Here is a 114,138-nt window from a genome sequence, read left to right on the forward strand (position 1 = left end):
CGGCGGACGGCTCGCCCGGCTGCTGGCCGACCGCGCCGGGCCGCACCTCGTCCTGCCGGCCGCGGCCCTGGTGCAGGGCGGGGCGTTCCTCCTGTTCGAGCTCGCCCGCGGGGAGCTGTGGCAGGTGTTCCTCGTCATGGGCGTGGCCGGCCTCGGGGTCGGCGCCGCCTTCGCGGCCTTCCCGGCGCTGGTCATCTCCGCCGTCCCGGCGACGGAGACCGGCAGCGCGATGAGCCTCAACCAGGTGCTGCGCTACATCGGTTTCGCCGTCGGCAGCGCCCTGGCCGCCACCGTCCTCGCCGCCGCCACCCCCGACGGCGCCGCGGCACCGGGCAGCGGGGGGTACGGCCTGGTCGCCGCGATCGGGCTCGCGGTCTGCCTGCTGACCGCCGTCGTCGCGTGGCTGCTGCCCCCGCGCAGAACCCCGCAGCCGGCGGGGTGACCGGCCTCCACCGCCCCGGCCCGGCGACCCGGCGGCACGGCTGCCGGGCCGGGGCGAGCGGATCCCGGGTCAGCGCAGGGTCGTGGCGTCCATGACGAAGCGGTAGCGCACGTCGGAGGCGAGCACCCGCTCGTAGGCCTGGTTGACCTGGTCGGCGGCGATGACCTCCACCTCGGCCCCGATGCCGTTCCTGGCGCAGAAGTCGAGCATCTCCTGTGTCTCGGCGATGCCGCCGATCATCGAGCCGGCGTAGGTCCGGCGCCCGCCGATCAGCGACATGGCGTTGAGGCTCAGCGGCTCGGCCGGCGCGCCCACGTTGACCAGGGCGCCGTCCACGGCCAGCAACGACAGGTAGGCGTCGACGTCGATCACGGCACTCACCGTGTTGAGGACGAGGTCGAAGCGGCCGGCCAGCGCGGCGAAGGTGCCCGGGTCGCTGGTCGCGAAGTAGGCGTCGGCGCCCAGGCGGAGGCCGTCCTCCTGCTTCTTCAGCGACTGCGACAGCACCGTCACCTCGGCTCCCATGGCGTGCGCGAGCTTGACGGCCATGTGGCCCAGCCCGCCGAGGCCGACGACCGCCACCCGCCTGCCGGGCCCGGCGCCCCAGCGGCGCAGCGGCGACCAGGTGGTGATGCCGGCGCAGAGCAGCGGCGCCGCAGCCGCGGCGTCGATGCCGTCGGGCACCCGCAGGACGTAGCCGGCGTCGACCACCACGTGGGTGGAGTAGCCGCCCTGGGTGGTGCTGCCGTCCCGGTCGGTGCCGGCGTAGGTGGCCACCATCCCCCGGAGGCAGTACTGCTCGTCGCCGCTGCGGCAGTTGGCGCACTCGCCGCAGCTGCCGACCATGCAGCCCACGCCGACCCGGTCCCCGACCCGGTGGGCGGTGACGTCGGGGCCGACCTCGGCGACGACACCGACGATCTCGTGGCCGGGGACGACCGGGAACGGCTGCGGGCCCCAGTCGCCGTTGACGGTGTGGATGTCGGAGTGGCAGATCCCGGCGTACTCGATGGCGATGAGGACGTCGTGGGCGCCGACGTCCCGGCGCTCGATGGTGGTGGGGGCCAGCGGCTGACCGGCGGCGGGGGCGGCGTAGGCGTGGACTCGCATGGGTGGAACTCCTTCTCGGCGGCTGGTGCGGGGTCAGTCGGTCGTCGGAGCAGCGGCGACGGAGCTGCGGGTGATCTGCACGGCCGATCTCCTCCTGCGGTGGACGGGCAACTCCACGGAACGCCACCGGGGGCGCCCGTGGGAGGTCGCGTCTGTAGGGGGTAGAAGCTCGCCCTCCCTCCGCGGGCGCAGCGGCAGATCCAGCGCCGTAGCGTCGATCCGTGGACAACCGCTCCGACATCCGCGACTTCCTCGCCAGCCGGCGCGCCCGGATCACGCCCGCGCAGGCCGGGTTGCTGCCCGGTGGCGGGCGGCGACGGGTTCCCGGCCTCCGGCGCGAGGAGGTCGCCGTCCTCGCCGGGGTGAGCACCGACTGGTACACCCGGCTGGAGAAGGGCCACATCGCCGGCGTCTCCGAGGACGTGCTGGCGGCGGTCGCCCGGGCGTTGCAGCTCGACGACGAGGAGCGGACGTACCTGTTCGACCTGGCTCGCGCCGCGCGGCCGGCCCGGGCGCCGCAGCGCCGGAGCCGGGCGCAGCTCCCGCCGTCGGTGCAGTGGATGCTGGACTCGATGACCGGCTCGGCCGCGTTCGTCGCCAACCGCCGGCTGGACATCGTGGCCAGCAACACCCTCGGGTGGGCCCTGCACGCGCCGCTGTTCGACAACCCGAGCGGCGCGGCGAACTTCGCCAGGTTCCAGTTCCTCGACCCGCGGGCGGCCGACTTCTACCCCGACTGGGCCGGGGCGGCCGACGTCACGGTCGGGCTGCTGCGCGCCGAGGCAGGCCGCCGCCCGAACGACGCGCGCCTGCGCGAGCTGGTCGGTGAGCTCTCGACGGTCAGTGCGGAGTTCCGGACCCGGTGGGCCGCCCACGACGTGCGCATCCGCCACGACGGCCGGAAGCAGTTCCGCCATCCCGTCGTCGGCGCGCTCGACCTCACCTACCGCACCCTCGACCTGCCCACCGGCGACCCGTCGGACCCCCGCCTGACGATCTACACCGCCGAGCCCGGAACGCCGTCCGAGGACGCCCTCAGGCTGCTCGCCAGCTGGGCGGCCACCCGCGGCACCACCGAGACCGCGCCCGCCCGGGTGACCGAGGGCTCCTGATGCCGCGGCGGGTCACCGCTCGAGGTGCTCCCCCGGCGCGCGTCCGGGCGCCCCGGAGGACGGCCGACCCTCAGCGGGGCTTGACCAGGCAGGCCCAGACGAGCTTGCGGTCGGCCTCGTAGTGCACGCCGTGCTCGGCGGTGAGGTCGGCGACCACGTAGAGCCCGTAACCGCCCTGCCCGGCCGGGCGCTCCCTGGCCGGCGTCGGGACCCGTCCGGGAGCCGCGTCAGTGACGATCACGATCCACCGGCCCTCGTCGTCACCGATGTGCAGGCTCGAGGGAGGTGCGCCGTGGCGCAGCGCGTTCGAGGTGAGCTCGTCGATCACCAGGACGGCCCGCTCGACCGCGTCCTCCACCTCCGGGGCCACGGCCTCGTCCCGGCCGATCTCCAGGGAGGAGAGCAGGAAGTGCTGCACCTGCCGCCGCACCGCGCTCAGGCCGCGCAGCGACTCCAGCCGGAGCGAGACCCGGGTCGCGGCCGCCCTGGGCAGCGGGCTGTCGCTGCGCCAGGACGCGTAGGCCCGGGCGTACTCTGCCGGGGTCCGGCCCGGGCCGCTCACGGTCGCACTCCCCTCTGACGGGCGGCGGTCCTGGGGACGGCCGCCGCGATCACGGGGACCGGCCCGGACGGGCTCAGGGGTGCCCCCCGGGCTCGGTGACGGCCTCCGGGACCCGGCTCGGGCCGGCCTCGGCGGGGCGTGGGCGGTCCTGCCGGTGCAGCCGGACGGCGACCAGGGCGACGTCGTCCGTGGGGCGTCCCTCGACCAGCCGGTCGAGGAGCTGGTCGCAGAGCTCGTCGAGCGGGAGGTGTGCCAGCTCGACGGCGGCCCGGTCGAGCCGCTCGGCCCCGACGTCGAGGTCGCTGCCCGGCCGTTCGACCAGCCCGTCGGTGTAGAGCAGCACCGTGGCGCCCCGGGGCAGCGCCAGGACGATCTCCCCCCGGGTGCTGGTGCGGTCGACCCCCAGCATCAGCCGACCGGCGGCGCCGGGTACGTCGACCAGCCGCCCGAGCTCGTCGAGGACCACCGGGTCCGGGTGCCCGGCACTGGCCCACCGCAGCCGGGTGACGCCGCGGGCCACCTCCTCGGCGGTCTGCTCCAGCCGCCCGACCCCGACGGTGGCGTACGTGGCCAGACCGAGCTGGGCGATGGTGGTGTCCAGCGTGTCGAGCACCTGCGCCGGCCCGGGGCTGCCCGCCACGGCGATCCCGCGCAGCAGGCTGCGCAGCTGTCCCATGCTCGCCGCCGCGGCGACGTCGTGGCCGACGACGTCGCCGATGACCAGGCTGACGGCCCCGTCGGTCTGCAGGAACGCGTCGTACCAGTCCCCACCCACCTGGCCGGCGCCCGTGGCCGGCAGGTACCGCACGGCGATCTGGCAGTGGTCGGGCTGGAACGGCTCGCTGAGCATGCTCCGCTGCAGCTGCTCGGCCAGCTGCCGGCTGCGCTCCGCCGAACGGCGCTCCAGGGCGAGGGTCCGCAGCCGGTCCAGGGCCTGCGCGCACTGGGCGGCGAAGGCCTGCACCAGGTCCACCTCGTCGGCCGTGAACGTGCGCTCGACGGCCCACCCGGCCAGCAGCGACCCGAGCAGCCGGCCGCCGGTGGCCAGCGGGACGACGATCCAGGACCGCTGCCCGGACTGCTCGATGACCTCGCCCATCTCGGCGGTCCAGGCCTCCGCCTCGGCCTGGCTCCCGTGGACCACGGTCTCCCCGGTGCGCGCCACCCAGGCAGCGGGCAACCGGCTGTCCAGGCGGACGGTGCCGAACCGTCGCTGCGCCCGCTCCCCCAGGGACGGCGTCAGGGTGAGGTGGACGACGCCGCGGTCGTCGTCGCGCAGCGCGATCGCGCCGCCGTCCGCACCGATCGCGGCCAGTCCGGCACCGGCCAGGATGTCGGTGACGTCGGCGACGCGCTCGGCGGCCGCCAGCTGCAGCACCACCTGGGCCATCGCCGCGAGCCGACGGGTCGCCGCCTCCCGCGACGCGAGTACGGCCCGGAGCTCCTGGGTGCGCGCGAACAGGTCGGCCTCCAGGCCGTCGAGCCGGGCCCAGCTGCCGTCGGCCCGGTTCTCGGCGAGCCGCTCCCGCTCGGCCAGGTACTCCGAGACGTCCTCCACCCGCTGGAGCACCAGCTGGGTCACGCCGCTCTCGTCGAGCACCGGAGCGCTGATCAGCGACCAGGCCCGCGAGACCGGGCGACCGGTCCCCTGGTCGAGCACCTCGTACCGGAACAGCGGCATGTGGTCCGGCAGGCCGGTGTCGCGCGCCCGCTCGAAGGACGTCTGCAACGGGTTCACGCCGTCGGCGTCGAGCGTCTCGGGTGCGGGCGGGAACGCGTCGAAGACGTAGCGGCCGATCAGCTCCTCGCGCGTGCGTCCGAGCAGGTCCAAGTAGGCCTGGTTGGCCTCCCGGATGGTCAGGTCCGGGGACATGAGCAGGTAGGCGGTGGGCAGCGCGGCGAAGACCGCCGCGAAGTCCACGGCCGCGGCCCGGCCGACGCCGTCCCCGCACGCCGGACCCCCCACGAGCGCACTACCTCCGGACGGGACCGCCACGGAAGGTGGCGCGCAATACGACGGTGCCATCATCCGGCATCGCCCTCCCGGGCCGTCAGCGCCCCCGGCCGACCGTCGCCGCGCCCCGGTTCCGAGCTCCGTCCGTGGAGTGGCCGGTGAGGGCGCGCAGGGCCTCGCCGAGCGTGGCGACGTCGGCCAGCGGCGTGGCCGAGCTGCAGCTCACGCGGACCGCGCCGGGGAGCCGGTCGGCCCGGCCCACGCGAGCGTCGTCGTGGAACTGCTGCACCTCGGCCGGGGTGAGGCCGAACAGCCGGCTGAGGTAGGGGTGGGCGCAGAAGCACCCGCTGCGCACGCCGATGCCGTACTCCCGGGCCAGCCGCTCCGCGACCTCCTCGTGGGGCATCCCGTCGACGACGAAGGCGGCCACCGGCAGCCGGTCGCCGGTGGTGGGCCCCAGACGGCGCAGCCCAGGGACGGTGGCCAGCTCGTCGTCCAGCGCCCGGACGAGCAGGTCCTCGTGGAGCCGGTTCCGACCGGCCGCGGCGAGCAGCTCCTCCGCGGCGGCGGCCAGCGCCACGACGCCGATCACGTTGGGCGTGCCCGCGTCGTCCCGGTCGGGGGTGTCGGCCCAGACGACGTCGGTGTGCGAGACCGCCTTCACCGCGCCACCTCCGACGAGGAAGGGCTCGCCCTCGGCGAGCAGCCGACGGTCGACGACCAGGCCGCCGGCGCCGAAGGGCGCGAACATCTTGTGCCCGGACCAGGCGAGCACGTCGATGCCGAGCGCGGCCACGTCCACCGGGCGGTGCGGCACCAGCTGCGCCCCGTCGACCACCACCAGCACGCCCCGGGCCCGGGCCGCCGCGGTGATCGCGGCGAGATCGGGCAGCCACCCGGTCACGTTGGACGCCCCGGAGACCGCGAGCACGCGTGGGGTCGGCCGCGCGTCCAGGGCGGCGATCACGGCGTCGACGTCGTAGGTGCCGGACCGGTCGACGTCGACGACCCGCACCCGCGCGTGCCGCCGCCAGGGCAGCAGGTTGGCGTGGTGCTCGACCGCGGTGGTGACGACGACGTCGTCCCGGGTCAGGCCCAGCCGGAAGGCGATCAGGTTGAGGCCCTCGGTGGTGTTCGCGGGGAAGAGGGCCACGTGCGTCGACGGATCGGCGCCCACGAAGCGGGTCAGGGCCTCGCGCGCCTGCTCGTACCGGGCGCTGGTGACCCGCGACTTCGCCCCGGCTCCCCGGTGGACGCTGGAGTACCACGGCAGGAACTCCTGCACGGCACGGACGACGCCCTCCGAGGCCGACGTCGTGGCTGCGGCGTCGAGGTCGACGTAGCGGCGCGGCTCGCCGCCGACGGGGACGAGCAGGTCGGCGCCGACCAGTGCGTCGCGCCGGGAGGAGGTTCCCGTTCCGAACGAGGACGTCATCGCCATCGAGCTCCCGTCACGATCAGCCACCGTCCGGTGACCCCCTGGCAGCCTGCCACCGCTGAGCCGCGACATCGGGCGACGACACCGCGGTCACGCGCCGAGGAGCTCGGCCACCGCCCGCCGGGCACCGCGCCGATGCAGCAGCCCGGCCGCCCGCACGTAGGCCTGCCGGAAGCGCTCGTCCGCCCCGAGGTCACCGAAGACCTCCTCGAGCCCGAGCACCGCGAGCGGATCGCCGTCCGGGCCGCGCAGCAGCGGGACGAGCCGGTCCAGCCGGGCGTCCACCACGGGGATCGGCCGGCCGTCCTCGTCGGTGCCCACGGCGTACCGCGCCCAGGCGGCGACGGCGAGCACCGCCAGGTCGCACGGGCCGCCGGCGGCGAGCTGCGCCCGGATGACCGGCAGCACGAAGGTGGCGATCCGCTCCGACCCCTCGGCGCAGTTGCGCAGCAGGGTGTCGCTGACCGCCGGGTTGGCGAAGCGCTCCAGGAGCGTGCGCCGGTACCCGGCGAGGTCGGTGTCCGGAACCGGCGGGAGGGTCGGCGTGGCCTCGAGCCGCATGTACCGCTCGACCAGCTGCTCGAACAGCGGGTCGGCCATCACCTCGTCGACGCGGCGGTACCCGGCCAGGTACCCGAGGTAGGACATCACCTGGTGGCCGGCGTTGAGCAGCCGCAGCTTCATCAGCTCGTACGGGCGCACGTCCTCGACCAGCTGGACGCCGACGTCGGCCAGCGGCGGGCGGGCGTCGCTGAACCGGTCCTCCAGCACCCACTGCAGGTAGGGCTCGGCCACCACCGGCCAGCGGTCGGTCACACCAGTCTCGGCCGTCAGCCGCCGGCGGTCCTCGTCGGTGGTGGCCGGGGTGATCCGGTCGACCATCGAGTTCGGGAAGGCGACCGAGGCGGCGATCCAGTCGGCCAGCCCGTCGCCGGTGTGCGCCTCCTGCAGGCGGGTGAACTCCAGCAGCGTCTGCCGGGTCAGGTCGCCGTTGCTCTCCACGTTGTCGCAGGAGACGACCGTGAACGGCGGCGTCCCGGCCGCGCGCCGCCGGCGCAGCGCCTCGGCGAGCAGCCCGAACGCGGTGCGCGGCCGGGGGCCGGCGAGGTCGGCGGCCAGCGCGTCGTCCAGCCGGAACCGCCCGGTGGACTTGTCGGTGCTGTAGCCGCCCTCGGTGATGGTCATGCTGACCAGCCGGGTGCTCGGCGCGGCCATCGCCGCCAGCACCGCCTCGGGGTCGTCGTCCAGCAGCAGCAGCCGGACCAGCGAGCCCACGACCGACGCCTCGATCGATCCGTCCGCGTGCTTCAGGACCAGCGTGTAGAGCCCGTCCTGGGTGCGCAGCGCCGTGTGCAGCGGGCGGTCGGCGGCGAGCACCCCGACCCCGGTGATCCCCCAGTCGGCGTGCCCGAGTCCCAGCAGCCGGTCGAAGTACACCGCCTGGTGCGACCGGTGGAAACCGCCCACACCCAGGTGGACGACGCCGCGGCCGACGGCGGCGCGGTCGTAGGCCGGCCCCGGTACGCCCGCGGGCAGCGCGGGCAGGGGCGACTCGCTCCGCGGGGTGGTGGTCATGGGTGGGGCTCCTCTGCGAGGGACGGTGCGGCGTGGGGGGAACCGCCGGTCCCCGGCTCCGGGGACGACGACGGGAACAGGGTCGAGGCGTCCGCCGGGGACCAGCACGACCGGCGCTCGAGCAGGCGGACGGGGAGCACCGTGTGCCGGCGGAACCGCCGGTCGGGCGCCGCGAGGCGCGCGACCACCCGCTCGGCGGCCAGCCGCCCCAGGCCCGCCGGGTCCTGGTCGACGACGGTCAGCGCCGGCGAGAGCATGTGCGCCATCGGGAAGTCGCCGAAGCCGACGACGGCCCAGGTGCTGCCGGCCAGGGCGGGCACCAGCGACATCGTCGTCCGGGCATCACCGCTGACGAGGGCCGTCGGTGGCGCGCCGGCGGACCGGAGCCGGTGCAGCACGCCGTCCGCGCTCCCCCGGTCGCCGGCGCAGAAGGCGACGAGCTCGTCGCCCGACCCGAGGCCGGCGTCGGCCAGCGCCGCCCGGTGACCGGCGAGACGTTCCGCGGTGGTGCTCATGGCCGGGCTGTCCCCGACGAACGCGATGTGGCGGTGGCCGTGCGCGATCAGGTGCTCGGTCGCGAGCCGGCCACCCGCGCAGTCGTCGCCGGTGAAGGCGTCGGCGGCCAGGCCCCGGGGCGGCCGGTCGACGAAGACGACCGGGAGCCGGGGAGCCCACACGCCGAGGTGACCGTGGTCCTGGGACGTCGGGGCGACCACCAGACCGCTGAGCGAGCGGCGCAGCAGCGACTCCAGCGCGGCCGCCTCGAGCGCCGGGTCGTAGCCGATGCTGCTCACCAGGACGGCCATGTCCGCGCGCGCCGCGACCTCCTCGACCGCCTTGGCCAGGACGGCGAAGAAGGGGTCGGCGAGGTCGGGGACCGCCACCCCCAGCACCGGCGGGCGGCCGGTGCGGAAGGACCGGGACAGGGAGGTGGGGACGTAGCCGAGCTCCCGCATCGCCTCCGCCACCCGCGCCCTGGTCTCCGGCAGGACGTGGGGGTCGTCGTTGAAGACCCGGGAGACCGTCTTGGCGCTGACCCGGGCGCGCGCGGCGACGTCCCGCATCGTCGTCATGGCGCCGCGGTTCCCCGCGGGCGCGGTCGGGCGGGCACGGGTCAGCGGGCGGTGTAGCCGCCGTCGACGGGCAGCGACACCCCGGAGATCATCGAGGCGTCGTCGCTGAGGAGGAAGACGATCGGCGCGGCGATCTCGTCCTCGGTCGCCCACCGCCCGAGCGGCATCTGGTCGAGGAAGGGCCCCTCGATGTCCGGCCGCCCCCAGTACCAGGCCGACATCTCGGTCATGACCACGGTCGGGTTCACGCTGTTCACCCGGATCCCGTACCTGCCCAGCTCGAGGGCCGAGACGCGGGTGATGTTGTCCAGCGCCGCCTTCGAGGAGCCGTAGGAGATGTGGCCGGGCAGCGCCACGAGACCGGCCTGGCTGGAGACGTTCACGATGGCGCCGCCCCGGCCCAGCCGGATCATCGACGCCGACGCGTACTTGGTGACCAGCAGCGCGCCGCGGGCGTTGACGCTGATGACCTTGTCGAAGACGTCGATGTCGGTCTCCATCGGGGTGGCGATCTCGCCGCCGAAGCCGCCGCAGTTCACCACGCCCCACACGTCCAGCCCCCCGACCGCCGAGCGGACGCTGTCCTCGGAGGTCAGGTCGAACGCGAGCGGGCGGGCCCCGGTCTCGGCGGCGAGCCGCTCCAGCGACTCCACCGATCGGCCGCTGGCGATGACGTCGGCGCCGGCGGCCCGGAGCCGGCGCACCGTGGCCCCGCCGATGCCGCCGGAGGCCCCGGTCACCAGCACGGTGCGGCCGTCGAAGTCGGTCATGGAAGGGCATCTCCTCAGCAGCTGCCGGCGCGGTCGTGCCCCGCCGCGGGAGCGCCGGTCGCCGGTCCGATGCAACCACACCCGGCCGGCCATGTCACCGGTGACATGACCAGCCGCGCGGCGCGTTGACGGCGCCGCCGTCCCGTCTCTACCGTCGTCGGCGCCCCGCTGCGGCCGCCCCCGGCGGCAGCGGCCGCCGACCCGGGAGGAGGGGCGAGGTGCACGAGCAGACCCTGCCCGACGCGGGCTCCCCGCCGGTCGTGCGCGCTACCCCGCAGCAGCTGGTCGAGCGGGCCGCCGCCCTCGCGCGCCCCGGCACCCGGCGCCTGCTGGGCATCACCGGCGCTCCGGGCGCGGGGAAGTCGACCCTCTGCGCCGCGCTGCTCGACGCCCTCGGCGACCGGGCGGCGCTGGCGGCCATGGACGGCTTCCACTACGCGAACGCCGAACTGGCGAGGCTCGGGCGCGCCGACCGCAAGGGGGCACCGGACACCTTCGACGTCGACGGCTACGTCGCCCTGCTCGACCGGTTGCGGACGCCGCCCGCGGTGCCGGTCTACGCGCCGGTGTTCGACCGCGCGCTCGAGGAGCCGATCGGCAGCGCCGTCCCGGTCTGGCCGGACACCCCGCTGGTGCTCACCGAGGGGAACTACCTGCTCCTGGACGAGCACGGCTGGTCCGCGGTGCGCACCCGCCTGGACGAGGTCTGGTACCTGGACCTCGCGCCGGCGGTGCGCGAGCGGCGGCTGCTCCGCCGGCGGCGGTCCTACGGCCACGAGCCGGAGGCGGCCGAGGCCTGGGTGCGTTCGGTCGACGGGCGCAACGCCCGGACCGTCGAGACGTCGCGGCCGCGCGCCGACCTCGTCGTCCACCTCGACGTCCCGGAGACGACCGGGGACGACCTGCCGGGCTGACCCGCCCGCGCGGACGCCCCGCCCCTCGGGAGAGGGACGGGGCGTCGAGCGTCGCCGCGGCTCAGCAGCTGGAGCGGTACACCGCGTCCTGGTTGTCGGCCAGGTTCTCCTTCGTGAGGATCGTGAACCCGGTCTGGATCTCGGCCTCCGGCTCCTCACCGTTCAGCTCGGCGACGACCTGCTCGAGGCCCTGCCGGCCGATCTCGGCCGGCTGCTGGGCCACGAGGGCCTGCACGGTGCCGTTCTCCAGCGCCTCGACCTGGGCCGGGCCGGCGTCGAAGCCCACGACGGTCACCTGCTCCTCCGCACCCGCCTGACGCAGCCCGGTGGCCGCCCCCTCCGCGGCGAAGAGGTTGGTGCCGAAGATGCCGATCAGGTCGGGGTCGGACTGGAGCGTCGAGGTGACGATCCGGGCGCCCTCGGCGACCTCGTTCTGCGCGTACTGCGTGGGCAGGGCGGTGAACTTCGGGTCCTCGGCCAGGGCGTCGAGGAAGCCCTTGATCCGCGCCTCGTTGGTGCTGATGCCCGGCTCGTGGCCGACGATGAGGACCTTGCCGCCGTCCGGGTTGGCCTCCTGGATGGCCTGGAAGGCCGCGGCCCCGCCGCCCTCGTTGTCCGAGGCGACCTGGGTGATCGCCATGGAGGGGTCCTCCAGGGTGGTGTCGACCAGGCCGACGGTGACCCCCGCGTCCGCCGCCGCCTTGATCGGGCGGTACATGCCGGTGACGTCGGTCGGCGCGATGAGCAGCCCGTCCGGCGAGCTCGCCACGACGCTGTCGACGATCGGCGTCTGCTGGGCCGGGTCGAACTGCTGGGGACCCTGGGTGGTCACCTCGACGCCGAGCTCCTCGGCCGCCTCCTGGATGCCGCACTCCATGGTGATGTAGAACTCGTCACCGGCTACGCCCTGGACGAAGGCCACCTCGTAGGCCTCCGATCCCCCGCCGCTCCCGCCGGCCGACCCGCCGTCGGAGTCGTCACCGCCGCAGGCGGCGAGAGCGAGGGCGAGCGCCGAGATGGCGGCGATCCGGGCAGTGATGCCTCTGTTCACTGTGCTTCCTTTCGACGTGCCCCTTGTGGGCGGGAGAACCGGGAGAACAAGGAACGACGGGTGCTCGCCCCGCGGCTGGCGGCGGCGCGGCGGACCTGGTCGACGTAGACCGCGGCGATGAGGAACGCACCGACGACGACCTGCTGCCAGAAGGGCTGGACGCCCATGATCACGAAGCCGTTCTGCAGGACGGCGGGGATGAACAGACCGATCACCGTGCCGGCGATCGTGCCGATGCCGCCGAAGAGGCTCGTGCCGCCGATGACGACACCGGCGATGACGTTGAGCGCGGTGTTCGACTGCCCGGCGATCGTGGTCGAGGAGAAGAAGGCGAGGTTCAGGATGCCGGCCAGGCCGGCGCAGAACCCGGCCAGCGTGTAGACGAGGATCAGGTGCCGGTCCGCCCTGACGCCGACCCGCCGCGCGGCCTCGTCGTTGGAGCCGACGGCGTAGGTGTACCGGCCGAAGCGGGTGCGGTGCAGGATGACCGCGCCGATCACGATGACGGCCAGCGCGATCAGCGACAGGTAGGGGATCTGGCCGAACAGCCGGCCGAAGCCGATCGTGTCGGTCAGCACCGTGGGCGCGCCCCGCAGGTCGATGCCGCCGGTCAGGATCTGCGCGGCGCCCAGCGCCATGCCCAGCGTGCCCAGGGTGACGATCAGCGGGGGCACCTTCAGGCGGGCGACGACCACGCCGTTGAACAGCCCCCACAGCGTGCCGGAGCCGCAGGCGGCCAGGGCGCCGACGATCGACACCCCGACGCCCTGCCCACCCAGGGCCTCCATGGTCTTGGCCGCGACCACGCCGCTGAAGACCAGCACGCTGCCGACGGAGAGGTCGATGCCGCCGGTGATGATCACGAACGTCATCCCGACGCCGATGATCGCCAGGATGGAGACGTTGACGACGACGTTGCGGAAGTTGTTGATCGACAGGAACGCGTCCGGCTCGGCGATGCTGAACAGCACGATGAGGATGAGCAGCACGCCCAGGATCTGGAACGCCTGGGCGCCCACGAGGCGCTGCAGCGTGGACTTCGGCTTCTCCTCGTCGACCGCTGCGGCGTCCCGGTCCGGCTCCGTCGCGGTGGTCACGCCGCCTCCTCCTGGCTGATCGCGCCGGTCATGGCCCCCACCAGCTCCTCCATCGAGGTCTGCTTGGCGTCGTAGGTCGCCACCCTGCGGCCGAGGCGGAGCACCTGGATGCGGTCGGCCACCTCGATCACGTGCGGCATCGAGTGGCTGATGAGCACGACGGCGATGCCGCGGTCGCGCACCCGCCGGATCAGGTCCAGCACGTTGCGGGTCTGCACCACGCCGAGGGCCGCGGTGGGCTCGTCGAGGAAGATCACCCGGCTGGCCCACGCGGCCGCGCGGGCCACGGCGATCTGCTGCCGCTGGCCACCGGACATCGCGCCGACGGGTGCGGTGAAGTCCCGCACCGTCGCGCCGAGGTCGGCGAAGGCCCGCTGGGTCTTCTCCTTCATCTCGGCGTGGTCCATGAAGCCGAGCTTCCCGAGCAGGCCGGAGCGCATGACCTCGCGACCGAGGTACATGTTCTGCACCGGGTCCAGGTGCGGGGCGAGCGCGAGGTCCTGGTAGACGGTCTCGATGCCCAGCGCGCGGGCCGCGGCGGGGCTGTCGATCGTGACGCGCTTCCCGTCGCTGTACAGCTCGCCCGAGTCGATGGCGAGCGAGCCGGAGAGCGCCTTGACGAGGGTGCTCTTGCCGGCGCCGTTGTCGCCGATGAGGGCGACCACCTCACCGGGCTCGATGTCGAAGTCGGCGCCGTCGAGGGCACGGACGTGCCCGAACTCGCGCCGGAGGCCCCGGGCCTCGAGGGCGGCGGTCACCGCGCCCCCTCCTGTGCGTGCGGCGTCGTCATGGTCGACGCCCTCCCTTCTGCTCCGTGGCGCACCCTGTCCTGCAAGCTGTCCTGCGGCACGTGGCCGTCGCCCCCCTCGTGGCCGGGCGGCCGGAGCTCTCCGGAGCCCCGCGCCACGAGCCCGACCGGCACCATCACCGTCTCCGCCGGGGCGTCGGGCTCGTCGAGCCGGCGGAACAGCCGCTCGGCGGCGGCGCGACCGATGACCTCGGGGTCGTGGTCCAGGACCGTGACCGCCGGGACGAGGGAGTCGGCCATCGCGAAGTCGTCGAAGCTGACCACCGCGACGTCGGTGCGCCCGCGGCCGTGCAGCAGCGGCACCAGCCCCAGCGAGCAGCGCATGTTGGACGAGAAGATCGCCGTCGGCGGCTGCGGCGCGGCGAGCAGCAGCTCGGCCGCCTCCCGGGCCTCGGCCGCCGTCCCGGCGCCCACGGCGACGAGCGACTCGTCGCCGGCGAGCCCGTGCGCGGCGAGCGCCCGGCGGTAACCGGCCAGGCGCAACCGGGTGGTCGGGTTGCGCAGCTCCGACCCGAGGAAGGCGACCCGCCGGTGGCCGTGGTCGAGCAGGTGCCGGGTCGCCGTCTCCGCGGCGGCGAGGTCGTCGACCAGCACGGCGTCGCTGACCAGCCCCTCCGGGAGCCGGTCCACGAACACGATCGGCGTCCGCCGGCCGGGCCCGGCGAGGTAGGTGTGGCTCTGGGCCATCGGGGCGACGATGAGGCCGGCGACCTGGCGGACGAGCAGGCTCTCCACGATCACCGACTCCCGCTCCGGCTCCTGGTTGCCGACGCTCGAGACCATCACCGCCAGGCCCCGCTCGTACGCGGCCTGCTCGACGGCGCTGGTGAGCCGGGCGAAGAACGGGTCGGCGAGGCTCTCGACGACCAGGCCCACGACGTCGGCGCGGCCGACGCGCAGCGAGCGGGCCACCAGGTTGGGCTGGAAGCCCAGCTCGGCGATCGCCTTCTGCACCCTGGCCCGGGTGCCGGGGGTGACGTGCGCGTCGTCGTTCACGACGCGGGAGACCGTCTTCGCGCTCACCGCCGCGAGGCGGGCGACGTCACGCAGCGTGACGCGCTCACGCACGACTGCTCCCCCGGGGCGCGTTCGACGGCACGACGCCCAGCGGGCGCGCGGTCGGGGCGGGGACGGGCACGGCGGGCACCTCTGGGGCGTCGGTGAGCTGTCGTGGGTGACGTGGGTCATGCAAAACCGCTTTGTCATCGATGTCAAGCCATCGATATCTGGTCGAGACCGAGTTGTTGCCGGGAGCTACTGTCCCTCCACCGACCCCGCCGGCCGGCCAGATCGGCCATCCCCGAGGAGGACCCATGACGACGACCGGTGACTCTCCGCAGTCCGGTTCCTGGACGTCGCTGCCGAGCCACCGCGCCTGGCTGGACGCCGAGGGCGAGCGGCTGCTGGCCTTCGCGGAGTCGGCCGGTGGTGCGCCGGCCGGGTTCGCCTGGCTCGACGACGACGGCCGTCCCGACGCGGCGCAGGCGCCCCAGCTGTGGATCACCGCGCGGATGACGCACGTCTTCGCGCTGGCCCACCTGCGCGGGCGGCCCGGCGCCGGGCCGCTGGTCGACGCCGGGCTGGCCGCCCTCACCGGCCCGTTCCGGGACGCCGAGCACGGCGGCTGGTTCTCCTCGCTGACCGCGGAGGGTGCACCCGCCGCCACCGACAAGTCCGCCTACGACCACGCCTTCGTCGTGCTGGCCGCGGCCAGCGCCACGGCCGCCGGCCGACCGGGCGCGGCGGAGCTGCTGGCAGACGCGCTCGCGGTGGTGGAACGGCACTTCTGGCGGGACGAGGAGGGCCGGTCGGTCGAGAGCTGGGACCGCGCGTGGACCGAGCTGGAGGCCTACCGCGGCGCCAACAGCAACATGCACACGGTCGAGGCCTTCCTCACCGTGGCCGCCGTGACCGGCGACGACCGGTGGCTCACCCGGGCGACGAGCATCGCCGAGCGGCTGGTGCACACGGCGGCCCGCGAGAACGGCTGGCGGCTGCCCGAGCACTTCGATCCCGGCTGGCGGCCGCTGCCGGACTACAACGCCGACCGGAAGAACGACAAGTTCCGCCCCTACGGCTCCACCCCCGGCCACTGGCTGGAGTGGTCCCGCCTGCTGCTGCACCTGGAGGCCGCGCTCGGCGCCGACGCCCCCGGCTGGCTGCTCCCCGACGCCCGCAGCCTGTTCGCCGCCGCCGTCGAGGTCGGCTGGGCGCCCGACGGGGAGCCCGGCTTCGTCTACACGCTGGACTGGGCGGACCGGCCGGTCGTCGCCTCCCGGCTGCACTGGGTCCTCACCGAGGCCATCGGCGCCGCGGCCGCGCTCGTCCAGCGCACGGGCGAGCCCGGCTACGAGCGCTGGTACCGCACGTTCTGGGACGAGGCCGTGACCCGCTTCGTCGACCGGGAGCGCGGCAGCTGGGTGCACGAGCTGCCCGTCGGGGAGGCCGACGCCGTCTGGTCGGGCAAGCCCGACGTCTACCACGCCTACCAGGCCACGCTGCTCCCCCAGCTCCCGCTGGCCCCGGTGCTGGCCGCGGCGCTGCGGCGGGAGCCCGGTGCGGGCTGAGGTGTCAGCCGGCCAGCAGCCGGACCAGCCGCTCGACCTCGTGCGCCGTCGCCGTCCGCGCCGCCCCGAGGTACTTCCGGGGGTCGACCAGCGCCGGGTCGGCGGCGAGCGCCTCCCGCACCGCGCGGGTGAACGTGCCGTTCAGGTGCGTGGAAATGTTGATCTTCGTCATCCCCGCCCGCACGGCCTCCCGCAGGTGGTCGTCCGGGACGCCGGAGGAGCCGTGCAGCACCAGGGGCACCGCCACGGCCTCCCGGATCGCCGCGATCAGGTCCAGGTCGAGCTGCGCGGTGCGCGTGGTCATCGCGTGCGAGCTGCCGACCGCCACCGCCACCGCGTCGATGCCGGTCTCCGCGACGAACCGCGCGGCGTCCTCCGGCCGGGTCCGCACCCCGGGGGCGTGGACGCCGTCCTTGCCGCCGATCTCGCCGATCTCGGCCTCGACGGAGGCGCCCTGGTCGTGCGCCCGCTCGGCGACGCCCCGCGTGGTGGCGAGGTTCTCCTCGACCGGGAGGGTGGAGCCGTCGAACATCACCGAGGTGAAGCCGAGGGCCAGGGCCTGCTCGACGAGCGCCACGTCGGTGGCGTGGTCCAGGTGCACCACCACCGGGACGTCGGCGGCGTCGGCGATCTCCAGCATCGCCCGGCCCACGGGCGCCAGCGCCCCGTGGTACCGGACGGCGTTCTCGCTGACCTGCAGGACGGTGGGGCGGCCCGCCGCCTCGGCCCCCGCGACGATCGCCTCGGCGTGCTCGACCTGGATGACGTTGAAGGCCCCGAGGCCGCTGCCCGCCTGCTGCGCCGCGGTCAGGACGTCGGTCAGTGCTGCGCGTGCCACGGTGTGCTCCTCGGTTCAGCGGTCCCGCCGGGAGCGTCCGGGGCGGGCTCGGGGCCGCAGGGCGGACCCTGCGCGGCGCGGGGGGCCGCTCCGGCCGGGCATGCCGGCGCCCGGCCGGAACGTAGCAGTCCGCCGATCCACCCTGCTCTACCGTCCGCCCGCAGCGCCACCAGGCCCAGGAGGAGATCCGTGCACGCACCGCCGGCAGGCCCGACCGTCCACGTCGTCAGCCCGAACCCCGCGCAGGACCGGTTGCAGGTGGTCCCGCGGCTGGTGGCGGGCGAGGTGCACCGCGCCGTCGAGGTGGTCAGCCGGCCGGGCGGCAAGGGCATGATCGTCGCCCGCGGCACCGTCCGGCTGGGCGGCCGGGCCGCGCTGCACGGCTTCGTCGGCGGGTCCGTGGGCGCGCAGATCTCGGCCGGCTGCCGCGAGCTGGGCATCGACGACCGGCACGTGCCGATCGCGGGTGAGACCCGGGTGACCACGGTGATCGTCGACCGCGCCACCGGCGACTCCACCGTCATAAACGAGCCCGGCCCGGAGGTCGGCGCCGGAGAGGTCGACGCCCTGGTCGGGGGCCTCGTGGCCGCGGTGCGCCCCGGCGACCTGGTGGTGTGCACCGGCAGCCTGCCGCGGGGCGCCCCGGCCGAGCTGTACGCGCGCTGCGTGACCGCCCTGCGCGGGCGCGGCGTCCGCACCGTCGTCGACACCTCCGGGCCGGGGCTCGGCTCCGCGATCCGCTCGGGCCCGGACGTGCTCAAGGTGAACGAGGAGGAGCTGCGGGCCGACGGCGGGCTCATCGGCGCCGGTGAGACCGCCGACCTCGACACGCTCATGGCGCGCGCGCTGGCGGCCGGGGTCGGGGCGGTCGTCGTCACCCGGGGTGCCGCGGGCCTCTCCTACCGCTCGGCCGACGAGGGCTGGGACGTGTCCAGCCCCGAAGTGCCGGTGGTCAACGCGACCGGCTCCGGCGACATGATGCTCGCCGGCTTCGTCACCTCGCTCGCGCGCGGGAACGACCTGCCGACCGCGCTGCGCACCGGGGCGGCGGCCGGAGCGGCCAACGCCCAGCGGCTGGAGCCGGACCTCGACGGGCGCGACGAGGTCGACGAGCTGGTCGGGTCCGCCGTCGCCACCCCCGTGCCCGGGGTGCGCCCGTGAGCACCGCGTTCCTGGGCATCGACGTCGGCACGACCCGCACCAAGGCGGTCGTCCTGGGGTCGGGGGACGGCGCCCTCCTCGCCGCGGCCGCCGCCCCGACCCCGCAGGGCGAGGACGACGGCATCGCCGTCCACTCCCCCGCGGCGGTCCGGGCCGTCGCCCTCGACGTCGCCCGGCGGGCCCTCTCCGACGCCGGTCCCGAGGCCCGCGCCGGGCTGGGCGGCATCGCCGTGACCTCCGTGGGCGAGGAGGCCGTGCTGCTCGACGGCGCGGGCCGGCCGGTCGGCGACGTGCCCACCTGGTTCTCCGGCGTCGGCTCGGCGCCGGCCCGGGAGCACGCCGCCGAGCTGGACCGCCGCGCCCCGGTCACCGGCCTCCGGCACCCGGAGTACACCGTCCACGCGCTCGCCTGGTGGGCCCGCAGCCGGCCGGGCGCGACCCGGGCGGCCGCCACGTTGACCGACCTCGGCAGCTGGCTGCTCTCCTCCCTCGGCCCCGGCGACCTGGTGATGGACCACTCCCACGCCTCGCGCACGGGCCTGTTCGACGCGCCCACCCGGTCGTGGCGCGCCGAGGCCCTCGACGTGGTGGGCACGGGCCACCTCGCCCTCCCCCGCCTCGTGCCCTCGGGCACGGTCATCGGCGAACTGGGCGGCGACCCCGCCGCGGAGCTGGGGATCGCGGCCGGGATCCCCCTGGTCAGCGGCGGGCACGACCACTTCTGCGGCGCCCTCGCCGCCGGCGCCCGCTCCCCCGGTGACCTGTTCGTCTCCGCGGGGACGTCGGAGGCGCACCTGCTGGTCACCGACTGCCTCGACCCGGCCGCGACGGCGGGCAGCGAGGTGGGCTGCTTCGTGACCGACGGCCTGTACTACCTGCACGCGGCGCTGCCGTCGGGAGCGCTGTACCTGACCTGGACCGGGCTGCTGGGCCTGGACCCCTCCGCCCCCCTCGACGACCTGATCGCCGGCGAGCCGGTGGGCAGCCGGGGCGTGCGGGGCCGCATCTCCGCCGACCGCCGGCTGACCCTGGACGGCGTTCCGCTCGACGTCGCCCCGGCGACCCTGCTCCGCGCGCTCATGGAGACCACCGCGGTGGCGTCCCGGGAGCTGACCCGGGACCTCAGCCGGGTCGCCGGCCGGGCGGTGGGCCAGCGGCTGCTGGGCGGCCGGCCGGCCGAGTCGGCCACGTGGCGGGAGATCCGGGCGGCGATCGGGGAAGGCGCCGCCGCCTTCGTCGACGCGCAGGAGGCCACGGCGCTCGGCGCGGCGCACCTGGCCGTCCGCGCGGTCACCGGCCGGCTGCCACCACCGGTCCCCCGCCGCCCCGGCCCGGAGCTGTCGCCGGAACGGCGGCAGGAGTACGGCCGCGCCCTCGGCTGACCGGGGTGTGTTGACCAGTCGGGCCTGCGCGCCGGCCTGCGGAGGCGCCACCTCTGGCGTGACTCCTTTGGAGCGACCCGCCGGCGTGCTCAGACCGTGGGGTCACCCTCGGGTACCTCGGTCGCCACCACCTCGGCCACCACCGCGTCCTCACCGGACAGCCCCTCGGCCTGCTCGTGCTCGTCGTGGAAGGCCAGCCAGCGCATCCCGAGGGCCTCGCGCTGCTCGTCGTCGACGGCCTCCTTGAAGGAGGGGAAGAAGTCCGTCTCCTCCTCGGCCATGTGGTCGGCGTTGACCTGGCGCGCGTTGCGCACGGCCTCCCACCAGTCGTCGCTGCCGACCTCGTGCTGCTCGACGGCGGTTGCGGCGTGCCGGATCTCGTTGTGGTCGTGCACGCCTTCCGCCGTCTCCTCCTCGCCTCCAGGCGCCTCCTGGGCGAGCAAGGGGTAGAACAGCTCCTCCTCGGCGACGGCGTGCACCTCCAGCTTGGCGTGCAACTCCTCCCATGCGGCGGCGAGCTCCTGGCCGGACAGGTCGTCGAGCGCGGCGAAGTCCCGCCGGAAGACCTCGTGCTCGGCCAGGACCAGGGCGGTGATCTCGAAGTCGGACATGCCCTGCACCTACCCGTGCGGCAGGGAGGTAGGCGGGTGAGCGCCACCCGCCCCGGCGGATCGGCTCGGGTATCAGCCACCGGGTCGTCGGTAGCGGAGATTGACCTCCTCGAGCGGGCCCCCGTTCACGAACTCCAGCGGAACCGGCGACCCGCCCGGGTTGTCGTACAGCCGCACTCCGTCGCCGAGCAGCACGGGCAGGACGTGCAGGTCCATCTCGTCGAGCAGGCCGCGCTCGAGGAGCTGTCGGCCGATGCTCGGGGACAGCACCTCGACGTTCTTGCCTCCGGCGGCGCGCCGCGCGATCTCCACGGCCTCGGCGACGTCACAGCTGAGGAACGTGACCCCTTCCGCGGGCTCGGCGTCCTCGGGGTGGGAGGTGAGCACGAAGACGGGCCCGCTCCACGCACCGCCGTAGACGGCGCCCGCGTGCGGGAACGCGTCCCATCCGTCGCGACCGCCGAGGACGGCCCCGGTCGTCGCCACGTACTCCTCGATGAGGCCTGGCCGGTTGGTGGCCTCGGGCATCCAGTCCATGGCGTGACCGGGGCCGGCGACGAAGCCGTCCAGCGACATGGAGAAGTGCCACAGCACCTTGCCGTCGGCCGTTCGGGGGCTGGTGTCGTGCATGGCGTCCTCCTCGGGTCAGTGGCGAGTCGCTCGACTCACCACTTCGAGGCTAGGGGTCGACACAGAGGCGAGTCAACCGTCTCACCTCTGTGCGAGACTGGCGGCATGTCCCGCGACCTGACCGAGTACCACCGGCGCGTGGCCGACGAGAACCGTGCGGCGATCCTCGGCGCCGCCGAGGCGCTCTTCCTCGAGAGCGGCTACGACAGGACGTCGCTGGCCCGTGTCGCCGAGCGCGCCGGCGTGTCCAAGGCGACGCTGTTCAAGCAGTTTCCGACGAAGGCCGCACTGTTCGAGGCGGTCGTGCTCGCGGTCGGCCCGGCTCCTGGCAGCGAGGTGCCCGCTCCCCCACCCGGCGATCTGCACGCCGGCCTGCTGGCGCTGGGACGGCAGTACGCCGAGGTGCTCGAGCACCCCCGCACGGCCGAGGTGATGCGACTCCTGGTCGCCGAGGGGGCCCGCTTCCCCGAGCTGCGCGAGCGGACCTTCGACTTCGGGACGCTCCCCGCCGTGGTCGCCCTCCACCGCTACCTGCGGGCCGAGCGGGACGCGGGATCGGTGCGGGCCGAGTCCCCCGAGACCGCCTCCGCGCAGTTCCTCGGCATGATCGCGACCGCGATCTTCTGGCCCCGGCTGGTCCACCCCGGCTGGTCGATCGACGACGAGGGCAGACACCGTGCGATCGAGGAGGCCGTGCGGACGATGATCGCGCGCTACGCCGTCCAGTCGACGAACGGTGCTGGCCTCCCGGCGGATCCCCACTCACCTGACCGCTCTGAGTCGCACCGCGACACCGTTGCAGCGGACGGCGAAGAACATCCAGCCGTCATCGGATGACCTCGTCGCTGGCAGACGTGGTCGTCGTCCTCATCGGACAGTCACTGGGCACGAGCATCTTCACCACTGGGTCCAGCCCGTGGGAGCCGATGCCCACCGCCGGCGAGTGGGGCCACACCGCCGTGGTCGTCGAAGGCAGACTCTGCCGGTGTGGCGCACGCGGCTGCCTGGAGGACTACGTCGGGGCCGACGCGGTCGTCAAGCGGTACGAGGAACTGCGTGGGCCGGACGGCGAGGAACCGCAGAACGTCGAAGCCCGGGCCACGGAGTTGCTGGCGGCCGTCGACACCGACCCGGCGGCGGCGGCGGTCGTTCTCGAGGAAGTGGTGCGATACCTGGGCGCCGGCGTCGGCAATCTGGTGGACGTCTTCAGTCCTCGCCGGGTCGTCCTCGGCGGATGGTTCGGCCGGCAGCTGGCCGAGCGCCGGATGACCGAGATCATCGAGTTGGCGTCACGCGACGCGTTACGCACCCCCTTCGAGGACGTCGAGGTCGTGCGCGCCGACCTGGGCGTCGACGCGGTCGCGATGGGGGCGGCGACCCTCCCGGTGGCGCGCTTCCTCTCGTCGGGCGGCCAGCGCGACGCAGCGCGCGGTGGAAGGCCACGCGCGACCGTCGCTGCCGACGAGATCCAGACCTGAACCGCCCGACCTGCCGCAGCTGCGCACCGGAGCTGACCCGGTCGACGTGCGGCTTCTGCACGACCACCTCGAACGGGCCGTCCACGCACGCGGCGGGGCACCGGAGCCCTATCCCGTTCTCACCGAACGGGCCCGCCGATCTGCAAGCAGATGGTCCGCCCTGCGCCGACCCACGCACCCGGGCCGTCTGAGGCGACCTGGTCCGACCGGTGACCCGACGCCGCAGGACCCATCGGCCGGCCAGAGCATTCCCGACGGGTAGGAACCCTCGTCGCGGCGACTCCTCCTCGGTCGCCCACTGTCGGACAGCGGCTGCCGAGCCCCTGGCCCCAGCGACATGCGTGCTGTGCAGATCACCCGCGTCGGCGGCCCAGAGGTCCTGGGCGTCGTCGACGTCCCCGAGCCGGAGGCCGGTCCCGGCCAAGAGGTCTACGACGTCTCGATCCCCGGCGTGGACTACGCCGACACCCACCGCTAGCTGTCGCCCACTGACCTGACCGGCCGACGGACCCCTTCGGCGACAGAGACCTCCACCCTGCCCACCTGGTCCCGCGGGAACGACAGCACGTCCGGCCGAGGTGCCGCCCTCCGGGATGCGGATCGCTGGAGGCCCGGAGGGCAGACGGAGGCAGAGCTGTACCGGCTGGGTGCGGCACACCGCGGGCAAGCGCAAGGTGTCGTGACCACGGACGTTGTCGACTGCCGGCGTGGCGGCTTGATCACGGAGGCCTCCGGAAAGGAGTGGCGGTGCTTGACGTCGCCGTTCCGAACCGGAGGTCTCAGTGGGTCACGCTAATGCCAGCACGACGGTCTCTGCCTGCAGGTTGCTCGTCGATCGCGCCCTGGCCGGTCACCGTCCCGGCGAGGTTGCCAAGCGGTTGGGCGTCAGTCGGCAGACGGTCTACAAAGGGTGCGCCGCTACCGGGCCGAGGGTGCCGCAGGCCTGGCTGACCGGTCCTCACGGCCACACCGGCTGGTCGGCGCCCTGGGCCGGCAGCGCGTCGATCAGCGCGTAGGCACACCGCACAACCCGAAACCGTCGACGGCAAGTGTCGCGCCCTCGCCGATGTCGGCGACCGCCTCCTCGGCGGACGCCCTTACCTTGTCCATGCACGAACCTCCGTTGAGAGAACGAGAACGATGACGGCGGACGGGATCGACGATCCACCGGCTCAGCCGATGACGGCGATCAGGTCGCCGCCTTCGACCTGTTGGACGGGCCCGATGGCCAGGCGCTGCACGGTGCCTGCGACAGGCGCGGTGACGGCAGCCTCCATCTTCATGGCCTCGATCGTGGCGATCGACTGCCCGGCGTCGACGCGAGCGCCCTCGACGACCTGGAGCGTCACGACACCGGCGAACGGTGCGGCGACCTGACCGGGATCGTCGCGGTCGGCCTTCTCAGCAGCCTTGACCTGCGCGTCGACCGAGCGGTCGCGCACGCTGACCGGCCGCAGCTGCCCGTTGAGTGTGCCCATGACCGTGCGCATGCCCCGCTCGTCGGGGTCGCCGACCGCCTCGATGCCCAGCAGGAGCGTCACCCCGGGCTCGAGGTCGACGGCGTGCTCCGTCCCGGCGCGCAGGCCGTACAGGAACTGCTCGGTCGGCAGCACCGACACGTCGCCGTACTGCTCCTGGTGGGCGGAGAAGTCGCGGGTGGGCGCCGGGAACAGCAGGCGGTTGAGCGTCTCCCGTGGCGCCTCTGCCAGGCCGCGGACGTCGTCGTCGGTGAGCTCGGCGGGTGGCCCGGCGGGGCGGCGGCCCTCCAGCGCACGGGCGCGGAATGGCTCCGGCCAGCCGCCGGGCGGGTCGCCGAGCTCCCCGCGCAGGAAGCCGATCACCGAGTCCGGCAGGTCGTACTTCCCCGGATCCGCCGCGAAGTCCTCCACGGTCACGCCCGACCCCACGAGCTGCAGCGCCAGGTCGCCGACGACCTTGGACGACGGGGTGACCTTGACCAGCCGGCCGAGCAGCCGGTCGGCGGCGGCGTAGGCGTCCTCGACCTCCTCGAATCGCTGCCCGAGCCCCAGCGCGATCGCCTGCTGGCGCAGGTTGGACAGCTGCCCGCCGGGGATCTCGTGGGTGTACACCCGCCCGGTCGGTGCGGGCAGCCCAGACTCGAACGGCGCGTACACCCGCCGCGCCGCCTCCCAGTAGGGCTCCAGGTCGTTCACCGCGGCAAGGTCCAGTCCGGTGGCCCGCTCCGTGGCGTCCGTGGCGGCGACGATCGCCGACAGCGGCGGCTGGCTCGTCGTACCGGCCATCGAGGCCACCGCGCCGTCGACGGCGTCCACCCCCGCCTGCCACGCGGCCATCAGGGTGGCCAGCTGGCCGCCGGCGGTGTCGTGGGTGTGCAGGTGCACGGGCAGCTCGAACCGCTCGCGCAGCGCGGTGACCAGGCGGGCGGCCGCCGGCGGGCGGAGCAGGCCGGCCATGTCCTTGATCGCCAGCACGTGGGCGCCGGCGCCGACGATCCGCTCGGCCAGCCGCAGGTAGTAGTCGAGGGTGTACAGATCCTCCCGCGGATCGGAGAGGTCGCCGGTGTAGCAGAGCGCCACCTCGGCCACCGCCGTCCCCGTGCCGCGGACCGCATCGATGGCCGGGCGCATCTGCTCGACGTCGTTGAGCGCGTCGAAGATCCGGAACACGTCGATGCCGGTGGTCGCCGCCTCGCGGACGAAGGCCTCGGTGACCGCCTCCGGGTAGGGCGTGTAGCCGACGGTGTTGCGTCCCCGGAGCAGCATCTGCAGGCAGACGTTGGGCACCGCCTCCCGGAGGGCTGCCAGCCGGTCCCACGGGTCCTCGTGCAGGAACCGCAGGGCGACGTCGTAGGTCGCGCCGCCCCACGCCTCGAGGGAGAACAGCTGCGACGTCGTGCGAGCCACGTGCCCGGCCACGGCGAGCAGGTCCTTGGTGCGCACCCGGGTGGCCAGCAGCGACTGGTGGGCATCGCGAAACGTGGTGTCCGTCACCGCCAGCGCGGTCTGCGTCCGCAGATCGGCGGCGAAGCGCTCCGGGCCGACGGCGAGCAGCCGCTGCCGGGAGCCGTCCGGCGGTGGGGTGCGCAGGTCGACGGCGGGCAGTTTCGCCACCGGGTCGACCAGGTGCGGGGGCTCCCCGTGCGGCCGGTTCACCGTGACGTCGGCCAGGTAGGTCAGCAGTCGGGTGCCGCGGTCGGCGGAGGTCCGCGCGACCAGCAGGTGCGGCCGCTGCTCGATGAACGACGTCGTCACCCGGCCGGCGGCGAAGTCCGGGTCGTCGAGCAGCGCCTGCAGGAACGGGATGTTGGTGGCCACGCCGCGGATGCGGAACTCGGCCACTGCCCGGCGGGCCCGGGCCACCGCGGCGGGGAAGTCGCGGCCGCGGCAGGTCAGCTTGACCAGCATGGAGTCGAAGTGCGCGCCGACCTCGGCGCCCAGCGAGGGCCCGCCGTCCAGCCGGATCCCGGCTCCGCCCGGGGACCGGTAGGTGGTGATCCGGCCGGTGTCGGGACGGAAGCCGTTGGCCGGGTCCTCCGTGGTGATCCGGCACTGCAGCGCTGCGCCGCGCAGCTGGATCGCGTCCTGGGTCAGACCGAGGTCGGGAAGGGTCTCCCCTGCCGCGATGCGGAGCTGGCTCTGCACCAGGTCGACGTCGGTGACCTCCTCGGTGACCGTGTGCTCCACCTGGATCCGCGGGTTCATCTCGATGAAGACGTGCCGGCCCTGCCGGTCGAGCAGGAACTCCACCGTCCCGGCGTTGACGTAGCCGATGGCACGGGCGAAGGCGACCGCATCCGCGCACATCCGCTCCCGCAAACCCTCGTCGAGGTCCGGGGCCGGCGCGAGCTCGACCACCTTCTGGTGACGGCGCTGCACCGAGCAGTCCCGCTCGAACAGGTGCACCACGTTCCCGGCGCCATCGGCCAGGATCTGCACCTCGATGTGCCTCGGCTCGACGACGGCCTGCTCGAGGAAGACCGTCGGGTCCCCGAACGCCGACTCCGCCTCCCGCATCGCCGCCTGCACTGCGCCCGACAGCTCCTCCTGCGACTCGACACGACGCATCCCGCGCCCACCGCCGCCGGCAACCGCCTTGACGAACACCGGGAACGGCAGCTGCCCGGCCGAGGCCAGCAGGGTGTCGAGGTCGGCGCTGGGCTCGGTCGAGGCCAGCACGGGCAGGCCGGCCGATCGTGCCGCCGCGATGGCACGCGCCTTGTGGCCGGTCAGCTCCAGCACCGATGCCGGCGGCCCCACGAAGGTGATGCCGGCCCGCACGCACGCCTCGGCGAGCTCCGGGTTCTCCGAGAGGAAGCCGTAGCCGGGGTAGACGGCGTCCGCACCCGACCGCTGCGCGGCGGAGACGACCTCGTCGACCGACAGGTAGGCCCGCACCGGGTGCCCCTCCTCGCCGATCTGGTAGCTCTCGTCGGCCTTCAGCCGGTGCACGGAGTTGCGGTCCTCCCACGGGAAGACCGCAACCGTGCCCGCGCCCAGTTCGTACGCCGCGCGGAACGCGCGGACGGCGATCTCCCCGCGATTGGCCACGAGGACCTTGGAGAACATGCCGCCTCCCGGCTTCGTCGACCGTCCCGGCCCGGTCACGGGCGGTCGAGGACGGCGAAGAGCAAGCCGCCGATCATCGCGAGGTTCTTGTGGAACTGGATGCGCTGCATCTTGCGGGCGGCCGGGTCCTCGATGGACCAGAAGGCGTGGCCGGCCAGCGTGGTGGGGACCATCGAGCCGGCGAGTGCCAGCGCCGAGAGCCGCGGCAGCACGCCCAGGGCCAGCAGCGCACCGCCGCCCAGCTGGACGGCGGCGTTGGCCCGGACGACCAGTTCGTCGTCCGCGGGCATGGGGAGGGCCCGACGCATCAGCGCCAGCGTGGGGCCGGCCTGGTCGACCCGCCCCCCGGGGGTCCGGAGAGCGTCGGCGCCCAGCAGGGCGTAGGTGGATCCGCTCAGGACACGGGCGAGCGCACGCAAGGGGGTGGGCACGGGGTCAGCTCCTGGGATAGGCGTCGAGGCGTGGTGGAACAGGTGGAGGGCACGGCACCGACGTGCCCGCTCAGGCGACCTCGCTCGAGGACTCGCCCGGGTCGTGCTCGTCGACAGCGCAGGTGACCAGCAGACCGGCGGTGTGCTCGATGTGCTCGGCGAGCAGCCGGCCGGCTTCGGCAGGGTTTCGTGCCACCGCTGCGTCGCGCAGCGCCCGGTGCTCGCCGGCCACGTCCCGATCGGGCTCGTTGCCGAGGGATACCGACCAGCGGCGGTAGAGCTCGGCCTCCTCGCGCAGGCTCGAGGCCATCTCGAGCAGCCGGCGGTTGCCACACCCCTCCAGCAGCGCCCGGTGGAAGTCGGCGTGCGCGGCCGCCCACTCGTCGCTGAGCTGGTCCTGCTCGTCCGGGATGTGCAGCGGTGTGCGTTCCAGGAGGTGGTGAGCCGCCATGACGCGGGACTCCCAGGCGAGATCGCCGTCCTCCACCGCGCGACGGAACACCAGCACCTCGAGGTCGACCCTTGCCGCCGTCAGCTCCCGGAGGTCGCTGTGGGACAGCGGCGTCACGACGAAGCCCTGGTGCGGCTGCACCTGCGCCAGCCCCTGCGACACGAGGCGGCCGAGCGCCTCGCGGAGGACGCCCGCGCTCACCCCGTACGTCGCGATGAGCTCGGGGAACTTGAGCCGCTGGCCGGGACGCGAGCGCCCGGCGAGCACCTCGGTGCGCAACCGCGCGTACACCTCGTCCGCCCGCGTTCCGCCGGATCCGCTCTTGGTCATGGGGACAACCTAACTGATTTCTTATCTGGTGCCTACTTTCGAAAGTAGACATCTTGTGGTTCCGTGTGCTCCATCGCACGTGGCGGCGGATCGACCGTCGGAGCCGGTGCGGAACCCGACTGGAGGAGATCCTCGTGCGTATCGCCAACCTCGCCGGCCGCCTGGTCCTGGTCACCGCTGACGGCGGTGCTGCTCTCGATGTCGAGCGCGCCAGTGGGGGCCGGTTCGGTCCCGACGTCCAGGCCGTCTACGACCGGTGGGCCGAGTTCAGCGAATGGGCCCCGAGCGCCGACCTGTCGGGTGCCGAGCGGTTCGCCGTCACGGACCTGGGTGCGCCCGCGCCGGCGCCGCGGCAGGTGCTCGCCATCGGGCTGAACTACTCCGAGCACGCCGCCGAGTCCGGCTTCGCCGTGCCCGACGCCCCCACCGTGATGTTCACCAAGTGGGCGTCCTGCCTCACCGGCCCGGTCACCACCGTCGAGCTGCCGCCGGGCGGCAACACCGACTGGGAGGTCGAGCTGGTCGCCGTCATCGGCAGGACCGCCCGCAACATCAGCGAGGACCAGGCCTGGCACCACGTCGCCGGGCTGACCGTCGGACAGGACCTCTCCGAGCGGATCACCCAGACCGCCGGCCCGTCCCCGCAGTTCAGCCTCGGCAAGTCCCTGCCCGGCTTCGGCCCGATGGGCCCCTGGCTGGCCACCCTCGACGAGCTGGAGAACCCCGACGACCTGGAGATCGGCTGCGCCATCGACGGCGAGACCGTGCAGAAGGGCCGCACCCGCGACCTGATCTTCTCCGTCCCCGCGATGATCGCCAAGCTCTCGGCCAAGCTGCCCCTGCTGCCCGGCGACGTGCTGTTCACCGGCACCCCCGCCGGCGTCGGCCTGGGCCGCAACCCCCAGCGCTTCCTGCAGCCCGGCGAGGAACTCGTCTCCACCATCAGCGGCATCGGCCAGCTGCGCCAGCGTTTCGTCGCCGCGCCTCCCGCCTGATCGTCCGTCCGGCCGACCAGAACCACGCACTCCCCCGCGGCCTCGCGCCGCCCGTCCGTGTTGCGCGAGAACAGGAGAACGCCATGAGCACGGTGCACGACGTCGCCATCGTCGGTTTCGGCCCCGTGGGCCAGATGCTGGCCCTGCTGCTGGGACGACAGGGACACGATGTCGTCGTCCTGGAACGCCAGCCGGCGCCGTACCCGCGGCCCCGGGCCGTGGTGTTCGACAGCGAGGTCGGCCGCCTGTTGCAGTCGGCCGGGATCGCCGACCGGCTGCGGGACATCTCTGCGCCGGTGCCCGACCACTACGAGTGGCGCAACGCGGCAGGTGAGGCGCTGGTCCGGATCGACTGGAGCGGGCCGGGTCCCGGGGGCTGGCCGGTGGTGAGCTTCTTCACCCAGCCGCAGCTGGAAGAGGTCCTGGCGGCGGCGGTGACGGAGGTCGACACCGTCCGGGTGCACCGGGGAGCCGAGGTGCGGCAGCTCGTGAACCACCCCGACCACGTCGAGCTGACGTGGAGCGGGCCCACGGTCAAGGCGCACACCACGCGCGCCCGCTACGTGATCGGCGCGGACGGCGCCAACAGCTTCGTCCGCCAGCACATGCGCACCCGCACCGAGGACCTGGGCTTCTTCTTCGACTGGCTGATCTGCGACCTCGTCCCGAAGGACGACGAACCGTGGACCGGCCCGATGAACTGGCAGCTCTGCGACCCGGCCCGACCCACCACGCTCGTCTCGGGCGGTCCCGGGCGCCGGCGCTGGGAGTTCATGCGGCTCCCCGGCGAGACCGTCGAGGAGCTCAACACTCCCGAGACCGCCTGGCGCCTGCTCGAGCCCTGGGGCCGCACCCCGGAGAACAGCACCCTGGAGCGGCACGTGGTCTACACGTTCCAGGCCCGCTGGGCCGAGCAGTGGAACGAGGGGCGGCTGCTGCTGGCCGGCGACGCCGCCCACCTCATGCCGCCGTTCGCCGGGCAGGGCATGTGCTCGGGCATCCGCGACGCCGCCAACCTGGCGTGGAAGCTCGACCTGGTGCTGCGGGACCGTGCTCCCGAGGCACTGCTGGACAGCTACACCGAGGAGCGGCGCGCCCACCTGCAGCACGCCATCCACATGTCCGTCGAGCTCGGCAAGATCATCTGCGTGCTCGACCCCGAGCTCGCGGCGGAGCGAGACGCCCGCATGATCGCCGGTGGCGCCGACCCCGCCGTCGTGATGCCCGAGCCGCCACCGAGCGGGCTGAGCGGTGGGATCGTGCACCGCGACGCGGCGGGCGCCCCCTCGCCGGGGGCCGGGGAACTGGGCGAGCAGCACCCCGTCCGGCGCGGTGCGGACGAGCGCCTGCTGGACGAGCTGCTCGACGGACCGGGCTTCACCCTGCTCACCGACGGCCTCTCCGCGACCGATCTCAGCGACCCGGCACGGGAGCTGCTGGCCCGGTGGGACGTCCGGGTCGTCCCGCTCTCCAGCCCGGGGAGCGACGACGGGGACCGCTACGTCGACGTGCACGGCGGCTACCTGCCCGCGATGCGCGCAGCGGGGCAGGTGGCGATGCTGGTCCGGCCGGACTTCTACCTCTTCGGGCGTGCCGATCGCGACGGGGTCGACCGCCTCCTCGGGGACCTGGACGCCCAGCTGAGCACGGCCGCGCCGGCCGGCATCACGGGGTAGGCGCTGCCGTGGCGATCCAGCACCTGGTCACCTTCACCTGGCGGGACGGCACCACCGCCCGCGACGTCGCGGAGCTCGAGCGCGCCCTGCGGGACCTCGTCGGGACCTTCGGGGGCATCGAGTCCTGCGACATCGGCGTGCCCCGCACGCTGGTGGCATCCCGGTCCGCCCCCGAGAGCCGAATGCAGTTCGAGGGTGCCGGCCCGACGCCGGCCGCCCCGCACCACCGCCCCGTCGTGGAGGCCGATGACTTCGGCCCCGCGCAGTGGCGCGCCGCCGTCCTCTCGACCGTGCAGGTGAACTCATGACGACACCCACCCCCGCCGACCAGTTGATCGACGTGCACGCGCACTTCGTCACCGACCGCTACGTGGCCGCCGCACGGGCGGCGGGTCACGAGTTCCCGGACGGCATGGCGGAGTGGCCGAGCTGGGACGTCGGCACGCACCTCGCACTCATGGACCGCGCCGGGATCCGGACCTCGGTCCTGTCGATCTCGTCGCCCGGCACGCATTTCGGCGACGACGACGCCGCGCGCGAACTGGCCCGGGAGGTGAACGAGTTCGCCGCCGGCATCGTGCGCGACCACCCCGGGAGGTTCGGTTCCTTCGCCTCGCTGCCGCTACCCGACGTCGAGGGTTCGCTGGCGGAGCTGGCGTACGCCCTCGACGTCCTCGGCGCGGACGGCGTGGCAGTGGAGACCAACGCACACGGCACCTACCTGGGTCATCCTGCTCTCGAACCGGTCTGGGCCGAACTCGACCGCCGCGGCGCGGTCACCTTCGTCCATCCGACCTCGCCGCCCCGCTGGGAGGCGGTCTCGCTCGGACGGCCACGGCCCATGCTGGAGTTCATCTTCGACTCCACCCGCACGGTCGCCGACCTCGCGCTGAGCGGCGTCCTGGCCCGCTACCCCCGGATCCAGTGGGTGTTCACGCACGGAGGCGGCGCACTGCCCCTGCTCGCAGACCGGATCGAGCTCTTCCGCACCGTGTTCGGCGGCGGCGACCCGGCCGGCGACGACGGAGGCCCGGTGCCCGAACAGCTCCGCCGGCTGTGGTTCGACATGGCCGGTACGCCGTTCCCGCGGCAGGTCCCGGCCCTGACCGCGGCCTTCGGCGACGAGCACCTGCTGTACGGCAGCGACTGGTGCTGGACGCCCTTCGACGGCGCCCTCGCGCAGGTCGCCTCGATCGACGCCGCGGAGCAGCCGCCGCGGGACACCTGGCGCGCGCTCACGACCCGCAACGCGACAGGGTTGCTGCCCCGGCTCGCCCGCGGGGACTGACGCGGGAGGAGCGCGCCCACCGCCGTCGTCCGCCCCGATACCTCAGGGGCGGACGACGGCGGGCTAGATGCCGGCCTGGATGCCGGCGCACCACACGGCGCGGACGGCCCGCGTCGCCCGGATGTCGGCCACGGGATCGCCGTCGAGGAGGACCAGGTCGGCCCTGCGGCCGGGAGCGATCACTCCCCGGTCCGTCAGGCCGAAGTGCTCGGCCGGCAGGACGGTGGCCGCCCGCAGCGCCTCGACGGTCGACAGGCCGGCGTCGACGAGGAGCTCGAGCTCGCTGTGGAGTGCCACCCCGTGCGGAACGTTGGCCGGCGCGCCGGGATCGAGGTTCGCGTCGGTACCGGCCAGGACGGGCACGCCCTGGCGGTGCAGCTCGGCGACGGAAGCGCGGGCGCGGACGAAGTCCACCGGCGGCCCCCCCGGTGCGCGGCCGAGGACGTCGGCGACCGCCGACATCATGGTGAGGGTCGGAACGGCGGCCACTCCCCCGGCGACCATCCGCGCGACCAGGTCGGCGTCCAGCGGCCGGCCGATCGGCACGTGGGTGACGATGTCCACGCCCGCGCTCACCGCCATCTCCGTCGCCAGGGGGCTCGTCGCGTGGGCGATCGTGCGCAGCCCCCGGGCTCGGGCCGCGGCGGCCAGCGCGTCGAGCCTCGGCTGGTCCAGCGCCGCCGGACCCACGAGGGTCGGGTCCTCCACGATGAGCTTGACGTAGTCGACCCCCTCGGCGGCCCGGGCAGCGACGAACGCCTCCGCCTGCTCGGGCCCCGCGAGGGCCGAGTCGGGCGGATAGCCCATGTGGGTGGTGTGCGGACCGCCCGGCGCGCTGGCCGGGGCCCCGGCGCTGCGGACGTCGGTCCGGCCGGGCCGGTGCCGCAGCGAGTCGATCAGCGACGGCGGCCAGCTGGCCATGTCCAGCACGGTGGTCACCCCGGCGTCGCGGCTCCGGTCGAGGTCCTCCGGCGTGCGCACGTGCACGTGGGCGTCGATGAGCCCGGGCAGCAGCGTCCCGCCCGCCCCGTCGACCACGGTGGCGCCGCTGGGGTCGCCGCCGTCGAGGTCGACGATCCGGCCGTCCTCGATCACGACGGTGGTGAGGTCGGTCAGCCCCCAGCCGTCGAAGACGCGCACGTTCGTGATCGCCGTACGGCCGGTGCCGCCGTGGATCGGATCCATCCTGGTACTCCTCTCGATCGCAACCCGCAGCCGCTGCGTCGGCCGATCGGGCGCAGGGTGCGGGTCAGGCGTTGCTGTGGGCGCCGGTCATGAGGGCGGCGAGGTCTTCAGGCTTGAGGAAGGACGCCGGCGGCGGCGGGCCCCAGTTGAACAGGCCCTTGGCGCCCTCGAGGATCTCCGGGGTCCAGAGCTGGTCGTCGACGATGCAGTCCATGTCGGAGTAGTACTCGGAGAAGTTGCCGGCGGGGTCCTTGAGGTACCAGAAGAAGTTGGAGCCGGCGTGGTGGCGTCCCAGGCCCCACACGTGCCGATCGGGGTCGTCCTCGAGCATGGCCATGGCGCCGCGGCCCACCTCGTCGACGTCGTCGACCTGCCAGGAGGAGTGGTGCAGGAAGGTGACCGGGGCGCGCAGCACGAGCAGGTTGTGGTGGTCGACCGAGCACCGCATGAACGCGCCTTCGCCCTTGATGACGTCGGACAGCTTGAACCCGAGGCCCTCGGTGAAGAACGCCTGGGTGACCGCGACGTCGGTGGAGCCGACGACGACGTGGCCGAGCTTGCGCGGCTGGACGCGGTCGGTGCGCAGCACGCCCGGCGCGCGGGCGCCGGTGCGCTCGTAGCGGCCCGGGCCGTTGTAGGCGGTGGCCGCCACCGCGTTCTGCTCCACCCGCGGGGCGATCTCGACGGTGGCGCGCACACCGGTGGCCTTCTCGGTGGCGGTGACGGCGGCCGGGCCCGCGACGGCGCCGATGCCCATGCGGCGCAGGTTGCTGGCGACGCGGGCGATGTCGTCGGCGTCGTCGGCGCCGACGTGCAGCTCCACCAGCCGGCGGGTCGGTGTCGCGACGATGCGCAGCTGGCGGCCCCCGTCGCGGGTGGCGAACCAGCCGTCCCCGACCGGGGTGAGCCCGAAGTCGGTGTAGTAGGCGGCGGTCTCCTCGACGTTGGGCACGCCCATGGTGATCGAGGTGAGGCGGTGCAGAGCCATGACGATGCTTCTCTCGTGGAGGGGGCGGTCGGTCGGGTGGATCAGTCAGCGCGGCTGAGGTGGGCGGCGGACGGCCGGTCGGCGTCCGTCGCGGGGTCGATGTGGACCGCGCCTCGGACGTGGTCCAGCAGTGGGCCGGGGTCGGCGGGGAGCTCGTCGTCCCGCCAGGCCACCAGGGCGTCGGGCCGGACGAGCAGGTAGCGGGCGCCGAAGAGGGCGTGCGCGTCGGGACGGTTCAGCCGGAGCACCTGCAGCGGCAGCCCTCGCCTCGCGGCCGCGGAGCGCCAGGACTCCGACGCCGGGGATGCGCCGACCTCCAGCAGGGTCAGTCCCGGACCGAGGCGGTCGTACAGCGACTCCCCGGGGGCCGGCCACAGGTGCGGCAACCGCATGCCGGGCGCGGCCGACGGCCGGTAGACCGAGGTCTCCGACGCAGGTGCGGGACGGTCGTCGGGGACGACGCGGGGGGACTCCGGGCAGCCCGTGCCCAGGACGAAGCCCGAGGTGTACATCTCCGACGTCTTCGCCCGCCGGACGGCGTCGGCAGCGGCGAGGCGCGCATCGTGTGCGGCGGGCCCGTCACCGTCGAGGTCCGGGCGGGCCAGTTCCGGCGTCAGCACCGCCATGTTGCGCTCGGCCTCGGCGATGGCCGCAGCGGCCACGGGCCTGCGCTCGGCCTCGTAGGAGTCCAGCAGCTGCTCACCACCCCAGCCGGAGAGGTGGGCGGCGAGCTTCCAGCCGAGGTCGACGGCGTCGCCGATACCGGTGTTGGCCCCGAACCCTCCCCAGGGCGGGTTGAGGTGGGCGGCATCGCCGAGGAGGAAGCAGCGCCCGTCCCGGTAGCGGTCGGCGATGAGCATCCGCGCCGTCCAGGGATCCTGGGAGCGGACCTGGATCGGCACGTCCGCGCCGACCATCGTCCGCAGTGCCTGCTCGGTCCACCCCGGCGTCGCGTCCAGGGGTGCACCGATGATGATCGCCCACCAGCTGTCCGCGGTGTCCAACCGGCCCAGCAGACCGCTGACCTCGGGGTTGAGCACCCAGTACTGCACGGCCCGGCCCTGCGGGTGCCGCTCCCCCAGGCCGGGGGCGTCGAAGACCGCCTGCAGGTTCGGGATCGCGTGGGTCCGCCCCCCGAGCGGGATGCCCAGGGTGCGGCGCACGCCACTGCGGCCGCCGTCGGCGGCGGCGAGGTACCGACCGCGGACGAGCGAACGGTGGCCCTCGGCGTCCTCGACGGTGACGTGCACCGACGTCCCGTCCTGCTCGACGTCCACGACCCGCTCGCCGTACCGGGCGGTGACGGTGGGACGGTCGGCCAACGTCTCGCGCAGCGCTGCCTCGAGGCGGTACTGAGCCGTCCACTGCGCGGGCTCGGGAAGCTCCGAGCGGGGCACGTCGGACAGGGCGAACACGCCGTCGAACCGCTCGATCTGGTGCCCGGTGAGGCTGGTGCAGAAGACGGCGGAGTCCGACCAGCCGAACGGCAGCTCCGAGGCGGCACGGACGGCGTCGGCGATCCCGAGCCGGCGGAAGTGCTCCATCGACCGCGGGTTCACCTGCTTGCACCGCGGGGACGACCTGTCCGGCTCGGTGCGCGGCTCGATCAGCACGACGTCGATCCCGCGGCTGCCGAGCTCGTGGGCCAGCGTGAGACCGACGGGGCCCCCGCCGACGACGACGACGTCGGTCTCCACGACATCGGGGGCCGGCTGTGCGGCTCGGGAGGCTGCGCTCATGCCGGAAGTCTCGGTGGGGTGACGGGGGCCACAACACGGTGGTTTCATCCAGTGGACCGATCGGGAGGAGATGGCGGTGGCGGGACGACCTGCGGCAGCCGACGGTGCGGCGCCGGGCGAGGCGGTCATCGACCGGGCGCTGCGTCTGCTGGCGGCCTTCGAGAACCGCGGCGACGCGTTGTCGCTCGCCCAGCTCAGCACCCGGGCCGGGTTGCCGAAGGCGACGACGCTGCGGCTCGCTCGCCGGCTCGCGGCCTGGGGCGCCCTGGAGCGCACGGGGGACGGCGACTACGTGATCGGCCTGCGACTGCTGGAGGTCGCTTCGCTCTCCCCCCGGGGCCACGGGCTGCGGTCGGCCGCGCTGCCGTTCATGGAGGACCTGCACCACGCGACCGGACAGCACGTGCTCCTCGCGGTCCGGGACGAGCGGGAGGCCGTCCTGGTCGAACGGTTGTCCGCGCACCGGGCGGGACAGGTCCTCTTCCGGGTCGGCGGCCGAATCCCCCTGCACGCCACCGGCGTGGGGCTTGTGCTTCTCGCGTTCGGCCCCCGGGAACTGCAGGAGGAGGTGATGGCCGGAGATCTGCCGCTGCCGGCGGAGCGGCGCAGCCTGTCCCCCGACGAGCTCCGGCGGACCGTGGCCCGCGTGCGACGGGAAGGCGTGGCCGTGGCGTCGCTGCAGCACCCCGAGCCGATGTCATCGGTGGCGGCGCCCGTCCTCGACGGCCAGCAGACGGTCATCGCCGCGCTGTCGGTCGTCGCCCCGACCGCGTCGCTGCAACCGGCGACCATCGCTCCGGCCGTCGTGGCGGTGGCGCGGGCGGTATCCCGCGCTGTTCAGCGCAGCGGTCCGCGCCTACCCCTGACGTCTGGCTGACGGCTCGTACCACTGGGTGAAATTGCCCTGGGTGCGCCGGATCACCGCCTCGCACTCTCTCCCCACGCAGTGATCCCGCTCACTCCTGGAGGAAATCCGTCATGGCCACCGGTACCCCGCAGCACCAACGATCAGGGCCCGTCCTGCTGCTCGGCGTGCTCGTCCTCTTCATCGACGGGTACGACCTGTTCATCCTCGGCGCCGTCGGTCCTTCCCTCCTCCAGTACGAGCCCTGGGGCGCCACCCCGGCCACCCTCGGCATGCTGGGCAGCATCACCGCGGTCGGCGGCGCCCTGGGTGCCGTGGTCGCGGGGTGGGCCGGCGACGTCTACGGCCGCCGGCTGCCGATGATGCTCAGCCTGGCCTGGGTCTCGCTCTGGATGGCGGCCTCGGCGGTCGCCCCCAGCCTCGGGCTCTTCGCCTTCACGCGCTTCGCCGTCGGCATCGGCCTCGGCGCGCTGATCCCGCTGGTGGTCGCGGTCGTCACGGAGGCCGCCCCGTCCACCCGCCGCAGCCTGTGGGTGGGGATCGCGATGACCGGTGTCGCCTTCGGCGGCCTGGGTGCCGCGTTCGCCGCTCGCGCCCTGCTCGGCTCGGCACCCTTCCAGCAGCTGTTCCTGATCGGCGCGGTCGCCGTCGTGCTGCTCCCGCTCGTCTGGCGCCTGGTCCCCGGGGGTGCCCCGGTGGTCCACCTGGCGTCCGAGCTCTCGCCCGCGGCCACCGGTAGCCGGGCCGCCCAGCTGCTCGCCCCCGCGAACCGCCGGGCCACCCTGCTCTTCTGGGCCGCCACCTTCCTCGGCCTCGTCGTCGTCTACGGCGCCAGCACCTTCCTGCCGACGCTCATGGTCAACGCCGGCTACGACCTGAACTCCTCGCTCGAGTTCCTCATCACGTTCAACGCCGGCGCGATCCTCGGCACCCTGGTCGTGACCGCACTGGCCGACCGTGGCCGTCTCCAGGCCATCACCGTCGGCTGCGCGCTGGTCGCCGCCGCCGCCTTCCTGGTGCTCTCCACGCCGCAGGCACGCTGGCTGCTGCTGGTCATGGCTGCGGCTGCGGGTCTGGGCGCGCTGGGCACGCAGAACCTGGTGAACAGCTACGTGGCCCGCTACCACGAGCCGCGGCTGCGCGGCACGGCGCTGGGCTTCAGCCTGGGCGTCGGACGGCTCGGCGCGATCGCCGGACCGCTGTACCTGTCTGCGGTCACCGTCGCGTTCACCTCCCCGAAGGCAGGCTTCTACGCCTTCATCGTGCCCGCGGTGCTCGGGGCGCTCGTCATCTCACTCATCCCCCGGCAGCGAACCGAGCACTTGGTCCGGGCCGCCCCGGGCGTCGCGGCGCCGGCGTCCATCTGATCCGCACGGTTCGGGCAACGGCCCCTGACCCGCCGCTCGGCGGGGTCAGGGGCTCGTCCGAGCGGTCGTTGACGACGGGCCTGCGCCGGCGGGAGGCGGAGCGACCGGCCGGGGCACCGCTGTGTGCGGGCACCGGCCGGCACGTGGACCTGATGCTGGCAGAGGCGACCGGGCTCCGACGGCGGCTCGACCAGGAGCCGACCCGCGCGATCCGCGTGCTCACCGATCCGCCGGGTCCTGTGCAGCCCGGGTGCATCGCGTTCGTCGAGAACCTGCTGCGCCACGACATGGAGGAGTCCGGCCCCGAGTTGACGGTAGAACCGTGGGATCTCGCGTACGCACTGGTGCGGCTCAACGAGTCGTTCGTCTACGCCGACGTCCTGGCCGCCCGGCTCCCGGACGTCGCCACCGCCGGCGGGAACTTCGCCGACACCCACCACCCGGAGTCTCCAGAGGTAGGTCGCGCCATCGCCTGATCCGCACCGCCCTCCTCCACTCGCCGCCTGCCGCCCGTCCGGAGAGAGTCGGAGCTCGCTCCCATGGCGTCCTGCGCCGCCTGACCTCCACTGTTCCTCGAGAGCGGCTACGACAGGACGTCGCTGGCCCACACCATGCGATCGAGGAGGCCGTGCGGACGATGGTCGCGCGCTATGGCGCCTGATCGACGTGCGGCGACTCCGCACGGTGGCCCGGGACCGCACGGCGCCCCGGGACACGGACGCGGTTCACTGCGCGGACGAGGAGGACGCCAGACCGTCGGCCATCCTCTGCATCATGCCGCGCATGATGCGGCGCATCAGCCACCCGGTGCCCCGGCGAGCGGTGTAGCTGCCTGACCACCGGATGACCGTCCCCCCGGACGACGTCTCGTCCAGTTCGATCACCGCGGCGTAGTCGGAGATGAAGGCGCTGCGCACTCCCTCGTAGGCGAGACGCCGGGGAGGGTCGAGAGCGGTGATGCGCTCGACCGTGACCACCCTGCCGGTGCGGAAGGCCCGGGTGGCACCGACGCCGTCACGGCCATCGGGTGCCAGCCCCTCGGACTCCTCTAGGACCAGCTCGTCGACGGCCGACCAGCTCGGCCAGCTGGCGGCGTCGAGCAGCAACGACCACAGCTCACGGCGCGGGGCCGCCGACACTGCTCGCGCGGCATAGGTGAGCACCACGGCGCTCCTTCCAGGGGCATGGGACGACGACAGGGCTCACCGAACCACCCGCCGAGCGGTCCGTCGCCGCCGCAGCTGCCCGCGAAGACCCCGGCGGGCCCGGTTCCCACCTACTGCGATCTGCGTAGCCGAAGCCTGCGTCTGCACGACGACGGGACCCCTGCCGGGACGCAACGCTGCTCGGGACAACCACGACAGCTGGGGTGCTCCGACATGGCAGGTCTGCTCGATCGTCTCGGCCGCTTCTCCTTCCGTCGGCGGTGGTCGGTCGCTGTGCTCTGGGTGCTCGTCCTCGCCGGGGCGGTGACGTCCGCCGTCACGTCCGAGGGGCCGGTGACCACCCTGGCGACGATCCCCGGGATCGAGTCGCAGGACGCCTTCGACCTCCTCGCGGAGCGCTTCCCGGGCACTCCGGCGGACAGCGCGTCGGCCACCCTGGTCTTCGTCGCTCCCGACGGCGGGTCGCTGGAGGCGCCGGCGAACCAGGCTGCGGTCGAGGCGGCGCTGGCCACCGTCGCCGACAGCCGGCAGGTGATGCGGGTCGTGCCACCCTCGGCGGGCGCGAGCATCAGCGCCGACGGCTCGACCGGCTTCGCGTCGGTGAGCTACGACGTGCCGTCGGCGGAGGTCACCGACGAGTCGCGCGCCCTGCTGGAGGCGGCGGTGGAGCAGGCCCGGGACGACGGGCTGACCGCGGAGATGCGCGGTTCGGCGCTCAGGACCCCGACCAGCATGAGCGCCACCGAGCTCCTCGGGGTCGCCATCGCGGCCGTCGTCCTGCTGATGACCTTCGGCTCCCTCGTGGCCGCTGGGCTGCCGCTGGTGACGGCGATCGTCGGGGTGGCCGTCTCGTTCCTCGGCATCTGGGCACTCGCCGGCCCACTGGGCATGGCGATCACCAGCGGGATGCTCGCGCTGATGCTCGGGCTCGCGGTCGGCATCGACTACGCGATGTTCGTCGTCTCCCGGTACCAGGAGGAACGGCTCACCGACGACGACGCCGAGACGGCCGCCGGTCGCGCCGTCGGCACCGCCGGATCCGCGGTCGTCTTCGCCGGGACGACGGTGGTGATCGCGCTCGCCGGGCTGTTCGTGGTCGGCATCCCGTCGCTGATGAAGATGGGGCTGGCCGCCGCCGGCGCCGTCGTCGTCGCCGTCCTGGTGGCGCTGACCCTGGTCCCGGCGCTGCTGGGCATGTTCCCGAACCGGGTCCGGTCGCGGGCGCAGCGGCGGGGCGGGCGCACCTCGCCCCGCGTCCCGGTGGCCCGGACGTGGATGCGGCTGGTGCGCCGCCGCCCCCTCCTGGTCACGGTGGCCGGGGTGGCGGTGCTCGCCGCCGTCGCCGTCCCGGCGCTGTCGTTGCAGCTGGGCACCCCCGGCGATGCCACGCTGCCGACCACGGCCACCGAGCGCCGGGCCTACGAGCTGCGGGCCGAGGCGTTCGGGCCCGGCTCCAACGGTCCGCTCACGGTGGTGGTCGACGCGCGCGGCGCCGCAGATCCGGAGACCGCGGTGGCGGCCGCCGCCGACAGCGTCGCGGCCACCGACGGCGTGGTGTCGGTGTCGACGCCGACCTTCAACCAGCAGGGGGACACCGCCGTCCTCACCGCCGTCCCCACCACCGGGCCGACCGACGAGCGCACCGAGGCGCTGGTGGAGTCGCTGCGCGCCGACCGCTCGGCCGTGGAGCGCGACCAGGGCGTGAGCTACGAGATCACCGGGACGACGGCGCTCGACATCGACATGGCGCAGAAGACCCAGTCGGCGCTCGTGCCCTACGTCGCGCTCGTCGTCGGCCTGGCGGTGCTGCTCCTGCTGGTGGTGTTCCGCTCGATCTGGGTGCCGATCAAGGCCGCGGTCGGCTTCCTGCTCTCCCTGTTCGCCTCGATCGGGGTGATCGTCGCGGTCTTCCAGTGGGGCTGGGCAGGTGATCTGATCGGTGTCGAGCAGACCGGCCCGGTCATGAGCCTCATGCCGATCCTCCTGGTGGGGATCGTGTTCGGGCTGGCGATGGACTACGAGGTGTTCCTGGTGTCGCGGATGCGTGAGGCGCACGCGCACGGTGTGCCGGCCCGGGAGGCCATCGTCACCGGCTTCGGGCAGAGCTCGAAGGTCGTGGTCGCCGCAGCGGTGATCATGGTCGCGGTCTTCGGTGGGTTCGCGGCGGCCTCGGAACCGCTGATCAAGATGGTGGGTCTCGGGCTGGCCGCAGCGGTCTTCTTCGACGCGTTCGTCGTCCGCCTGACGCTGGTGCCCGCCGTCCTGCAGCTCCTCGGTGAGCGGGCGTGGGAGCTGCCGCGCTGGCTCGACCGGCTCCTGCCGCACGTCGACGTGGAGGGCACCGCACTGGCTTCCACCCCGACCGAGGCGCGACCCGACCTGGCGCTGAGCAGCCGCTGATGAGCACCGGCCGGATCGGGGTGCGGAACGCGGCGGCCGCGCTCGTGGCGTTCCTCTTCGCCGCCCTCGGTGCCAGCATCGGCACCCAGGGGATCATCGGTCCGGCCGTGCTCGTGCCCGGCGTGCTGCTCAGCCTGGTCGCCAGCGGCGCGCTGCTCCTCGCCGCCCGGTGGCCGCGCGCCGCGACGGCCGTCGCGATCTGCTGCGAGACCGCCGCGTGCGCGCTCGGCTACCTGCCGACGCCGCTGCTGCTGGCCCCGCTGATCGGCTGCCTGTACTGGCTCGCGGTCGTCGGGTCGGTGCGGGCGGTCGCCTGGTGGACCGGGTCCGCGGTGGCCGCGGTGATCCTGGGCGGCCTGACGGACACGCCCACCGGGGGCTCGCTGGTGCTGCGCACCGTCGGCGTCGCGCTGTGGCTGCTGCCGGCGGTGTTCGCCGGCCGGACGGCCCAGGCCCAGCGGTCCTACCTCGACGTGGTCCGGGCCCGCGCCGAGGACGCCGAGCGCAGCCGGGACGACGAGGTCCGGCACCGGGTGGGCGAGGAGCGACTGCGCATCGCGCGGGAGCTGCACGACGTCGTCGCCCACCACCTCACCGTGGCCCACGCGCAGGCCGGCACCGCGGAGCACCTGCTGGAGCGGCGTCCCGAGCAGGCCCGGGAGCTGCTGGCCGGGCTCGGCGTCTCCACGTCGGCGGCGCTCCAGGAGCTCAAGGCCACCGTGGCGGTGCTGCGCACCTCCGACGACGACCCCCCGGTGGACACCGTGCCGGCACCGGGGCTCGACCAGCTCGACGAACTGGTCGAGCCCTGCCGGGCGGCCGGCATCGACGTCACGGTGGTCCGCGAGGGATCGCCGGCGCGCCTGCCCCGGCTGGTCGACGTCACCGCCCACCGGGTCGTCCAGGAGGCCCTGACCAACGTCACCAAGCACGCGGTCCGGCCGTCCGTGACGATCACCGTGCGCCGCACCGAGGACGCCTTCTGCGTCCACGTCGAGAACACCGGGGTCCGACCCGGGCCGGCGGGATCGGGCTACGGGCTGATCGGGATGCGCGAACGCGCGCTCGCGCTGGACGGCACGGTGGTGGCCGGCCCGGTCGGGTCCGAGCGGTACGCCGTGACCTTCACCGTCCCGCTGGAGCCCTGGGAGGGACCCCGATGATCCGGGTGCTGCTCGCGGACGACCAGGCGCTGCTGCGCTCGACGTTCAGCATGCTGATCGACTCCGAGGACGACCTGACGGTCGTCGCGGAGGCCGCCAACGGCGCGGAGGCGGTCGATCTCGCCCAGCGGCACCGTCCGGACGTCGTCCTGATGGACATCCGGATGCCGGTCCTGGACGGGCTGGCCGCGACCCGGCAGATCTGCTCCGACCCCGGCCTGGCCGGCACGCGGGTGCTGATCCTGACCACCTTCGAGTCCGACGAGCACGTGGCGCACGCGCTCCGGGCCGGGGCGAGCGGCTTCCTGGGCAAGGACGTCTCGCCCGCCGGTCTGCTCGACGGCATCCGGACCGTCGTAGGTGGAGAGGCGCTGCTCTCGCCGGCCGCCACCCGGGTGCTGGTGAACCGCTTCCTCGCGAGCCCCGACGGCATCGGCGACCTGCCGCGCGGGCTGCTCCCGTCGCTGACCGACCGCGAGCGGGAGATCACCGGCCTGGCCGCGCACGGCCTGTCCAACCAGCAGATCGCCGAGCGGCTGGTCGTGAGCCCCCTGACGGTCCGCACCCACGTGCAACGGGCGATGACGAAGCTGGGCGCGCGCGACCGGGCGCAGCTGGTCGTCATCGCCTACCAGGAGGGGCTGGTACGTACTGCCTGACGGGGGTCACGGCTCGGTCGTCGTGGCTGCTCCACGATGCCTGCGCGAGGTCCACCCGCACGTCGTCGCCGCGGTGCAGCACGGGGGTGGATTCCTCGCAGAACCGTGCGAGACCGCGTAGAGCTCGGAGTCCGGGCGGAACAGCGCCGGGGTCTCGCGCGCCAGCACGTCGCGGAGGACGCCGCCGCCAACGGCGGTCGTCACCCCGAGCAGCGCGGCCGCCACGGGCGCGAGCCCGGCGTCGAGCGCCTTCTCGGTCCCCGCGACGCAGAAGAGGCCCAGGCCCGCCGCGTCGAAGACGAGCAGTGGTCTGCCGAGCCGCCCGAGCCAGGGGTGGGCGACGGACGTGACCGCGGCCGCCGTCAGGGCCACGACCAGGTACTGCCACCCGGTGAACGCCGGAGGTGGCGTGTCACCGAGCACGACGTCGCGGACGATGCCGCCGCCGAGAGCGGTGATCACCGCGAGGAACGCGATGCCCACGACGTCGAAGTCCCGGCCGATCGCGGTCAGCGCGCCGGAGACCGCGAAGGCGAAGACGCCGACCAGCTCCAGAACCTGCATGGGAGTTCCCGGTCCGGTGCCGGGCCGCTCCACCCGGGAGGCGGAGCGGTCCGGCCGACGGGGCCCGTGGATCAGGCGGCCGTCGCGCGGGCGGCCTCGTCGATGAGGCGGGCGACGACGTCGGGCCGGGAGACGGTCACGGCATGGGAGGCGTCGACCTCGACGGCGTGCGACGACGCCCGCTCCGCCATGAACCGCTGCGCGTCCGCCGGGACGGCGAGGTCCTGGAGCGTGACGAGGGTCCAGGACGGGATCGTCCTCCAGGCCGCCTTCGTCGCTTTGTCCGCCAGCGCATCGCCGATGATGGGCCGCTGGGTGACGGCCATCAGCTCGGCGACGTCCGCCGGCACGTCCGCGGCGAAGATCGGCCGGAACTTCTCCTGCTCGATGTAGAGGTCGTCGACCGTCTGCGCGTCCGGGCGGCGGACGGGCACGGGGCGCAGGGCCGAGCCGAGCTCGTTGCCGGGGAACTTCCCGGCCAGCTCGCCGGTGCTCTCCCCCTCGTCGAGCAGGAAGCTGGCGACGAACACCAGCGCCTTCACCCGCGGGTGCCCGTCGGCGGCCTCGCTCATGACGCTGCCGCCGTAGGAGTGGCCGGCGAGGACGATCGGTCCGTCCACGGTGTCCAGGACGTCGCGCAGGAACTGCGCATCACCGTCCAGGGAGCGCAGCGGGTTGGCCACCGCGATCGCCGGATAGCCGTCCCGCCGCAGCTGGGCGACCACGCCGTTCCAGCTCGACGAGTCGGCGAAGGCCCCGTGCACGAGCACCACCGTGGGCTTGCCCGTGCGGGCCTCGGCCTCGGACGGCGCGATGACGAGCTCCTCGATGGAGTCGCCGTCCATCGCGAACCGGTAGCGGAGGTCGACGACGCCACCGGGGAAGTCGCCCTCCAGGTGCTTCGTGGCGACCCAGTGCCCGTCGCCGGTGCGCTGCGCACCGACGAGGGTGCTGGTGTACGTGTACTCGGCTCCGGCCTTGGCCAGGAAGCGGCGGAGCTCCTCGGTCCCGCGGTAGGTCACGCCGTCGTCGACGACCACGGCGGTGGGCGTGAAGGCGCGCAGCGCGGTGTCCGCGTCGCCGGCGTCGTGCGCCGCCAGGTAGCTGCGGATCGGGGCCGGGAGCTGGTCGGGCTGGATGGTGTCCGGGATGGTCATGGCCCCACGGTGCGGCCTGCCGGCGCGGGAGGGTCAAGCGCTGGACCCTCCCCCGGGGAGAGGGTGCACAGTGCACGCATGCTGGCGATCGGTGAGTTCTCCCGGCTGACCCACCTCAGCGTGCGCACGCTGCGCCGCTACCACGACGCCGGCCTGCTCGAGCCCGCGACCGTGGACCCCGCGAGCGGTTACCGCTACTACAGCGCGGAGCAGATCCCGACCGCCCAGGTCATCCACCGGCTCCGCGAGCTCGACGTCCCGCTCCCCGACGTGCAGCGGATCCTGCGCTCACCCGACCCGCGCACCCGCGCCGGCCTGGTCGCCGACCACCTGCGGCGGCTCGAGTCCGAGCTGGACCGCACCCGCGGCGCGGTGGCGTCGCTGCGCCGGCTGCTCCGGCCGGAGCCGGCCCCGTTGGACGTCGAGCTGCGCGCGGTCCCGGCGACGACGGTGGCCGCGGTCGAGGACGACGTGGCGCACGAAGAGGTGCTCGGCTGGTACGCCGGCGCCATGGCCGAGCTGGACGCCGTCGTCCGCGAGCCCACCGGTCCCCCGGGCGGGCTCTACGACAACGCGCTGTTCGAGGAGGGCCGCGGGCGCCTGCTCGTGTACCGGCCGACGGCGGAACCGCCGCGCAGCGGCCGGGTGCATCCGGTCACCCTGCCCAGCGTGGAGCTGGCGGTCACCACCCACGCCGGGGAGCACGACGACATCGACGTCACCTACGGCGAGCTCGGCACCTGGGTGGTGGGCAACGCGCTCGCCGTCGCCGGCCCTGTTCGCGAGACCTACCTCGTCGGCCCACGGGACACCCCCGACCCGGCCGCCTGGCGCACCGAGATCGGCTGGCCCGTCTTCCGGATGGCCCCGCGCTGAGTGGTCCGCCTGTCCGGCCCTGGTGCTCCCGGCGGTCGAGGCCATGGCCGCGCAGCATGCGAACCGTGCAGATCAACCCCATCGGCGGCCCAGAAGTCCTCGACGTCGTCGACACCCCCGAGCCGGAGGCCGTTCCGGCCAGCAGCTCTACGCCGTCTCCACCGCCGGGATGGACCACGCCGACACCCACCTCCGGCTGTCGGCCGACTGGACAGCGGATCAGCAGCACGAGCGGGCCCTCAACCCAGGCGGCGCAGGGCCACCAGCACTCCGGCACCCGCGATCGATGCGGCACCACCGACCAGCAGCGGCGATCCGGCCGAGATGCCGTCGACGAGCACCCCACCGACAGCCGCGCCGATGGCGATGGCGACGTTGCAGACCGTCACGATGAGCCCACCGATCTGCTCGAGGCGCGTCGGCTCGATCCTGGCGCCCCAGCTCAGCACCGTCGTCGGCACGCCTCCGAAGCCGAAGCCCCAGAGCACGGCTGCGGCGAACAGGCCGACGACCGAACCGCCGACGGCCAGCAGGGCCAGCATCCCGATCCCGAGCACAGCCGGGAACAGGAGCAGCCCGACCTGCGGCGCACGGTCGGCCACCGGGCCGCTCAGCGCCGTGCCGAGGAAGGCGGCGAGGCCGAACACGAGGAACAGCAGGGCCAGGCCGCCGGAGTCGATCCCGGACATGCTCTCCACGGCGGGCCGGATGTAGGTGAAGCCGCTGAAGTGACCGCCGAAGACCAGCAGGACCGCGAGCAGACCGAACAGCACCACGCCGGAGCGCAGGACCGACCCCAGCGCCCGGACTCCGCTCGCCGCCGTGGGAGCGACGCTCGGCAGCGTTGCCGCCTGCACGGCCAGCGCGACCACGGCGACACCGGCGCCGAGCACGAACACGCCCCGCCAGCCCCAGACCCCGCCCAGCCAGGCGCCGAGCGGGACGGCTGCGACGGTTGCGGCCGCCACGCCGGAGTTGATGACGGTCAGGGCGCGTCCGACATGATCGGGGGGCACGAGGTGCGCGGCCATCGAGGTGGCCAGCGCCCAGAACCCGCCGAGGGCGACGCCCAGCAGCAGCCGCGCGGACAGCAGCACGACCAGATTCGGCGCGACCGCGACGATGAGGTTCGAGATCGCCGCGAGAAGCGTCAGCCCGATCATGACGCGGCGCCGGTCGGCACGCGGCAGGACCACCGAGATGAACAGCGCAGACAGCGCGGCGGCGAACGCGGTGACGCTGACCGCCTGTCCCGCCGCACCGGCCGACACGCGAAGGTCCTCCGCCATGCGCGGCAGCAGACTGGCCGGGAGGAACTCCGACATGACGATCGCGAGGATCCCGAGACTCAGCGACACGACGCCGCCCCAGGACGGGCGCTCCGCCGTCGCGCCGGTCCGGCCCGTCGCTGCGTGGGGGCCGGCCGCGGGATGCCCGAGGTGCTCGCACGTGCTCACCACGGCAGTTCCCCGGCCTCGTCCTGCAAGGTTCCCGTCGGGCGGTTTCGGTCCAGGGCGGCCAGACGCACGACGACCCGGGCACTCTCCTCGACCGGTCGCCCGATCCCGAAGGCGGCGGTCATGTCGGTGGCGGTGGTGCCCGGCTCGAGGGCGTTGAACGTGATGTCGGGGTGGGCCTTGGCGTACTGCACCGTGAGCATGGTGGCTGCGGCCTTGGACGCCGAGTACAGCACGAGCGGCAGACCGAACTCCGGCCGCTCCGGGTTGGTGACCGCCCAGAACGACCCGGCGCTGCTGGAGATGACGACGACGTTCGGATTCGACGACCGGCGGAGCAGGGGCAGCGCCGCCTCCGTGACGCGCACGATCCCCACCGCGTTCGTGTCGAAGGAGCGCAGCGCCGCCGGGCCGTCGAGGCCGGTCTCCAGGACGCCGGCGTTGTGCACGAGGACGTCGAGGTGGCCCTCGGCTTCGTCGATGGCCGCGAGAGCGCTGCCCACGGAGGCGTCGTCGGTGACGTCGAGCTGGACGGAGCGCGCTCCGATCTCCGCGGCGGCCTTCCCGCCACGCTCGATGTCCCGGGCGCCGATGTAGACGGTGTGCCCCAGCTCCACGAGCTGTCTGGCGGTCTCGAACCCGATGCCCTTGTTGGCGCCGGTGATCAGGGTGACGGTCATCGTGTCCTCTCGAAATGGTCGGCCCGGACAGGCCGTTGTGGACGCTATGAACCGGGAGACGAGTCACCCAGAGCCCTCCGCAGCCCGGGGTGCGACAGGGCCCCCGCTGAGCGGTCGACGGCGGCCTACGGTCGCTGGCGTGGACGAGTCGACGAATCCCCTCGGGGCGTTTCTGCGTGCCCGGCGCGAGCTGGTGACGCCCCAGCGGGCAGGCATCCCGAACGCCGGTGTGCGGCGGGTGCCGGGGCTGCGGCGCGAGGAGGTCGCGCTGCTCGCGGGCATCAGTGCCGACTACTACCTGCGACTGGAACGGGGCCGCGACCGTCACCCGTCCCTGCAGGTGCTCGAGTCCATCGCCCGCGTGCTACAGCTCGACGACGACCATTTCGCGCACCTGCTGACGCTGGTCGCCGACGTCCCCCGGCAGCGGAAGCGCCGGCCGCGCAAGGAGGCCCCACCGGCCGGAGTGCTCAAGTTCCTGGCTTCCCTCGCCCAGCCCGCCTTCATCGAGGACCGGTACTTCGACATCCTCGCCTCGAACAGCCTGGCCGTCGCGCTCTCACCCGGGCTCGCCGTCGGGGGCAACCAGCTGCGCGACATGTTCCTGGATCCGGCCGAGCAGGCGCTCCACCCGGAGTGGGAGAACGTCACGGAATGCTTCATGGCGAATCTCCGGCAGGCCGTCGGCACCGACGTCGATGATCCCCGCTTCATCGAGCTCACCGGCGAGCTCTCGTTGGCGAGTCCGCGGTTCCGGCAGCTCTGGGCCCGGCACGAGGTTCGTGGGCAGCGCGGAACGCCGATCCGGCTCGATCACCCGCAGGTCGGCGAGCTGACCCTCAACCGGGAGCGGCTCGCCATCAACGGCACCCAGGGCCTCATGCTCGTCGTGTACCACCCGGACGCCGGTTCGGATGCCGAGGACAAGCTGTCGCTCCTGGCCGCCGCCGCCCTGCCGACCGCGCGCACACGACACGAAGTCCCGAGCCGGCCGTGACGACGATCGGGATCATCGGCGCGGGCGAGGTCGGGAGCCAGCTGGCCCGTGCGGCGGTCGTCCACGGGTACGAGGTGGTCCTCGCCAACTCCCGGGGGCCGGAGACCCTCAGGGACCTCGTGGCCGAGCTCGGCCCGTCCGTGCGGGCCGCCCATGCAGCGGAGGCTGCCGCGGCCGGGGACTTCGCGGTGCTCGCCTTCCCCTACCGACCCGTGGACGACCTGCCCGTGCGGGAGCTCGCGGGGAAGATCGTGCTGGACACGAACAACTACATGGTCTGGCGCGACGGGCACCATCCGGTGATCGATTCGGGCGAGAAGACGGTGCACGAGCTGCGCCAGGAGCAGCTCCCGACGTCGAGGATCGCCAAGGCGTTCACCCACATCCAGGCGCCGAGCCTCTTCCGGTTCGCCCGGCCGGCCGACTCCCCCGACCGCATGGCGCTCGCCGTCTCGAGCGACCACCGCGAGGCCGTCGAGCTGGTGACGCGGCTGTACGACCAGTTCGGCTTCGACACCGTGGACAACAGCCCACTGAGCGAGTCCTGGCGCTCGGCCCCCGGCACGCCCATGTGGCACTTCCACGACACGGGGCAGAGCCGTGAGCAACTGGTCCTCAACCTGAGCCGAGCCACACGCCCCACCGCCCGCTGACGGGCGCGCCGCCGAGCAGCCCGTCCGCATCAGCCTGCCATCAGCGGGTGCCCCGTCCCATCACGGCGCCGGCACAGGGCTCAGCCCGACCGGGGCCCGGAACGTCGGACGCCGTGCGGGTCGAGGTGGTTGAGGGTCGCGACGACGTGGTCGTAGTCGCCGCGCGCTTCGCCGTACCGGAGGAACTTCACGTTCTCCACCTGGATCTCCCGTGCGTCCGGCTGGGTGCGGATCAGCTCGGTGACCTCGTCCACGAAGTCGGCCAGGGGCATGGCGAACTCGCTCTCCTCCTGCCCGGGCAGCAGCGCGGTGCGCACCGACGGCGGCTCCAGCTCGACCACGGCCACGCTCGTTCCCGACAGCTGGAGCCGGAGGGACTCGCTGAGCATGTGGATGGCGGCCTTCGTGGCGTTGTAGCTGGGCGTGATCCGGAGCGGAGCGAACGCCAGTCCGGAGGAGACCGTCATGATCGTCGCGTCGGGCCGGGAGCGCAGGTGCTCGATGAACGCGCCGATGAGGCGGATCGGACCGAGCAGGTTGGTCGTGACCGTCTCCTCGGCCGAGGCCAGGAACCCGCTGGGCGTCGTCCAGTCCTCGACGCGCATGATCCCGGCCATCGTGACCAGCACGTCGAGGTCCGGGTGCTCGGCCGTGACCTGGGCAGCGGCGCGCTGGATGCTCCCCGGGTCGGTGGTGTCGATCTGGACGGCGTGCAGACCGGGGTGCTCGGCCGTGATCTGCTCCAGCAGCGCGGTGCGCCGCCCGCCGACGATGACCGTGTTGCCCTCGTCGTGCAGCCGCAGCGCCAGGGCCAGGCCGATGCCGCTGGTCGCGCCAGGGATGAAGACGGTGTTGCCTGCGATGTCCATGGCCTGAGCGTTCGCCGGGTCGGGCCGCCGTGGCAGAGCGCGGTGATCGGGGGATCGCCGGTCCCTGGCTGCCCCGGGCGCGGAGGGGCAACACTGGTCGGGTGAACCGGGACGACCTGGCCGACTTCCTCGTCCGGCGCCGCAGCGGCCTCCAGCCCGCGGACGTGGGGCTCAGCGCGGGCCCGCGCCGACGCACCCCGGGGTTGCGACGGGAGGAGGTCGCGCAGCTCGCCGCGATGTCCACCGACTACTACACGCGTCTGGAGCAGCGGCGCGGACCTCAGCCGAGCACCCAGATGCTCGCCTCGCTCGCCCGGGCGCTCCGGCTGACCGCGGAGGAGCGCGCCTACCTCTACCGGGTCGCCGGGCACGATGCCCCCGACCGGGTCGGCGGAAGCGACCACGTCGCTCCGGCGCTGCTGCGCGTCCTCGACCGGCTCACCGACACCCCGGCGCTCATCCTGTCCGCGCTGGGCGAAACGCTCGTGCAGAACGACCCGGCCCGCGCCCTGTTCGGCGACGTCGGCCACCTGACCGGGCTGGAGCGCAGCGGCATCTACCGGTGGTTCGTGCACCCTGACAGGGAACGGACGCTCTACCCGGAGGACGACCGCGACCGGCAGAGCCGCGCCCAGGTGGCCTCCCTGCGTGCGGCGTACGGGTCGATGGGAGCGGCCTCCCGAGCCGCTGAGCTGGTCCGGGTGCTCACCCGGACCAGCTCGGAGTTCGCGCGGCTCTGGGACGCCCACGAGGTGGGCCGTCGGTTCGAGGATCACAAGGTCCTCGTGCACCCCGAGGTCGGCCCCATCGAGGTCGACTGCCAGGCGCTGTTCACCGAGGACGAGTCCCAGGTGCTGCTCGTGCTCACCGCTCCTCCGGGAACCGAAGCCGCGGGCAGGCTCGCGCTCCTCGCCGTCGTGGGCACCCAGGCCTTCGCGGCGGGACACTAGGCAGGGCCACCCCGGGGACCGGCATGGTCGGCAGCGCCGATCCGGCCCCGGGAACGCGCCCTGCTCCCACCGGCATGCGCGCCGTGCGGATCACCCGCTCCGGCGGCGCGCACCTCACCCGGGGGGTGCCGGTACGGCACGTCGCCGCGCTCAGCACCCGTCGGTGGCATCGGCCGCTCGTGCGCGGAACCGCGGCCGGACCTGCACCTCGGTGCCGGTGAGCAGGTCCTGGGGGGCCCGGTTGTCCCGCCGGACGGCCACGGTCCCGATGACCGTCACGACGAGGCCGATGAAGGCGACCAGCGGCGCCACGACGACGAGCCCGGGCAGCTCCGCGGCCCGAGCGCCGGTCCACCGCGAGAAGGCCGTGGTCGCGAACCACGCGCCCGAGATGAGGACCCCGCGCAGGATCAGGGCGGAGCGCGCGGCGGGACGCCCGTCGCGCCGCACCACCGCCGCTCGCACCAGGTGCTGCCCAGGGGTGGCGCCGCCCGTGAGGACCGGGACGGCGACGAAGACGAACAGCAGGACGACGCCCGCACCCACCAGCCCGCTCTCCCCGAGGAGGCCGGCGAGGAGGGCGGCGAGGAGGAAGTCGGCCGCCGCCGCCGTCGCCCGGCGCAGCGGACCGGAGCGACCCGAGCGCTCGACCACGTGGCCGGGTCGCGGGAGGAGGACGACCGCAGGCGCCAGGAGAGCTCCGACGAGTGCGCCGGAGACGTTGGTCAGCACGTCGTCGACGTCGAGGACGCGGTAGGCGCAGTCGTACAGTCCGAAGACGCCCGTGCCCTGCACCGCTTCGATCAGCGCGGACGACGCCAGCGCGGCGAGGAGCACCCGGTGCAGCGGCCACCGGAAGGAGCGCCGGAGCAGCACGCCCCCGGGGACGAACATGGCGACGTTGTAGAGCAGCTGGAACAGCGCGGGGCTGGACAGCACGGAGTGCCCGTCCGCCAGGTCGGCTCGCACGGCCCCGACGAAGGCGAGCGGGTCGACGTTCCTCCCGGCGCAGACCACGTCCCCCGGGGTCGGCAACGGGAGCAGGGTCAGCGCGACGACGACGACGGCGTAGACGACGAGGAGGTAGATGCCGGCGGTACGGCCACGGTCGACCGCGCCGAGACGTCGGTACTGCACGGCCAGCACCGGGACGGCCAGCACGGCCAGTGCGAGAAGCGCGAGGACAGCACCCAGGCCCAGCTGGCCCAGGAAGGCGTCGAGCACGGTCAGCACGTCGCGTTCGCCCGTCGGCCGTCCCGCCCATCAGCAGGCCGGGAACCCGGCGCCGGCCCGGCCGTGGGCGGCGACGACGCGCTCACGGCGGCGGTCATGCAGCAGCCAGCGAGAGCCAGGCGAGCCCCGACATGCCCAGCACCACCAGGACGGAGAGCACCAGCAGGAAACGCTGCTCGATCATCACCGCGACGAACTCGCGCAGGTAGGCGCTCGGCCAGTAGTAGAGCGCGGTCGGACCGCCCACCGCCTGGGCGTCGATCCCCAGCTTGCGCGCGAGCAGCGCCGCGCGGGGAGCGTGGTAGTCGCTGGTCACGACGAGGTAGGGCTGGCGCACCCCCCGCTGCTCCAGCAGCCGTGCGCTGTAGCGGAGGTTCTCCTCCGTGGTGCGCGCCTCGTCCTCGACGAGGATGTCCTCGGCGGCGACCCCGTGGCCGCGCAGCCACTCGGCCATGGCCACTCCTTCCGCGCGCGATTCGTCACCACCCCGGCCGCCGGTGGGGACGATCGGTATCCGCCCGGACCGTGCGTGGACGGCGTCGATGGCGCGACGGAGCCGGCCGGCGAGCAACGGGGGGACCTGCCCGTCCACCAGACCGGCGCCGAGCACGATCACCGCATGGGCCTCGGCCCGCCGGGCGAGCCGGGCGTACAGCAGGGTCTGCGTGGCGAAGACCAGGAACAGCAGGCCGGCGCAGGCCTGCGCGGTCAGGAGCCCCACTGCCAGCGCGCCGGTCAGGGGGTTCTCGTGCCGGAGCAGGGTGACCAGGACGGCCGGGAGGCCGATCAACGCCAGTCCCGCCAGCAGCGACAGCGCATTGCCCAGCGACCGGCGCTCGCGGCGCAGCACGACGACGCCGTCCAGGAGCAGCAACAGCGGCAGCAGGGCGAGCCCGAGCACGACCCCTACCCCCACCACTCCCGAGACGACGTCCTCGATGGTCCGCAGCACCGACGAGTGCGAGGCCGCCACGGCCACGAAGCCCAGCAGGTAGTGGACCGCGAGAACCGCCAGGACGCCGTTGCGGAGAGCCCGTGCGTCCCTGTGCAGTGACCAGACCAGGGCTCCACCCACGAGGAGGGCCCCGACCAGCGCCACGAGCAGATGCGTGGGGAACGAGGCCCCGGCGTCCACGAGCCCGACCCAACCACGTGCGGCGCAACGGCAGGTGTCCGGACCGCGACGACCTCCGGCCGGGCCTGCCCGGGAAGGGCTCGATACGGTGCCGGTCATGCCGGCCTCGACGCCATACCGCCGCGCGAGCCGCCGGGTGCGGGCGCTGCCCGGGATCCTGTCGCACGCGCCCCGGTGGGTGCTCCTCGCTGCCGGGGCGGCGACCACGGCGCTGGGCCTCCTCCTCGCCGTGCGGCCGCTCAGCTCGCTGACCGTCCTGGGCGTGTACATCGGCCTGAGCTGCGTCATCTCCGGCGTGGGCGACCTCGTGGCGCGCCGCGAGGATGCCGGGTGGCGGCCGCTCGTCTCCGGCATCGGCTGGGTCCTGGCCGGCCTGGCCGTCCTGGCCTGGCTCGGCCGGAGCCTCCAGCTCCTCGGACCGTCCGTAGCCGTCCTGCTGATGGCCAGCGGCGCCGTGCGGCTGCTCGGCCTGCGCCGCGGTCCGACCGCCGGCCGGATGCTCTCCGGCGCGTTCGGCCTGTCGGAGATCGCCTTCGGGCTCGTCGCGCTCGCCTGGCCCGACGCCACCCTGCTCGTCGTCGCGCTCCTGTTCGGGGTGCGCACCGCCGGCTTCGGCCTGGCCCTGCTCTGGCGGGGAGCCGGGACGCGGCGCCGGGCGCCGGCCGGGTCCCCCGGCACCACCCGCGGCGGGTCCGCCGTGCGCTGGGTGGCGGCCGGCGTCGTGCTGCTCGTGGCGAGCACCGCCCTGGTCGTGAGCCACCAGTTCCGGCAGGGCATCCCCGTGCTCGACGACTTCTACGACGCACCGGACGTCGTCCCGGACGAGCCCGGGCAGCTGCTGCGCGCCGAACCGTACGTCGGCGAGCTCCCGCCGGGGCTCACGGCGCAGCGCATCCTGTACACCACGACCGCCGACGAGGGGATTCCCGGCCTGGCGAGCGCGGTGGTCGCGGTGCCGGCGGAGGCGACGGAGCGGCCGGTCCCGCTGATCGCCTGGGCCCACGGCACCGTCGGCGTCGCCCGGGCCTGCGCGCCCAGCCTGGGTCGCTACGCCATCACTCCGGAGGGCATGCCCGCCATGGACGCCCTGGCCCGCAACGGCTGGGGCATGGTCGCCACCGACTACATCGGGCAGGGCACGGAAGGCGACTTCCCCTACCTGATCGGGCAGGGCGAGGGGCGCTCGGTCCTGGACGCCGTCCGGGCCGCGCACCAGCTGGAGGGCCTCGACCTCGCCCCGGAGACGGTGATCTGGGGGCACTCGCAGGGCGGCCACGCCGCCCTGTGGGCCGGTCAGCTCGCGCCCACGTACGCGCCGGACGTCGACGTCGTGGGGATCGCCGCGCTCTCCGCGGCGAGCGATCCGGAGGCCCTGGCGGAGATCGTCACCGCCAACCCCGGCGTCCTGGGAGCGAGCCTCGGCATCTCGTTCGTGGTGGCCGCCTACAGCCGGTGGTACCCGGACGTCTCCCTCGACGACGTCGAGCCGGCGGCGCGCACCCTCGTGCAGGAGGCGGCCGCGCGCTGCACCAGCGAGCCCGGCACCCTCGTCACCGTCCTCACCGGGGTCGCGATCTCCCGGGACACGCCGATCCTCCGCGGAGACCCGACGACGGGGGCGATCGGCCGGCGACTGCGCGAGAACATCCCGCTCGGCCCGTGGCCCGCACCGCTGTTCCTCGCCCAGGGCACCGCCGACGAGGTCATCGTGGCCCGGTTGCAGGACGAGTACGCGGCCCGGCTGTGCGCCGCCGGGCGACCCCTGCGCTACACGCAGTACCCGGGCAGGACGCACATGGGCGTGCTCGAACCGGACTCCCCCCTGAACGCCGATCTGGAGGAGTGGACGCAGGACCGGCTCGCCGGCCTGCCGCAGGCCGACACCTGCGCGTGACCGACCCCCGCACCTGGTGACCGGCTGTCGGCCAACTGACGTCGTCGCGCGCCGAAGGGTGGGCCGGTCACGGGGCGCCTCCCCCGGTCGGCAGCTGATGGCGTGACCGCTGCTCAGCCGGACGCTGATCGCTCCCGCCGGCCGCGTCCGCTGTCGGTTACCCGCCGACCAACTGCCCCGGCGCATCGCCGCGCAGTCGGGCGATCTCGGCGCGGGAATGCTCGACCTCAGCCCTGTCGGCACCGTCGGCGCTCGCGAGGTCGTGATCGAGGTTGCGCGCTGCGCGGAGCACGTGCTCGGCCCGGCGCCGCCCCATCCCGTTCTCGTGGCTCCGGACGAAGCCACGGACCTCCTTCTTCGGCGTCCGCTCGAGGCGGTCAGCTCGGCTTCGGTCAGCACGCCGGTGGCGACCTCGGGAGCGAGCAGGTCCCGCAGCCAGCCGCGCTCCCGGCCGCCGGGCCGCCGGCCGGCCGCAGCGCGATGTACGGGGCCACCACCGCGGCCACGGTGATGCCCACGATGTACGCATAGACGAAGCCGGTACCTAGGCCTGCGCTCCCCCGATCCCCACCCGCGCGACCGCCACGGCCTGCACCCACGGCGCACCGCCGGACCCTGCGACGACGACCGGGAGTCCTCGGCTCACATGCCGAACGACGACTGCGCGAGCCACCAGCGCGCGTGCTCCAGGAGGCGCTCGGGCGAGAAGCGGTCAGGATCGGTGAGGACCAGCCGCGCGTACTCGTCCGAGATGGCCGAGAGCAGGTGCGCGGTCAGCTCCGCGTCGCCGACCGCGCTGCCGCTCAGACCTCCCTCGACCGCCACGGCCAACTGCCGCAGGACCGTCCTGCGTCCCCGCGCGATCCGTCGGCCGAGCAGTTCTGGCGCGCCCTCGGGGGGCATCAGCACCAGTCGCCAGGTCCGCGGGTGGTCGCGCACAGCGGTGAGGAAGGCCGCAAGACCCCTCAGGAGAATGTCCGAGGCGGCGCCGGAGCCCAGGTCGGTCGGCGTCGTCGGCGTCACCTGCTCCTGCGCCTGGGACATCTCGCGGTCGACGACGGCCTCCAGCAGCGCCTGCAGGTCGTCGAAGTGCTGGTAGATCACCGCGCGGGTGACTCCTGCCCGCTGCGCGACCGCCTCGATGGACACCGCGTGGAAGCTCTGCTCGACGGCCAGCTGGGCCGTGACGAGAAGGAGTTGCTCTCGGCGCGCGGGTGCCCGCATCCGCCGGGCCGCACCGGTTGCGGTGGTCACGCCGGAAGGCTAACTTACGGTTGCGTAACTAACGCAACCGTTACTTGACGATGCTCCTCGGTCACTCACGAAGCGGTCGGGCAAGGCATTGGAACGGAGTGGTCACCATGGTCAAGATCGGCGACATCACCCTCGACATCACGCAGCAGAACGTGGCCGTCGAACGCGCGCTGGCGCAGACGGACAACCCGCGGCATCGCTACCTGCTGCAGGTCTACCTCCGCCACCGGTACCTCGAGTCGGCCGGCCGCTGGGAGGAGATCCTCGACCCCCAGCTGACCGTCGACGTGCCGCACTACCGGTTCAGCCTCGCCGGCCGCCCGCACTTAGAGCTGCACGGCAAGGAGCAGGTCGGCGCCCTGTACAAGCACTGGACCGACACCGACCAGGCCGTCTTCTACGTGTCGGACGAGCAGGTCGCGGTGGGCGATCACATCGTGATGGGGCGAGGGATCAGCTGGCAGCAGACGATCGGGTCCGAGATCCCCGCCGACGCCGGGATCGACGTCGACCCTCAAGCGATGTACTTGTCGAAGTCGGCCATCACCATGATCTGGCCCTACGACGACCGCGGCCTCCTGCTGGGCGAGGACGTCTGGGAGTTCGACCCCTCGGTGCGCGAGTACTTCGAGCTCGACCCGGCCGACGTGCTGACGGCCGAGCAGGCCGGGGAGCTGCTCGCCCCCTACATCGAGCCGATCCCGGCCTTCGACGACACCATGCTCCCCCGGTGAGGAATGACGACACGATGAGAGCCGTCGTCTGCCACGAGACGAAGCTCGAGGTCGCCGAGGTCCCGGCACCGCGGCCGGCGAAGGGCCAGGTGCTGCTCGACGTCCTCAGCTGCGGCATCTGCGGATCGGATCTGCACGCCCGCGTCCACGCCGACCAGCAGGCCGACGCGCTGGCCGAGGTCGGCTACGACGGCGCCATGCGGACCGGCCAGCGCGTCGTCATGGGCCACGAGTTCGTCGGTCGGGTCGCCGCCTACGGGCCGGGGTGCGCGGAGAAGATCCCGGTCGGCTCGACGGTGGTGGCGCTGCCGCTGGCGCGTGCCGGTGAGGACGTGCACGCCATCGGCATCTCCGCCTCTGCCCCCGGCGCCTACGCCGAGCAGGTCGTCGTCGAGGAAGCGATGATGATCCCGGTGCCCGACGGTCTCGCCCCCGAGGTCGCCGTGCTCACCGAGCCGATGGCGATCGGCTACCACGCCGTCCGGCGGGGCGAGGTCGGCAAGGACGACGTCGCGATCGTGATCGGCTGCGGCCCTGTCGGGCTCGCGATCATCGGCATGCTCAAGGCGCAGGGCGTCCGCACCGTCGTCGCCAGCGACCTCTCCCCCGGTCGGCGGGCGCTCGCGACGACGTTCGGCGCCGACGTCGTCGTCGACCCGCGCGAGACCTCGCCCTACGAGGCGGCCGGCGACCGCGGGTTCCTGACCGGCGTGGCGGCCAGGGTGAAGCTGGGCCTCGGTGCCATGCAGAAGCTCCGCCCCCTCCCTGTGCCGTGGCACGTCGTCTGGCGGGTGCTGGACAGGGCCGGCAAGACCGCGCCCGCGCGCCCGGTCGTCTTCGAGTGCGTCGGCGTCCCCGGCATGCTCGACGGCGTCATCACGCAGGCACCGCTCAGCTCGCGCGTCGTCGTGGCCGGGGTGTGCATGGTGCCCGACTCCATCCGCCCCACGATCGCCGTCAACAAGGAGATCGACCTGCGGTTCGTCGTCGGCTACTCACCCCTGGAGTTCCGCGACACCCTGCACATGATCGCTCGTGGCAAGGTCGACCCACGGCCGATGGTGACCGGCACGGTGGGGCTCGACGGGGTCGGCAACGCCTTCGACGCGCTCGGTGACCCGGAGGCGCACGCCAAGATCCTCATCGACCCCCGGAGCTCGGCGACCTCTCCTCAGCAGCCTGCCGTTCCACGGTAGCCACGAACTCGCCCATCTGCGGCGCCGTTCCCGGGGGACGGCGCCGCAGGTGGCGCAGAGGTCTTCCCGCAGGGCGGAGCTGCCGGCTACGACGACGACGCGGCGGTAGACCGCTCGTCGAGGGAGGCAGGCGCCTCGGGAGCGTCGACGGGGAAGTGACAGGCGATGAAGTGGTCGGGGCCGATCTCGCGGACCAGCGGCTCCTCGGCGGCGCACCGTTCCTGCGCCTTGGGGCAGCGGGTCCGGAAGCGGCACCCGGATGGCGGGTCGATCGGTGACGGCACGTCGCCCTCGAGCGGCGCCGAGGGCGCCCGGGCCTCCGGATCCGGTCGAGGGACCGAAGCCAGCAGCGCATTCGTGTACGGGTGCGCCGGCCGCGCGTAGACGGCGTCGGCCGTGCCCACCTCGCAGATCTTGCCGAGGTACATGACGGCCACGCGGTCGCTGATGTTCTTGACCACGGCGAGATCGTGGGCGATGAACAGCATGGTCAGCCCGTACCGGGCCTTCATGTCCTCGAGCAGGTTGAGGATCTGCGCCTGCACCGAGACGTCGAGCGCCGAGACCGGCTCGTCGCAGATCAGCACGTCCGGATCCAGGACCAGCGACCGGGCGATGCAGATGCGCTGGCACTGCCCGCCGGAGAACTGGTGGGCGCGGCGGTCACCCGACGTCTCCGGGTCCAGCCCCACCGCGTCGAGGAGTTCGTCGACGCGCTTGCGGCTCTCGGCGGCATCGGCGTCCGGGCGCCAGATCGACAGCCCCTCGCCGATGATGTCCCGCACCTTGCGCCGCGGGTTCAGCGACGAGATCGGGTCCTGGAAGATCATCTGCAGCTGCGTGCGGGTCCGCCGCAACGCCTCACCCGACAACCCGGTCAAGTCGGCTCCCCGCAGCCGGACCGAGCCACCGGTCGGCCGGGGCACCTGCATGACGGCCCGCCCGGTCGTCGACTTGCCGCAGCCGGACTCGCCGACCAGGCCCAGGGTCTCTCCTTCGGCGAGGTCGAAGCTGACGCTGGAGACGGCGTGCACCTTGCGACCACCGCCGAGGGGGAACTCGACGACGAGATCCTCCACGGACAGCACGATGTCCTCGCGATCACGCAGGTGCGCGGTGCCGCTGCCGGCCATCAGGCGCTCGCCTTCGTCAGGGTGCTCATGTCGATGCCGGCAGCGGTGCGGCCGGCGCGCGCGTTGCGCTGTCGTGCCTCGTCCCCGGCGGGCGTGCCGACGGGGAAGAAACAGCGGAACTCGTGCCGGGGCTCGTCGTCGGTGAACAGGGGTGGATTCTCCTCCAGGCAGCGGGGCTGGGCGTTGGCGCAGCGGGGAGCGAAGCGGCACCCGACCGGCAGCTTGGCGAGGTCCGGCGGCCGCCCCGGGATCGCGTCCAGCCGGGTGTGGCTGGGGTTCTCGATGCGCGGGATCGAGCGCATCAGCGCCTCGGTGTAGGGGTGGCGCATCGACCGGAACAACGTGCGCGTCGGGGCCTTCTCGACGATCTGGCCCGCGTACATGACCGCGATCTCGTCGGTCCGGTTGGCCACGACGCCGAGGTCGTGGGTGACCAGGACCATGCTCATGTGGCGTTCCTGCTGCTGGCGCGCCAGGAGGTCGAGGATCTGCGCCTGGACGGTCACGTCGAGCGCCGTCGTCGGCTCGTCGGCGAGCAGCAGCTTCGGGCTGCACGACAGGGCGATGGCGATGGTGACGCGCTGGCGCATCCCACCGGAGAGCTGGTGCGGGTACTCCGCCAACCGGCGTTCGGGTGCTGGGATGCCCACCGAGCGCAGCAGGTCCACCGCCTGGACCTGAGCCTCCTTGCGGCCGAGGTCGAGATGCTCGCGCAGCGCCTCGGTGATCTGCCGGCCGATCTTCACGACCGGGTTGAGCGAGGTCATCGGATCCTGGAAGACCATCGCCAGCTGCGGGCCCCAGTACTCGCGCATCTGCTTGTTCGTCAGCGCCCGCAGATCACGCTCCTCGAAGAGGATCTCGCCGTCGGCCGGTAGCGCGGCCCGCTTGGGCAGCAGGTTCATCACCGACCGGGAGAGCACGGTCTTCCCCGACCCCGACTCGCCGACGATCCCGAGCGTGCGCCCCCGGTCGACGGCGATCGAGACGCCGTCGACGGCCCGCACGATCCCGCGCGGGGTATCGAAAAGGGTGTGCAGGTCCCGGACCTCGAGCAGCGGCCCGCCACCCTCCGGGCCCCCGGGCCGGGATGCACTCCCGGCGGCAGCGATGGGGGTCACAGGTTCGCCTCCCGGACGTCGAACCGGCTGCGGAGGACGTCGCCGACGAAGTTCAGCGACAGCACGGTCAGGAACATGACCACCGACGGGATCAGGGCGATGTGGGCATCGCTGTCCAGGTAGCGCCGACCTTCGGCGATCATCGACCCCCACGTCGCAGCCGGCGCCTGGACGCTCAGACCCAGGAAGGCCAGCGAGCCCTCCAGGACGATGACCACGCCGAGAGCGATCAGCCCGAAGGCGGCCACCGGGAGGATGACGTTGGGCATGATCTCCCGGAACAGGATCCGCCGTGTCCGGGCGCCCAGCAGGCCGGCGGCGAGCACGTACTCGCGCTGGCTCACCGCCAGCGTCGTGGCCCGTGCCACCCGCGCGTAGAAGGGGATGGACACGAAGGCGATCACCGCGGTGATCGCAGTCAGGCTCTGGCCGACGAAGGCGACGAGGGCGAGCAGCAGCACCAGGGCCGGGAAGGCCAGGATGACGTCGACCGCAGCCATGACCACCGTCTCGATCCTGCCGCGAAAGTAGCCGACGACCATGCCCAGCGTCCCGCCGACCACGATGCCGGTGACGACCGCCGCGATGCTGATGATCAGGGACACGCGCGCCCCGTACGCGAGCCGGGAGGCGATGTCGCGGCCGAGGCCGTCGGTGCCCAGCAGGTGGCCGGCGGTGAACGGCGGAGCCTGCCGGTTGGGGATGTCGATGGCGTCCGGTCCCGGGATCGGCAGCCAGGGTGCGGTGATCGCGACGACCACCACGAGGACGAGCCAGGCCAGGCACGAGTAGAACAGCACGCCCGCCTTCCGGCGGCGCCGGCGCTGAGCCGGCTCCGGCGAGGGCTCCGTGGTCGCGGCGGCGTTGCCGAACTGGCCGGCCTGCAGCTCCGCCGCCGACGTGGCCGACGAGGTCGCCTGCTCGCTGTCGGCTCCGACGAGCCTGCCGGGGCGGTTCGGGGCCGGCTCAGGCGCGGGCACGGGCGGCTCCCGATCGGATGCGCGGGTCGAGGAACGTGTAGAGCACGTCGACGACGAAGTTGACCACCACGAACGTCACGGCCAGCAGCAGCACGACGCCCTGCACCATCAGGAGGTCGCGGCTGTTGATCGCGTCGAACAGCAGCCGGCCCACCCCCGGCAGCGCGAAGATCGTCTCGATGATGACCGTCCCGCTCAGCAACGTGCCGACCTGCAGGCCTGCCACGGTCAGCAGGGAGAAGGACGACGGGCGCAGTGCATGCCGGAAGAGGATGCGCGAGGTCGGCAACCCCTTGGCGCGAGCCAGCAGGACGTGGTCCTCCTGCAGCGTGGCGATCATATCGGTGCGCAGCAGCCGGGTGAACACCGCGATGTTGCTCACCGACAGCGCCAGGGCCGGCAGGAACACCGCCCGGAGGTTGTCGCCGAGGCCGTCGGACAGCCGGCTCCACCCGGTGGCCGGGAAGAGGCCCAGCCCGACGGAGAAGGCGGCGATGAGGATGAGCGCGAAGATGAAGTTCGGCAGGGCCAGCAAGCCGAACGTGGCGCCGGTGACGGTGCGGTCGAAGCGCCCACCGGAACGGTAGGCGCTGAACACGCCGAGCGGGACAGCGACCACCAGCGCCAGTACCAGCGAGACCCCCATCAGCTCGAGGGTCACCGGCAAGCGTTCCAGGATGGCCCCGGTGACCTCCTGCCGAGTGATGTACGACATGCCGAGATCACCCTGCACGGCATCACCGAGCCACGCGAGGTAGCGCACCGGCAGAGGCTGGTCCAACCCGAGGTCGGCACGGACGGCGGCGATCGCCTCCGCGGATGCCGCCCCGCCGCCGAGGACCAGCAGGGCGGGATCCCCGGGGAGGAGGCTGAGCAGCAGGTAGGTGAGCAACGACACCGCCAGCAGCACCGGTATCAAGGTCAGCAACTTCTTGGCGATGAGTCCACCCACGGTGTGCGCTCCGTCTCCTTCCCCGGGGATTCGTTAAGGGCTCCCTGTCGATCACTCGGCGAGCCAAACCTGGCCCCACATCGTGCTACCGCCCTGGAAGAGCCCGAGGCCCACGCCGTCGGCGCCGCCGGGGAGCTGCCAGTCCGAGAGGTTCTGCACCGCCGGGTCGACACCGAATGCCGCGACCGTCGAGGAGACCCAGAGGACCGGCACGTTCTCGGCCAGCTCGAGGCCGATCTCCTCCACCGCCGCTCGACGCGCCTCCTCGTCGGTGGTGGTGGCGAGCACGGCCAGCTGCTCGTCGAGAGTTTCGCTGGTGTAGTTGGTGAAGTTCAGCGGCTGCAGCGGCACCGGACCGAACTCGTTCTTGAGGATGTTGAACGGGTCACCCTCGGCGCTCGTCCGCCAGCAGTTCGCCAGGTAGTCGCCGGCGAATGCCGGGTCCGACGCCGGCGACCCCACCGCGTTCCCGATGTGCGTAGCCTGGTCCACCGAGTTGACGGCCACCTCGACCCCGATGTTGCTCCAGAACGCCTGATAGGCCTGGGCCAGCTCGGTCAGGCTCGGGTCGGGCTGGCAGTTGTACTGGACCGTGACGGGCTCGCCGGCGGCCTTGCCGTCCGAGCGCTCGGGGTCGTCGATGTACTCCTGCAGGAGTTCGGTGGCCCGCTCCGGGTCGTACGCGGGATAGGCCTCGGCGACCGCTTCCGAGTAGTAGGGGCTGTCCTCGGTGAAGAACTGCGTCCTCGGCTCGGTGATCCCGGTCCCGCCCAGCACCTCGATCAGCTGCTCCCGGTCGGCCGCGTGCGCCAGTGCCTGCCGCACCCGGACGTCGTCCAGTGGTGCCGCGAGGGTGTTGAGGATGGTGGTGCCGCCGTTGTTCCCGAGGAACGTGTGGAGTGCGATCTCGCCGTCGGCCGCGGCGTCCTGCGCCTGGCCGACGATGCTCTCCCGCAGCGTCTGGAAGGCATCCACGTCACCGGAGAGCATGCTCTGGAGGCGGGAGTCCTCGTCCGGGATCGGCCGGAAGACGATCTCGTCTAGGTAGGGGCCGAGCCCGAGGTCCGTCCCCCAGTAGCTCTCGTTCGCCGTGACGGTCAGCCGGTCGTCGCGCACCCAGCTCTCGAACACGAAGGGCCCGGTGCCCACCGGCTCGGCGTTCGCCTCCTCGGGACCGAGCGCGGAGAAGTTCTCCATGGAGAACGGCATGCCGGCCGTGGTGGTCAGCAGCGCGGGGAACGCGGCGTTCGGCCGGGCCAGGTCGTACCGGACGGTGAGCGGGTCCACCGCAGCGACGCTGGCCACCTCGGAGAGCACGCCCGCCAGGTTCGAGGTCGGCTCTTTGAGCACCGCCACGTTCTGGGCGACGACATCGGCGGTCAGTGCGCTGCCGTCGTGGAAGGTGACGCCCTCGCGGAGGGTGAACGTCCAGGCGGTGAAGTCCTCGTTGGGCTCGAAGGACTCGGCGAGGTAGGGCTCGAAGGAACCTTCACCGGTCCCGATGACCAACGGGTCGTAGATGGAGTACATGACGTTGAAGCCCGGGGCGGACGGGGCGCTGATCCCCGGCTGCCAGCCGTTCGTCTCGCCTTCGAGGGCGACGGTGAGACTGCCGCCCTGCTGCGGTTCTCCCTGGGGCTCCGGGTTGGCCCCCGGGTCGACGGCTTCGGCGCCGTCGCCCGACCCGCTCGGGTCGTCGCCGCCGCTGCACGCGGAGGTGGCCAGGGCGAGCGCTGCCAGCGCCGCGCCCACGCGGACGGCCGCCCCCGTCCGTCGCCGCCTGTTCGTCCGGTACGTCACATGCCTCTCCCTGCTGCTGAGTGGTGCGGGTGGACACCGTCGCCGGTCGCCGGCCCGTCACGCGTCTGTGAGCCAGACCACGTGTGTAACAGTCGACAGAGACGCTACGCAACGTTCTGCGAAGTCGTAACCTGGTCGAGACCTGGGACGCCCGGGGGGCCGGTCGGACGCAGCCCGACCGGCCCCGGTGGCACGCGGTTACGGACGAGACGTCGCGCCGGCCGTGGCACCCGAGCGCCTCAGCTCGAGAGCAGGGTCGGCCAGCACGTCACCGAAGAGCTCGGCGTCCTTGGCGTAGTGGTTCTGCAGCTGCCACGGCGCCTGGTCGCCCTGCAGGAAGAGCTCGGAGCGAGCCCGCTCGAAGTAGCCCGACTGCATGTCGATGAAGGGCCGCGTGGCCATCGGGGTGTCCGGCAGCTGCGGCGTGACGGTCGTGAAGCCGTGCGTGCGCATGTGGTGCACCAGGCGGCTCACGAAGGACGAGACGCGATCGACCTTGAGCGTCCAGGAGGCGTTCGTGTAGCCGATCGCGAAGGCCATGTTCGGCACGCCGTCGAGCATCATCCCCTTGTAGGCGACGCGTTCGGGAAGGCGCACCCGCTCCCCATCGACCGTGAAGGGGATCCCGCCCAGGGGCACCAGGTTCAGTCCGGTGGCGGCGACGACCACGTCGGCCTCGAGTTCCCGCCCCGACCGCAGCCGCAGCCCGGTGGGGGTGAACGACTCGATGTGGTCGGTGACGACGTCGGCCCTGCCTGCCTTGATGGAGGCGAAGAAGTCGCCGTCGGGCACCAGGCACATCCGCTGGTCCCAAGGGTCGTAGCTGGGCGTGAAGTGCGTGTCGACGTCGTAGCCCGCCGGCAGCAGCTTGACGGCCTGCGTGCGGATGCGCGCCTTCATCAGCTCGGGCCGCTTGCGGGAGAGCTGGTAGATGGCGGTCGACATCTTGATGTTCTTCCAGCGGATCGCCCGGTAGGCGCGGTCGGTGCGCAGCAGCTTGCGCAGCAGGCCGTCGATCGGGTCCCTGCCCGGCAGGGGCATCACGTAGGACGGCGACCGCTGCAGCATGGTGACGTGGTCGGCGCCGGCCTCAGCCATGGCGGGGACCAGCGTCACCGCCGTGGCGCCGCTGCCGATCACGACGGCCCGCTTCCCGGTGAGGTCGAGGTCCTCGGGCCAGTGCTGCGCGTGCACGAACGTCCCGCCGAAGTCCTCCCGGGCCGGCCAGTCCGGCGTGTAGCCCTGGTCGTAGCGGTAGTAGCCCGAGCACATGTAGAGGAACTGGCAGGTCCACGTCGTGCGCTCGCCCGTGTCGGGGTTCTCGACCGCGACCGACCAGCGGGCCTGCTCGCCGGACCACTCGGCGGCCACGGCCCGCGAGCGGTAGCGGATGTGCTGGTCGACGCCGAACTGCCTGGCCGTGTCGCGCAGGTACTCCAGGATGTCGGGGCCGGAAGCGATCGCCTCCGCGCGCGGCCACGGGGCGAAGTCGAAGCCGAGCGTGAACATGTCCGAGTCCGACCGGATGCCGGGGTAGCGGAACTGGTCCCAGGTCCCCCCACTGGCCTCGCGCGCCTCGAGGACCACGTAGGACGTACCCGGCGCCTCCTCCTGCAGGTGGACGGCTGCACCGATGCCCGAGAGGCCGGCGCCCACGATCAGCACGTCGACGTGCTGGGTCCCGGGCTCGGGGGCGGGGGCGGGGGACGTGGTCATGGAGCTCCTCGCGCAATGGTCGTCGGGGCGTCCGACGGGGATGTGCAACGAGTCACGAATATGTATCGTCCGGCGTGCTGGAGCAACCCCCGACCGCGCCCCGGCAGTTCGTGGCCGGTGACCGCCGTCCCGAGGAGGAGCCATGAGTCCGCTCGCCACCCCGCTCGTCACCCCGCCCAGCCACCCGGACGTCGACGACGGTCGTGCGATCAGCGAGCTGCACCGGCTCCACGACGTGCAGCGCCGCGCGTTCCTCGCCGACCCGTACCCGAGCGCGGAGGAGCGCACGGGCCATCTCACGGTGCTCGCCGGCATGGTCCTCGGGCACCGCGAGGAGATCCGCGCGGCGATGAGCGCCGACTTCGGGGCGCACCCCGACCTGTTCACCGACCTGGTCGAGGTGCTGGGCGTGGCCGGCCGTGCGGCGTACGCGATCGAGCACCTCGACGAGTGGATGGCCGAGGAAGAGCGCCACACCGAGCCGGCGCTCTACGGCACCGCGCGTGCGGGCGTCCGGTACCAGCCGAAGGGTGTCGTCGGGAACATCGTCCCCTGGAACTTCCCCTTCGACCTCTCGGTGGGGCCGCTGGTGGAGATGCTGGCCGCGGGCAACCGCGCGATCATCAAGCCGTCGGACTACACGCCGGCCTGCGCGGAGCTGCTGCAGCGGATGATCGCCGAGACCTTCCCCGAGGAGCGGGTGGCGGTGGTGGCCGGCGGCCTGGCGCTGGCCAAGGAGTTCCCGACGCTGCGGTGGGACCACCTCCTCTACACCGGGAGCCCGGCGATCGGGCGGGAGATCGCCCGCGCCGCCGCGGAGAACCTGGTGCCGGTGACCCTGGAGCTCGGCGGCAAGTGCCCGGCGATCCTGGCCGACGACAGCGTCGACGCGACGAGCGTTCGCGAGGTCGTCGGCACGAAGCTGATCAAGAACGGGCAGATGTGCATCTCGGTCGACTACGCGCTGGTGCCGCGGGCGAAGCTCGAGGACTTCGTCAGGCACGCGGAGGGGTACGTGTCCGAGCAGCTGCCCGGCTACGCGATGTCGACCGACTGCACCGGGATGATCACCGAGCGGCACCTCGAGCGGATCGAGGCCATGCTCGACGAGGCGCGGGCGGCCGGTGCCCGGATCGTCACCCTGGGCGGCGAGGGCGACCGTGCCGGTCGGCGGCTGCCGCTGTCGCTGGTGGTCGACCCGCCGAAGGGCCTGCGCATCATGCAGGAGGAGATCTTCGGCCCGATCCTGCCCGTGGTCCCCTACGACGACCTGGACGACGCGCTGGCCGAGCTGAACGCGGGCGAGCGCCCACTGGGCCTGTACGTCTACTCCAAGGACGAGCGGCTGGCAGGCGACGTGCTGCGCAGGACCACGTCCGGTGGGGCGTGCGTCAACGTGTGCGCCAGCCAGGGTGCGCTGCCCTCCCTCGGCTTCGGCGGGATCGGGCAGAGCGGCTACGGCCGCCACCACGGCGTCGAAGGCTTCCGGGAGTTCTCCAACCCGCGGGGCGTGGTCGTCCGGGGCACGGGGGACATGATCGACGCCTTTCTCCCCCCTTACGGCCCGGCCGCGCAGGCTATCGTCGACAGCGTGATCGGCGGCGAGCAGGCTCCTAAGGCAACCGCACCCGGGAGCGTCTGACCTGGACACCACGAGCACGCCCGGCACCGTCTCGTTCCCGGGTCCTCCCGAGCCGTTCGTCGGACGGCCCGCGCGCGCCGTGGAACTCGCAGCCCGGTGGGTCAGCGCCGGTCGTCGGCTGGACATGCAGGGACTGGCCGACGAGATCGGCATCTCCCGCGTGACGCTCTTCCGGTGGGTCGGCAGCCGCGAGGACCTCCTCGGGCGGGTCCTGTGGCTGCTCACCGAGCGGTCGTTGACGACGGGCCTGCGCCGGTGGGAGGCGGAGCGACCGGCCGGGGCACCGCTGTGTGCGGGCACCGGCCGTCACGTCAACCTGATTCTGGCAGAGGCGACCGGGCTCCGACGGCTGCTCGACCAGGAGCCGACCCTCGCGATCCGCGTGCTCACCGATCCGCGGGGGCCTGTGCAACCCGGGTGCATCGCCTTCGTCGAGAAACTGCTGCGCCGCGACATGGAGGAGTCCGGCCTCGAGTTGACGGTGGCACCGGGGGATCTCGCGTACGCGCTGGTGCGGCTCAACGAGTCGTTCGTCTACGCCGACGTCCTGGCCGCCCGGCTCCCGGACGTCGCCACCGCCACTCGGTTGCAGGAGGCCCTTATCCTAGGGAGCAGCCGCTGAGTCGTCGTACGCTCGGGTCAACACGGAATCGCCCCGCTGCCCAGTCTCAGCCTGTCCGGGGTCGTCACCGCATCGGGTCCCTGTGGCCCTATCGCGACCGCCGCCGACATCGTCGTGGCCCCGCGACGCTCGCCGAACTCGCAGGAACGCCTCGACCACCGGCTTGTGAAGCGGCCGAAGCCCTTCGCACCATGCTCACGGACCCACATCATCGGAGGGAGCACCCGGATGGCCTCCAAGGACAGCAAGCCTCCACGACTGCGACAGAAGGACCAGAAGCCGCCAAGCACCGGGCAGGATGAGCGGTCGACTCTGCTGGGCTTCCTCGACTACCTTCGCGACGCAATCGCCGCGAAGCTCGAGGGAGCCCCGGAGCCCGAAGCCCGTACGGCAGGAGTGCCGTCGGGCACGACCCTCCTCGGGCTGGTCAAGCACGTGACGGCTGTTGAGCGGTTCCTCTTCCTGGGCGAGGACGCCAAGAGCTGGCCCAAGACGTTCCAGCCTTCTGCGGAGGACACGCTCGACGGCGTGCTCGCCGGATACCGGGAGGCGGTGCGGCAGGCGAACGAGCGCATTCTCGCCTGCACCGACCTAACCCTGCCCGCCGCTGACTCGCCGACCCGTGGATCGTCTCCGTCCATGAGATGGGCTCTCATCCACATGATCGAGGAAACCGGCCGGCACGCCGGGCACGCTGACATCCTGCGCGAACAGATCGACGGCGCCACCGGACGCTGACCCTGCAGACGTGCAGAAGCCTGGTCGCTGCTGCCGCAACCATGACTTGCCATGCCACAGCGGCTGTTCGCTGTCACGAGCTCCGTTGTCTTCGAGGCGCCTGGCGCTTCAGCTGAATCCAAAGCTCAGCAGGGGCGGGAGGGCTGTAGCACTGGAAGAGGGGGCTTCTAGCGGTGGACGCCGGCTCTACGGTCCCGGGGGGTCTCCAGTCGTCGAGACGGTGAGCCGGGGGTCAGCCAGCGGCCGACGACGCGGAGCGGCACGGTGAAGGGCGGCGCGGGTGCCGGCCACGCGGATCGCCCACAGCTACGGCGAGCTGGCTCCGGACAGATCTCGGAGCCGGTCGAGGAGGTGGTCCTGCAGCGCGCGGTGGTGCGCCGAGGGGTGCAGGTCCGCCGGCTGCTGGTGGTAGCGGCACCGGCCCGAGCGCCGCGCCTCCGCGTCGTCGCTACCGGCGAGCCACGACTGGGTCACCCGCGCCAGCTCCATGCCGTCCGGACCGCCGGGGCCGCCGATGCGCGTCGGCACCCAACCCGGGTTCACTGCGTTGACCACGACGTCTGGCCAGCGCAACGCCACCGCGAAGCCGAGCAGCACGTCGTGCAGCTGGGAGTCGCAGTACGCCTGACCTCCGTTCCAGCGGCGCGCTGCCCACTGCACGCCCTGCAGGCTCAGGTCCCCCACGAGGTGCATGCCGAGCTGAGGTGGACCAGTCGCTCGGGCCTGTCCATGAGCGCGGTCAGCGTGTACGGGCGAGCACGTTGACCGCCCACAGTTGGGCCAGCCCATCGGCCGTCTCGACCCGCCGGGGTTCCCGGTAGCCGATGCCCACGTCGTGACGACCCCGGTGAACGGCCCCGCCCTGTTCGCCTGCTTCGCGACGTCGCGCGCGGCGTCCACGGTCGACGGTCCCCCGGGACCACGTCGGCGACCTGCGGCAGCATGCGCCGCGCGTCCTCCGCCCGGCGTTCGGTTCTGGCGTGCAGCATCACCTCGTGCCCCTGCTGAGCCAGCAGCTGCCCGGCGCCCAGGCCGAGCCCGTCCGACGAACCGGTGATGAACACCCGCGCCATCTCGTCCTCCTCTGGTCCTGCCGTGGTCACCCGGTCGAGGGCCTGGTGTAGTGACCTGCCTCCAGGTCGGCCAGCAGGCCGGGGTGGGTCGGCTCCCACCCGAGGGAGCAGCGCGTGACGGTGCTCGACGCGGGGACGTCGAGCCCCGCGACGAACGAGATTCAGCCGAAGTGTTCGGCCGCGTCCTCAGCGGTGACGCTGCGGACCGGACCGGCACGTCGAGGTGGCGGCCGATGGCGTCGGCGATGTCGGTGAACGGGACGCCCTCCTCGGCGGTGGCGTGCAGGCGGGAGCCGGCGGGGGCGCCTTCCAGCGCGAGGCGGAACAGGTGCGCGGCGTCGAGGCGGTGCACCGCAGGCCACCGGTTGGCCCCGTCGCCGACGAAGGCGGAGGTGCCCCGCTCGCGCGCGATGCCGACCAGTGTGGGGAGGAACCCGTGGTCGCCCTCCCCGTGGACGGTCGGGGGCAGGCGCACCGCGGACGAGCGCACGCCGCGCCCGGCCATGGCCAGGACGACCGCCTCGGTGTGCGCCCGCGGTCCCGCACCGGGGTCGGGGGCGTCCGCCTCGCTCGACACCCGGCCTGTGGTCACGACCCCGGCGACGCCGGAGGCGATGACCAGGGGCCGGTCGGTGCCCTCCAGTGCGCCGCCCAGCGCCCGAACGGCGAGCAGGTCGGTCCGGGCGGCGGCGGGCAAGTCGGTGAAGTCGTGGATGAACGCCGTGTGGACGACGCCGTCGGCCGCGGCAGCGGCGGCGCGCAGGCCGTCGAGGTCGTCGAGCGCACCGCGCAGAGCGGTGGCCCCAACAGACTCCAGGGCGGCCGCGGCGGTGCCCGAGCGGGCGAGGCCGACGACCTCGTGCCCGGCAGCGAGGCACTCAGCCACGACGGCGGATCCGATGTAGCCGGTCGCACCGGTGATGAACACGCGCATGGGGAGGGCTCCTCCGTCGATCGATCTGGTCGTGGGAACACGATCGCCGGGGACGCCGGTGGGCCGGCATCCCCGGCGCTGCTCAGCTCGGGGATGCCGCGGTCCCGAGCGGCCGCGGCTCGCCGGCCACGGCGGTGATCACCGGCGTCCCGGGCTCGTGCCGCCGGCGCAGCCCGCTCAAGCAGACCGCCAGGGCCAGCAGCGCTACGGCGACCGCCGCGGTGACGCCCGAGCGGTAGGCGCCTGCGCCCGTCCCGGCGGCGGCGAACACCGAGGCCACGACGCCAAGGACCACCCCGCCACCGATCTGGAAGGACGCGGTGAACAGGCCGGAGGCGAGGCCCTGCTCGTCGGGGCGCGCGCCGGCGACGGCGCTGATGTTGGCCGCGGGGAAGCACATGGCGTAGCCGACGCCGATGATCGTGGACCCGACGCCGAAGACCAGCGCGTTGTCCAGGGTGCCCAGCGCGAGGGTCGAGGCGGTGCCCACGACCATCAGCACCATCCCCGCCGACGCGATGGGCCACGCGCCGTACCGGGTGACCCGGCCGGCCCACCACCCCGCGGTGAGCATCACCAGCAGCCCACCGGGCGCGAACACCAGGCCCACCTCGATGGGCGACCACCCGTGCTCGTTCTGCAGGTAGAGCGTGGCGAGGAACTGCCAGGCCACGTAGCTGCCCTGCAGGAGGAAGATCGCACCGTTACCGCGGGACAGCCCGGCCCGGCCGAAGATCGCCAGGGGCACCAGCGGGACCCGGCGCGAGCGCTCGATGGCGACGAAGGCGGCCAGCAGGGCGACCGCCGCCACCAGGACCCCGACGGTGGGGCCATCACCCCAGCCGCTCTCCGCCGTCCGGCTGACGCCGTACACCAGCGTCAGCAGGGCAGCGGTGACGACGACGGCGCCGAGCACGTCGACCCGCTGCCTCTCCCCGCGTCCTGCGGTGGCCGCCGGGCGGGGGATGACGCGCACGGCGGCGACGAGCAGCACCACGGCGAGGGTGGCCGGCACGAAGAGCACGAGCCGCCAGCTGGCCGCCGCGAGCACCCCGCCGAGAACCAGGCCGGAGGTGAAGCCGACGGCCGAGACCGAGATGTACGTACCCAGCGCCTTGGCCCGGGCATGCTCGTCGGCGAAGGTGTGCAGGAGGATGGCCAGGGCGGCCGGTGCGGTGAAGGCCGCGGTCACGCCCTTGACCAGCCGGGCGGCGATGAGGACCTCGCCGGAGGTGGCCAGCCCACCGACGACGCTGGCGACCACGAAGACGGCCAGGGCGGCCAGCAGCAGCTTGCGGCGGTCGAAGAGGTCGGCCAGCCGGCCACCGAGCAGCAGCAGGCCGCCGTACCCCAGCACGTAGGCGGTGATGATCCACTGCAGACTGCCGGGCGGCATGTCCAGGTCCTGCTGGATCTCGGGCAGGGCGGGGCCCATCGACGCGACGTCGAAGGCATCGATGAACTGCACTCCGCACAGCACGACCAGCAGCAGGCTCGTGGCCGCGGCGTGGCGGTTCGTGGTGGTGGTCGGCGCACGGCCGACCTGGTCCTGACTCATGGCGTTCTCCAGTTCTCGATGCGGTCAGCGGGTGATCAGCGGCAGGACCAGCCGGCTGGGGTGGTCCGGCCCGTGCAGCACCCGGTTGGTGGCCACGACCGCCTGGTCCAGGGACTCCTCGGCGATGACGCCACCGGTGTTGGTGTTGCGGTCGTAGCGGGGGAAGTTGCTGCTGGAGATCTCGAGACCGACGCGGTGGCCGGGCAGGAACACGTTGGAGGTCACCGACAGGTCGACCGTCACCTCGTAGACCCGTCCGGGCGCGAGCAGCTCCGGGGCGGCCAGCGAGTTGCGGTACCGCATCCGGGCGATCCCGTCGGTCAGGTAGATCGACCGGCCGTCGGGGAAGACGTCCACCAACTTGCCGGTGACGTCGGTGTCGAGCGCCGAGGAGGCCACGTGCAGCACCAGGGAGATCGGCCCGGTCACCTCGAGCGGCTCGATCAGCACCGGGGTGGTGAAGAGCAGGACGTCGTCCCGGGCCTCGACGTCGCGCTGGTCCACCGGGCCGACGGCATTGAGCGTGCCGGGCGCGATGAGGCGCCCGCCACGGCTGGGCACCGGGTCCGCCGGGTCGTAGGTGAACACGTCCGTGGCGTTCTCCCCGGGGCCGTCGGGCGACAGTCCCCCGTCCTCGGCGTCGGTGCCGGCCCGACCCGAGCCGGTCAGGTGGAAGTCGGTGTACCGCGTGTCGGGCAGAGGCCAGTCCTGCTCGTCGCGCCACTGGTCGATGCCCATCACGAAGATCCGCACCGGCGCGGTGCCCTCGAGGGCGTCCGTGCGTCCGCGCAGGTGGCGGTCGAAGAACGCCAGGTGCACGCCGGTGAGGTCGGCGGCCAGGATGTCGGCGCCGGAGCCGAACTGCCGGTCGAAGTAGGCGCCGGTGTAGCCGGTGTGGTCCCAGGGACCCATCACCAGGCGCTGGCCTGCGCGGGCCTCGGCGCTGCCCGCCTCGCGCCGCATCCGGGTGTAGGTGGACGTCGTGGCGCCGGCGAAGACGTCGAACCAGCCCCCCACGTTCAGAGCCGGTGCGGTCACCTGATCCGCCTGGTCGGAGATGGACAGGTCCTGCCAGAACCGATCGCGATCCGGGTGGCGCAGCATCTGCCCGAACCACGGGGCCGGGCCGACCAGCGCCGGGTGGTCGCTGGTGGGCATCGCGGCGAGGCGGGACGGCAGGGCGTCCAGCGCCCCGGCCACCTCCAGCAACGTGTCCGGAGGGCCGGTGCCGGCGGCCAGCGCCCGCTGCGCCCCGAAGAGCCCCATGAGGGTCGACCACCACAGGGACATGTGCAGCGAGAGCGCGCCGCCGTCGGAGTACCAGGGCGCCGTGTAGTGGTCGCTGGTCGTGACGGTCGGGGCGATGGCCTGCAGTCCGGCCGGCGACTCCGACGCCGTGGCCCACTGTGCCCAGCCGAGGGCCGAGGCCCCGAAGGTGCCGATGGTGCCGTCGGACCAGGGCTGGGTCCGCAGCCAGGCGAGCGTGTCGTTCCCGTCGTGCGCATCGTCCGACATCGGCGCGAACACTCCGCCGGAGCGGCCCGTGCCGCGGGAATCCTGCCACGCCACGGCGTAGCCGGCCTCGACCAACCGCGGGACGTCGATGGCGTTTGCCAGGAGGTTGGGGAAGTCCTTGGCGTACGGGGTGCGCACCACAAGCGTCGGGGCGGGCCCGCCCTCGGGGAGCCACAGGTCCGTGGCCAGGGTCTCGCCGTCCCGCATCTCGACCATGACGTCCTTCTCGACCCGGTAGCTCATCGCGGGTCCTCCCTCGCTGGTGCGGCGGTGGACCACCGCCGGCTGCGCGATCGACGCTAGGAGCGGTGCGGACGGGCCGTCCAAGACCTGTTCTGCACTCGGCCATGTCGTAGGCGCATGGCTCCTGCGTACCGTCGAGCTGTGCCGGATTCGTCGTCCCCGCTGCCCGACCTGGACCTGCGTCTCGTGCGGTACTTCACGGCGGTCGCCGAACACCAGAACTTCAGTCGCGCTGCCGACGCCCTGCACCTCGCGCAGCCCTCGCTGAGCCGGCAGATCCAACACCTCGAACGGGTCGTCGGTGCCCGCCTGCTGGAGCGCACCCCGCGCGGGAGCCGCCTCACCGCAGCCGGGGAGGCGTTCCTGCTACAGGCGCAGGAGCTGCTGCGGTCCGCGGACCGGGCGACGGCGCACGCCCGCGCGGCGGCCGAGCCCACCACACTCACCGTCGGGTACATCGGCAACCTCAGCGTGACGCCCGCCGTCCTGGAGCTGCGCCGCCGGCACCCCGAGGCCGACGTCCGCACCGAGTACCTGCTGTGGCACGAGCCGCACGCGGCGCTGCTCGACCACCGCGTGGACGTGGCACTCGCACGGCCGCCCTTCCCGGACGACACGCTCGACGTCACCGTCCTCTACGAGGAGCCGCGGGTGCTCGTCGTCCCGGTCGGCCACCGGCTCGCGGGCCGGGCGTCGGTGACGCTCGCAGACTTCGCGGACGAACCGCTGGTGCGTTTCTCGGAGGCGAGGTGGGACGCGTTCTGGCGGATCGACCCGCGCCCCGACGGGCGGCCGGCGCCGGACGGTCCGCTCGTCGAGGAGACCATGCAACGGTTCGAGCTCGTCGCCAGCGGGCAGGCGCTGTCCATCGCTCCCCCCGGCGCCCCGAGCACCTGGTTCCGCGAGGACCTGACGTCGGTGCCGATCGCGGGGATCGCGCCGACCCAGGTCGTCATCGCCACCCGGCCCGGGGACCGGGTACCGCGGGTCCGGGAGTTCCGCGACATCGCCGTCCACCGGCTCACCGCCCGGAGGACTCCCCCGCCCTGACCGGCCGTGCGCCGCTGGGGTGTGCGACCCCGGCGACCTGCTCCGCTTCCGTGGCGCGGAAAGGGTTCAGCGGGCCACGCCGGCGGCCTTCTCGTCCTGTTGGGCGCCGTCGACGTCGGTGGAGAAGGTGGTTTGCCGCTGGGCCTCGTAGCCGGCCAACCGGTCGCTGAGGGCGGCGCTGACCATCCGGTAGGCGTCCGACCCGAGCAGCAGCCGGCGCGGCGGCGCGTCGGCGTCCGCGGCCACGATCATCACCGCGACCACCTTGGCCTGGTCGCCGGGCATGGTGTCGACCGGGATGGTGCCCCGGGCCATGCCGGGGTGGTCGGCGTAGGCCGGGTGCACCGGGGTGCGCTCGGCGGCGTCGTAGAACGACGTCCGGATCATCCCGGGCTCCACCAGGGTCGTCCTGATGCCGAACGGCTCCACCTCACCGGCAAGGGCCTCGTAGAAGCCCTCGATGCCCCACTTGGTGGCGTGGTAGAGCGAGAACGACGGGAAACCGATGTGCGCGCCCATGCTCGAGACCTGCATCAGCAACCCGCTCCGCTGGGCCCGCAGGTGCGGCAGGGCGGCACGGGCCAGCTGGATCGACGCGGTCAGGTTGGTGGCGACCTGCCGGTCGATCTGCTCGTCGGTGAGCTCCTCGGCCGCCCCGAACACCCCGTAACCGGCGTTGGAAACCACGATGTCGACGCGACCGAGGTCGGCGAAGGCGGCGTCGACGACGGTACGCAGCTGCGCGGTGTCGGTGACGTCGAGGGCGCCGACCCACAGCCGTTCGCCGTAGGTCCGCGCCAGGTCCGCGAGCTGGTCGGGGCGGCGCAGCGTGGCGGCGACGCGGTCGCCGCGGGCGAGCAGCTGCTCGGTGAGCTCGCGGCCGAAGCCGCGCGAGGCGCCGGTGATGAACCAGGTCTTCATGACGATCGCTCCAGGTGCTGCCGGGGCACTCCTCTGCGTCCCGGGCTGCCTCCATTGAGCCCTCGGGTTCGTGACGCATCAACGGCGAACGCGGGTACGGTCGACAGGCCGACCCTGTCGATCGTGGAGGTGGTCGTGGAACTGCGGCAGCTCGCGTACGCCTTGGCGGTGGCCGAGGAGCTGCACTTCGGCCGGGCCGCCGCGCGCATGCGGGTGAGCCAGCAGTCGGTGAGCGAGCAGGTCCGCAGGCTGGAGCGGGAGCTGGGGGCGGCGCTGTTCGTCCGGACCAGCCGGCGGGTGGCCCTGACCGCGGTCGGCGAGGCCTTCCTCCCGGAGGCCAGGCGCGCGGTCCGGGCGGCGCAGCGGGCACGGGACGTCGGCCGCAGAGCGGCTCAGGGCCTGGGTCGGGAGCTGCGCGTCGGATACGCCGAGGACCTCGGCCCGCGGCTGTTCCAGCTGACCGGGCCGGCCCTGGCCGGCGAGCGCGTCCACGTGACTCCGGTGCCGATGCGCACACCCGAGCAGCTCGCCGAGTTGCGCGAGCAGCGCCTCGACCTCGCCTTCGGCTGGGCCCCTCCCCCGGCGCCGGACCTGGAGGACCTGCTGGTCACGCGGGAACCGCTGGTCGCGGCGATGGCAGCGGACCACCCGCTCGTCGGTGCCGGGCCGTTCGACCCACGCGCGTTGTCCGGTCGGCCCCTGGTGGTGGTCCAACGTGCCGTGAACCCCTGGCTGCACGACGCCATCCTCCGACAACTGCACGATCGGGGTGCCACCGTCACCGTCACCGCCGAGCACTCCACCATCGACCAGGTCCTGCCGCTCGTGCTGTCATCGGCAGCAGTCGGTGTGACGACGGCGAGCGCGGCGGCGAGCCGTTCGCATCCCGGGGTGGTCTACCGCCCGTTCACCGCTCCGAGCCCCACCGTCGACCACCGGCTGGTCTGGCGCCGGGACACCGGCAACCGGGCCGTGACGACGTTCGTCGACGTCGCGCGCCGATTGCGCGACTCCGGCGCCTTCCTGCCCGCCGAACTGCCGACCGGGCTCCCGCTGCCGGCGGCTCCTGGCGCGCGGTGACCGCGCCCGGCCGTCGGTGCCGGTCGGACGGTAGACGGTGGGGACACCGGTCCTGCACCGCGACCGGGCCGGTCGCAGGAGGAGCCGGCCGCCGCATGGACCACCACGTCGTGCGACAACCCCTCAGCCGGTACGCCGACCCGTGCAAGCGTCCCGTTCCGGTGAGCTGTGCGCTACGGGGCCGAGGGGGCAGCAGAAGGAGGCGGAACCGCTGGTCGCTCACCGGCAGCGTCCCGCGCGGTCGGTCAGGCGGGCACGAAGGGTCGTTCGGCACCTGCCCCGTCCCCTCGTCGTCGGGCCGAGCGGTTGCCTGCCGCTCTCGACGGGAACAGCGGCGCCGCCCTCACCGCGCCGACGGAGGACTGCGCCCGGGAGCGGCGGATGGCCGATGCGGTGGCTGGTGTGGCGGAGGCGGGGCAGGCCTGGCGCGGTGGGCGCAGGCCCGTACCGGACCGATCCCCCGGAGCCGCTCGACACCAACGCGTGGACGCGTCCCTCCCGGACGCACCTCGGGTCCCCGAGAGGAACCGCGCGGCATCAGCGGGCGGCGGCCACGACGACCTCACCCGCGTGGCCGTCACCGGTCGCCAGGTCCAGCATCACCGCGGCGACGTCAGCGCGGGAGATGCGCCCCGGCAGCACTCCACCGCGGTAGGCCGCGACCGGCACGGTTCGAGCCGTGCCGGAGGCCTCGCCGTCCTTGAGGATCGGAGCGTGCACGCTGACCGCACCCGCGGGCAGGACGAGCTCGTCGGCGGCCTCCTTGTCCGTCAGCTCACTCCTGAGCATCAGCTTCATCGCCGTGGACCACACCGGTCCCGCGGCGCCGCGCGACCTGCCCGAGCCCAGGGCGCTGAGCCACACGGTGCGGGGCACCACCAGGGCCGTGCCGTTCCCACTCACCACTCCGGCACCCGCGGCCAGGATGCCGGGCCGGCCACCTCGCGCGGTGCCCAGCCCGCTGACCAGCGCGTCACTCCCCGTGGCGAGCCGCCCGAGGGTGCCGGCGGCCCCGTTCGCGGTGACGTCCAGCTCGGCGACCTCGGCGCCGCGCCGGCGCAGGTCCTCGACGGCGCCGGGATTGCGGACCAGGGCCAACACGCGGTGGCCCCGGTCCAGGGCCTGCGTGGTCAGCTGGCGCCCGGTGGGTCCCGAAGCGGCGAGCACGGTGATGTCCATGACTGCTCCTCGTCTCTGGTCGAAGCTCCTCCCCGGATGGTCGAAGCTTCAAGTGTCAACGTAGTCCGGCATCACTTGAACCGTCAACTCAGAGTTATGCTGGCGACGTGACGACCGACCACGGCACCCCGCCCGACACGAGCACCGGCCCGGCTCTCGGGTTCACTCGGGCCGAGGCCTCGGCATGGATGGGGCTGCTGCGGGTGGCCACCCGCCTGCCGGCCGCTCTGGACACCCAGATGCGCGGCGAGGTGGACCTCACGTGCATGGAGTTCTACGTCTTGGCCTTTCTGGACGCCGCACCGGACGCGACCCTGCCGCTGAAGGCCATCGCCGACGAGGCGCACGTGACCCTCTCGCGCCTCTCGCACGTGGTCGCCCGCCTGGAGGCCGCCGGCATGCTGGACAAGCGCACCGCACCGGACAACGGGCGTGTCCGGCTCGCCACCCTCACCGACGACGGCAGGCGCCTGGTCCGGCGCGGCGGTCCCGCGCACGAGCACTTCGTCCGCGCCACCGTGCTGGCCGGGCTGACCGCGGCCGACCTGGACCACCTCACTCGGCTGATGGCGGTGATCGCCGACCGGCTGGCGAACACGTAGTCCCGGCGCCGTCCCGCCGCTCGTGCCCCGTCCCCGGGCGCGGAGCAGACCAGGGACGGCCGACTCGCGGAGGGAGCTACGTGCACCGACCGCCCCCCGCAGGAACGCGGGCGGGGCGGTCGGGCAGTGGCGGGCGGGGTCAGATCGGGCGCCGCTTCAGGGCGACGGCGGCGGCGAGGACCGGGATCACCACCCAGGCGGCGAACACGACGGCGCCGGTGGTGGTGCTGAGCAGCTCCGGCCCGGGCGTCACGCTGGTGAAGGAGCTCGCGGCGTTGGAGGGCAGGTAGGGCAGGACGCTGTCCTGGATGCTGGACGGCAGCAGCAACGCGCCGAGCCCGGGCACGAGGAACAGCACGGCGAACAGTGCCGAGATCGCCGTTGCGGTGCCCCGCAGCAGGGCGCCGAAGGCGAGGCCGATCACGGCGATACCGGCGAGGTAGAGGCCGCTGCCCAGGACCGCGCGCAGGACACCGGGGTCGCCCAGCGACGTGGTGGCGGTACCGCCGGCGTCGAGGAGTGCCTGCCCGGCCACGAAGGTGACCATCGAGGTGACCACCATGACCGGGACGGCGACGGCGCTGAGCACCACCACCTTGGCCCAGAGCACCGGCAACCGCGCGGGGACCATCATCATCGTCGTGCGGATCGTCCCGGTGGCGTACTCCGCCGTGATGGCCATGACGCCCAGCACCGCGATGATCAGCGGAGCTAGCATCAGGCCGGACATCACGATGGACGTGGGATCCCCGGCGCCCGGGCCGTCGCCGGCATCGGCCGGTTGAGCGAGCAGGCCACCGGTGAACGCCGCCGCAGCGAGGCCCACGAAGAGCAGGACTCCCGCGGCGGAGAACAGCGTGGTCTTGCTGCTGCGCACCGAGCGGAGCTTCACCCATTCTGAGCGCACCACGCCCGCGAACCTGGCCGGCTGATCGCCGGAGCGTCGCTGCTCCCGGGCGGCTGCCTGCTCGGCGGGGTGGTCGGGGGTGATCGCAGTGGTTAAGTCCGGGGGGATGAGGGTGGTGGTCATCACGCCGCCGTCCTTTCGGGAGTGGGGGTGGCGGAGGTGGTGGGGATGGGGCTGGAGCCAGCGGTGGTGAGGGTGCCGTGGTACTCCACGGCGTGGGCGGTCAGTTCCATGTAGGCCTCCTCGAGGGAAGCCCTCTGCAGGGTCAGCTCGTGCACGGTCAGCGCCGCGGCGGCCGCCCGGTCCCCGATCTGCTCGAGGCTCAGGCCGGTGACGTCCAGGGCGCCGTCGGTGCCGGTGGTCACCGTCACGTCGTCCCCGGCGAGGACGGCGCGCAGCTCGGCGGTCCGGGGGCTGCGGACCCGGACGCTGGTGATCGACTGCGCGACCAGGTCGGCCACGGAGATGTCGGCGATCAGCCGGCCGCGGCCCACGACGATCAGGTGCTCGGCGGTCAGTGCCATCTCGCTCATCAGGTGCGAGGAGACGAAGACCGTCCGGCCCTCGGCGGCCAGACCGCGCAGCAGTTCCCGGATCCACCGGATGCCCTCGGGGTCCAGCCCGTTGACCGGCTCGTCGAGCATCACCGTCTCGGGGTCACCGAGCAGGGCACTGGCGATGCCGAGACGCTGACCCATCCCGAGTGAGAAACCGCCGGAGCGGCTGCGGGCGACCTCGGCGAGGCCGACCAGCTCGATGACCTCGTCGACCCGCTTCGCCGAGATGCGGTGCGTGGCCGCCAACGCCAGCAGGTGATCGCGAGCCGATCGCCCGGGGTGCCGGGCGCCGGCGTCGAGGAGCACGCCGATCTCATGTGCCGGTGCCGCGTGCTCGCCGTAGGTGCGGCCGTTGACCGCGGAGCTTCCGCCGTCGGGCTCCTCCAGACCGACGAGCATGCGCATGGTCGTGGATTTGCCGGCTCCGTTCGGGCCGAGGAAGCCGGTCACGACGCCGGGCTGGATGGTGAAGGTGAGGTCGTCGACGACGGTCTTCTCGCCGTACCTCTTCGTGAGTCCGTGCAGCTCGATCATCGTGTCCTCCTGGGGGGCAACCGGCGGGTCCGGCTGGTGAGCACAAGACTTCGCGACCTGGGGCGCCGCGTCGTCGTCCCGGCGCGGACACCTGGGCGTACCGCGATCGGAGCACCCGGTGCGGCGTCGTCCCCGTAGAAGCGGGCCGGCCTACTGCCGGCGCAGCAGTGACCTCGTACCACGCATGGAGGACGCCGGGACGCCGTGCCCCTCCCTACGCTGGGGCGATGACCACTGCGGGCGTGCGCGCGCGGATCCATGCGCACCCGCTGCTCCTCGATGCCGTCGTCTCCGTCGTGGTCGTGGTCGTGGACTACTTCTTCGTGCCGTCGGTGTCGGGCAACCCGGCGCCTACGGCGGCCGAGCTCGCGCTGATCGGGCTCACCCTCGCCGCCGTGACCCTCCGGCACCGGTGGCCGGTGCGGGCGCTCGCGCTGACCGTCGCCGGCGCGTCCATAGTGGTGCTGTTGTACGGCATCGAGTCGGTTGCGACGCTGGCTCCCCTCGTCGCGCTGTACGCCGTCGCCCTGCGCAGCGACCGGCGGACCACGTTGCTCGCGTGGGCCTCCAGCGCCGCGGTCCTGGCCGCAGCCGGTGCGCTCGGTGCGCTCGCAGCACCGGGCGACGGGCCGTGGCAGGACGCGCTGCAGGTGGTCTCCTGGAGCGCTGCGGTGGCCGCCGTCGGCAACGGCCTGCGCAACCGGCGGGCCTACCTCGCCGCGGTCGAGGAACGCGCGGCGCGCGCCGAGCGCACCCGGGAGGAGGAGGCCCGCCGCCGGGTCGCCGAGGAGCGCATGCGCATCGCCCGCGACCTGCACGACGTCGTCGCCCACCACATCGCCGTGGTCACCGTCCAGGCGGGCGTGGCCCAGCACCTCATGACCAGCCAACCCGAGGCCGCGACCGAGGCCCTGGGCACGGTGCGCCGCTCGGCTGCCGCCGTCCTGGAGGAGCTCGGCGACATCCTGTCGGTCCTCCGCGGGCCCGGCGAGCCCACTGTGAGCGGCGCACCAGCGCCCGGGCTCGCCCGGCTCGACGCCCTCATCGAGTCCTTCGCCGCCGCAGGTCTGGAGGTGGACTGGTCACTGTCTGGAGCGCCGCAGGACCTCGCGCCGACCGTCGACCTGGTGGCCTACCGAGTCCTCGAGGAGGGACTCACCAACGCCCTCAAGTACGGCACCGGGACCGCGCACCTCAGCGTCGAGTACCGGACGACGACGCTGGTGCTGCAGGTGCGCAACACCGTGCGCATTCTGACGCCGGCCGGCTCAGCCCATGAGACACCAGACGGCCCCGCCCCCTCCGGCAGCGCCCTCTCCGGCACCGGCCATGGCCTGCTCGGCATGCGCGAGCGGGCAGCTGCGGTGGGCGGGAGCCTCACCGCCGCGCCGACGCCGGCCGGCACCTTCCTCGTCACCGCCGAGCTCCCGCTGCGTGCGGCGGCGCGGCCGTGACCGTCCGCGTGCTGCTGGCCGACGACCAGGGGCTCATCCGCAGCGGGTTCCGCGCCCTGATCGACTCCGCTCCCGACCTCGCGGTGGTGGGGGAAGCCTCCGACGGGGCCGAGGCGGTCGCCCTCGCGCGGACCACCCGCGCCGACGTCGTCGTCATGGACATCCGAATGCCCGGGACCGACGGCATCGAAGCCACCCGACAAATCTGCGCCGACGACGACCTCGCCGGCGTGCGGGTCCTGATCCTGACGACGTTCGAACTCGACGAACACGTCGTCGAGGCGGTCCGGGCCGGCGCCAGCGGCTTCCTCGGCAAAGGGGTGGAGCCCCAGGTGCTGCTGGACGCCATCCGCACCGTCGCCGCCGGCGACGCACTCCTCTCCCCCAAGGCGACCCGCACCCTGATCAGCCGCTACTTGCAGCCGGCCCGCGGGCCCGTCGCCGCACCCGCGGCCCTCACCGCCCTCACCAACCGTGAACGGGAGGTCGTCGCCCTGGTGGCCGGGGGCCTGAGCAACGACGAGATCGCCGCCACGCTGTACCTCTCGCCCCTGACGGCCAAGACCCACGTCAACCGGGCCATGACCAAGCTCGGCTCACGCGACCGCGCCCAGCTCGTCGTCCTTGCCTACCAGAGCGGCTTGGTGCGGGCCGACCCGACCTGACCCGCCCGGCGGGGCCGCCTCCGCCGCGCCGCCCCCAGGATCCCCGTCACGTCGCTCCAACGACGCTCGAATACTCCGGCTGCAGTACTCGAGGGGACACGAAGTGACATCACCGGGAGGACGTGCTCGCGCGATCGTCTCCATAGCGTCGTGACGTGCCCACACTCAGCTCACTCGTCCAGCACGGTAGCGCCCTCGCAGCCGCTGCCCGGTGGAGCCCCGGTGCGGGATGGCAGTTCAGCCGGTTCGTCTTCGTCGGCGCGGTTTCCAGCGCGCTCTATGCCGCGCTGTTCCTGACCCTGGCCGGCACCGACGCACAGCTGGCCAACCTCGTCGCCAGCATCGCCTCGGCAGCGCTCGCCAACGAACTGCATCGCCTCGTGACCTTCCGGGCCGGTCGTCAGATCACCCGGCTCGCCGCCCAGGTCCGAGGTGGCGGCCTCTCCGTCATCGCCCTCGTCGCGACGAGCGCCTCCCTCGCCGCCGCAAACCGACTCGTCGGCGACACCACCGCACTGCAACAACTCCTCCTCATCGGCGCGGTTACCGGGGCGATCGGCGCATCTCGTTTCGTGGCGCTGCGCCTGCTGGTCTTCCGGCACCGGTCCCCCATGCCCCAGCACGACGGAGCCCCGCGGATCACCGCCGCGGCGATGGCGCACGGCTCCAGCTCGAGCACCGAATCGGTCCACCTGCCATTCACCGTGCGGATCCTGGGCCAGCAGCCAGACGAGCGCCAGCCGCCCCGGCGCGAGGCCCAGCTCCCCGGTCAGCGCCCGGGCGGGCGCGTACCTGTCGTGGTCGCGCTCCAGCGCCCCGCCGGCGAGGCGCAGCGCGTTGTGCCGGACGTCGCCCTCGCCGAGCGAGCTCACCGTGCCGATCAGCGAGCCCCCACCGAGGGGCGACGATGCCGACGCCGAGTTCCTGGGCGGCCTGCAGGCGCTGGTCGCCGTCGCCGACGAGGGCAGTGGAGTTGACTCGCTTGCGTGGACACCTCGTTCCTGCGGTCTGAGGCTCAGGCCGCGGTAGGTGAACTCCACGGGTGACTGTCCGCCTCCAGCGGTGGATGGCTGCGCGGACTTCACTCACGTTGCGGAGTAATGCGGCCGGCGACGGCTTAGCCTCGCCGCATGCGTGCTGTGCTGATTCACCCGCTTCGGCGGCCCAGAGGTCCTGGACGTCGTCGACGTCCCCAAGCCGGAGGCCGGCCCCGGCCACCAGCTCTACGACGTCTCCACCGCGGCGTGAACGACGCCGACACGCACCACCTCGTGTCGTGACGAGCACCTCGACCACGGCCCAGCACGGGCAATGAGGATCGGCCGAGGGCTGCCCTGACCGGCCGGCACCGCGATCGTCGGTACCGGCGCGGCCAGAGGCGGTCATGGATCTACTGCGCCACAGCCCAGGCCGGTCGCTGCCGGGCTGGCGCCTCGCGCTCACGTCAGGTGCCGGGTGAAGAACCGGTTTGCGGCGTCCCCCTCGAACTGCGGCACGCCGGTGTGCCCGCCCATGTTGGCGTGCAGCGTCTTCTCCTGGGAGCCGAAGGCGTCGAACAGCTCCAGCGCCATTTGCCGGTCGTTCCCTGCGTCATCCCATTGGAGCAGGACGTGCAGCGGGATCGTGACCTGCCGGGTCTCGTCGAACAGGGCGCGGGGCACGAAGCTCCCCGCGAAGAGGACGGCCGCCGCGTTGCGGAGCTCCAGCGCGGCCATCCGGACGCCGATGGCGATCACCCCACCCGCATACCCGACCGGGCCGCCGATCTCGGGCAACGCGAGGAGGGCGTCCAGGGCTGCCCGCCATTCCGGCACCGCCTCCGCGACCAGTGGGAGTACGAGCCGGTCGACGATCCCCTCGTCGACCGGCTCGCCGGCCGCCAACACCCGGTGCAGGTCGGCGCGGCCTCCTCGACGGCGGCGAACCGGGGTCGGTCGCCGCCTCCGGGGAGCTCGATGGTCGCCGCGGCGAAGCCGTCCGCCACCAGGTGCCGGGCCCGGGCCAGCAGCCGGGGGTACATGCGCGGCAGTCCGCCGGGGTGGCCGAGCAGGATGAGCGGAGCCGGTGCGGACCCGGAGCCAGACGTCCACAGGATGCCGGGGATGTCGCCGAGGGTGAACTCGCGCTCGAGGACGTGGGCGTCGAGGCGTCTTTGAGAGGTGAACCTCATGGTCGTGCCTTCCGGGAGTGCTCGAACGGCGCTCCCGGGCGACTTATCGCCCGACCGCAACCCCGGAGGGGAGCACCCATGCCATCAGTGCGTTCACGGGTACCACCTCCTCATTCACTCGCGCGGCCGGCAGGAAGATAGCACCGGCCACCTCCACCGGCCGGTCGATTTCCGTCGCCGCTGCGTCGCCGGGGACGGTAGGCATCGCTGAGCTCGGCGCAGCGCGCGGGCTTGCAGGGACGATCGGCTGCAGCGTCACGGGGAGCTCGACACCCCGCAGCGCGGCCGATGAGTTCGTCGCTGCGGCCCGGTCCAAGCCCGTGACACCCCCACAAAGGGACGCCACCATGGCGGAGCTTCTCGTCGACTTCATCACCTCCCTCGACGGCTACGCAGCGGGAGAGGGCTGGCCCGGGTCCTGGGCCCTCGATGACCCAGGACTACCTGGCTCGGCTCGCCGAGCAGCCCGAGGCCATCTACCTGATGGGAGCGAACACCTACCGGCTGATGTCGGGCTTCGCTACGGGGGAAGTCCCGGATGGTCAAGCTGTCTTCAGGCCAGAGGAAGAGGCGTCCGTCCACGAGCTCATGCAGGCATCCAAGGTGGTGTTCTCCTCCTCGCTCGAGGAGCCACTGGCGCGGGCCAACTGCACGCTCGTCCGCGAGGACGCCGTCGAAGCGGTCCGCGCCATGAAGGAGAACAGCTCCGGGCTCCTCAGCACGATCGGCAGTCTCAGCCTGTGCCGGTCTCTGCTCGAGGCCGGACTCGTCGACCGCTTCCGGGTCGGGATGTTCCCGGTGATCACCGGGGCCACGGGCGAGGAGCGCATCTACGACGGCCACCCGGACCGCGCCCGCGAGATGATCGAGCACCGAACCTTCGACGGCGGCATCCAGCTGCTCGAGTACAAGCCACGCGTGCTCGACCACCCGCCGCTCGGCGCCCCTGCGTGACGTTGCCCCTGGCTCCCCGCGGCTGGCCCCACGCTCGAGCCCGGCGCGAGGAAGGTTCGTCGGCTTCGAGGACCTAGGGTCGCGACATGCGTGCCGTGCAGATCACCCGCTTCGGCGGCCCCGAGGTCCTGGACATCGTCGACGTCCCCGAGCCGGAGGCCGGCCCCGGCCAGAAGGTCTACGACGTCTCCACCGCCGGCGTGAACTACGCCGACACCCACCAGATCGAGAACTCCTACCTGGCGGCGCAGCAGCTCCCGCTGGTGCCCGGCGCGGAGTTCGTCGGCACCCCGGTCGGAGGCGGGCAGCGGGTCGTCGGCCTGCTGGACGGCGGCGGTTACGCCGAGAAGGTCGCCGCCAACGACGTCCTCACCTGGCCGGTGCCCGACGGGGTCAGCGACGAGCAGGCCCTGTCGCTGGTGCTGCAGGGCACCACCGCCTGGCACCTGCTGCGCACCAGCGCGCACCTCGCCGAGGGCGAGTCGGTGGTGGTCATCGCCGGGGCAGGAGGCGTCGGATCGCTCGCCGTCCAGCTGGCCCGCCGCTGGGGCGCCGGCCGGGTCATCGCCACCGCCTCCAGCCCGGAGAAGCGGGAGCTTGCCGAGAGCCTCGGCGCGCACGCGACGGTCGACCCGGCGCTCGCCGACGGCGACCCGAAGGCCTTCACCGGCGCGCTGCGCGAGGCCAACGGCGGGAAGCCGGTCGACATCGTGCTGGAGATGACCGGCGGGAACGTCTTCGCCGGGTCGCTGTCGGCGCTGGCCCCGTTCGGGCGGCTGGTCGCCTACGGCATGGCCGCCCGCACCGAGACGAAGGCCGTGCCCCCGGGCGCGCTCATGCAGCGCAGCCGGGCGGTCATCGGCTTCTGGCTGGCCCACTGCATGGCCCGCCCGCAGATGCTCGACGCCGCGATGACCGACCTGCTGCAGCAGGTCGCCGACGGACAGCTGCACCCGGTCATCGGGGGCCGCTACCCGCTGTCGGAGGTCCGCCGGGCGCACGAGGACCTGCTGGCCCGCCGCACCACCGGCAAGCTCGTCCTCGACCCGGCCCGCTGACGTAGGGCTGGTTGTCGCGCCGAGTGGGCCCCGGAGGGGTCCGCGCAGGCGCGACGCTGCGGCTCCGCACGACGGGGGGACGGCACGTGGCCGCGGTGTCGCCCGGAGGGCGACGGGGTCACAGCAGGCGGCTGGTCCAGAGCAGGCTGAGGACGGCGCCGAGCAGCACCACGACCACGCCCGCCCGCACGAACCACGGGCTGATGTCCTGCGGCTCGGTCGTGTAGCCGATCTGGCTGCCGAGGTCCTCGTACACCTGCTCCAGCTCCTCGAGGCTGGCCGCCTCGCTGTAGCTGCCCCCGGTCTGCTGCGCCAGCTCCTCGAGGCTCGCCCGGTCGACCGGCACCGGCACCTGCTCGCCGTCGATGTCGAGGGTTCCGTAGTCGGTGCCGAAGGCGATCGTGGACACCGGGACGCCGGCGGCGCGGGCCGCCTCGATCGCCTGCGTCTCGTCGCGGCCCACGGTGTTGAAGCCGTCGGAGAGCAGCACGATCCGCGCCGGGGGCGCCTCCTCGCCGCTGCTCTCCAGCCGCGACTGGAAGTTCTCGATCGCCGACAGCGAGGTGAAGACGGCCTCCCCGATGGCGGTGGCCTCGGCCAGGTCGAGGTTTTCTATGGCGGTCGCCACCTGCGCCCGGTCGGTGGTCGGCGGCACCACGGTGGTGGCGGTGCCGGCGAAGGTCACCAGCCCCAGGTTGATCCGCTCGGGCAGCACGTCGACGAAGTCGACGGCGGCCCGCTGCATGGCCTGGAACCGGGAGGGCTCCACGTCCCGGGCCTCCATCGACAGCGAGACGTCCACCGCCATCACGACGGTCGCCTTCTCGCGCGGCACGCGCACCTCGGTGCTGGGCACCGCCAGCGACACGACCAGCGTGGCCAGGCCGAGGGCCACGATGCCGAAGGCGAGATGCCGCTTCCACCCGGGCCGCTTCGGCACCAGGGTGCCGAGCAGCGCCACGTTGGTGAAGCGGGCGGCGTAGGCCTTGCGGCGCAGCTGCAGCACCACGTACACCGCGACGAGCGCGGCGACCACGAGCAGGGCCAGCAGCCACCACGGGGACTGGAACGTCATCGGGAGGCCCCTCCACTGCCGGCACGCCGGCGATCGGCGACGAAGCGGACGACGTCCATGAGCCAGTCACGGTCGGTCCGCAGTTGCAGGTGGCCGGCGCCGGCGCGGCGCAGGGCGGCGGCGACGTCGGCGCGCTGGGCGGCGGCGGCCACGGCGTAGCGGGCGCGCACCGCCGCGTCGCCGGTGGGCACCTCGAGCAGCTCCCCGCTCTCGGGGTCCACCACGGTCAGCAGCCCGACGTCGGGCAGCTCCAGCTCGCGGGGGTCGACGACCTCGATGGCCAGCAGCTCGTGCCGGGTGCCGAGCGCCCGCAGCGGGCGTTCCCAGTCGCTGTCGCCGAGGAAGTCGGAGACCACCACGACCAGCCCCCTCCGGCGCTCCGGCCGGCGCAGCGTCTCCAGCGCGTCGGCCAGGTCACCGCGGCGGCCGCTCTCCGCCCGCGGCGTCGCCACCACCGACCGGAGCAGCCGCTCGGCGGCGATCCGGCCGGGCAGCGCCGGGTAGCGGTCCACCCGCTCCCCCGTGGTGACGACGGCGCCGAGCCGGTTGCCGCCGTGCACGGTCAGGTGCCCGACCGCCGCCAGCCCGGCGATGGCCAGGTCGCGCTTCTGGCAGTTCGCGGTGCCGAAGTCGAGGCTCGCGGACAGGTCGACGACCGCCCACGTCTCCAGCTCGCGGTCGGCGATCGTCTCCCGGACGTGCGGCACCTGGGTGCGCGCGGTGACCGGCCAGTCCATCCGCCGGACGTCGTCGCCGGGGTGGTAGGTCCGCGAGTCACCGGCCTCGCTGCCCGAACCGGGGACCAGGCCCAGGTGGTCGCCCTGGAGCAGCCCGTCCAGCCGGCGGCGGACGGTGAGCTCCAGCCGCCGCAGCAGGACGTCGGCCGGGCCGTCGGTGAAGCGCGGCGGCGCGCCGTCGTCCCCGTCGCGGTCGGTCGCCGACCCCGGCGTCGCCGGGTGCAGCAGCAGCCCGGGGTGCTCGGCTGCGACCGGGGGCGGCTCCTCCTCCCGGCGACGTCGGCCGATCACGCCTGCTGCGGCCCGGGCGCGTGCCCGTTGCTGCTGCCCGGCCCGCCGGCGGCGGTGCTGCCGTAGCCGCTGTGCCCCTGCGGGCCGCCGTTCCCCCAGGCGCCCTGCGGCGGGGGCACGGCGCCCGGCGGCATGCCCTGCGGCGGACCGTAGAACGGGCCGGCCGGCACCGACGGCCCGCCCGCACCGCCGGGCCCGCTGCCGTTCGCGCCCTGTCGCGGCGCCACCTGCGGCAGCGGCACGGTCTGGACGATGCGCTTCACGATGTGGTCGGCCGGCACGCCGTCGGCCAGCGCGTCGTAGGAGAGCACCAGCCGGTGCCGGAGCACGTCGGCGGTCACGTCGAGGACGTCCTGGGGCAGCACGTAGTCCCGGCCGCGCACCAGGGCCAGGGCCCGGCTGGCCGCGATGAGCCCCAGCGACGCACGCGGGCTGGCGCCGTAGGACACCCAGCTCGCGACGTCCTCCATGCCGTGGTCACGCGGTGCCCGCGTGGCCAGCACCAGGCGGACCACGTAGTCGACCAGCGCGTGGTGCACGAACACCTGCGAGGCGGTCTTCTGCAGCCGGCGCAGCTCGTCGGGCCCCAGGACCGTCTCGGCCACCGGGGGCTCGGAGCCCATCCGGTAGATGATCTCCCGCTCCTCCTCGGCGCTCGGGTAGTCGACGAGCACCTTCATGAGGAAGCGGTCGCGCTGGGCCTCGGGCAGCGGGTAGACGCCCTCGGACTCGATCGGGTTCTGGGTGGCCAGCACCAGGAACGGGTTCGGCAGCGGGTGGGTGACCCCGCCGATCGAGACCTGCCGCTCGGCCATGACCTCCAGCAGCGCCGACTGCACCTTCGCCGGCGCGCGGTTGATCTCGTCGGTCAGGACGAAGTTGGCGAAGACCGGGCCGAGCTCGGTGTCGAAGGCGTCCTGCCCGGCCTTGTAGATGCGGGTGCCGATGATGTCCGCGGGCACCAGGTCGGGGGTGAACTGCAGGCGGGAGAACGTGCCGCCGACGACGGTCGCCAGCGTCTCGACGGCCAGCGTCTTGGCCACCCCGGGCACGCCCTCGAGGAGCACGTGCCCCCGGGCGAGCAGCGCGACGAGCATCCGCTCCACCAGCCGGTCCTGCCCGACGATGACCCGCTTGATCTCGAACAGGACCCGTTCCAGGCGGGCGGCGTCGACCGCGGGCGGCACCGGCGCCTGGGGCCGGCCGGACGCGCTCTCGATCGGGGTGCTGGCAGCGCTGGACACGTGACTCCCTGGTCGTGCCGAGCCGCGACCGCCCGGTACGGGCGAGTCTCGACGGGGCGGTGTCGTCCCGGCCCCTCGCCCAGTGTCCTACACGGATGCACCGGTTGCTCCCGCCCCGGGAAGGCGCCGCATCGGCGCACCGGAACCGTCGTCCACAGGCGCCCGCGCACCCCTGCCCGACGGCGTCGGCGACTGCTAGCCTGACGAGTGCGTCGGGCAGCTCCCCCCGTGGCTGCCCGACGCCTCAACGTCCGGCCCCGGTCGCGCTCGAGCTCGCGGACCGGGCGCCGCCTCAGCCGGTGGGCCGGACCGCCCCGAAGTAGTCCGAGCCGAACCACATGGCCGACACCTTCACCACGTCGCCGCTCTCGGGAGCCTGGACGACCGTGCCGTCCCCGAGGTACAGCGCCACGTGGTAGATCGACTCGTGCGAGGTGCCCGACCCCCAGAACACCAGGTCGCCGGCGCGCAGGTCGGCGCGCGCGACGGTGCGGTGGCGGAAGCGGTCGTACTGCTCCCGGCTCGTGCCACCGATCCGGATGCCGGCCCGCGCGTACGCGTACTCGGTGAGGCCGGAGCAGTCGAAGCCCCAGATGGCGGTGTCCGGCGGGATGCCGTAGCCGGGGCCGTTGCTCCCACCGCCGCCCCAGCTGTAGGGCAGGCCGCGCTGGCCCATCGCCGCGTCGATGGCGGTCTGCACCGCCGACTCCGACGGCGCCCCGACCGTCGTGGGCACGGGGGCGGGCGTACTGCCACCCCCGGAGCCCCCGTTCGGGGTGGTGCTGGTGGAGCCGCCCCCCGATGCGGAAGGGCCGCCCGGCGTCGTCGAGCCGGAACCACCGGAGGGCGCCGGCGGCGCGATGGGTGCCGGGCTCGGCGCCGCCTCGGCGACGGCCCGGGCCGCCGCCAGCTCGCCGAACTCGGCCTCGGCGGCGGCGAGCGTCTGCTCGACCCGCTCCTGCTGCTCGGCCACGGCCGCCGTCTGCTGGCGCGCGGCGATCTCCTGCCCCTGAGCCACCTGCAGCTGCACGGCGGCCTGCTCCTGGAGCCGGCCGGCCTCATCGGCGGCGCCGGTGGCCTGGGCATCGGCGGCGGTCGCCTGCTGCTCCAGCACGGCCAGCCGGCCGACGACGTCGACCCGGTGCGTGCCCGCGGCCTCCAGCAGGCTGGCCCGCTCGATCAGCTCGGCCGGCCCGCCGGAGCTCATGAGCGCCGTGATGGCCGGCGCGGTGCTGCCCTCCATGTAGCTGCGCCGGGCGAAGCCCACGACCTCGGCCCGCCCGGCGGCCAGCTCCGCCTGCGCCGCGACGACGGCCGCCTGCGCCGCGGCCGCGGCCGCCTGGGCGGCCTCGAGGGCCACCCGCGTCTCCTCGTAGTCCTGCAGCGCGATCTGCGCGGCCTGGCCGGCCCGCGCCGCCTCGTCGGCGGCGGCGGCCAGCTCGGCGGCCAGCCGCCCGACCTCGGCGGCGGCGGCGTCGCGCGCTTCCTGCGCGGCGGCCACCTCGGCGTCGCTCGGCGCGGCCGCGGCCACCCCCGGTGCGAGGCCCAGCAGCACCAGGGCCGCGATCCCCGTCCCGGCCCCGCGCAGCACCCACCGGGGGGTCCCGTGGCTGCCCCGGCCCCGTGCGTTCCGCGATGCGATGCCCACGTACCGACCTCCCGGCGCGCTCCCGTCAGGGGGCACGCGCAGTCTCCGCTCGGGACGCCGCAGCGGCGCCCATCGGAGCCAGCAACGGCGGGTGCGCGGCCCGGCTTGACCGCGGCCTCACCCCGGAGGGTGAGGCCACGACCCCGGGCCGCCGGGTGCGCTAGTTGACCTGGCGCTCGGAGCCGGCCCAGAAGTCCTGCCGCAGCTTGAACTTCTGGATCTTCCCGGTCGCCGTGCGGGCCAGCTGGTCGCGGAACTCGACGCGCTTGGGCGCCTTGTACCCGGCCAGCCGCGCCTTGCAGTGGGCGATGATGTCGGTCTCGCTCGCCTGCTCGCCCTCCGCGAGCACCACGATGGCGGTGACCATCTCCCCCCACTTCTCGTCGGGGATGCCGATGACCGCGACCTCGGCCACCGCGGGATGGCTGAAGACGACGTCCTCCACCTCGATCGAGGAGACGTTCTCCCCGCCGGTGATGATCACGTCCTTCTTGCGGTCGGAGATGCTGACGTAGCCCTCCTCGTCGATGCTGCCGCCGTCGCCGGTGTGGAACCAGCCGTCCTCCAGCGCCTCGGCCGAGGCGTCGGGGTTCTCCCAGTAGCCGGCCAGCACGGTGTTGCTGCGCGCCAGCACCTCGCCGGTGTCGCTCACCGACATCCGGGTGCCGATCGACGGCGCGCCGGCGCGGGACAGCCGCCGGGCGCGCTCCTCGGCGTCGAGGTCGTCGTACTCGGCGCGCGGGCGGTTGATCGTGAGCAGCGGCGCGGTCTCGGTGAGGCCGTAGATCTGGTTGAACTCCCACCCGAGCTCGGCCTCGACGCGCGCAATGGTCCGCGACGGCGGCGGCGCACCGGCGACGATGATCCGCACCCGGTCGCGGCCGGGGATCTCCCCGTCCCAGTCGGCGGCCGCCTCCAGCACCGCGTTCCAGACCGCCGGCGCCCCGGCCATCACCGTCACCCCGTGCTGGTCCACCCGGCGCAGGATCTCCGCGCCGTCGATCTTGCGGATCACCACCTGCCGGGCCCCGACGCCGGCCATGGAGTACGGCAGCCCCCAGCCGTTGCAGTGGAACATCGGCAGCGTGTGCATGTAGACGTCGCGGTCGCTGATCTGCATGTGCATGCCGAAGGTGACGGCGTTGACCCAGATGTTGCGGTGGGTCATCTGCACCCCCTTGGGCCGCGCCGTCGTTCCGCTCGTGTAGTTGATCGTCGCGGTCGCGTCCTCGTCGGGGTCCGACCACGGCCGCGGCTCGCGGTCGTTCCGGAGCAGCTGCTCGTACTCCTCCCCCGTGCCGAACCGGTGCTCGGCGCGCACACCCTTGAGCGAGGTCTCCAGCTCGGGGTCGACGAGCAGCACCCGCGCGCCGGAGTGCCCGACGATGTACTCCACCTCCTCCGGCTGCAGGCGGAAGTTGATCGGCACCGCCACCCGGCCCGACGACGGCACCGCGAGCAGCAGCTCGAGCAGCCGGGCGGAGTTGTGGCTGACGATCGCCACCCGCTCCCCCTCGGCGATGCCGAGCTCGTCGAGCCCGGCCTGCAGGGCGCGGCCCCGCCGGGCGACCTCGCGGTAGGTGACGTCGCCGAGCGAGGGCGCGGGCTGCGCCGGCTCGTCGACGATGCCGACGCGGTCGCCGTAGACGAGCTCGGCGCGGTCGAGGAAGTCGCGACTGGTGAGGGGCACGCGCATGCCGGCTCCCGGAGGTGCTGGGCCGGCACCGGGCCGGCCGAAGACGTGGTCCCCGTCACGCTATCGGCCGCCGGGGACGGCGACGAGCCCGTGCGCCTCGGGTCAGGCCGGAGGCCGGAACCAGCCGCTGGGGCCGACCGCCTGCCCGGCCGCCAGCCGGGGCGCGTACTGGTCGTAGTAGACCTTCGCGGTCAGCTCCCGCCGGCTGCGGACCCCGACCTTCGCGAAGATCGCCTTGAGGTGGTCCTGCACCGTGTAGGCGGACAGGTGCAGCGTCGCGGCGATGGCGCCGGTGTCCATCCCCCGCAGCACCAGCTGGACGACGTCCTGCTCTCGGGGGGTCAGCCCGAAGGCCGCCACCACGATGGGCACGATCTCCGGCGGCCGCGCCTCCTCGATCGTGACGACGACGTCGGAGGCCGTGCCCTCGCGCGACATCAGCCGGGAGGCGTGCGCGACGACCCAGTGCCCGGCGCGCGTCCGCAGCCGCACTCGGGGCACCAGCGGGGTGCTCCCGCCGACCCGGGCGCCGCGGGCCGCACCGACCAGCGCGAGCAGGGCCAGGGGCAGCGGGGCCGAGCCGAGCGGGCCCCCACCGAGCTCGCCGACCCGGGTCGCGGCCCCGGGGGTGGCCGAGGCGATCTCCCCCCGGGCGTCCACGACCAGGACGGCCGGGCCGTCGACCTGCGGCCCGGCCGGCGTGACGGCCGCGGCGAGCAGCCCGCTGCGCAGGCCACCGGCCAGGGCACCGCCGAGGCCGCCCACGAACGCCTGCTCCGGCGCGGTGAAGCCGGCCCGCGCCCCCTCGCGGAACAGCGCGATGAACCCCCACGTGGCGCCCTCGGTGGTCAGCACGCCACGCAGCTCGTCCCCGAAGTCCCAGTAGCGGCGGATGAACCCGGTGAAGCGCGGCGAGAGCTCGAGCCGCCCGTCGGTCTCGTCCCGGAGCGCCATCACCCGGCTCGGGCGGCGGGCGACCTCGAGGAAGGTCGAGGGTTCGGGCACCTCGTACTCGAAGTACGCCCACTCGTCGTCGTGGTGCTCGTCGAACCCGGCCTTGACGGTCCCGGTCACCAGGCCGGTGGCCGGATCGGCCGTCGAGATGCAGGCGGCCGAGAACGGCACCGCGCGCCCCAACGCGTGCAGGGCGGAGCGGGTGAAGGTCGGGACGTCGAGGCCGCTGGCGGCCAGGCCGGCGACCTGGGCGCGCACCCGGTCGGCCGGCAGGCTGCTGCGCACGCGGCCAGTGTGCCGACGCCGGCCCGTCGTCGGTACCCCAGAGAGCTGGGGGTCGGATTCCACCACGCACACGGGGGTGTTCCGCCGGCCGGCGACCCGCCACATTGATGGCCATGACGTCCGACCTGCCCACCGCCCGGTCCCTCGACCAGCTCGGCACCGCCGTGTCCGGACCGGTGCTCCGCCCCGGCGACCCCGGCTTTCCCGAGGAGGTCGCCCCGTTCAACCTCGCACTCACCCCCCGGCCCGCCGTCGTCGTCGGGGCCACCGGCACCGCCGACGTCGCCGCCGCGGTGCGCTGGGCCGCCCGCGCCGGGCTCCCGGTCGCCGTGCGGGCCACGGGCCACGGCATGACGTCGTCCCTGGACGACGCCCTGCTGGTCAACACGTCTCGTCTGGACACCGTGGAGATCGACCCCGCGGGCCGGTGCGCCCGGGTGGGCGCCGGTGTCCGGTGGCGGCAGGTCGTCGACGCCGCGGCACCGCACGGGCTGGCGCCGCTCTCGGGCTCCTCCTCCGCGGTCGGCGTCGTCGGGTACACCCTCGGCGGGGGCCTCGGCGAGCTGTCTCGGAAGTACGGGTTCGCCGCCGACCTGGTCCGGCGGGCGAGCCTGGTGACGGCCGACGGCAGCATCCGCACCGTGGACGCCGACACCGATCCCGAGCTCTTCTGGGGGCTGCGCGGCGGCAAGGGCAGCTTCGGCATCGTCACCGAGCTGGAGTTCGACCTGGTGCCCGTCACGTCGCTGTACGGCGGCGGCATCTTCTTCCCCGGCTCCGCCGCCGCCGACGTGCTGCACGCCTGGCGGCGGTGGACGGCGACCGTGCCGGAGGAGACCACCAGCTCGATCGCCGTGCTCCGCATGCCGCCCGATCCCGCGGTGCCCGAGCCGCTGCGCGGGCAGACCGTGGTGCACCTGCGGGTCGCCCACCTGGGGCCGGTCGACGAGGGCGCCGCCCTGCTCGCCCCGATGCGGGCCGCCGCCCCGGCGCTGATCGACACCGTCGCCGAGCTGCCCTACACCGCGGTCGATGCGATCCACATGGACCCGACCACCCCCGCGGCCGCGTTCGACCGCGGGATCACGCTGCGCGAACTGCCCGCCGAGGCGGTGGACGCGCTGCTGGAGGTGGCCGGCCCGGAGGTCGAGCTGCCGCTGGTGGTCGTCGAGCTGCGGCACCTGGGCGGCGCCCTGTCCCGCCCGGCCACGGTGCCGAACGCCGTCGCCGGCCGCGGGGCCGCCTACACCGCGTGGGCGCTCGGGCCGATGGTGCCGCCCGTCGCCGACGCCGTCCCCGGCGCGGTGGCCGCCGTCCTCGACCGGCTGGCGCCGTGGGCCGGGCGCGGCGCGCTGCTCAACTTCCTCGGCTCCGCCGACCCGGGCGACGTCGGCGCGCTGTGGGACGACGGCGACCGGGACCGCCTGCTCGCGCTGAAGCGGCGGCTCGACCCGGCGGAGGTCTTCCGCGTCGGCCACGTCGTCGCCGGAGCCCCCGCCGGATGATCAGGTGACCTGATCATTCCGGGTCCTGGCTCACGTCCGGTGCTGAGCCAGGACCCTGCGCGGTGAGCCAGGACGCCGTCAGCCGGCCGCGACCAGCCGGGGCAGCGCGGTCCCGATGGGCTCGTGCACGACCAGATCGGCGACGTCGTCGTAGGGCGTCGGCTCAGCGTTGACCACGACCACGCGGGCGCCGTTGCGCACGGCGACTTCGACCAGCCCGGCGGCGGGGTGCACCGTCAGCGACGTGCCGACGGCGAGGAACACGTCGCAGTCGGCCGCCGCGGCGACCGCCGCCTCGACGACGCGCTCCTCCAGCAGCTGGCCGAAGTAGATCGTCGCCGACTTGAGGACGCCGCCGCAGACCAGGCACGCCGGGTCGGGCTCTCCCGCCTCGACGCGGTCCAGCGCCGCCCGCATCGGCGTCCGGTCCCCGCAGGAGGTGCAGAGGACCTCGTGGACCGTGCCGTGGATCTCCAGCACGCGGTCGGGGCCGGACCCGGCGGCCTGGTGCAGGCCGTCGATGTTCTGCGTGACGAGCGCCCGCAGCCGGCCCTGCCGCTCCAGGTCGACCAGCGCGGCGTGCCCCGCGTTCGGCCGCGGGTCGGCCGCCTGCAGGTCCCGACGCATCAGCCACGACCGGCGCCGGATCTCCGGATCGGCCAGGTAGTAGCACAGCGTCACGAGCTTCTCGGCGTCCGGGTCCCTGGTCCACACGCCGTCGGGCCCGCGGTAGTCGGGGATGCCGCTGTCGGTGGAGACTCCCGCGCCGGTGAGCACGGTGATCCGCCGGGCGGCGGTCAGCCAGTCGGGCAGGGGCGTGGGCACGGCGCCGGTCACGCGTCCACGGTAGGAGGACCGAGGGCGTGATCGGGCCGGCCGCGGTCGGAGGCAGGCCAGCGGGGCGCGTGGTGTCGCTTCCCGCCGGAGCGGGTGACCCGGCGCAGCGGGACCTGGGCACGGAGCGGCACGCCCCGCTGCCGGCTCAACCCGGCGCGAGGGAGAACTCGTTGCCGTCGGGGTCGGCGAGCTCGACGACGCCGTCCCCTGCGCCGCCGAGGCGGGTGGCCCCGAGCCCGACCAGTCGCTCGACCTCGGCCGACAGCTGGCCGTCGGCACAGGTGAGGTGGAAGCGCTGCCTGTTCCGCCCGCGCTTCGGTGCCACGGGCGGGCCACCCCACGCGATCGTGGTGCCCCCGTGCGGGGACCGGATCGCCGTCTCCTCGTTCTCGTCCCACACCACGGGCCAGCCCAGCGTCTCGGCCCAGAACAGCCCGACCTGCCGGGTGCCGTCGCAGGCCAGCTCGCCGAGGAAGCCGCAGCCGGCCAGGAACCGGTTGCCGGCCTCGATGACGCAGAACTCGTTGCCCTCCGGATCGGCCAGCACGACGTGCTCCTCCTCCGGGAGCTGGCCGACGTCGAGGTGGCCGGCGCCGAGTTCGAGCGCTGCCGCGACCGTGTCGTCCTGTGCGGCGGGGCTGGTGCTGGTCAGATGCAGGTGCACCCGGTTCGGGCCGGCCTTCCCGGTCGGGCTCGCGGTGAACCGCAGCCCCACCTGGGTGTCGGACCCGGGCAGCAGCACACCGCGGGGGTCGTCGAGGACCGCCCGGCCCAGGAGGGCGGCCCAGAACTCCGCCAGGCGAGCCGGCTCGTGTGCGTCGAAGGTCAGCGCCCGCAGTCGGGAGGGCATGTCGCGCACGCTAGGCGCCGGCGAGGCGGTTCCGCACGCGCTTATCGGGAGCGCCGCCGGGCCGCGGTCAGCCGGTCCGGCAGGGGGCCGGGGACGGCGCGGGTCACGCCCGCCACGGCAGGGGCCGGCCGGCCGCCCGCACCGCCCGGGCGGTGCCGCTGCGGACCAGCCGCCCGGCCCGCGGGACCAGGAGGACCACGGCGCAGGCGTAGGCCGCGCCCAGCACGGTGTCGACGACGTAGTGCTCGCCCGACCAGACCAGGACCAGCGGCATCAGCCCCGCGTACGCGACGAGGGCCACCTTCTGCCAGGAGCGGCGCGCCATCGGCAGCAGGACGATCGTCATGAGCACCGCGAAGCCGGTGTGCAGCGACGGCATGGCCGCGACCAGGTTCACCTGCCCCTGGCCGGCGTCGAGGATGACCCCGGCGCGCGGCAGCCCGAGCACCGCCCAGCCGGCGCTGCTCATCCGCGCCACCGGCTCGATGACCCCCTCCTTGGCCGCCAGCCACGGCGGCGCCGCCGGGTACAGCACGTAGGTGACCAGCCCGGCGAGCGAGAGCGCGACGACGAGCTGGGCGCAGCGGGCCCACCGGCGCCGGTCGCGCAGCCACAGCACGGCGAGCACCACGGGGGTGAGCACGAAGTGGCTGCTGTAGACGAGCGTCGCCAGCGCCTTCCACCAGTCGGCCTGCACGGTCTCCTGCAGCCAGACGGTCGGCAGCACTCCCCCGCCGAGCCACCGGTCGGCGTCGGCGAGCTCCCGCACGTGGACCGGCATGCCCAGCCCGTCGGCCAGCCCGCGGGTGGCGTCGTAGGCCAGGAGGACGGCGACCAGCGGCAGCCAGTCGGTCAGCAGCCGCACCACCCGGCGCCACCCCTGGGTGGCCGCCGAGACGGCGAGGCCGGCCAGCACCCAGCCGAGCAGCACCACCCGGTCGGTCGGCAGTCCGCGCGCCGCGCAGGTGACCGCGAAAGCCACCAGCAGGCCGGCCCACAGGACGGCGGTGACGAGCCGGGCGCGGTCGACCCGCACCGCCGTCCCCGGGAGTGCGCCACCCCCGGGGACGGGACGGACCGCCACGGGGGCGGGAGCCGGTGAGTCGACCACGGTCATGGCGCGGCACCGTAGCCGCCCGGCTTCCCCGGGTGTGCCCGGGCGTGCGCGGCACGCCGCCGTGACGTGCGCGGATGTGACGCCTGCGGCGGCCCGGACGGGAGGGAAGACCGGCCGGCGGGAGCCGCAGGGGCACTCCTCAGGGCGGTGACCCAGGTCACGGGGTGAGGGAAGGGTCGCCTGAGTCGGTGCATCCGCCCGGGAGCTGGGATGATCGGGGGTGGTCAACGAAGCGTGATGAACCACGAGGGGTAGGCGCAGAAGAGTGGCAGCCAGCAAGGACACCTTCGGAGCACGGTCGACGCTCTCCGTCGACGGCACCGACTACGACATCTACCGGCTCGACGCGGTGGAGGGCTCCGAGAAGCTGCCCTTCAGCCTGAAGGTCCTCCTGGAGAACCTCCTGCGCACCGAGGACGGCGCGGACATCACCGCCGACCACATCCGGGCGATCGCGAACTGGGACCCGTCGGCCGAGCCCGACCAGGAGATCCAGTTCACCCCGGCCCGCGTGGTCATGCAGGACTTCACCGGCGTGCCCTGCATCGTCGACCTCGCCACCATGCGCGAGGCCATGGCGGAGCTCGGCGGCGACCCGCAGAAGATCAACCCGCTCGCCCCCGCCGAGCTGGTCATCGACCACTCGGTCATCGCCGACATCTTCGGCACCGAGGACTCGTTCCAGCGCAACGTCGAGATCGAGTACGAGCGCAACGGCGAGCGCTACCAGTTCCTCCGCTGGGGCCAGGGCGCGTTCAGCGACTTCAAGGTCGTCCCCCCGGGCACCGGCATCGTCCACCAGGTCAACATCGAGCACCTGGCCCGCGTGATCTTCCCGCGGCAGGAGGGTGACCGCGTCGTCGCCTACCCCGACACCTGCGTCGGCACCGACAGCCACACCACGATGGTCAACGGCCTGGGCGTGCTGGGCTGGGGCGTCGGCGGCATCGAGGCCGAGGCCGCGATGCTCGGCCAGCCGGTCTCGATGCTCATCCCCCGCGTCGTGGGCTTCAAGCTCTTCGGCCAGCTGCCGGACGGCGCCACCGCGACCGACCTCGTCCTCACGATCACCGAGATGCTGCGCGAGCACGGCGTGGTCGGGAAGTTCGTCGAGTTCTACGGCGAGGGCGTCTCCGCCGTGCCGCTGGCCAACCGCGCCACGATCGGCAACATGAGCCCGGAGTTCGGCTCCACCGCGGCGATGTTCCCCATCGACGAGGAGACCATCACCTACCTGCAGCTGACCGGCCGCGACGAGCAGCAGGTGAAGCTGGTCGAGGCCTACGCCAAGGAGCAGGGCCTCTGGCACGACGCCTCCCGCGAGCCGGCGTTCTCCGAGTACCTCGAGCTCGACCTCGGTTCCGTCGTCCCGTCGATCGCCGGCCCGAAGCGCCCGCAGGACCGGGTCGCGATCACCGACGCCAAGCCCGCCTTCCGCGAAGCGCTGGCCGACTACGTGGCCCACGACGAGACCGGTGGCGAGGACCGCAAGCCCGGCGTCCCGTCGCAGGAGCAGCCCTACGGGGTGACCTCCTCGGTCGACGAGGCCGTCGCCGAGACGTTCCCGGCGTCCGACCCGATCGCGGAGACGCACGGCAACGGCGAGGCCGGCAAGCCGCACCACGTCGACGGGCACGCCGTGGCCGAGCGGCCGCGCAAGCCCACGAAGGTCGTCATGGAGGACGGCACGGAGACCGAGGTCGACCACGGCCACGTCGTGATCGCCGCGATCACCTCCTGCACCAACACCTCCAACCCGCAGGTGATGATCGGCGCGGCCATGCTGGCCAAGAACGCCGTCGAGCGCGGGCTGACCAGCAAGCCGTGGGTCAAGACGACGCTGGCCCCCGGGTCCAAGGTCGTCATGGACTACTACGAGAAGGCCGAGCTCACCCCGTACCTGGAGAAGCTGGGCTTCTACCTGGTCGGCTACGGCTGCACGACCTGCATCGGCAACTCCGGCCCGCTGCCGGAGCCGGTGTCGGCCGCGGTGAACGAGGCCGACCTCGCCGTCGTCTCGGTGCTGTCGGGCAACCGGAACTTCGAGGGCCGGATCAACCCCGACGTCAAGATGAACTACCTGGCCTCCCCGCCGCTGGTCATCGCCTACGCGCTGGCCGGGTCCATGGACGTCGACCTGAACAACGACCCGCTGGGTCAGGACCAGAACGGCGACGACGTCTTCCTGCGCGACATCTGGCCCTCCCCGCAGGAGGTCCAGCGGGTCATCGACCACGCCGTCTCCGCGGAGCAGTTCGGCCGCAGCTACGAGGACGTCTTCGCCGGCACCGAGCAGTGGCAGAACCTGCCCACGCCGACCGGCGACACCTTCGAGTGGGCCGAGGACAGCACCTACGTGCGGCGTCCTCCGTACTTCGAGGGCATGCCGGCCGAGCCGGCCCCGGTCGAGGACATCACCGGCGCCCGCACCCTCGCGGTGCTCGGCGACTCGGTGACCACCGACCACATCTCGCCGGCCGGCTCGATCAAGGCCGACAGCCCCGCGGGCAAGTATCTCCGCGAGCACGGGGTGGACCGTCGCGACTTCAACTCCTACGGCTCGCGCCGCGGGAACCACGAGGTCATGATCCGCGGCACGTTCGCCAACATCCGGCTGCGCAACCAGCTGGTGCCCGGCACCGAGGGTGGCGTCACCAAGAACCACCTGACCGGCGAGACGACGACGATCTACGACGCCTCGCGCGCCTACATCGACGCCGGCATCCCGCTGGTCGTGCTGGCCGGCAAGGAGTACGGCTCCGGATCCTCCCGCGACTGGGCCGCCAAGGGCACCGCGCTGCTGGGCGTCAAGGCGGTCATCGCCGAGAGCTACGAGCGGATCCACCGCTCCAACCTCATCGGCATGGGCGTCCTGCCGCTGCAGTTCCCCGAGGGCCAGGACCGCGAGTCCCTCGGCCTGACCGGCGACGAGGAGTTCACCATCACCGGGATCACCGCGCTGAACGACGGCTCGGTGCCCCGGACGGTCAAGGTGAAGGCGGGGGACGTCGAGTTCGACGCCCGCGTCCGCATCGACACCCCCGGTGAGGCGAACTACTACCGCAACGGCGGGATCATGCAGTACGTCCTCCGGTCGCTGCGCGGCAGCGCGGCCTGACCGCCGGGCACCCGAGGACCCGCTGATGGACCTGGGCCTGGGTGGTCGCGGATTCCTGCTCACCGGCGCGAGCCGGGGGCTGGGGTTCGCGACCGCCCGGGCCCTCGTCGATAACGAGGCCCGCGTGCTGGTCAGCTCCCGCTCCGCCGACGGCGTCGCACGGGCCGTCGACCGGCTCGGCGGGGCGCCGTCGGCGCACGGGGTGGCCGCCGACCTGGCCGACGCCGGCGCCGCCGAGGCCCTGGTCGCCGCCGGGGTCGAGCGGCTGGGCCGCCTGGACGGCGCGTTCCTCTCCGTCGGCCGTCCCGTGCAGGGCAGCGTGCTCGAGGTGGCCGAGGAGCACTGGCGCGACGCCGTCGAGTCGCTGCTGCTGGGCACGATCCGGGTCGTCCGGGCACTCGTCCCCGTCCTCGGGCCGGGGGCGGCGATCGGGCTGGTGCTCTCCACGTCCGTGCGGGAGCCCAAGCGGCGCCTGGGCATCTCCAACGGCCTCCGCCCGGGCCTGGCCATGACGGCCAAGGCGCTGGCGGACGAGCTGGGGCCCCGGGGCATCCGCGTCGTCGGCCTGGTCCCGGGGACGATCGACACCGACGAGACGCCGGAGGGCACGGGCACCCCCCGGTCGGCCGAGACGCAGGCGGAGCGGGCCGCCGGCATCCCGCTGGGCCGGCCGGGCACCCCCGAGGAGTTCGGCCGGGTCGCCGCCTTCCTGCTCTCCCCCGCCGCCTCCTACGTCACCGGCACGATGGTCGCCGTCGACGGCGGCCGGATGCGCAGCCTGTGAACGACCCGGTCCTGGTCGCCTGCGCGCACGGCACCCGCAACCCCACCGGCCGCCGGCTGATCGCCGAGCTGGCCCTCGCCGCGCGCGCCCAGCGCCCGGGCCTCGTCACCACCGCCGCCTTCGTCGACGTGCAGCCCCCCACCGTCGTCGACGTCGTGGCCGGCCTGTCGGCCCAGGACCGGCCGGCGGTCGTCGTCCCGCTGCTGCTGTCGGGCGGCTACCACGTGCACGTGGACATCGCCTCGGCCGTCGCCTCCGCCCCCGGGACCGTGGCCGCCCGCCCGCTGGGCCCCGACCCGCGGCTGGCCGCCGTCCTGCTCGACCGGCTCGTGCAGGCCGGCGCCGACCCCACCGACCCCCGGACCGCCGTCGTCCTGGCCGCCGCCGGGTCCAGCGATTCCAGGTCGGTCGCCGACGTCGAGCGCACCGCCGCCCTGGTGCAGGAGGGGTGGACCGGGCCGGTCACGACGGGGTACGGCTCGGCTGCCCGTCCGACGGTGCCCGACGCCGTCGCGGCGGCGCGCGTCGGAGGCGCCAGCAGCGTCGTGGTGGCCTCCTACCTGCTCGCGCCCGGCCACTTCCACGACAAGCTGGCCGGTTCCGGGGCCGATGTCGTCACCGCACCGCTGCTGCCCGACGCACGGATCGCCGCCGTGCTGCTGGACCGGTACGACGCCGTGGTGTCCACCCGCTGACCCGGCCGGGCGCCACCGGCCCGGCCGCGGGCTGACCTAGGGTGGAGCCGATGGAGCGCGACCCTTCCGACGCCGGGACGGCGGAGCCGTCGCCGCTCCCGCCCGGGAGCGAACCGGACGGGCCGGAGCCGGTCGAGGCGGAGACGGTGACGCCCGACCAGGTTCCCGCCGACGAGGTTCCCGCCGGCCAGGCACCCGCCGGCCAGACACCCACCGGCCAGACACCCACCGGCCAGACACCCACCGGCCAGACACCCGCCGGCCAGACACCCGCCGGCGAGGTACCCGCCGGCGAGGCATCTGCCGAGGAACCCCCTGCCGGGGCGGAGGAACCGACCGCCGAGGCACCCGGCGCCGCCACCGCCGGTACCGAATCCGGCGAGCCGGACGAACCCTCGATCTCCACTGCAGCGTCAGGATCGCGGAACTGGAGCCGTCCGGTCGCCGTCCTGGCCACGGCCGGGCTCACGGTGGCCCTCGGGTTCGCGCTGACCACCCAGATCCGCAGCACCGCCGAGCCCGAGGACCAGGTCGCCACGCGCGAGGAGGACCTCGTGCTGATCCTCGACGAGATCAACGCCCGCGAGGAGACGCTGCGGCGGCAGATCGGCGAGACGCGGCAGACGCTCGAGGAGCTCAGCAGCGGGCAGCAGAAGGCCGGCAGCGCGCTGGAGGAGGCCCGGTCGCGGGCTGAGGCGATCGGCGTCCTCGCCGGCACCCTGCCCGCCGCAGGCCCGGGCGTGCGGGTCACCGTGCTGGACCCGGACGGCGCCGTCCCGACCTCGGTGATTCTCGGCGCCATCCAGGAGCTGCGCGGCGCCGGGGCCGAGGCCATCGAGGTCGACGACGTGCGGATCGTCGCCTCCAGCGCCGTCACCGGATCCCCCGGCGACCTGCGCATCAACGGGCAGCCGCTGATCGCGCCCTACGAGTTCCACGCCGTCGGGCCGCCCGCCGCGATGGACGTCGCCCTGAACGTCTCCGGTGGGGTGGTCGACGACATCGGCCGGGTCGGCGGCAAGGCCCAGGTGCAGCAGGACGAGACCATCGTCGTGGACGCCCTCGTCGGCTGACCCGTCACTGCGGGATGAGCAGCCCCCGCAGCTCCTCGGTGAGCGCCTCGCGCGCCTCCGGGTGCGAGGGCCAGGCGGCCGGCGTCACCTGGAACAGCGAGATGCGCCACCGGCCCCGCCCCTCGTCCACCGCGATCATGGTGTGGACGGCGTTGAGCTCGGGGTCGAGGTCGGTCTCCCCCGCCGGGATCATCCCCGCGTGCGCGGTCAGCATCGCGACGCCGGCGGCGATCGGACGGACGGAGCGGACCACCGCGACGTAGGCCGGGGTCTGCTGCGAGCCGAACACCTGGCGGAGGTCCGCGGCGATCGACAGCCGGCCGCGGTGGTGGCTCCCGTCGAAGCCGATGATGTCGCCGTCGTCGGCGAAGCCGGCCGCCACCGCGGCGCCGCTGCGCCGGTTCCACCCGTCGACGAACTCGGCGTAGAGCGAACGGATCTGGGTGTCCTGCGGGTGCGCTGCGGTCACGTCTCCTCCTCGCTGGCGGTCGCCGGTGCGTGCCGACGCGTGCTGTGCTCCTGCGTGACCGCGCCAGCCCGGTCACGTGCCCCGGCTGCGGCCGCCCGGGACAGGAGTGACGGTAGTGGTCCGCCGCACCGGGACGTCCGCCCCCCGCCGGTGCTCTCCGCCGTCGCGTCGGCCGGGTGCCCACCTCTTCCGAGCGCCCACCACCGTCCGTGCCCGGTCGTGCGCGAGCAGCCACCGGCCGCGGGTGCGGTCACCCGACCGGAACGGCTCCCCGCCGCTCCCCCTGCGCGAACTGCGTCCGGTACAGGTCGGCGTACCTGCCGCCGCGGGCGAGCAGCTCCTCGTGCGTGCCCGACTCGACGATCCGGCCGGCGTCGACCACCAGGATCTGGTCGGCGCTGCGGATGGTCGACAGCCGGTGCGCGATGACCAGCGACGTCCGCCCCGCCAGCGCGGTGTCCAGCGCGTGCTGCACGGCGGCCTCGGACTCGCTGTCCAGGTGCGCGGTCGCCTCGTCGAGGATCACGATGCCGGGCGCCTTCAGCAGCACCCGGGCGATCGCCAGCCGCTGCTTCTCACCGCCGGAGAGCCGGTACCCACGGTCGCCCACCACGGTGTCCAGCTCCTCGGGCAGCGAGCGCACCAGCTCGGCGATGCGGGCGCCCTCCAGCGCCGCCCAGAGCTGCTCGTCGGTGGCCTCGGGGCGGGCGTAGCGCAGGTTGGCCCGGATGGTGTCGTGGAAGAGGTGCGCGTCCTGGCTGACCACGCCGACCGCGTCCCGCAGCGAGGCGAGCGTCGCCCGGCGGACGTCGACACCGCCCACCCGCACCGTGCCGCTGGTCGCGTCGTAGAGCCGGGGCACCAGGTGGGCGATGGTGGACTTGCCGGCGCCGGAGTGCCCGACGAGCGCGACCAGGTGGCCGGGCTCGACCCGGAAGGAGACGTCGTGCAGGACGGCGGTGGGGCCACCGTGCTCGGGCAGCGACACTTCTTCCAGTGACGGCAGCGAGACGTCCGCGCCGGCCGGGTAGCTGAACGACACGGCGTCGAACTCGATCGACCGGTCGTCCGCCGGCACCGGAACCGCGTCCGGGGCCTCCTGGATCATCGGCGGCAGGTCCATCACCTCGAAGACCCGGTCGAAGCTGACCATCGCGCTCATCACGTCCACGCGGACGTTGGACAGCGCGGTGAGCGGGCCGTACAGGCGGGAGAGCAGCAGGGCGAGAGCGACGACGTCGCCGGCGCTGAGCGTCCCGGTGAAGGCCAGCCAGCCGCCGAGGCCGTAGACCAGCGCGGTCGCCAGCGCCGCCACGAGGGTGAGCGCGGTGAAGAACGTGCGCCCGTACATGGCCGACAGGACGCCGATGTCGCGGACCCGGGCGGCCCGCCCGCGGAACGACTCGGCCTCCACCGACGGCCGGCCGAACAGCTTGACCAGCAGCGCCCCGGCGACGTTGAACCGCTCGGTCATGGTCGCGTTCATCGAGGCGTTGAGCCCGTAGGACTCCCGGGTGATCTCCTGCAGCCGGCTGCCGATGCGGCGGGCCGGGAGCACGAACACCGGCACGAGCACCAGCGACAGCAGCGTGATCTGCCAGGACAGGGTGAACATGACGCCCGCGGTGAGCACGAGGCCGATGACGTTGGAGACGACGCCGGACAGCGTGGAGGTGAACGCCTGCTGGGCGCCGACGACGTCGTTGTTCAGCCGGCTGACCAGGGCGCCGGTCTGGGTGCGGGTGAAGAAGGCCACCGGCATGCGCTGCACGTGCTCGAACACCTGGCTGCGCAGGTCGTAGATGACGCCCTCGCCGATGCGGGCGGAGAACCAGCGGGTGCCCAGGGAGATGCCGGCGTCGACCACCGCCAGTCCGGCGATGATCAGCGCGATCCGCACGATGCCGGCCGCCGTGCCCTCGAGTTGGGCGATGCGGTTGACGATGTCCCCGGCCAGCAGCGGGGTGATCACCCCGATCACCGAGGAGCCGACGACGAGCAGCAGGAACAGGGTGAGCTCCCGCCGGTACGGCCGGGCGATGCCCAGGATCCGCCGCACGGTGCCCGGGGGCAGCTTCCGCCCGGTCACCGACGGGTCGCGCTTGAACGACCGCATGGCCGCCATCGACGTCATGGGGCTGCTCATGTCCACCGCCTCTCCCCACCTCCGCCGGTCACGCCCCGGCTGCTCGTCCAACCGGGGCGCGGCTCGGCTTGTTCCGCGGAGGTGGGGTCAGCGACCGCCGGCGAGATCGTGCAGTCGCTGTACCTGGGCGGCCCGCTCGGCGGCGTCCTGGGTCGGGAAGTCGTTGCGCACCGCGGAGCGGACCAGGGCGGCCGTCGCCCGGCTGGCGCCGACCGGCGGGGCGACCAGCGCCGCGGCCAGGTCGGCGACGGCGTCGTCGAGCTCCGCGCCGGGCACGACCAGGGTGGCCAGGCCGATCGCGCGGGCCTCGGCCGCGCCGACCGCGCGGCCGGTCATGCACAGCTCCAGGGCTCTCGAGTAGCCGACCAGCTCCACCAGCGTGCTGGTGCCGGTCAGGTCGGGCACCAGGCCGAGGGTCACCTCGGGCAGCCGCAGCTGCGCGTCCTCGGTCATCACCCGCAGGTCGCAGGCCAGCGCCAGCTGCGCACCGGCCCCGATGGCATGCCCCTGCACCGCGGCGACGGAGACGATCCCGGGCGCGCGGAGCCAGCGGAAGCCCGCCTGGTAGCTCCGGATCCGCTCCTGCGCCTCCTCCACCGGCAGCCGGACGAGCTCGCCGAGGCTGCCGCCGGAGGTGGAGCTGGTGTCGAACATGCTCCGGTCCAGGCCGGCCGAGAACGCCCGGCCCTCGCCGCGCACGACGACGACGCGGACGTCCTCGTCGAGCGCGGCGCCCACCTCGGCGAGCGCCGACCAGGTCGCCGGCGTCTGGGCGTTCAGCTGGTCGGGGCGGTCCAGGGTGACGGTGAGGAGGGCGCCGTCGCGGCGCGTCCGCACGTACCCGGTCCCGGTGATGTCGGCGGTCACGCGCCTGCCTCGCCGGCGCTCGTCAGGCGCGGACCGCGCAGTGCTGCGCCCACGGGTTCGCTCGCCAGCTCACTCACTCTTCTTGCTGTTCCGGTTGGCCCCGCCGCGGCTGCGCAGCGAGGCCCCGGACTCCGAGAGGAGCCGGTGCACGAAGCCGTAGGACCGGTTCGTCGAGGTGGCCAGCGATCGGATGCTCTCGCCCTCGTCGTACCGCTTGCGCAGCTCGTCGGCGAGCGTCGACCGGTCTCCCCCGGTGATGCGCTTGCCCTTGCCGAGGTCCGCGGTGCTCGTGTCGGCCATGGCTCCCCTCCGTGTCAGCCGCCGGCCGACCCGCACCGGGGATACCGGTCACGCGGCGGCCCGTCGATGGCTGTCGCCTGGTGCCGCCGTCCCGTCGACCACGGCTCCCTCGGACCCATGATCACGCACATTGCACACAACCGCGACGCGAGGCACCCGGTCGCGGTGCCCGACGGGAGCCGCCCTGCGAGGCGCCGGGAGGAGTGGGGGCCGGAGGCTCCCCGACGAGCGCCCGGGACGCGCTCGTCGCAGCAGGGGATGGCACGTGGCCGCGGTGCGGTCCGGAGGACCGCGATGTGCTATGCGAGCTCCACCAGATCGGCGAGGTCCTCGCTCCAGGCGTCCTCCGTACCGTCGGGCAGCAGGATGACCTTGTCGGGGTTCAGCGCGCGCACCGCGCCCTCGTCGTGGGTGACCAGCACGATCGCACCGGCGTACGTGCGCAGCGCGTCCAGGACCTGCTCGCGGCTGGCCGGGTCGAGGTTGTTCGTCGGCTCGTCGAGCAGCAGCACGTTGGCGCCGGAGACGACCAGCGTCGCCATCGCCAGCCGCGTCCGCTCACCACCGGAGAGCGTGCCGGCGCGCTGGTCGACGGACTCGCCGGAGAACAGGAACGCGCCGAGGATCCGCCGGAGCTCGGTGTCGGTGCTGTCCGGGGCCGCGGAGCGCATGTTCTCCAGCAGCGACCGGTCCATGTCGATGGTCTCGTGCTCCTGCGCGTAGTAGCCGATCCGCAGCCCGTGCCCCGCCTTGACCTCGCCGGTGTCGGGCGCCTCGGTGCCGGCCAGCATCCGCAGCAGCGTGGTCTTGCCCGCTCCGTTGAGCCCCAGGACGACGACGCGGGCGCCCTTGTCCACCGCGAGGTCGACGTCGGTGAAGATCTCCAGCGAGCCGTAGCTCTTGCTCAGCCCCTCGGCGGTCAGCGGCGTCCGGCCGCAGTTGGCCGGCGTCGGGAACCGCAGCTTGGCGACCTTGTCCTGCACCCGGACGTCGGCCAGCCCGGACGCCAGCCGCTCGGCCCGCTTGTCCATGCTCTTGGCGGCCTTGGCCTTGGTGGCCTTCGCGCGCATCTTGTCCGCCTGCGCGGTGAGCGTGTCGATCTTCCGCTCGGTGTTGGCCCGCTCCTGCTTGCGGCGCCGCTCGTCGGTCTCGCGCTGCGCCAGGTAGGGCTTCCAGCCCAGGTTGTAGATGTCGACGGTCGCCCGGTTCGCGTCCAGGTGCCACACCTTGTTGACCACGGCGTCGAGCAGCTCGACGTCGTGGCTGATGACGATGAGCCCGCCCTTGTGGCCGCCCAGGAAGCCCTTGAGCCAGGTGATCGAGTCGCCGTCGAGGTGGTTGGTCGGCTCGTCGAGCAGCAGCGTCTCCGCGTCGGAGAACAGGATGCGGGCGAGCTCGACGCGGCGCCGCTGGCCACCGGAGAGCGTGCGCAGCGGCTGGGTCAGCACCCGGTCGGGCAGACCGAGGTTGGTGCAGATCCGCGCGGCGTCGCTCTCGGCGGCGTAGCCACCCAGGGCGGCGAACTGGTCCTCCAGGCGCCCGTAGCGGCGGACCGCCTTGTCCCGCTCGGCGTCGTCGGCCGGCTCGGCCATGGCCACCTGGGCCTTGACCATCTGGTTGCGGATGACGTCGAGCCCGCGGCCCGAGAGCACCCGGTCGCTGGCGGTGATGTCGAGGTCGCCGCTGCGCGGGTCCTGCGGCAGGTAGCCGATCTCGCCGCTCACCTCCACCTTGCCGGTGTGCGGGAGGCGCTCGCCGGCCAGCGTCGTGAGGGTGGTGGTCTTGCCGGCGCCGTTGCGCCCCACCAGCCCGATGCGGTCGCCGGGCTGCACCCGCAGGTTGGCCTCGCTGATGAGGATGCGGGCGCCGGCGCGCAGCTCCAGCCCCGTCGTTGTGATCACTGATCCCAGGATAGGCGCTCCCGGGCCGACCTCCGAGTGGTGTGCCGGGTGATTCGGGCGGCACCGCGGCGGGCAGGGTGCGGGCGTGACTCCGGGGAGCAGGCCGACACCGCCGGTGGCGCCGCCTCCGGTGCCGCCGTTCCCCTACCGCTCCCGGCCGCCGCAGGTGCTGCTGGTCGTCGGCGCGGTGCTGCTCGTCTGCGCCGGCGCGACGCTGGCCTCGGCGTACGACGGGCCACTGGTCCGGGGTGCCCTGCTCCTGCTGGGCGGCGGAGCCGCCGCCGGCTCGGCGCGCGCGGCGCGGTCCGGGCTGCGCAACTCGGCGGAGACGTTCGCGGCCACCGCCGCCGGGCTGGCGCTGGCCGGCAGCGACGTCCCCGGGCGGCTCGCCTCCGGGGAACCGCTGCTGCCCCTCGTCCTCGGCGCGGTGTTCCTCCTCCTGCACCGGCTGTCCCCCGTCCCGGCCGCCTGGCCGGTGGCGGCCTGGGTGGCGCTGCAGGTGGCGGCGCTGCGCGCGCTGGACATCCTTCCCGGGGCCCTGCGCACCGAAGCGATCCTGGCGGTGGCGCTCACGGGGCTGGCCGTGGCGCTGTTCGGGCGGCCGCTCGTCGCCCGGCTGGTCATGGCCACCGCGGTGCCGTGGTTCGCCGCCGCGCTGCTGGGCGGCTCCGCGGAGGCCTGGACGGCGGCACCGACCGAGCGCTGGCTGGCCGTCGGGCTCGTGACCGCGGCGGCCGCCGGCCTGCTGCTGGCCCGGCTGCGGCGGCCGCTCGACCCGCTGCTGGGCCCGCCCCGGCTGGTGCCGGTGCTCGCCGGCGGGGGAACCGGCGCCGCCGTCGCGGGCGCCTCCTCCGCCGGTGGACCGGTGGCCGTCGCAGTGGCGGGCTTCGCCGGTGTCCTGGTCGCGACGACGGCGGCCGGCGAGCTGTCCGGCTGGCGCCGCGGGTTCCTGCTGCCCGTCGCCGTCACCGGCGGTGTGCTGCTGGCGGCGCTGTCGGTCGGCCGGCTCGTGGCCCGCGCCCAGTGGTCGGAGCTCGCCCTGCTGCTGGTGCTCACGGCCGCGCCGACGGTCTGGGTGGCGGTCCTGCGCGCCGACGACCGCCCGGTGGCCGCGCCGACGGCGGTCGGCTGCCTGGGCGGGGCGGCGGTGCTCGGCCTGCCCGCCGGCTGGGCCTCTACGGCCGCGGTGGCGGTGGTGCTGACCGGCCTCTACGTCGTCGCCCTGGCCGTCGCCGGGCTGGTCGAGCGGGACTCGCGGCGGGCCACGGTGAGGGCGGGCGCGGTCAGCGCGGGCGTCGCCGTCCTGCTGCTGCACGTCGAGGGCGACCGGGCGCTGGTGCTCGCGCACCTGGCCGTGCAGGGCGCGGCCACGCTCGGCTGGGCGTGGTGGACCGGCCGCGCCGGGCACGGCAGCGACGCGGACACCGACTCCTCCGCCGCCTGGCGGGTGGGGGCCGCCCAGCTCGTCCTCGCGGCATGGACGGCGGCGGCGCTCGGCGGTACCGCGACGGTCGAGGCGTACAGCATCCCCGCGGCCGCCGGGCTCCTCCTGGCCGCTGGGCGCGGGCTGCTCCGGGACGCGTCGTGGCCCGCCTGGGGGCCGGGCCTGGTGACGGCGGCCGCGCCGTCGACCGTGCTCGCCGTCCTCTCCGCCGACGCACCCCGCGCGGTGCTGGTGCTCGCCGCGGCGGCGCTGGCGATGGTGGCGGGCGCCCGGGCCGGCGTGCGCGCCCCGCTGCTGGTCGGCGCGGCCACCGCGCTCGGCGTGGCGGTGGGGCTCGCGGTCCGGGCGCTGCCCTGGCCGGTCGGGGCCGCGCTGGTGGTGGGTGCGGTGCTGCTGGTCGTCGGCGCCCGCCGCGAGCAGGCGCCGGTCGCCGGCTTCGCCGCCCGCCTCGCCGACCTCCGCTGAGCCCAGG

Annotated in this window: 101 protein-coding genes (1 of these 101 only partly in view); 43 read left to right on the forward strand and 58 right to left on the reverse strand. The window is 73.7% G+C overall.

Going from position 1 to position 114,138, the window contains the following annotated elements; genetic code table 11:
* Nucleotides 1-442, forward strand: partial view of an MFS transporter gene (locus BD833_RS00835; protein ID WP_243737365.1) — the 3' portion only. It extends 950 nt beyond the left edge of the window; 442 of the gene's 1,392 nt are visible here — the last part of the coding sequence; its start codon lies off the left edge, out of view; its stop codon occupies nt 440-442.
* Nucleotides 443-511: 69 nt separating this feature from the next.
* Here BD833_RS00835 and BD833_RS00840 read toward each other — a convergent pair whose 3' ends face one another.
* The gene (locus tag BD833_RS00840) at nt 512-1,552 is read right to left on the reverse strand and encodes an NAD(P)-dependent alcohol dehydrogenase (RefSeq protein WP_166531232.1); all 1,041 of its coding nucleotides are present in this window, start codon (nt 1,550-1,552) and stop codon (nt 512-514) included.
* Nucleotides 1,553-1,773: 221 nt separating this feature from the next.
* On the opposite strand from BD833_RS00840, the gene BD833_RS00845 reads away from it, so the two are divergent.
* Nucleotides 1,774-2,664, forward strand: a complete 891-nt coding sequence (locus BD833_RS00845; RefSeq protein ID WP_166531233.1) for a helix-turn-helix transcriptional regulator — start codon at nt 1,774-1,776, stop codon at nt 2,662-2,664.
* A gap of 70 nt (nt 2,665-2,734) precedes the next feature.
* On the opposite strand, the gene BD833_RS00850 is transcribed toward BD833_RS00845, so the two are convergent.
* From BD833_RS00850 to BD833_RS00875, 6 genes are all read right to left on the reverse strand, one after another.
* Entirely contained in the window at nt 2,735-3,226 is a 492-nt protein-coding gene (locus BD833_RS00850; protein WP_166531234.1) for an ATP-binding protein, read from the reverse strand.
* Between the two features lie 73 nt (nt 3,227-3,299).
* Entirely contained in the window at nt 3,300-5,192 is a 1,893-nt protein-coding gene (locus BD833_RS00855) for a SpoIIE family protein phosphatase (RefSeq protein ID WP_166531235.1), read from the reverse strand.
* An 85-nt stretch (nt 5,193-5,277) separates the two neighbouring features.
* Complete coding sequence (locus BD833_RS00860; RefSeq protein WP_166531236.1) at nt 5,278-6,615, reverse strand: aminotransferase class V-fold PLP-dependent enzyme; 1,338 nt, start codon at nt 6,613-6,615, stop codon at nt 5,278-5,280.
* Between the two features lie 93 nt (nt 6,616-6,708).
* Nucleotides 6,709-8,193 carry a mannitol dehydrogenase family protein gene (locus BD833_RS00865; RefSeq protein ID WP_166531237.1) on the reverse strand — a complete coding sequence of 495 codons (1,485 nt, stop codon included), beginning with the start codon at nt 8,191-8,193 and terminating at the stop codon, nt 6,709-6,711.
* A complete protein-coding gene (locus BD833_RS00870; RefSeq protein WP_243737366.1) occupies nt 8,190-9,266 on the reverse strand; it encodes a LacI family DNA-binding transcriptional regulator in 1,077 nt (358 codons plus the stop codon). Before BD833_RS00870 ends, BD833_RS00865 begins: the two co-directional genes overlap by 4 nt.
* 41 nt (nt 9,267-9,307) lie before the next feature.
* Complete coding sequence (locus BD833_RS00875; protein ID WP_166531238.1) at nt 9,308-10,036, reverse strand: SDR family oxidoreductase; 729 nt, start codon at nt 10,034-10,036, stop codon at nt 9,308-9,310.
* Between the two features lie 218 nt (nt 10,037-10,254).
* Here BD833_RS00875 and BD833_RS00880 point away from each other — a divergent pair, with 218 nt between their 5' ends.
* Nucleotides 10,255-10,950 carry a nucleoside/nucleotide kinase family protein gene (locus BD833_RS00880; RefSeq protein ID WP_166531239.1) on the forward strand — a complete coding sequence of 232 codons (696 nt, stop codon included), beginning with the start codon at nt 10,255-10,257 and terminating at the stop codon, nt 10,948-10,950.
* A 61-nt stretch (nt 10,951-11,011) separates the two neighbouring features.
* Here BD833_RS00880 and BD833_RS00885 read toward each other — a convergent pair whose 3' ends face one another.
* The 4 genes from BD833_RS00885 to BD833_RS00900 are packed head-to-tail and all read right to left on the reverse strand — an operon-like array spanning nt 11,012 to nt 14,974.
* Entirely contained in the window at nt 11,012-12,001 is a 990-nt protein-coding gene (locus BD833_RS00885) for an ABC transporter substrate-binding protein (protein WP_166531240.1), read from the reverse strand.
* Nucleotides 11,998-13,098, reverse strand: coding sequence for an ABC transporter permease (locus tag BD833_RS00890; protein WP_166531241.1), 1,101 nt, complete (start codon nt 13,096-13,098; stop codon nt 11,998-12,000). The genes BD833_RS00885 and BD833_RS00890 overlap by 4 nt, the downstream gene beginning before the upstream one ends.
* The gene (locus BD833_RS00895; RefSeq protein WP_166531242.1) at nt 13,095-13,856 is read right to left on the reverse strand and encodes an ATP-binding cassette domain-containing protein; all 762 of its coding nucleotides are present in this window, start codon (nt 13,854-13,856) and stop codon (nt 13,095-13,097) included. Before BD833_RS00895 ends, BD833_RS00890 begins: the two co-directional genes overlap by 4 nt.
* The gene (locus tag BD833_RS00900; RefSeq protein WP_166531243.1) at nt 13,853-14,974 is read right to left on the reverse strand and encodes a LacI family DNA-binding transcriptional regulator; all 1,122 of its coding nucleotides are present in this window, start codon (nt 14,972-14,974) and stop codon (nt 13,853-13,855) included. The genes BD833_RS00895 and BD833_RS00900 overlap by 4 nt, the downstream gene beginning before the upstream one ends.
* A 245-nt stretch (nt 14,975-15,219) precedes the next feature.
* Here BD833_RS00900 and BD833_RS00905 point away from each other — a divergent pair, with 245 nt between their 5' ends.
* Nucleotides 15,220-16,473 (forward strand): AGE family epimerase/isomerase, encoded by a 1,254-nt coding sequence (locus BD833_RS00905; RefSeq protein ID WP_166531244.1) that lies wholly within the window; start codon nt 15,220-15,222, stop codon nt 16,471-16,473.
* A gap of 4 nt (nt 16,474-16,477) precedes the next feature.
* Here the strand turns inward: BD833_RS00905 and BD833_RS00910 are convergent, their stop codons facing one another.
* Complete coding sequence (locus tag BD833_RS00910) at nt 16,478-17,311, reverse strand: class II fructose-bisphosphate aldolase (protein ID WP_166531245.1); 834 nt, start codon at nt 17,309-17,311, stop codon at nt 16,478-16,480.
* 189 nt (nt 17,312-17,500) lie between these two features.
* Here BD833_RS00910 and BD833_RS00915 point away from each other — a divergent pair, with 189 nt between their 5' ends.
* Entirely contained in the window at nt 17,501-18,472 is a 972-nt protein-coding gene (locus BD833_RS00915) for a 1-phosphofructokinase family hexose kinase (RefSeq protein ID WP_166531246.1), read from the forward strand.
* Nucleotides 18,469-19,854, forward strand: a complete 1,386-nt coding sequence (locus tag BD833_RS00920) for an FGGY-family carbohydrate kinase (RefSeq protein WP_166531247.1) — start codon at nt 18,469-18,471, stop codon at nt 19,852-19,854. The genes BD833_RS00915 and BD833_RS00920 overlap by 4 nt, the downstream gene beginning before the upstream one ends.
* Before the next feature lie 89 nt (nt 19,855-19,943).
* On the opposite strand, the gene BD833_RS00925 is transcribed toward BD833_RS00920, so the two are convergent.
* Both BD833_RS00925 and BD833_RS00930 read right to left on the reverse strand, forming a co-directional pair.
* Nucleotides 19,944-20,465 (reverse strand): hemerythrin domain-containing protein, encoded by a 522-nt coding sequence (locus BD833_RS00925; protein WP_166531248.1) that lies wholly within the window; start codon nt 20,463-20,465, stop codon nt 19,944-19,946.
* A 72-nt stretch (nt 20,466-20,537) separates the two neighbouring features.
* The gene (locus BD833_RS00930; protein ID WP_166531249.1) at nt 20,538-21,095 is read right to left on the reverse strand and encodes a dihydrofolate reductase family protein; all 558 of its coding nucleotides are present in this window, start codon (nt 21,093-21,095) and stop codon (nt 20,538-20,540) included.
* Nucleotides 21,096-21,200: 105 nt separating this feature from the next.
* On the opposite strand from BD833_RS00930, the gene BD833_RS00935 reads away from it, so the two are divergent.
* The 3 genes from BD833_RS00935 to BD833_RS00945 all read left to right on the forward strand — a co-directional run bounded on the left by BD833_RS00935 (nt 21,201) and on the right by BD833_RS00945 (nt 23,051).
* Entirely contained in the window at nt 21,201-21,932 is a 732-nt protein-coding gene (locus BD833_RS00935; protein WP_166531250.1) for a TetR/AcrR family transcriptional regulator, read from the forward strand.
* On the forward strand, nt 21,929-22,573 hold the full coding sequence (locus BD833_RS00940; protein WP_166531251.1) for an ROK family protein: 645 nt from the start codon (nt 21,929-21,931) through the stop codon (nt 22,571-22,573). The genes BD833_RS00935 and BD833_RS00940 overlap by 4 nt, the downstream gene beginning before the upstream one ends.
* A 337-nt stretch (nt 22,574-22,910) precedes the next feature.
* Nucleotides 22,911-23,051 (forward strand): Zn-dependent oxidoreductase, encoded by a 141-nt coding sequence (locus BD833_RS00945; RefSeq protein ID WP_166531252.1) that lies wholly within the window; start codon nt 22,911-22,913, stop codon nt 23,049-23,051.
* 527 nt (nt 23,052-23,578) lie between these two features.
* Here the strand turns inward: BD833_RS00945 and BD833_RS23360 are convergent.
* The 4 genes from BD833_RS23360 to BD833_RS00965 all read right to left on the reverse strand — a co-directional run bounded on the left by BD833_RS23360 (nt 23,579) and on the right by BD833_RS00965 (nt 28,332).
* Nucleotides 23,579-23,683: a CoA-transferase gene (locus BD833_RS23360; RefSeq protein ID WP_341770572.1), complete on the reverse strand. Its 105-nt coding sequence runs from the start codon at nt 23,681-23,683 to the stop codon at nt 23,579-23,581.
* A 62-nt stretch (nt 23,684-23,745) separates the two neighbouring features.
* Nucleotides 23,746-27,120: a pyruvate carboxylase gene (locus BD833_RS00955; RefSeq protein ID WP_166531253.1), complete on the reverse strand. Its 3,375-nt coding sequence runs from the start codon at nt 27,118-27,120 to the stop codon at nt 23,746-23,748.
* 35 nt (nt 27,121-27,155) lie between these two features.
* A complete protein-coding gene (locus BD833_RS00960) occupies nt 27,156-27,551 on the reverse strand; it encodes a DoxX family membrane protein (RefSeq protein ID WP_166531254.1) in 396 nt (131 codons plus the stop codon).
* 70 nt (nt 27,552-27,621) lie between these two features.
* Nucleotides 27,622-28,332: a GntR family transcriptional regulator gene (locus tag BD833_RS00965; RefSeq protein ID WP_166531255.1), complete on the reverse strand. Its 711-nt coding sequence runs from the start codon at nt 28,330-28,332 to the stop codon at nt 27,622-27,624.
* A gap of 134 nt (nt 28,333-28,466) precedes the next feature.
* Between BD833_RS00965 and BD833_RS00970 the strand changes: the two genes are divergently transcribed.
* From BD833_RS00970 to BD833_RS00985, 4 genes are all read left to right on the forward strand, one after another.
* Nucleotides 28,467-29,327, forward strand: coding sequence for a fumarylacetoacetate hydrolase family protein (locus tag BD833_RS00970; RefSeq protein WP_166531256.1), 861 nt, complete (start codon nt 28,467-28,469; stop codon nt 29,325-29,327).
* An 83-nt stretch (nt 29,328-29,410) separates the two neighbouring features.
* Nucleotides 29,411-31,003, forward strand: a complete 1,593-nt coding sequence (gene mhpA / locus BD833_RS00975) for a bifunctional 3-(3-hydroxy-phenyl)propionate/3-hydroxycinnamic acid hydroxylase MhpA (protein ID WP_166531257.1) — start codon at nt 29,411-29,413, stop codon at nt 31,001-31,003.
* An 8-nt stretch (nt 31,004-31,011) separates the two neighbouring features.
* Nucleotides 31,012-31,311 carry an antibiotic biosynthesis monooxygenase family protein gene (locus BD833_RS00980; protein WP_166531258.1) on the forward strand — a complete coding sequence of 100 codons (300 nt, stop codon included), beginning with the start codon at nt 31,012-31,014 and terminating at the stop codon, nt 31,309-31,311.
* Complete coding sequence (locus tag BD833_RS00985; RefSeq protein ID WP_166531259.1) at nt 31,308-32,291, forward strand: amidohydrolase family protein; 984 nt, start codon at nt 31,308-31,310, stop codon at nt 32,289-32,291. The genes BD833_RS00980 and BD833_RS00985 overlap by 4 nt, the downstream gene beginning before the upstream one ends.
* Nucleotides 32,292-32,354: 63 nt before the next feature.
* On the opposite strand, the gene BD833_RS00990 is transcribed toward BD833_RS00985, so the two are convergent.
* From BD833_RS00990 to BD833_RS01000, 3 genes are all read right to left on the reverse strand, one after another.
* The gene (locus tag BD833_RS00990; protein WP_166531260.1) at nt 32,355-33,476 is read right to left on the reverse strand and encodes an amidohydrolase family protein; all 1,122 of its coding nucleotides are present in this window, start codon (nt 33,474-33,476) and stop codon (nt 32,355-32,357) included.
* Between the two features lie 64 nt (nt 33,477-33,540).
* Nucleotides 33,541-34,464: a VOC family protein gene (locus BD833_RS00995; protein ID WP_166531261.1), complete on the reverse strand. Its 924-nt coding sequence runs from the start codon at nt 34,462-34,464 to the stop codon at nt 33,541-33,543.
* A 41-nt stretch (nt 34,465-34,505) separates the two neighbouring features.
* Nucleotides 34,506-36,203, reverse strand: coding sequence for an FAD-dependent oxidoreductase (locus BD833_RS01000; protein WP_208092263.1), 1,698 nt, complete (start codon nt 36,201-36,203; stop codon nt 34,506-34,508).
* A 76-nt stretch (nt 36,204-36,279) separates the two neighbouring features.
* On the opposite strand from BD833_RS01000, the gene BD833_RS01005 reads away from it, so the two are divergent.
* The 3 genes from BD833_RS01005 to BD833_RS01015 all read left to right on the forward strand — a co-directional run bounded on the left by BD833_RS01005 (nt 36,280) and on the right by BD833_RS01015 (nt 38,911).
* Nucleotides 36,280-37,080 (forward strand): IclR family transcriptional regulator, encoded by an 801-nt coding sequence (locus tag BD833_RS01005; protein ID WP_243737367.1) that lies wholly within the window; start codon nt 36,280-36,282, stop codon nt 37,078-37,080.
* A gap of 101 nt (nt 37,081-37,181) precedes the next feature.
* Nucleotides 37,182-38,435, forward strand: coding sequence for an MFS transporter (locus BD833_RS01010; RefSeq protein WP_166531263.1), 1,254 nt, complete (start codon nt 37,182-37,184; stop codon nt 38,433-38,435).
* A 68-nt stretch (nt 38,436-38,503) separates the two neighbouring features.
* Nucleotides 38,504-38,911, forward strand: a complete 408-nt coding sequence (locus BD833_RS01015; RefSeq protein ID WP_279535986.1) for a QsdR family transcriptional regulator — start codon at nt 38,504-38,506, stop codon at nt 38,909-38,911.
* Between the two features lie 249 nt (nt 38,912-39,160).
* Here the strand turns inward: BD833_RS01015 and BD833_RS01020 are convergent, their stop codons facing one another.
* Complete coding sequence (locus tag BD833_RS01020) at nt 39,161-39,601, reverse strand: SRPBCC family protein (protein WP_208092264.1); 441 nt, start codon at nt 39,599-39,601, stop codon at nt 39,161-39,163.
* Nucleotides 39,602-39,814: 213 nt separating this feature from the next.
* Between BD833_RS01020 and BD833_RS01025 the strand changes: the two genes are divergently transcribed.
* Genes BD833_RS01025 through BD833_RS01035 form a run of 3 tightly spaced genes read left to right on the forward strand, consistent with a single transcriptional unit; the run spans nt 39,815 to nt 43,823 of the window.
* Nucleotides 39,815-42,001, forward strand: coding sequence for an MMPL family transporter (locus BD833_RS01025; protein ID WP_166531265.1), 2,187 nt, complete (start codon nt 39,815-39,817; stop codon nt 41,999-42,001).
* Complete coding sequence (locus tag BD833_RS01030) at nt 42,001-43,164, forward strand: sensor histidine kinase (protein ID WP_166531266.1); 1,164 nt, start codon at nt 42,001-42,003, stop codon at nt 43,162-43,164. Before BD833_RS01025 ends, BD833_RS01030 begins: the two co-directional genes overlap by 1 nt.
* Nucleotides 43,161-43,823, forward strand: coding sequence for a response regulator (locus BD833_RS01035; RefSeq protein ID WP_166531267.1), 663 nt, complete (start codon nt 43,161-43,163; stop codon nt 43,821-43,823). Before BD833_RS01030 ends, BD833_RS01035 begins: the two co-directional genes overlap by 4 nt.
* A gap of 6 nt (nt 43,824-43,829) precedes the next feature.
* Here the strand turns inward: BD833_RS01035 and BD833_RS01040 are convergent, their stop codons facing one another.
* Both BD833_RS01040 and BD833_RS01045 read right to left on the reverse strand, forming a co-directional pair.
* Complete coding sequence (locus BD833_RS01040; protein ID WP_166531268.1) at nt 43,830-44,387, reverse strand: trimeric intracellular cation channel family protein; 558 nt, start codon at nt 44,385-44,387, stop codon at nt 43,830-43,832.
* 71 nt (nt 44,388-44,458) lie between these two features.
* Nucleotides 44,459-45,544: an alpha/beta fold hydrolase gene (locus tag BD833_RS01045; protein ID WP_166531269.1), complete on the reverse strand. Its 1,086-nt coding sequence runs from the start codon at nt 45,542-45,544 to the stop codon at nt 44,459-44,461.
* A 78-nt stretch (nt 45,545-45,622) separates the two neighbouring features.
* Here BD833_RS01045 and BD833_RS01050 point away from each other — a divergent pair, with 78 nt between their 5' ends.
* The gene (locus tag BD833_RS01050; RefSeq protein ID WP_166531270.1) at nt 45,623-46,420 is read left to right on the forward strand and encodes a MerR family transcriptional regulator; all 798 of its coding nucleotides are present in this window, start codon (nt 45,623-45,625) and stop codon (nt 46,418-46,420) included.
* Between the two features lie 239 nt (nt 46,421-46,659).
* Here the strand turns inward: BD833_RS01050 and BD833_RS01055 are convergent, their stop codons facing one another.
* Together BD833_RS01055 and BD833_RS01060 are read right to left on the reverse strand one after the other, a co-directional pair.
* Entirely contained in the window at nt 46,660-47,778 is a 1,119-nt protein-coding gene (locus tag BD833_RS01055) for an MFS transporter (RefSeq protein WP_208092265.1), read from the reverse strand.
* Between the two features lie 95 nt (nt 47,779-47,873).
* Nucleotides 47,874-48,557 (reverse strand): SDR family NAD(P)-dependent oxidoreductase, encoded by a 684-nt coding sequence (locus BD833_RS01060; protein ID WP_166531271.1) that lies wholly within the window; start codon nt 48,555-48,557, stop codon nt 47,874-47,876.
* 139 nt (nt 48,558-48,696) lie between these two features.
* Between BD833_RS01060 and BD833_RS01065 the strand changes: the two genes are divergently transcribed.
* Nucleotides 48,697-49,554 carry a helix-turn-helix domain-containing protein gene (locus BD833_RS01065; protein WP_208092266.1) on the forward strand — a complete coding sequence of 286 codons (858 nt, stop codon included), beginning with the start codon at nt 48,697-48,699 and terminating at the stop codon, nt 49,552-49,554.
* Nucleotides 49,551-50,207, forward strand: coding sequence for an NADPH-dependent F420 reductase (locus BD833_RS01070; protein ID WP_166531272.1), 657 nt, complete (start codon nt 49,551-49,553; stop codon nt 50,205-50,207). The genes BD833_RS01065 and BD833_RS01070 overlap by 4 nt, the downstream gene beginning before the upstream one ends.
* An 80-nt stretch (nt 50,208-50,287) precedes the next feature.
* On the opposite strand, the gene BD833_RS01075 is transcribed toward BD833_RS01070, so the two are convergent.
* Nucleotides 50,288-51,076, reverse strand: coding sequence for an SDR family oxidoreductase (locus BD833_RS01075; protein ID WP_166531273.1), 789 nt, complete (start codon nt 51,074-51,076; stop codon nt 50,288-50,290).
* Between the two features lie 101 nt (nt 51,077-51,177).
* Here BD833_RS01075 and BD833_RS01080 point away from each other — a divergent pair, with 101 nt between their 5' ends.
* Complete coding sequence (locus BD833_RS01080; RefSeq protein ID WP_166531274.1) at nt 51,178-52,026, forward strand: helix-turn-helix transcriptional regulator; 849 nt, start codon at nt 51,178-51,180, stop codon at nt 52,024-52,026.
* A gap of 150 nt (nt 52,027-52,176) precedes the next feature.
* On the opposite strand, the gene BD833_RS01085 is transcribed toward BD833_RS01080, so the two are convergent.
* Both BD833_RS01085 and BD833_RS01090 read right to left on the reverse strand, forming a co-directional pair.
* Nucleotides 52,177-53,259 (reverse strand): VanZ family protein, encoded by a 1,083-nt coding sequence (locus BD833_RS01085; RefSeq protein WP_166531275.1) that lies wholly within the window; start codon nt 53,257-53,259, stop codon nt 52,177-52,179.
* Nucleotides 53,260-53,353: 94 nt separating this feature from the next.
* Nucleotides 53,354-54,394, reverse strand: a complete 1,041-nt coding sequence (locus tag BD833_RS01090) for a YdcF family protein (RefSeq protein ID WP_166531276.1) — start codon at nt 54,392-54,394, stop codon at nt 53,354-53,356.
* 97 nt (nt 54,395-54,491) lie between these two features.
* On the opposite strand from BD833_RS01090, the gene BD833_RS01095 reads away from it, so the two are divergent.
* Complete coding sequence (locus BD833_RS01095) at nt 54,492-56,288, forward strand: lipase family protein (RefSeq protein WP_166531277.1); 1,797 nt, start codon at nt 54,492-54,494, stop codon at nt 56,286-56,288.
* Nucleotides 56,289-56,930: 642 nt separating this feature from the next.
* Here the strand turns inward: BD833_RS01095 and BD833_RS01100 are convergent.
* A complete protein-coding gene (locus tag BD833_RS01100; protein ID WP_166531278.1) occupies nt 56,931-57,542 on the reverse strand; it encodes a TetR/AcrR family transcriptional regulator in 612 nt (203 codons plus the stop codon).
* A 107-nt stretch (nt 57,543-57,649) separates the two neighbouring features.
* Here BD833_RS01100 and BD833_RS01105 point away from each other — a divergent pair, with 107 nt between their 5' ends.
* Both BD833_RS01105 and BD833_RS01110 read left to right on the forward strand, forming a co-directional pair.
* Nucleotides 57,650-58,276 (forward strand): hypothetical protein, encoded by a 627-nt coding sequence (locus BD833_RS01105; RefSeq protein WP_166531279.1) that lies wholly within the window; start codon nt 57,650-57,652, stop codon nt 58,274-58,276.
* On the forward strand, nt 58,273-59,472 hold the full coding sequence (locus BD833_RS01110) for a zinc-binding dehydrogenase (RefSeq protein WP_243737368.1): 1,200 nt from the start codon (nt 58,273-58,275) through the stop codon (nt 59,470-59,472). The genes BD833_RS01105 and BD833_RS01110 overlap by 4 nt, the downstream gene beginning before the upstream one ends.
* Before the next feature lie 86 nt (nt 59,473-59,558).
* Here BD833_RS01110 and BD833_RS01115 read toward each other — a convergent pair whose 3' ends face one another.
* From BD833_RS01115 to BD833_RS01140, 6 genes are all read right to left on the reverse strand, one after another.
* Complete coding sequence (locus BD833_RS01115) at nt 59,559-60,605, reverse strand: ABC transporter ATP-binding protein (protein WP_166531280.1); 1,047 nt, start codon at nt 60,603-60,605, stop codon at nt 59,559-59,561.
* Nucleotides 60,605-61,726: an ABC transporter ATP-binding protein gene (locus BD833_RS01120; protein ID WP_243737369.1), complete on the reverse strand. Its 1,122-nt coding sequence runs from the start codon at nt 61,724-61,726 to the stop codon at nt 60,605-60,607. Before BD833_RS01120 ends, BD833_RS01115 begins: the two co-directional genes overlap by 1 nt.
* The gene (locus tag BD833_RS01125; protein WP_208092267.1) at nt 61,723-62,706 is read right to left on the reverse strand and encodes an ABC transporter permease; all 984 of its coding nucleotides are present in this window, start codon (nt 62,704-62,706) and stop codon (nt 61,723-61,725) included. Before BD833_RS01125 ends, BD833_RS01120 begins: the two co-directional genes overlap by 4 nt.
* Nucleotides 62,693-63,658 carry an ABC transporter permease gene (locus tag BD833_RS01130; RefSeq protein WP_166531281.1) on the reverse strand — a complete coding sequence of 322 codons (966 nt, stop codon included), beginning with the start codon at nt 63,656-63,658 and terminating at the stop codon, nt 62,693-62,695. Before BD833_RS01130 ends, BD833_RS01125 begins: the two co-directional genes overlap by 14 nt.
* A 51-nt stretch (nt 63,659-63,709) precedes the next feature.
* Complete coding sequence (locus BD833_RS01135) at nt 63,710-65,458, reverse strand: ABC transporter substrate-binding protein (RefSeq protein ID WP_166531282.1); 1,749 nt, start codon at nt 65,456-65,458, stop codon at nt 63,710-63,712.
* A 198-nt stretch (nt 65,459-65,656) separates the two neighbouring features.
* Nucleotides 65,657-67,174 carry a flavin-containing monooxygenase gene (locus BD833_RS01140; protein WP_166531283.1) on the reverse strand — a complete coding sequence of 506 codons (1,518 nt, stop codon included), beginning with the start codon at nt 67,172-67,174 and terminating at the stop codon, nt 65,657-65,659.
* A gap of 142 nt (nt 67,175-67,316) precedes the next feature.
* Between BD833_RS01140 and BD833_RS01145 the strand changes: the two genes are divergently transcribed.
* The 3 genes from BD833_RS01145 to BD833_RS01155 all read left to right on the forward strand — a co-directional run bounded on the left by BD833_RS01145 (nt 67,317) and on the right by BD833_RS01155 (nt 70,176).
* Complete coding sequence (locus BD833_RS01145) at nt 67,317-68,816, forward strand: aldehyde dehydrogenase family protein (protein WP_166531284.1); 1,500 nt, start codon at nt 67,317-67,319, stop codon at nt 68,814-68,816.
* A 79-nt stretch (nt 68,817-68,895) separates the two neighbouring features.
* Nucleotides 68,896-69,438: a QsdR family transcriptional regulator gene (locus tag BD833_RS01150; protein WP_208092268.1), complete on the forward strand. Its 543-nt coding sequence runs from the start codon at nt 68,896-68,898 to the stop codon at nt 69,436-69,438.
* A gap of 228 nt (nt 69,439-69,666) precedes the next feature.
* Nucleotides 69,667-70,176, forward strand: coding sequence for a DinB family protein (locus tag BD833_RS01155; RefSeq protein WP_166531285.1), 510 nt, complete (start codon nt 69,667-69,669; stop codon nt 70,174-70,176).
* Nucleotides 70,177-70,482: 306 nt separating this feature from the next.
* Here BD833_RS01155 and BD833_RS22840 read toward each other — a convergent pair whose 3' ends face one another.
* The 3 genes from BD833_RS22840 to BD833_RS01175 form a co-directional block, all read right to left on the reverse strand.
* Entirely contained in the window at nt 70,483-72,183 is a 1,701-nt protein-coding gene (locus tag BD833_RS22840; RefSeq protein WP_243737370.1) for an NAD-dependent epimerase/dehydratase family protein, read from the reverse strand.
* A gap of 82 nt (nt 72,184-72,265) precedes the next feature.
* Nucleotides 72,266-73,741, reverse strand: a complete 1,476-nt coding sequence (locus BD833_RS01170) for an MFS transporter (protein ID WP_166531286.1) — start codon at nt 73,739-73,741, stop codon at nt 72,266-72,268.
* A gap of 24 nt (nt 73,742-73,765) precedes the next feature.
* On the reverse strand, nt 73,766-75,499 hold the full coding sequence (locus BD833_RS01175) for a CocE/NonD family hydrolase (protein WP_166531287.1): 1,734 nt from the start codon (nt 75,497-75,499) through the stop codon (nt 73,766-73,768).
* 141 nt (nt 75,500-75,640) lie between these two features.
* Between BD833_RS01175 and BD833_RS01180 the strand changes: the two genes are divergently transcribed.
* Nucleotides 75,641-76,549: a LysR family transcriptional regulator gene (locus tag BD833_RS01180; RefSeq protein ID WP_208092270.1), complete on the forward strand. Its 909-nt coding sequence runs from the start codon at nt 75,641-75,643 to the stop codon at nt 76,547-76,549.
* Nucleotides 76,550-76,615: 66 nt separating this feature from the next.
* Here BD833_RS01180 and BD833_RS01185 read toward each other — a convergent pair whose 3' ends face one another.
* The gene (locus BD833_RS01185) at nt 76,616-77,470 is read right to left on the reverse strand and encodes an SDR family oxidoreductase (RefSeq protein ID WP_166531289.1); all 855 of its coding nucleotides are present in this window, start codon (nt 77,468-77,470) and stop codon (nt 76,616-76,618) included.
* 123 nt (nt 77,471-77,593) lie between these two features.
* Between BD833_RS01185 and BD833_RS22625 the strand changes: the two genes are divergently transcribed.
* Nucleotides 77,594-78,550 carry a LysR family transcriptional regulator gene (locus tag BD833_RS22625; protein ID WP_243737371.1) on the forward strand — a complete coding sequence of 319 codons (957 nt, stop codon included), beginning with the start codon at nt 77,594-77,596 and terminating at the stop codon, nt 78,548-78,550.
* Between the two features lie 537 nt (nt 78,551-79,087).
* On the opposite strand, the gene BD833_RS01195 is transcribed toward BD833_RS22625, so the two are convergent.
* Nucleotides 79,088-79,729, reverse strand: coding sequence for an NAD(P)-dependent oxidoreductase (locus BD833_RS01195; RefSeq protein ID WP_166531290.1), 642 nt, complete (start codon nt 79,727-79,729; stop codon nt 79,088-79,090).
* A 107-nt stretch (nt 79,730-79,836) separates the two neighbouring features.
* On the opposite strand from BD833_RS01195, the gene BD833_RS01200 reads away from it, so the two are divergent.
* Nucleotides 79,837-80,331, forward strand: coding sequence for a MarR family winged helix-turn-helix transcriptional regulator (locus BD833_RS01200; protein WP_166531291.1), 495 nt, complete (start codon nt 79,837-79,839; stop codon nt 80,329-80,331).
* A 139-nt stretch (nt 80,332-80,470) separates the two neighbouring features.
* On the opposite strand, the gene BD833_RS01205 is transcribed toward BD833_RS01200, so the two are convergent.
* Together BD833_RS01205 and BD833_RS01210 are read right to left on the reverse strand one after the other, a co-directional pair.
* Nucleotides 80,471-81,361, reverse strand: a complete 891-nt coding sequence (locus BD833_RS01205) for an ABC transporter permease (protein WP_166531292.1) — start codon at nt 81,359-81,361, stop codon at nt 80,471-80,473.
* Nucleotides 81,361-82,329 carry an ATP-binding cassette domain-containing protein gene (locus BD833_RS01210; RefSeq protein WP_166531293.1) on the reverse strand — a complete coding sequence of 323 codons (969 nt, stop codon included), beginning with the start codon at nt 82,327-82,329 and terminating at the stop codon, nt 81,361-81,363. The genes BD833_RS01205 and BD833_RS01210 overlap by 1 nt, the downstream gene beginning before the upstream one ends.
* A gap of 227 nt (nt 82,330-82,556) precedes the next feature.
* On the opposite strand from BD833_RS01210, the gene BD833_RS01215 reads away from it, so the two are divergent.
* From BD833_RS01215 to BD833_RS23420, 3 genes are all read left to right on the forward strand, one after another.
* Nucleotides 82,557-83,783, forward strand: a complete 1,227-nt coding sequence (locus BD833_RS01215) for a sensor histidine kinase (protein ID WP_166531294.1) — start codon at nt 82,557-82,559, stop codon at nt 83,781-83,783.
* Nucleotides 83,780-84,448, forward strand: coding sequence for a response regulator transcription factor (locus BD833_RS01220; protein WP_166531295.1), 669 nt, complete (start codon nt 83,780-83,782; stop codon nt 84,446-84,448). Before BD833_RS01215 ends, BD833_RS01220 begins: the two co-directional genes overlap by 4 nt.
* Before the next feature lie 155 nt (nt 84,449-84,603).
* Nucleotides 84,604-85,425, forward strand: a complete 822-nt coding sequence (locus BD833_RS23420; protein WP_166531296.1) for a GtrA family protein — start codon at nt 84,604-84,606, stop codon at nt 85,423-85,425.
* 462 nt (nt 85,426-85,887) lie between these two features.
* Here BD833_RS23420 and BD833_RS22850 read toward each other — a convergent pair whose 3' ends face one another.
* Complete coding sequence (locus BD833_RS22850; protein ID WP_243737373.1) at nt 85,888-86,334, reverse strand: hypothetical protein; 447 nt, start codon at nt 86,332-86,334, stop codon at nt 85,888-85,890.
* 713 nt (nt 86,335-87,047) lie between these two features.
* Here BD833_RS22850 and BD833_RS01235 point away from each other — a divergent pair.
* Both BD833_RS01235 and BD833_RS01240 read left to right on the forward strand, forming a co-directional pair.
* Nucleotides 87,048-87,572 (forward strand): dihydrofolate reductase family protein, encoded by a 525-nt coding sequence (locus BD833_RS01235; protein WP_243737374.1) that lies wholly within the window; start codon nt 87,048-87,050, stop codon nt 87,570-87,572.
* A gap of 86 nt (nt 87,573-87,658) precedes the next feature.
* Nucleotides 87,659-88,630 carry a quinone oxidoreductase family protein gene (locus BD833_RS01240; RefSeq protein WP_166531297.1) on the forward strand — a complete coding sequence of 324 codons (972 nt, stop codon included), beginning with the start codon at nt 87,659-87,661 and terminating at the stop codon, nt 88,628-88,630.
* Between the two features lie 118 nt (nt 88,631-88,748).
* Here BD833_RS01240 and BD833_RS01245 read toward each other — a convergent pair whose 3' ends face one another.
* From BD833_RS01245 to BD833_RS01270, 6 genes are all read right to left on the reverse strand, one after another.
* Nucleotides 88,749-89,705, reverse strand: a complete 957-nt coding sequence (locus BD833_RS01245; protein ID WP_166531298.1) for a VWA domain-containing protein — start codon at nt 89,703-89,705, stop codon at nt 88,749-88,751.
* The gene (locus tag BD833_RS01250; protein ID WP_243737375.1) at nt 89,702-90,733 is read right to left on the reverse strand and encodes a DUF58 domain-containing protein; all 1,032 of its coding nucleotides are present in this window, start codon (nt 90,731-90,733) and stop codon (nt 89,702-89,704) included. Before BD833_RS01250 ends, BD833_RS01245 begins: the two co-directional genes overlap by 4 nt.
* The gene (locus BD833_RS01255; protein ID WP_166531299.1) at nt 90,730-91,977 is read right to left on the reverse strand and encodes an AAA family ATPase; all 1,248 of its coding nucleotides are present in this window, start codon (nt 91,975-91,977) and stop codon (nt 90,730-90,732) included. Before BD833_RS01255 ends, BD833_RS01250 begins: the two co-directional genes overlap by 4 nt.
* 292 nt (nt 91,978-92,269) lie before the next feature.
* Nucleotides 92,270-93,625 carry a C40 family peptidase gene (locus BD833_RS01260; RefSeq protein WP_243737376.1) on the reverse strand — a complete coding sequence of 452 codons (1,356 nt, stop codon included), beginning with the start codon at nt 93,623-93,625 and terminating at the stop codon, nt 92,270-92,272.
* Nucleotides 93,626-93,785: 160 nt separating this feature from the next.
* Nucleotides 93,786-95,321, reverse strand: a complete 1,536-nt coding sequence (locus BD833_RS01265) for a long-chain-fatty-acid--CoA ligase (protein WP_166531300.1) — start codon at nt 95,319-95,321, stop codon at nt 93,786-93,788.
* Nucleotides 95,322-95,423: 102 nt separating this feature from the next.
* Nucleotides 95,424-96,560 carry a response regulator transcription factor gene (locus BD833_RS01270; RefSeq protein ID WP_208092272.1) on the reverse strand — a complete coding sequence of 379 codons (1,137 nt, stop codon included), beginning with the start codon at nt 96,558-96,560 and terminating at the stop codon, nt 95,424-95,426.
* A 113-nt stretch (nt 96,561-96,673) separates the two neighbouring features.
* On the opposite strand from BD833_RS01270, the gene BD833_RS01275 reads away from it, so the two are divergent.
* Nucleotides 96,674-98,065 (forward strand): FAD-binding oxidoreductase, encoded by a 1,392-nt coding sequence (locus BD833_RS01275; RefSeq protein WP_208092273.1) that lies wholly within the window; start codon nt 96,674-96,676, stop codon nt 98,063-98,065.
* Nucleotides 98,066-98,143: 78 nt separating this feature from the next.
* Here the strand turns inward: BD833_RS01275 and BD833_RS01280 are convergent, their stop codons facing one another.
* The 3 genes from BD833_RS01280 to BD833_RS01290 form a co-directional block, all read right to left on the reverse strand.
* A complete protein-coding gene (locus BD833_RS01280) occupies nt 98,144-98,902 on the reverse strand; it encodes an SIR2 family NAD-dependent protein deacylase (protein WP_166531303.1) in 759 nt (252 codons plus the stop codon).
* 145 nt (nt 98,903-99,047) lie between these two features.
* A complete protein-coding gene (locus BD833_RS01285; protein ID WP_166531304.1) occupies nt 99,048-99,752 on the reverse strand; it encodes a VOC family protein in 705 nt (234 codons plus the stop codon).
* A 103-nt stretch (nt 99,753-99,855) separates the two neighbouring features.
* Nucleotides 99,856-100,869 (reverse strand): phosphatase PAP2 family protein, encoded by a 1,014-nt coding sequence (locus BD833_RS01290; protein WP_166531305.1) that lies wholly within the window; start codon nt 100,867-100,869, stop codon nt 99,856-99,858.
* 265 nt (nt 100,870-101,134) lie between these two features.
* Here BD833_RS01290 and BD833_RS01295 point away from each other — a divergent pair, with 265 nt between their 5' ends.
* Genes BD833_RS01295 through BD833_RS01310 form a run of 4 tightly spaced genes read left to right on the forward strand, consistent with a single transcriptional unit; the run spans nt 101,135 to nt 106,539 of the window.
* A complete protein-coding gene (locus BD833_RS01295) occupies nt 101,135-103,987 on the forward strand; it encodes an aconitate hydratase (RefSeq protein WP_166531306.1) in 2,853 nt (950 codons plus the stop codon).
* 25 nt (nt 103,988-104,012) lie between these two features.
* Nucleotides 104,013-104,771 carry an SDR family oxidoreductase gene (locus tag BD833_RS01300; RefSeq protein WP_166531307.1) on the forward strand — a complete coding sequence of 253 codons (759 nt, stop codon included), beginning with the start codon at nt 104,013-104,015 and terminating at the stop codon, nt 104,769-104,771.
* A complete protein-coding gene (locus BD833_RS01305; RefSeq protein ID WP_166531308.1) occupies nt 104,768-105,466 on the forward strand; it encodes a sirohydrochlorin chelatase in 699 nt (232 codons plus the stop codon). The genes BD833_RS01300 and BD833_RS01305 overlap by 4 nt, the downstream gene beginning before the upstream one ends.
* A gap of 50 nt (nt 105,467-105,516) precedes the next feature.
* Nucleotides 105,517-106,539, forward strand: coding sequence for a DUF881 domain-containing protein (locus tag BD833_RS01310; RefSeq protein ID WP_166531309.1), 1,023 nt, complete (start codon nt 105,517-105,519; stop codon nt 106,537-106,539).
* A 4-nt stretch (nt 106,540-106,543) separates the two neighbouring features.
* Here the strand turns inward: BD833_RS01310 and BD833_RS01315 are convergent, their stop codons facing one another.
* The 5 genes from BD833_RS01315 to BD833_RS01335 all read right to left on the reverse strand — a co-directional run bounded on the left by BD833_RS01315 (nt 106,544) and on the right by BD833_RS01335 (nt 112,222).
* Entirely contained in the window at nt 106,544-107,008 is a 465-nt protein-coding gene (locus tag BD833_RS01315; protein WP_166531310.1) for an SgcJ/EcaC family oxidoreductase, read from the reverse strand.
* Nucleotides 107,009-107,258: 250 nt separating this feature from the next.
* Nucleotides 107,259-109,154, reverse strand: coding sequence for an ABC transporter ATP-binding protein (locus BD833_RS01320; protein WP_166531311.1), 1,896 nt, complete (start codon nt 109,152-109,154; stop codon nt 107,259-107,261).
* Between the two features lie 87 nt (nt 109,155-109,241).
* Nucleotides 109,242-110,021, reverse strand: coding sequence for an enoyl-CoA hydratase/isomerase family protein (locus BD833_RS01325; protein ID WP_166531312.1), 780 nt, complete (start codon nt 110,019-110,021; stop codon nt 109,242-109,244).
* 69 nt (nt 110,022-110,090) lie between these two features.
* Complete coding sequence (locus tag BD833_RS01330) at nt 110,091-110,321, reverse strand: helix-turn-helix domain-containing protein (RefSeq protein ID WP_166531313.1); 231 nt, start codon at nt 110,319-110,321, stop codon at nt 110,091-110,093.
* A gap of 299 nt (nt 110,322-110,620) precedes the next feature.
* A complete protein-coding gene (locus BD833_RS01335; RefSeq protein WP_166531314.1) occupies nt 110,621-112,222 on the reverse strand; it encodes an ABC-F family ATP-binding cassette domain-containing protein in 1,602 nt (533 codons plus the stop codon).
* Nucleotides 112,223-112,337: 115 nt separating this feature from the next.
* Between BD833_RS01335 and BD833_RS01340 the strand changes: the two genes are divergently transcribed.
* Complete coding sequence (locus BD833_RS01340; RefSeq protein ID WP_166531315.1) at nt 112,338-114,131, forward strand: SCO7613 C-terminal domain-containing membrane protein; 1,794 nt, start codon at nt 112,338-112,340, stop codon at nt 114,129-114,131.
* Nucleotides 114,132-114,138: the final 7 nt, after the last annotated feature.

It is taken from the genome of Blastococcus xanthinilyticus, from assembly GCF_008124835.1.
Taxonomy (GTDB): Bacteria; Actinomycetota; Actinomycetes; order Mycobacteriales; family Geodermatophilaceae; genus Blastococcus; species Blastococcus xanthinilyticus.

What these genes read in the sequence shown, in the direction of transcription:
- BD833_RS00840 (WP_166531232.1), bottom strand. Translation starts at nt 1,552, where the DNA reads ATGCGAGTCCACGCCTACGCCGCCCCCGCCGCCGGTCAGCCGCTGGCC.
- BD833_RS00860 (WP_166531236.1), bottom strand. Translation starts at nt 6,615, where the DNA reads ATGACGTCCTCGTTCGGAACGGGAACCTCCTCCCGGCGCGACGCACTG.
- BD833_RS00865 (WP_166531237.1), bottom strand. Translation starts at nt 8,193, where the DNA reads ATGACCACCACCCCGCGGAGCGAGTCGCCCCTGCCCGCGCTGCCCGCG.
- BD833_RS00870 (WP_243737366.1), bottom strand. Translation starts at nt 9,266, where the DNA reads ATGACGACGATGCGGGACGTCGCCGCGCGCGCCCGGGTCAGCGCCAAG.
- BD833_RS00875 (WP_166531238.1), bottom strand. Translation starts at nt 10,036, where the DNA reads ATGACCGACTTCGACGGCCGCACCGTGCTGGTGACCGGGGCCTCCGGC.
- BD833_RS00905 (WP_166531244.1), top strand. Translation starts at nt 15,220, where the DNA reads ATGACGACGACCGGTGACTCTCCGCAGTCCGGTTCCTGGACGTCGCTG.
- BD833_RS00925 (WP_166531248.1), bottom strand. Translation starts at nt 20,465, where the DNA reads ATGTCCGACTTCGAGATCACCGCCCTGGTCCTGGCCGAGCACGAGGTC.
- BD833_RS00930 (WP_166531249.1), bottom strand. Translation starts at nt 21,095, where the DNA reads ATGCACGACACCAGCCCCCGAACGGCCGACGGCAAGGTGCTGTGGCAC.
- BD833_RS00935 (WP_166531250.1), top strand. Translation starts at nt 21,201, where the DNA reads ATGTCCCGCGACCTGACCGAGTACCACCGGCGCGTGGCCGACGAGAAC.
- BD833_RS00940 (WP_166531251.1), top strand. Translation starts at nt 21,929, where the DNA reads ATGACCTCGTCGCTGGCAGACGTGGTCGTCGTCCTCATCGGACAGTCA.
- BD833_RS00945 (WP_166531252.1), top strand. Translation starts at nt 22,911, where the DNA reads ATGCGTGCTGTGCAGATCACCCGCGTCGGCGGCCCAGAGGTCCTGGGC.
- BD833_RS23360 (WP_341770572.1), bottom strand. Translation starts at nt 23,683, where the DNA reads ATGGACAAGGTAAGGGCGTCCGCCGAGGAGGCGGTCGCCGACATCGGC.
- BD833_RS00955 (WP_166531253.1), bottom strand. Translation starts at nt 27,120, where the DNA reads ATGTTCTCCAAGGTCCTCGTGGCCAATCGCGGGGAGATCGCCGTCCGC.
- BD833_RS00965 (WP_166531255.1), bottom strand. Translation starts at nt 28,332, where the DNA reads ATGACCAAGAGCGGATCCGGCGGAACGCGGGCGGACGAGGTGTACGCG.
- mhpA (WP_166531257.1), top strand. Translation starts at nt 29,411, where the DNA reads ATGAGCACGGTGCACGACGTCGCCATCGTCGGTTTCGGCCCCGTGGGC.
- BD833_RS00985 (WP_166531259.1), top strand. Translation starts at nt 31,308, where the DNA reads ATGACGACACCCACCCCCGCCGACCAGTTGATCGACGTGCACGCGCAC.
- BD833_RS00990 (WP_166531260.1), bottom strand. Translation starts at nt 33,476, where the DNA reads ATGGATCCGATCCACGGCGGCACCGGCCGTACGGCGATCACGAACGTG.
- BD833_RS00995 (WP_166531261.1), bottom strand. Translation starts at nt 34,464, where the DNA reads ATGGCTCTGCACCGCCTCACCTCGATCACCATGGGCGTGCCCAACGTC.
- BD833_RS01000 (WP_208092263.1), bottom strand. Translation starts at nt 36,203, where the DNA reads ATGAGCGCAGCCTCCCGAGCCGCACAGCCGGCCCCCGATGTCGTGGAG.
- BD833_RS01010 (WP_166531263.1), top strand. Translation starts at nt 37,182, where the DNA reads ATGGCCACCGGTACCCCGCAGCACCAACGATCAGGGCCCGTCCTGCTG.
- BD833_RS01025 (WP_166531265.1), top strand. Translation starts at nt 39,815, where the DNA reads ATGGCAGGTCTGCTCGATCGTCTCGGCCGCTTCTCCTTCCGTCGGCGG.
- BD833_RS01030 (WP_166531266.1), top strand. Translation starts at nt 42,001, where the DNA reads ATGAGCACCGGCCGGATCGGGGTGCGGAACGCGGCGGCCGCGCTCGTG.
- BD833_RS01035 (WP_166531267.1), top strand. Translation starts at nt 43,161, where the DNA reads ATGATCCGGGTGCTGCTCGCGGACGACCAGGCGCTGCTGCGCTCGACG.
- BD833_RS01040 (WP_166531268.1), bottom strand. Translation starts at nt 44,387, where the DNA reads ATGCAGGTTCTGGAGCTGGTCGGCGTCTTCGCCTTCGCGGTCTCCGGC.
- BD833_RS01045 (WP_166531269.1), bottom strand. Translation starts at nt 45,544, where the DNA reads ATGACCATCCCGGACACCATCCAGCCCGACCAGCTCCCGGCCCCGATC.
- BD833_RS01050 (WP_166531270.1), top strand. Translation starts at nt 45,623, where the DNA reads ATGCTGGCGATCGGTGAGTTCTCCCGGCTGACCCACCTCAGCGTGCGC.
- BD833_RS01060 (WP_166531271.1), bottom strand. Translation starts at nt 48,557, where the DNA reads ATGACCGTCACCCTGATCACCGGCGCCAACAAGGGCATCGGGTTCGAG.
- BD833_RS01075 (WP_166531273.1), bottom strand. Translation starts at nt 51,076, where the DNA reads ATGGACATCGCAGGCAACACCGTCTTCATCCCTGGCGCGACCAGCGGC.
- BD833_RS01095 (WP_166531277.1), top strand. Translation starts at nt 54,492, where the DNA reads ATGCCGGCCTCGACGCCATACCGCCGCGCGAGCCGCCGGGTGCGGGCG.
- BD833_RS01105 (WP_166531279.1), top strand. Translation starts at nt 57,650, where the DNA reads ATGGTCAAGATCGGCGACATCACCCTCGACATCACGCAGCAGAACGTG.
- BD833_RS01115 (WP_166531280.1), bottom strand. Translation starts at nt 60,605, where the DNA reads ATGGCCGGCAGCGGCACCGCGCACCTGCGTGATCGCGAGGACATCGTG.
- BD833_RS01140 (WP_166531283.1), bottom strand. Translation starts at nt 67,174, where the DNA reads ATGACCACGTCCCCCGCCCCCGCCCCCGAGCCCGGGACCCAGCACGTC.
- BD833_RS01145 (WP_166531284.1), top strand. Translation starts at nt 67,317, where the DNA reads ATGAGTCCGCTCGCCACCCCGCTCGTCACCCCGCCCAGCCACCCGGAC.
- BD833_RS01155 (WP_166531285.1), top strand. Translation starts at nt 69,667, where the DNA reads ATGGCCTCCAAGGACAGCAAGCCTCCACGACTGCGACAGAAGGACCAG.
- BD833_RS22840 (WP_243737370.1), bottom strand. Translation starts at nt 72,183, where the DNA reads ATGCGCGTGTTCATCACCGGTGCGACCGGCTACATCGGATCCGCCGTC.
- BD833_RS01170 (WP_166531286.1), bottom strand. Translation starts at nt 73,741, where the DNA reads ATGAGTCAGGACCAGGTCGGCCGTGCGCCGACCACCACCACGAACCGC.
- BD833_RS01175 (WP_166531287.1), bottom strand. Translation starts at nt 75,499, where the DNA reads ATGAGCTACCGGGTCGAGAAGGACGTCATGGTCGAGATGCGGGACGGC.
- BD833_RS01185 (WP_166531289.1), bottom strand. Translation starts at nt 77,470, where the DNA reads ATGAAGACCTGGTTCATCACCGGCGCCTCGCGCGGCTTCGGCCGCGAG.
- BD833_RS01195 (WP_166531290.1), bottom strand. Translation starts at nt 79,729, where the DNA reads ATGGACATCACCGTGCTCGCCGCTTCGGGACCCACCGGGCGCCAGCTG.
- BD833_RS01205 (WP_166531292.1), bottom strand. Translation starts at nt 81,361, where the DNA reads ATGACCACCACCCTCATCCCCCCGGACTTAACCACTGCGATCACCCCC.
- BD833_RS01210 (WP_166531293.1), bottom strand. Translation starts at nt 82,329, where the DNA reads ATGATCGAGCTGCACGGACTCACGAAGAGGTACGGCGAGAAGACCGTC.
- BD833_RS01215 (WP_166531294.1), top strand. Translation starts at nt 82,557, where the DNA reads ATGACCACTGCGGGCGTGCGCGCGCGGATCCATGCGCACCCGCTGCTC.
- BD833_RS01235 (WP_243737374.1), top strand. Translation starts at nt 87,048, where the DNA reads ATGACCCAGGACTACCTGGCTCGGCTCGCCGAGCAGCCCGAGGCCATC.
- BD833_RS01240 (WP_166531297.1), top strand. Translation starts at nt 87,659, where the DNA reads ATGCGTGCCGTGCAGATCACCCGCTTCGGCGGCCCCGAGGTCCTGGAC.
- BD833_RS01245 (WP_166531298.1), bottom strand. Translation starts at nt 89,705, where the DNA reads ATGACGTTCCAGTCCCCGTGGTGGCTGCTGGCCCTGCTCGTGGTCGCC.
- BD833_RS01265 (WP_166531300.1), bottom strand. Translation starts at nt 95,321, where the DNA reads ATGCGCGTGCCCCTCACCAGTCGCGACTTCCTCGACCGCGCCGAGCTC.
- BD833_RS01275 (WP_208092273.1), top strand. Translation starts at nt 96,674, where the DNA reads ATGACGTCCGACCTGCCCACCGCCCGGTCCCTCGACCAGCTCGGCACC.
- BD833_RS01285 (WP_166531304.1), bottom strand. Translation starts at nt 99,752, where the DNA reads ATGCCCTCCCGACTGCGGGCGCTGACCTTCGACGCACACGAGCCGGCT.
- BD833_RS01290 (WP_166531305.1), bottom strand. Translation starts at nt 100,869, where the DNA reads ATGACCGTGGTCGACTCACCGGCTCCCGCCCCCGTGGCGGTCCGTCCC.
- BD833_RS01300 (WP_166531307.1), top strand. Translation starts at nt 104,013, where the DNA reads ATGGACCTGGGCCTGGGTGGTCGCGGATTCCTGCTCACCGGCGCGAGC.
- BD833_RS01310 (WP_166531309.1), top strand. Translation starts at nt 105,517, where the DNA reads ATGGAGCGCGACCCTTCCGACGCCGGGACGGCGGAGCCGTCGCCGCTC.
- BD833_RS01320 (WP_166531311.1), bottom strand. Translation starts at nt 109,154, where the DNA reads ATGAGCAGCCCCATGACGTCGATGGCGGCCATGCGGTCGTTCAAGCGC.
- BD833_RS01330 (WP_166531313.1), bottom strand. Translation starts at nt 110,321, where the DNA reads ATGGCCGACACGAGCACCGCGGACCTCGGCAAGGGCAAGCGCATCACC.